This window comes from Carnobacterium sp. FSL E2-0243, assembly GCF_038003605.1.
In the GTDB taxonomy this organism is placed as follows: domain Bacteria; phylum Bacillota; class Bacilli; order Lactobacillales; family Carnobacteriaceae; genus Carnobacterium; species Carnobacterium maltaromaticum.
The window spans coordinates 3171932-3287274 of the sequence record NZ_JBBOPM010000001.1 but is presented as its reverse complement, the minus strand read 5'-3'; the positions used below and the strand labels follow the sequence as shown (position 1 = coordinate 3287274).

At 34.3% G+C, this 115343-nt stretch carries 94 protein-coding genes, 1 pseudogene and 1 other annotated feature (2 of these 96 running past the window's edge); of the genes and pseudogenes, 70 read left to right on the top strand and 25 right to left on the bottom strand.

The window, feature by feature from the left end:
• Nucleotides 1–188 carry the 5' portion of a peptidylprolyl isomerase gene (locus MHI00_RS15460; RefSeq protein ID WP_341114748.1) on the bottom strand. 766 nt of this gene lie to the left of the window's left edge, so the window shows 188 of its 954 coding nt (coding positions 1–188); the start codon lies at nt 186–188; the stop codon falls past the left edge of the window.
• A gap of 117 nt (nt 189–305) precedes the next feature.
• Complete coding sequence (locus tag MHI00_RS15455; protein ID WP_341114746.1) at nt 306–1844, bottom strand: helix-turn-helix domain-containing protein; 1539 nt, start codon at nt 1842–1844, stop codon at nt 306–308.
• 226 nt (nt 1845–2070) lie between these two features.
• Between MHI00_RS15455 and MHI00_RS15450 the strand changes: the two genes are divergently transcribed.
• The 6 genes and pseudogenes from MHI00_RS15450 (at nt 2071) to MHI00_RS15425 (ending at nt 8153) form a co-directional block, all read left to right on the top strand.
• The gene (locus MHI00_RS15450) at nt 2071–4599 is read left to right on the top strand and encodes an L-type lectin-domain containing protein (protein WP_341114744.1); all 2529 of its coding nucleotides are present in this window, start codon (nt 2071–2073) and stop codon (nt 4597–4599) included.
• 20 nt (nt 4600–4619) lie between these two features.
• A complete protein-coding gene (locus MHI00_RS15445; RefSeq protein ID WP_010053664.1) occupies nt 4620–5411 on the top strand; it encodes a WxL domain-containing protein in 792 nt (263 codons plus the stop codon).
• Between the two features lie 32 nt (nt 5412–5443).
• Nucleotides 5444–6463 (top strand): DUF916 and DUF3324 domain-containing protein, encoded by a 1020-nt coding sequence (locus tag MHI00_RS15440; RefSeq protein WP_341114741.1) that lies wholly within the window; start codon nt 5444–5446, stop codon nt 6461–6463.
• A 207-nt stretch (nt 6464–6670) separates the two neighbouring features.
• Nucleotides 6671–7216: pseudogene (locus MHI00_RS15435) on the top strand (sugar O-acetyltransferase); the annotation flags it as partial.
• Nucleotides 7217–7469: 253 nt separating this feature from the next.
• Nucleotides 7470–7850, top strand: coding sequence for a VOC family protein (locus MHI00_RS15430; protein ID WP_015075315.1), 381 nt, complete (start codon nt 7470–7472; stop codon nt 7848–7850).
• 27 nt (nt 7851–7877) lie between these two features.
• Nucleotides 7878–8153 (top strand): chorismate mutase, encoded by a 276-nt coding sequence (locus tag MHI00_RS15425; RefSeq protein ID WP_010054407.1) that lies wholly within the window; start codon nt 7878–7880, stop codon nt 8151–8153.
• On the opposite strand, the gene MHI00_RS15420 is transcribed toward MHI00_RS15425, so the two are convergent.
• Complete coding sequence (locus MHI00_RS15420) at nt 8148–8711, bottom strand: hypothetical protein (RefSeq protein WP_057001012.1); 564 nt, start codon at nt 8709–8711, stop codon at nt 8148–8150. The genes MHI00_RS15425 and MHI00_RS15420 overlap by 6 nt on opposite strands.
• A gap of 197 nt (nt 8712–8908) precedes the next feature.
• Here MHI00_RS15420 and MHI00_RS15415 point away from each other — a divergent pair, with 197 nt between their 5' ends.
• The 6 genes from MHI00_RS15415 (at nt 8909) to MHI00_RS15390 (ending at nt 15942) form a co-directional block, all read left to right on the top strand.
• Nucleotides 8909–9700: a hypothetical protein gene (locus tag MHI00_RS15415; protein WP_318589284.1), complete on the top strand. Its 792-nt coding sequence runs from the start codon at nt 8909–8911 to the stop codon at nt 9698–9700.
• A gap of 450 nt (nt 9701–10150) precedes the next feature.
• The gene (gene arcA, locus MHI00_RS15410) at nt 10151–11389 is read left to right on the top strand and encodes an arginine deiminase (protein WP_010054411.1); all 1239 of its coding nucleotides are present in this window, start codon (nt 10151–10153) and stop codon (nt 11387–11389) included.
• 26 nt (nt 11390–11415) lie between these two features.
• Entirely contained in the window at nt 11416–12432 is a 1017-nt protein-coding gene (gene argF, locus MHI00_RS15405; protein ID WP_187958834.1) for an ornithine carbamoyltransferase, read from the top strand.
• 166 nt (nt 12433–12598) lie between these two features.
• Nucleotides 12599–14032, top strand: coding sequence for an arginine-ornithine antiporter (arcD, locus tag MHI00_RS15400; RefSeq protein ID WP_015075321.1), 1434 nt, complete (start codon nt 12599–12601; stop codon nt 14030–14032).
• A 28-nt stretch (nt 14033–14060) separates the two neighbouring features.
• Nucleotides 14061–15005 (top strand): carbamate kinase, encoded by a 945-nt coding sequence (arcC, locus tag MHI00_RS15395; RefSeq protein ID WP_341114733.1) that lies wholly within the window; start codon nt 14061–14063, stop codon nt 15003–15005.
• 226 nt (nt 15006–15231) lie between these two features.
• On the top strand, nt 15232–15942 hold the full coding sequence (locus MHI00_RS15390; RefSeq protein ID WP_010054419.1) for a Crp/Fnr family transcriptional regulator: 711 nt from the start codon (nt 15232–15234) through the stop codon (nt 15940–15942).
• A gap of 155 nt (nt 15943–16097) precedes the next feature.
• Here the strand turns inward: MHI00_RS15390 and MHI00_RS15385 are convergent, their stop codons facing one another.
• The 4 genes from MHI00_RS15385 to MHI00_RS15370 form a co-directional block, all read right to left on the bottom strand.
• The gene (locus MHI00_RS15385) at nt 16098–18170 is read right to left on the bottom strand and encodes a hypothetical protein (protein ID WP_341114731.1); all 2073 of its coding nucleotides are present in this window, start codon (nt 18168–18170) and stop codon (nt 16098–16100) included.
• A gap of 122 nt (nt 18171–18292) precedes the next feature.
• The gene (locus tag MHI00_RS15380; RefSeq protein WP_015075324.1) at nt 18293–19435 is read right to left on the bottom strand and encodes a ParM/StbA family protein; all 1143 of its coding nucleotides are present in this window, start codon (nt 19433–19435) and stop codon (nt 18293–18295) included.
• A gap of 614 nt (nt 19436–20049) precedes the next feature.
• A complete protein-coding gene (locus tag MHI00_RS15375) occupies nt 20050–20634 on the bottom strand; it encodes a lytic polysaccharide monooxygenase (RefSeq protein WP_015075325.1) in 585 nt (194 codons plus the stop codon).
• Nucleotides 20635–21063: 429 nt separating this feature from the next.
• Nucleotides 21064–21669, bottom strand: a complete 606-nt coding sequence (locus tag MHI00_RS15370) for a histidine phosphatase family protein (RefSeq protein WP_318589288.1) — start codon at nt 21667–21669, stop codon at nt 21064–21066.
• Nucleotides 21670–21782: 113 nt separating this feature from the next.
• Between MHI00_RS15370 and MHI00_RS15365 the strand changes: the two genes are divergently transcribed.
• Nucleotides 21783–22679 (top strand): LysR family transcriptional regulator, encoded by an 897-nt coding sequence (locus MHI00_RS15365; RefSeq protein WP_015075327.1) that lies wholly within the window; start codon nt 21783–21785, stop codon nt 22677–22679.
• A gap of 136 nt (nt 22680–22815) precedes the next feature.
• Nucleotides 22816–25143, top strand: a complete 2328-nt coding sequence (locus MHI00_RS15360; protein ID WP_341114725.1) for a cation-translocating P-type ATPase — start codon at nt 22816–22818, stop codon at nt 25141–25143.
• Nucleotides 25144–25172: 29 nt separating this feature from the next.
• On the opposite strand, the gene MHI00_RS15355 is transcribed toward MHI00_RS15360, so the two are convergent.
• A complete protein-coding gene (locus MHI00_RS15355) occupies nt 25173–26708 on the bottom strand; it encodes a helix-turn-helix domain-containing protein (protein ID WP_341114723.1) in 1536 nt (511 codons plus the stop codon).
• A gap of 100 nt (nt 26709–26808) precedes the next feature.
• A complete protein-coding gene (gene thrC, locus MHI00_RS15350; RefSeq protein WP_341114720.1) occupies nt 26809–28302 on the bottom strand; it encodes a threonine synthase in 1494 nt (497 codons plus the stop codon).
• A 656-nt stretch (nt 28303–28958) separates the two neighbouring features.
• Here thrC and MHI00_RS15345 point away from each other — a divergent pair.
• The 8 genes from MHI00_RS15345 (at nt 28959) to MHI00_RS15310 (ending at nt 36521) form a co-directional block, all read left to right on the top strand.
• The gene (locus tag MHI00_RS15345) at nt 28959–29171 is read left to right on the top strand and encodes a hypothetical protein (RefSeq protein WP_341114718.1); all 213 of its coding nucleotides are present in this window, start codon (nt 28959–28961) and stop codon (nt 29169–29171) included.
• Between the two features lie 509 nt (nt 29172–29680).
• A complete protein-coding gene (locus MHI00_RS15340) occupies nt 29681–30373 on the top strand; it encodes a Crp/Fnr family transcriptional regulator (RefSeq protein WP_010054818.1) in 693 nt (230 codons plus the stop codon).
• A gap of 53 nt (nt 30374–30426) precedes the next feature.
• Nucleotides 30427–30657: a hypothetical protein gene (locus MHI00_RS15335; protein ID WP_010054819.1), complete on the top strand. Its 231-nt coding sequence runs from the start codon at nt 30427–30429 to the stop codon at nt 30655–30657.
• A gap of 320 nt (nt 30658–30977) precedes the next feature.
• A complete protein-coding gene (locus MHI00_RS15330) occupies nt 30978–32030 on the top strand; it encodes a hypothetical protein (protein ID WP_035064744.1) in 1053 nt (350 codons plus the stop codon).
• A gap of 243 nt (nt 32031–32273) precedes the next feature.
• Nucleotides 32274–34013: a hypothetical protein gene (locus MHI00_RS15325; protein WP_229252107.1), complete on the top strand. Its 1740-nt coding sequence runs from the start codon at nt 32274–32276 to the stop codon at nt 34011–34013.
• Between the two features lie 193 nt (nt 34014–34206).
• Nucleotides 34207–35640 (top strand): helix-turn-helix domain-containing protein, encoded by a 1434-nt coding sequence (locus tag MHI00_RS15320; protein ID WP_341114713.1) that lies wholly within the window; start codon nt 34207–34209, stop codon nt 35638–35640.
• Between the two features lie 41 nt (nt 35641–35681).
• A complete protein-coding gene (locus MHI00_RS15315; protein ID WP_010054826.1) occupies nt 35682–35912 on the top strand; it encodes a hypothetical protein in 231 nt (76 codons plus the stop codon).
• A 36-nt stretch (nt 35913–35948) separates the two neighbouring features.
• Nucleotides 35949–36521: a LysM peptidoglycan-binding domain-containing protein gene (locus MHI00_RS15310; protein ID WP_187958826.1), complete on the top strand. Its 573-nt coding sequence runs from the start codon at nt 35949–35951 to the stop codon at nt 36519–36521.
• Between the two features lie 213 nt (nt 36522–36734).
• Here the strand turns inward: MHI00_RS15310 and MHI00_RS15305 are convergent, their stop codons facing one another.
• From MHI00_RS15305 to MHI00_RS15295, 3 genes are all read right to left on the bottom strand, one after another.
• On the bottom strand, nt 36735–38135 hold the full coding sequence (locus MHI00_RS15305; protein ID WP_010054828.1) for an MDR family MFS transporter: 1401 nt from the start codon (nt 38133–38135) through the stop codon (nt 36735–36737).
• On the bottom strand, nt 38116–38631 hold the full coding sequence (locus MHI00_RS15300) for a MarR family winged helix-turn-helix transcriptional regulator (protein ID WP_010054829.1): 516 nt from the start codon (nt 38629–38631) through the stop codon (nt 38116–38118). Before MHI00_RS15300 ends, MHI00_RS15305 begins: the two co-directional genes overlap by 20 nt.
• Before the next feature lie 163 nt (nt 38632–38794).
• A complete protein-coding gene (locus MHI00_RS15295; protein ID WP_010054830.1) occupies nt 38795–39901 on the bottom strand; it encodes an ABC transporter ATP-binding protein in 1107 nt (368 codons plus the stop codon).
• A gap of 215 nt (nt 39902–40116) precedes the next feature.
• Here MHI00_RS15295 and MHI00_RS15290 point away from each other — a divergent pair, with 215 nt between their 5' ends.
• Both MHI00_RS15290 and MHI00_RS15285 read left to right on the top strand, forming a co-directional pair.
• Nucleotides 40117–40770, top strand: coding sequence for an HAD family hydrolase (locus MHI00_RS15290; protein ID WP_081039707.1), 654 nt, complete (start codon nt 40117–40119; stop codon nt 40768–40770).
• A gap of 183 nt (nt 40771–40953) precedes the next feature.
• On the top strand, nt 40954–41751 hold the full coding sequence (locus tag MHI00_RS15285; protein ID WP_010054833.1) for a DUF975 family protein: 798 nt from the start codon (nt 40954–40956) through the stop codon (nt 41749–41751).
• A 52-nt stretch (nt 41752–41803) separates the two neighbouring features.
• Here MHI00_RS15285 and MHI00_RS15280 read toward each other — a convergent pair whose 3' ends face one another.
• Nucleotides 41804–42682 (bottom strand): alpha/beta fold hydrolase, encoded by an 879-nt coding sequence (locus tag MHI00_RS15280; RefSeq protein WP_057001000.1) that lies wholly within the window; start codon nt 42680–42682, stop codon nt 41804–41806.
• 182 nt (nt 42683–42864) lie between these two features.
• On the opposite strand from MHI00_RS15280, the gene MHI00_RS15275 reads away from it, so the two are divergent.
• The 10 genes from MHI00_RS15275 (at nt 42865) to MHI00_RS15230 (ending at nt 60935) form a co-directional block, all read left to right on the top strand.
• Nucleotides 42865–43956, top strand: coding sequence for an iron-containing alcohol dehydrogenase family protein (locus tag MHI00_RS15275; RefSeq protein ID WP_341114708.1), 1092 nt, complete (start codon nt 42865–42867; stop codon nt 43954–43956).
• Nucleotides 43957–44201: 245 nt separating this feature from the next.
• The gene (locus MHI00_RS15270; RefSeq protein ID WP_010054838.1) at nt 44202–45674 is read left to right on the top strand and encodes an ABC transporter substrate-binding protein/permease; all 1473 of its coding nucleotides are present in this window, start codon (nt 44202–44204) and stop codon (nt 45672–45674) included.
• 101 nt (nt 45675–45775) lie between these two features.
• Nucleotides 45776–46927, top strand: coding sequence for a pyridoxal phosphate-dependent aminotransferase (locus tag MHI00_RS15265; protein ID WP_015075342.1), 1152 nt, complete (start codon nt 45776–45778; stop codon nt 46925–46927).
• Between the two features lie 35 nt (nt 46928–46962).
• Nucleotides 46963–47445, top strand: a complete 483-nt coding sequence (locus MHI00_RS15260) for a GNAT family N-acetyltransferase (protein WP_010054840.1) — start codon at nt 46963–46965, stop codon at nt 47443–47445.
• A gap of 341 nt (nt 47446–47786) precedes the next feature.
• On the top strand, nt 47787–48065 hold the full coding sequence (locus tag MHI00_RS15255) for a hypothetical protein (protein WP_010054841.1): 279 nt from the start codon (nt 47787–47789) through the stop codon (nt 48063–48065).
• 389 nt (nt 48066–48454) lie between these two features.
• On the top strand, nt 48455–50836 hold the full coding sequence (locus MHI00_RS15250) for a hypothetical protein (protein ID WP_341114702.1): 2382 nt from the start codon (nt 48455–48457) through the stop codon (nt 50834–50836).
• 106 nt (nt 50837–50942) lie between these two features.
• A complete protein-coding gene (locus MHI00_RS15245) occupies nt 50943–51707 on the top strand; it encodes a WxL domain-containing protein (protein ID WP_135027098.1) in 765 nt (254 codons plus the stop codon).
• Nucleotides 51708–51737: 30 nt separating this feature from the next.
• On the top strand, nt 51738–52760 hold the full coding sequence (locus tag MHI00_RS15240; protein WP_010054845.1) for a DUF916 and DUF3324 domain-containing protein: 1023 nt from the start codon (nt 51738–51740) through the stop codon (nt 52758–52760).
• A gap of 159 nt (nt 52761–52919) precedes the next feature.
• Nucleotides 52920–59786: an LPXTG cell wall anchor domain-containing protein gene (locus tag MHI00_RS15235; RefSeq protein ID WP_341114696.1), complete on the top strand. Its 6867-nt coding sequence runs from the start codon at nt 52920–52922 to the stop codon at nt 59784–59786.
• A 162-nt stretch (nt 59787–59948) separates the two neighbouring features.
• Nucleotides 59949–60935: a dimethylarginine dimethylaminohydrolase family protein gene (locus MHI00_RS15230; protein WP_056999041.1), complete on the top strand. Its 987-nt coding sequence runs from the start codon at nt 59949–59951 to the stop codon at nt 60933–60935.
• A gap of 44 nt (nt 60936–60979) precedes the next feature.
• On the opposite strand, the gene MHI00_RS15225 is transcribed toward MHI00_RS15230, so the two are convergent.
• The gene (locus MHI00_RS15225) at nt 60980–61432 is read right to left on the bottom strand and encodes a threonine/serine exporter family protein (RefSeq protein ID WP_015075351.1); all 453 of its coding nucleotides are present in this window, start codon (nt 61430–61432) and stop codon (nt 60980–60982) included.
• Nucleotides 61433–61585: 153 nt separating this feature from the next.
• Nucleotides 61586–62338, bottom strand: a complete 753-nt coding sequence (locus MHI00_RS15220; protein ID WP_010054852.1) for a threonine/serine exporter family protein — start codon at nt 62336–62338, stop codon at nt 61586–61588.
• Nucleotides 62339–62693: 355 nt separating this feature from the next.
• On the opposite strand from MHI00_RS15220, the gene MHI00_RS15215 reads away from it, so the two are divergent.
• The 19 genes from MHI00_RS15215 to MHI00_RS15125 all read left to right on the top strand — a co-directional run bounded on the left by MHI00_RS15215 (nt 62694) and on the right by MHI00_RS15125 (nt 83870).
• A complete protein-coding gene (locus tag MHI00_RS15215; protein WP_341114691.1) occupies nt 62694–63896 on the top strand; it encodes a multidrug effflux MFS transporter in 1203 nt (400 codons plus the stop codon).
• Between the two features lie 165 nt (nt 63897–64061).
• Nucleotides 64062–65084, top strand: coding sequence for an adenosine deaminase (gene add / locus MHI00_RS15210; RefSeq protein WP_010054854.1), 1023 nt, complete (start codon nt 64062–64064; stop codon nt 65082–65084).
• A gap of 207 nt (nt 65085–65291) precedes the next feature.
• On the top strand, nt 65292–65909 hold the full coding sequence (locus tag MHI00_RS15205) for a hypothetical protein (protein ID WP_341114688.1): 618 nt from the start codon (nt 65292–65294) through the stop codon (nt 65907–65909).
• A gap of 226 nt (nt 65910–66135) precedes the next feature.
• Nucleotides 66136–66675 (top strand): hypothetical protein, encoded by a 540-nt coding sequence (locus tag MHI00_RS15200; protein WP_010054857.1) that lies wholly within the window; start codon nt 66136–66138, stop codon nt 66673–66675.
• Between the two features lie 700 nt (nt 66676–67375).
• Complete coding sequence (locus tag MHI00_RS15195; protein WP_010054859.1) at nt 67376–67600, top strand: hypothetical protein; 225 nt, start codon at nt 67376–67378, stop codon at nt 67598–67600.
• Between the two features lie 139 nt (nt 67601–67739).
• Complete coding sequence (locus MHI00_RS15190) at nt 67740–69083, top strand: helix-turn-helix domain-containing protein (RefSeq protein WP_341114684.1); 1344 nt, start codon at nt 67740–67742, stop codon at nt 69081–69083.
• Between the two features lie 57 nt (nt 69084–69140).
• The gene (locus MHI00_RS15185; protein ID WP_341114681.1) at nt 69141–73043 is read left to right on the top strand and encodes an adhesive domain-containing protein; all 3903 of its coding nucleotides are present in this window, start codon (nt 69141–69143) and stop codon (nt 73041–73043) included.
• Nucleotides 73044–73082: 39 nt separating this feature from the next.
• Nucleotides 73083–73406 (top strand): LPXTG cell wall anchor domain-containing protein, encoded by a 324-nt coding sequence (locus MHI00_RS15180; RefSeq protein ID WP_010054865.1) that lies wholly within the window; start codon nt 73083–73085, stop codon nt 73404–73406.
• 1 nt (nt 73407) lies between these two features.
• Nucleotides 73408–74154 (top strand): WxL domain-containing protein, encoded by a 747-nt coding sequence (locus tag MHI00_RS15175; protein ID WP_035064725.1) that lies wholly within the window; start codon nt 73408–73410, stop codon nt 74152–74154.
• 23 nt (nt 74155–74177) lie between these two features.
• On the top strand, nt 74178–74942 hold the full coding sequence (locus tag MHI00_RS15170) for a WxL domain-containing protein (RefSeq protein WP_056999047.1): 765 nt from the start codon (nt 74178–74180) through the stop codon (nt 74940–74942).
• A gap of 13 nt (nt 74943–74955) precedes the next feature.
• Nucleotides 74956–75660, top strand: a complete 705-nt coding sequence (locus tag MHI00_RS15165) for a WxL domain-containing protein (protein ID WP_010054869.1) — start codon at nt 74956–74958, stop codon at nt 75658–75660.
• 24 nt (nt 75661–75684) lie between these two features.
• Entirely contained in the window at nt 75685–76428 is a 744-nt protein-coding gene (locus MHI00_RS15160; RefSeq protein ID WP_010054870.1) for a WxL domain-containing protein, read from the top strand.
• 27 nt (nt 76429–76455) lie between these two features.
• Nucleotides 76456–77160, top strand: a complete 705-nt coding sequence (locus MHI00_RS15155) for a WxL domain-containing protein (protein WP_287430673.1) — start codon at nt 76456–76458, stop codon at nt 77158–77160.
• A gap of 45 nt (nt 77161–77205) precedes the next feature.
• On the top strand, nt 77206–78015 hold the full coding sequence (locus MHI00_RS15150) for a WxL domain-containing protein (RefSeq protein ID WP_035064718.1): 810 nt from the start codon (nt 77206–77208) through the stop codon (nt 78013–78015).
• A gap of 75 nt (nt 78016–78090) precedes the next feature.
• A complete protein-coding gene (locus MHI00_RS15145; RefSeq protein ID WP_010054874.1) occupies nt 78091–78924 on the top strand; it encodes a WxL domain-containing protein in 834 nt (277 codons plus the stop codon).
• 86 nt (nt 78925–79010) lie between these two features.
• Nucleotides 79011–80231: a DUF916 and DUF3324 domain-containing protein gene (locus MHI00_RS15140; protein ID WP_341115229.1), complete on the top strand. Its 1221-nt coding sequence runs from the start codon at nt 79011–79013 to the stop codon at nt 80229–80231.
• Between the two features lie 26 nt (nt 80232–80257).
• Nucleotides 80258–81694, top strand: coding sequence for a helix-turn-helix domain-containing protein (locus MHI00_RS15135; protein ID WP_341114674.1), 1437 nt, complete (start codon nt 80258–80260; stop codon nt 81692–81694).
• A gap of 312 nt (nt 81695–82006) precedes the next feature.
• Nucleotides 82007–82516 (top strand): ClbS/DfsB family four-helix bundle protein, encoded by a 510-nt coding sequence (locus tag MHI00_RS15130; RefSeq protein ID WP_010054880.1) that lies wholly within the window; start codon nt 82007–82009, stop codon nt 82514–82516.
• A 619-nt stretch (nt 82517–83135) separates the two neighbouring features.
• A complete protein-coding gene (locus MHI00_RS15125) occupies nt 83136–83870 on the top strand; it encodes a 3D domain-containing protein (protein ID WP_015075364.1) in 735 nt (244 codons plus the stop codon).
• Between the two features lie 69 nt (nt 83871–83939).
• Here the strand turns inward: MHI00_RS15125 and MHI00_RS15120 are convergent, their stop codons facing one another.
• On the bottom strand, nt 83940–85088 hold the full coding sequence (locus MHI00_RS15120) for a GGDEF domain-containing protein (RefSeq protein ID WP_051926695.1): 1149 nt from the start codon (nt 85086–85088) through the stop codon (nt 83940–83942).
• A 218-nt stretch (nt 85089–85306) separates the two neighbouring features.
• Between MHI00_RS15120 and MHI00_RS15115 the strand changes: the two genes are divergently transcribed.
• Nucleotides 85307–86611 (top strand): hemolysin family protein, encoded by a 1305-nt coding sequence (locus MHI00_RS15115; RefSeq protein WP_057000984.1) that lies wholly within the window; start codon nt 85307–85309, stop codon nt 86609–86611.
• Between the two features lie 47 nt (nt 86612–86658).
• Here the strand turns inward: MHI00_RS15115 and MHI00_RS15110 are convergent, their stop codons facing one another.
• Nucleotides 86659–87585 carry a DNA-3-methyladenine glycosylase 2 gene (locus tag MHI00_RS15110; protein WP_341114670.1) on the bottom strand — a complete coding sequence of 309 codons (927 nt, stop codon included), beginning with the start codon at nt 87583–87585 and terminating at the stop codon, nt 86659–86661.
• 374 nt (nt 87586–87959) lie between these two features.
• Between MHI00_RS15110 and MHI00_RS15105 the strand changes: the two genes are divergently transcribed.
• From MHI00_RS15105 to gadC, 7 genes are all read left to right on the top strand, one after another.
• Nucleotides 87960–88523 carry a bifunctional transcriptional activator/DNA repair enzyme AdaA gene (locus MHI00_RS15105; RefSeq protein WP_010054885.1) on the top strand — a complete coding sequence of 188 codons (564 nt, stop codon included), beginning with the start codon at nt 87960–87962 and terminating at the stop codon, nt 88521–88523.
• Between the two features lies 1 nt (nt 88524).
• Entirely contained in the window at nt 88525–89037 is a 513-nt protein-coding gene (locus MHI00_RS15100) for a methylated-DNA--[protein]-cysteine S-methyltransferase (protein ID WP_029452160.1), read from the top strand.
• 462 nt (nt 89038–89499) lie between these two features.
• Nucleotides 89500–90420 carry a peptidase U32 family protein gene (locus tag MHI00_RS15095; protein WP_010054889.1) on the top strand — a complete coding sequence of 307 codons (921 nt, stop codon included), beginning with the start codon at nt 89500–89502 and terminating at the stop codon, nt 90418–90420.
• A 10-nt stretch (nt 90421–90430) separates the two neighbouring features.
• A complete protein-coding gene (locus MHI00_RS15090) occupies nt 90431–91663 on the top strand; it encodes a peptidase U32 family protein (protein ID WP_056999059.1) in 1233 nt (410 codons plus the stop codon).
• Between the two features lie 264 nt (nt 91664–91927).
• Entirely contained in the window at nt 91928–92917 is a 990-nt protein-coding gene (locus MHI00_RS15085) for a choloylglycine hydrolase family protein (RefSeq protein ID WP_015075371.1), read from the top strand.
• An 18-nt stretch (nt 92918–92935) separates the two neighbouring features.
• Entirely contained in the window at nt 92936–94339 is a 1404-nt protein-coding gene (locus MHI00_RS15080) for a glutamate decarboxylase (protein WP_010054893.1), read from the top strand.
• A gap of 335 nt (nt 94340–94674) precedes the next feature.
• Entirely contained in the window at nt 94675–96150 is a 1476-nt protein-coding gene (gene gadC, locus MHI00_RS15075; protein WP_341114667.1) for a glutamate:gamma-aminobutyrate antiporter, read from the top strand.
• Between the two features lie 56 nt (nt 96151–96206).
• On the opposite strand, the gene MHI00_RS15070 is transcribed toward gadC, so the two are convergent.
• A complete protein-coding gene (locus MHI00_RS15070) occupies nt 96207–97697 on the bottom strand; it encodes a helix-turn-helix domain-containing protein (protein ID WP_010054895.1) in 1491 nt (496 codons plus the stop codon).
• Between the two features lie 283 nt (nt 97698–97980).
• On the opposite strand from MHI00_RS15070, the gene MHI00_RS15065 reads away from it, so the two are divergent.
• From MHI00_RS15065 to MHI00_RS15050, 4 genes are all read left to right on the top strand, one after another.
• Nucleotides 97981–98976, top strand: a complete 996-nt coding sequence (locus tag MHI00_RS15065) for a choloylglycine hydrolase family protein (protein ID WP_015075374.1) — start codon at nt 97981–97983, stop codon at nt 98974–98976.
• 22 nt (nt 98977–98998) lie between these two features.
• Nucleotides 98999–101449 (top strand): YhgE/Pip domain-containing protein, encoded by a 2451-nt coding sequence (locus MHI00_RS15060; protein ID WP_341114664.1) that lies wholly within the window; start codon nt 98999–99001, stop codon nt 101447–101449.
• 69 nt (nt 101450–101518) lie between these two features.
• On the top strand, nt 101519–101779 hold the full coding sequence (locus tag MHI00_RS15055; protein ID WP_010054900.1) for a hypothetical protein: 261 nt from the start codon (nt 101519–101521) through the stop codon (nt 101777–101779).
• 94 nt (nt 101780–101873) lie between these two features.
• Nucleotides 101874–102908 (top strand): AI-2E family transporter, encoded by a 1035-nt coding sequence (locus MHI00_RS15050; protein WP_341115226.1) that lies wholly within the window; start codon nt 101874–101876, stop codon nt 102906–102908.
• A gap of 107 nt (nt 102909–103015) precedes the next feature.
• Here the strand turns inward: MHI00_RS15050 and MHI00_RS15045 are convergent, their stop codons facing one another.
• Complete coding sequence (locus tag MHI00_RS15045; protein ID WP_341114661.1) at nt 103016–104476, bottom strand: amidase; 1461 nt, start codon at nt 104474–104476, stop codon at nt 103016–103018.
• Between the two features lie 205 nt (nt 104477–104681).
• Here MHI00_RS15045 and MHI00_RS15040 point away from each other — a divergent pair, with 205 nt between their 5' ends.
• From MHI00_RS15040 to MHI00_RS15030, 3 genes are all read left to right on the top strand, one after another.
• On the top strand, nt 104682–105056 hold the full coding sequence (locus MHI00_RS15040; RefSeq protein WP_341114659.1) for a hypothetical protein: 375 nt from the start codon (nt 104682–104684) through the stop codon (nt 105054–105056).
• 194 nt (nt 105057–105250) lie between these two features.
• Complete coding sequence (locus MHI00_RS15035; protein ID WP_010054905.1) at nt 105251–106015, top strand: AzlC family ABC transporter permease; 765 nt, start codon at nt 105251–105253, stop codon at nt 106013–106015.
• Nucleotides 106008–106325 carry an AzlD domain-containing protein gene (locus MHI00_RS15030; protein WP_010054906.1) on the top strand — a complete coding sequence of 106 codons (318 nt, stop codon included), beginning with the start codon at nt 106008–106010 and terminating at the stop codon, nt 106323–106325. Before MHI00_RS15035 ends, MHI00_RS15030 begins: the two co-directional genes overlap by 8 nt.
• 361 nt (nt 106326–106686) lie before the next feature.
• Here MHI00_RS15030 and MHI00_RS15025 read toward each other — a convergent pair whose 3' ends face one another.
• From MHI00_RS15025 to MHI00_RS15000, 6 genes are all read right to left on the bottom strand, one after another.
• Nucleotides 106687–107193 (bottom strand): GNAT family N-acetyltransferase, encoded by a 507-nt coding sequence (locus tag MHI00_RS15025; RefSeq protein WP_010054907.1) that lies wholly within the window; start codon nt 107191–107193, stop codon nt 106687–106689.
• 73 nt (nt 107194–107266) lie between these two features.
• The gene (tyrS, locus tag MHI00_RS15020) at nt 107267–108526 is read right to left on the bottom strand and encodes a tyrosine--tRNA ligase (protein ID WP_010054908.1); all 1260 of its coding nucleotides are present in this window, start codon (nt 108524–108526) and stop codon (nt 107267–107269) included.
• Nucleotides 108527–108595: 69 nt separating this feature from the next.
• Nucleotides 108596–108807 (bottom strand) — a binding site (T-box leader).
• A 185-nt stretch (nt 108808–108992) separates the two neighbouring features.
• Complete coding sequence (locus MHI00_RS15015; RefSeq protein ID WP_010054910.1) at nt 108993–109370, bottom strand: RidA family protein; 378 nt, start codon at nt 109368–109370, stop codon at nt 108993–108995.
• The gene (locus MHI00_RS15010; protein ID WP_341114648.1) at nt 109364–110569 is read right to left on the bottom strand and encodes a MalY/PatB family protein; all 1206 of its coding nucleotides are present in this window, start codon (nt 110567–110569) and stop codon (nt 109364–109366) included. The genes MHI00_RS15015 and MHI00_RS15010 overlap by 7 nt, the downstream gene beginning before the upstream one ends.
• A gap of 17 nt (nt 110570–110586) precedes the next feature.
• Complete coding sequence (malX, locus tag MHI00_RS15005; RefSeq protein ID WP_390882077.1) at nt 110587–112146, bottom strand: maltose/glucose-specific PTS transporter subunit IIBC; 1560 nt, start codon at nt 112144–112146, stop codon at nt 110587–110589.
• A gap of 140 nt (nt 112147–112286) precedes the next feature.
• Nucleotides 112287–113072 (bottom strand): MurR/RpiR family transcriptional regulator, encoded by a 786-nt coding sequence (locus MHI00_RS15000; protein ID WP_341114644.1) that lies wholly within the window; start codon nt 113070–113072, stop codon nt 112287–112289.
• Between the two features lie 519 nt (nt 113073–113591).
• On the opposite strand from MHI00_RS15000, the gene MHI00_RS14995 reads away from it, so the two are divergent.
• Together MHI00_RS14995 and MHI00_RS14990 are read left to right on the top strand one after the other, a co-directional pair.
• Nucleotides 113592–114395, top strand: a complete 804-nt coding sequence (locus MHI00_RS14995) for an SDR family oxidoreductase (protein WP_341114641.1) — start codon at nt 113592–113594, stop codon at nt 114393–114395.
• Nucleotides 114396–114408: 13 nt separating this feature from the next.
• Nucleotides 114409–115343: the 5' portion of a BglG family transcription antiterminator gene (locus MHI00_RS14990; RefSeq protein ID WP_341114638.1), read on the top strand. It continues 931 nt past the right edge of the window; 935 of the gene's 1866 nt are visible here — the first part of the coding sequence; the start codon lies at nt 114409–114411; its stop codon lies beyond the right edge, outside the window.

Here is a 115343-nt window from a genome sequence, read left to right as displayed (position 1 = left end):
GCTAAAACTTGCTCAATCAGCATAGTTTGTAAGGTAGATTCACCATAGTTAGCTTTCATTTCTTGATAAAGTTCTTCTTGAGTGACTTTCCCTGCAGTTGTTGATGCGACTGTCGCACTTGAGTTCGTACACCCCGTTATCAATAACCCTAAAAATACGGCTCCACTTATGATTAATTTCTTTTTCACACGAACACATCCATTTCTATTCATTTAAGCTATGTTTTTAAGTTTAGTTGTTGAAACTTAAAAGAACCTTAAATTTAAATAGAAAAAGGAAACGTGTTACGAGTTAAAATAGCAAAGCTACTTAATCGGTATTCGTGGCGCTTCGTCAAGTATTGAAATATTTCCAAACTCACCAGAAAAGAGTTTTTCTTCTAGTTTTTTTTCAAAAAAGATTCCAAAACTACTGTATAAGTCATTTACATTTTGCTTACTTAAAGCATGATTGATACTAATTATTTTTGTGGTAGTAGATAATTCATGCAAAGGAAATGTTGTTAAAATAATGTCTAATTTTTTGTTATCTATCCGTTCAGTCGTTATATCTGGAATGAGCATAGCATCAAGATTGAAGGGGTAATAGTAGGCAAGTTTATTTTTCAAATAAAGCGCATGTTCAAGATCTGTTTCCACGACAATTCCAACATGGATGATGGGAGCTTTTTTTAACATATTTGGAATGAAGGTATCCCAGTGGGTAATAATGATATAAATAAAATAGTTCGCCATCCATTCATCCTCATTAGGGAAATATTTTTTAAAGGTGCGTTGAATGATTTCAGGAAGTCGATTAATGATAAATAGAGTTCGCTGCTTAAATTGTAAAGGAACATCATTTAAGAGTCCGCCCTTAAAAATTAGTTTTTGATAGAAAGTAAAGCCATTCATTAATTTTAACTGCATATTTGTTTTAGCTGACTCAGTCATAGATATAGTGAAAATCTCTTCAAGTTCTAATAAAATATAAGAGATTTTTTGATAATTGGCCTTTAAATCAGGGTGTTTTTCTATTAATTGATTGAGACCGTCATTAGAAAAAAGAAAGCCAGTTTCTATGAAAAAAGTTAAAGCTTCAGCAAAAGACCGACTTGTAAGGTTGTGCTCTAATTTTAATTTTTGGTTATGTTGTTCTTTTAAAAGAGCATCAAAAAAATGTGTGAATTGTGTTAAATATTCTGAATTGTTATTTATGGGCAAAGAATGATTTCTTTCTATTCGTTTCAAACCAACACCGACCCAAAAAATAAAACGATTTTTAGTGGGGAAATTTGTAGGAAAGTTTAAAAATTTAGTGAAATCAGAATAGATATAATCCAAGAATTGAACTAAACTATTTCCTAACTTAATATCTTGAAAAGTATATTTTTCCTGAAAATACGACACAAAAAACTGAATAATGTTTTTTTCGTCTCCGATAATGTTAAAATTTTTCGTATCTATTATGATATCAAATGGAGCGAGTCTTTGATTAATGAAAGAAATTGTTCTTCTTAGCGTACTTTCACTTAAGAAAAAATGTTCTTCTAACGTTTCTAGCGTATTATTTTCTTCTAAAAAAAGTAGTTCTAAAAGGGAGTAGTTCAAATTATTCACATAGATAGATTTATAGATATGTTGATAGTTTAGTGAATCAGGATAATGGATATTAACAGAATTTGTATCTATAAAATAGATACTTATAGGATGGATTAAGACATTTAAATCGTCAATGTATTTTTTTAAGTTGCGAACGGACATAAATAATTCATCTGCAAGTGTATAGATATCAATGGGTTCCCCTAACAAGGCGGAGGTAATGTCTAGATATACCTTTTCCTTAGTTGAAAGAAGCTCTTTCATATTGTATCCCTCCTTAATTTTGAAAATTCGGCTAATTATACCATCATAAAAAAAAGTATACTAGTAAAAAGTATTCTAGTATATTTTTTAACCAACGAGTAATTTATTTGTGAATTTAGTAACGATTAAATTGTCAAAAGTAAGTAATTCTCTCCCTCATTTTGACAGGAAATTCCATGAAAACTATTTTATACTAATCAGTGTCTTGAACGAAAGGAGTAAATTCGTGAATTTGAAAAAATTAGTTTTATCCAGCCTAATAGCTATAATTATGCCAATTTCAGCCTTCTCAGAAAGTAGAACGGCATTAGACGAGGCACCTCTTGGACTACAATTAGATGATATTTTCACTCCGACAGAGATGCAAAATAATAGTGCCAAAGTTTACCGTAATGGGAATGGAACAGATGTAGTTATAATAACAGACGACGGAGGGCAACAAGGTGGCTTATGGTCAACAGAAGCGATGAAATTAGACTTATCTCAAGATTTTCATGCATCTATGAAAATATATTTTGATGATGTAGGCTCAAATTCAGCTGACGGTGCCGCATTTGTTATGCATAGTGATCCTAAAGGACTTAGTGCATTTAGTTTTGATGGTGGACAAACATTAGGTGTATATGGTTATAAATCAGATAGTAATCCCGAAAGAGGGGCTGTTCAAAATAGTTTTGCCATTGAATTTGATACGTATCGCAATGATAGTGGTGAGAATCAGTTTGATAATGTCGATGGATTAGGGGACAATCATGTTGCAAGTTCTTACCCTGGACTTTCTTCAAGCTATGAGAGAGTAGGGTCGCCAAAGAGAAATAAGATTTATCATGATAAATACTCGGAAAGCATTAATTTAGAAAAAGGAGCTCTTTCTAATGGAAAGTGGCATGATTTTTCCTTTAATTATAGTGCTGAAACTCATGAATTTACGTACATTTTTGATGGTATTGAACGTCAACTTTATGATGGATTAGACACGAGTGTTTTTGGAACGAATTCTGTTTACTGGGGATTCACAGGTTCTACAGGTAAAAAAGAATCCAAGCAAGCCGTAATTTTTGAAAATATACCTGGCCTAGTAGATGCTAAGGTGACTGAACAAGTTTTAAATAAGAAAAATGAATCTCTTTTAGAAACTGAAGTGACAGAAGGCGAAACTGTTTCTTATCAGACTGATATTGCCTATATAAAAGGAAAGCAATCATGGCGAAATTTGAAAGTGACATCAAATGGCAATCAGCAGATAACCCCAATTGCAGAATCTATTAACATTTTATTACCAGATGGAAGTAAGTATACTCCAAAAGAAAACCCATTTACAGAAGAAGGCAATTTGAACCTTGATTTAACAGGTGTTGAACTATCAGATCCTAATCAACATATTCAGATATCGTATGATGCCGTTATAAAAAAAGGGAATGAAGCCAAAACAAGAGTGCTAGATTCTATTCAAGTAGCGGGAAGTAATAATACAATCAAAAGTCAGGAAATTGGTTACTGGTCAATCCCAACTAAATATGAATTTGTGTTTGATGAGGTTGCAGATATTAGTACGGAAATAACAGGTAAATTACTAAATACGGGTGATTTTGAACAAGTAGACTTACAACTTTCGAATGCCTATCTATCAGATGGAAACCAAATTAATTCGAAAGCAGAGTTTGATCCAGCTACTCAACTATTTAAGCTTGTTTTAGAAGAAGGAGTTCACTTACTAGCAGAGGAAGAACTTGTGGCTCAGCTAACGGTAGACAACGAAGTTATTCCGATAACGAAGACTCAAGTAGTTGATAAAATGCCTCCAACAGCAGAAGGTCGAGAAGTTTATATGAGTATAAATGAAGACTTTCCTTCAAGTTCTAAATTTGTAAGAAATTTAATGGACACAAATAAGCATTTGCAACCAGAGGATTTCAACTATGAATTTAATACGAACCTAAATGAAATTGATGTATCTAAAGCAGGTGAGCATCAAATTGAGCTTACCGTGGCAGATAAGGCAGGTAATAAAAGCGAAATGATTCATTCAACGTTGAAAATTTTAGAGACGAATAAGCAGCTTGAGTCAAAAAAGCAACTTGAATTAAAATCAAAGGACTTAATTCAAAAAACAACGATAGAAAAAAATGAGTTCTTATTAAAACAACTAGCAGCTACTGCTTGGGAAATCAATGCTGAAGCTGAAAAAATAGATTTGACAGAGCAGATTATTATTCAAAATAGTGATGAAATAACTGAAAATCCTGGGGAATACACAATTAAATTAGCTGTTCCGAATAAAAATTTGTACAGAGAAGTTCCTTTAATTGTAACGGATGGCGAGTTGAAACTAGAAGTAGATGAATTTCCAGAGATGGATGCTCAAATTGTAAGTCGTTCTAAAAAATATAGTTTTCCAACGACGACAAAATTTTCTATCATAGATGAACGGGTAACAGAGTCAGGTTGGAAAGTTAGTGTGTCGCAAAGTGGTTTTACTATTCCTAAGGGCTATACGGGAAGCCAGCAAGCATTGAGCTATCTATCATTGGAAATGAATAATCAAGAGTCTGCTAGCATTGCTAGTCAAGGTTCAAAAGAAATTGTATTAAACGATGTAGATAGTGATTTATATTTTTCTTTCATAGTTAAAAAAGGTGCAAATAACTATCTAAGTAAGAATGATAAATATTCTAATGAAATAACATGGACGATGATGAAAGATAATACCCTGCAGTTAAGTAAGTTAAATGTAACAACCCCTTTAAAAAAATAAAATCTATAGGAGAGAAAAAAATGAAAAATACAATTAAAATGTTAATGACATCAACAGTTATCTTAGGAGGGTTTGGGTCAACGGTAGCAATTGCTGATCAAGCAACAGAGTTGAATTCTACTAGTTCTATTAAGTTTGAAGCTCCGATTAATGAAGAAGGAACAAAGCCAGTAGATCCAACAGACCCTGAACAAGAATTACCTGAGGGTGGGGGAGAAAATGGAGAAAAGCCAGGCGAAGAAAATACAGCAAGTGGACCATTGAGAATTGATTATGCCTCGAATTTTAATTTTGGAAAACAAAAAATTTCTTCTAAGCAAGAAACCTATTTGTCTAACTTGAGTATCAAAAATCAAGAACAAAACTACCTACCAAACTTTGTTCAAGTAACAGATAATCGTGGTTTGCATGATGGTTGGAAGTTATCGGTAGTCGCAAGTGAGTTGAAAGACGAGAAAGGCCATAGCTTAAAAGGATCAATCATTGATTTATCTAATATTTCTGCAAATCATAGCGTATTTAAAAATGATTTAACGATAGATAAGTCCAATGAAGTTTCTTTAGATGGAAAAACACCAACTGTGATTGTAGAAGATGCGCATGGTAGTGGTACAAATAATCATGGTGAAGGAACTTGGGCGATTGCATTTGGTGAAAAAGCTACTGAAAGTCAAGATGACGACGTAACATTAACTGTTCCAAAAGAAGTTGGTGTGTTAGCAAATGCAAGCACAAATTATCAGTCTGTTTTGACATGGTCTGTTGAGCCGGCAACTGTTTCAAATACAAAGGCAATGTTACCAAGTATTTAAGTGTTAAAATATGGAAGGATGGGAAAACTAGGATGACGAGTTTAAAAAGATGGTTGATAGGTATGATGAGTACACTACTATTGATTTTTATAGCACCAGTGGCACAAGCAGGAGGTATGAATTTTACTGTTGAACCTCTATTTAACGAGCATCAAATAGCAGAAAATCAGTCGCATTTTGAGATGAAGGTCGAACCAAATAGCAGTGAAAAAGTGAGTGTTCAAATAACAAATGGATCTGATAAAGACAAAAAGTTTAGTTTGCAAATAAATAATGCAACGACTTCAAAGAATGGTGAAATATCTTATGAGAAAAAGCTGAATGTTCCGGATGATAGTGCTAAAGTTGACTTACAAACGATAGCAACTCTTCCTCACGAGTTAAGTTTAAAGGCTGGGGAGAGTCGTATTGTGGATATTTCATTTGAGGTACCAGAACAAGCTTTTGAAGGAGTCCTACTTGGCGGTTTGCAAGTTGTGGAACAAAATGAAGCTACAGAACAAGCAGACGAAAAAATTTCTTTTAAAAATAAGTATTCATTTATTGTTCCAATTGTAATGTACGAGACTGATGCTCAATTAAAAGCAGATGTAAAGCTCAAAAAAGTTTTTCCAACATTAACTAATGCGTATCCTTCCTTAGAAATACAATTGCAAAATCCTGTTGCTACAACATTACCAACCAAGGATGTTACGGTAAAAATTACCCAAAAAAATAAAAAAGAAGTTTTAAAAGAGCAACAACTAAAAGAAGTAACCTTTGCTCCAAATTCAACTTGGAACAATCAACTTGATTGGGAAAAAGAAGAATTTAAAGCTGGTGACTATACAGCACATATAAAGATAAAATCAGAATATGGCGACTGGAAGTGGGATCAAGATTTTACTATTGCCGGAACAAAGGCAAAAGAATTAAATAAAAAAGCTGTAGGGATAAAATCAGAAAATCCTTCTACCTTTTTAATTGTTGGTATATTACTCTTGTTTTTAGTAACGGTCGTACTAATTTATATGTTAACAAAAGAAAAACGAAAAAATCAATTGGAAAAATAGTTAAATAAGCTATCAAATAGCGTGAGACAAGTAGTATGAAATAATCAAAATCGTCTGAAATCCATTGCTTAAATGTTGATTTCAGGCTTTTTTTTGATAGTGATAGTTTATTTTTATAAAAAAATGTTTTTTCAGTAGCTAAAATAGGTTAAATACTGGATAATAGAAAGTAAGAATTTATACTTTACGATTATTGGGGGCGTTACCATGAAAAGTGAAAAAGAAAAAATGATTGCTGGAGAAATGTATCGAGCAGGAGATGCCGAGTTAAGAGCTGGTAGAGAAAATGCACGCAAATTAATTCGTCAATTTAATCAGTCAGAGGACAAAGTTGAACGCTTTAATTTAATTAAAAATCTTTTTGGAAACTTTGAAGAAGGTAGCTTTATTGAACCGAATTTAAGGATAGACTATGGATATAATATTCATGTTGGGGCTAATTTTTATGCGAATTTTGATTGCACATTCTTAGATGTTTGTCCGATTACGATTGGGGATAATGTGATGTTTGCTCCTGGTGTTCAATTATATACAGCGACTCATCCTATCGATCCTGTGGAACGAAATAGTGGGTTAGAGTACGCTAAGCCAATTACAATTGGGAATAATGTTTGGATTGGTGGCTCAGCAATTGTGGTTCCAGGTGTAACATTAGGTGATAATGTGGTAGTTGCAGCAGGTGCTGTCGTTACAAAATCATTTCCTGATAATGTTGTAATCGGTGGTAATCCGGCAAGAGTCATTAAAGAAATAGGCTAGTTCTTATGAGCCAACTCTTCGGAAAAAAGATGAAATTTCGAGGCGGCAAAAAGCGCCACATCAAATTTCCCTATTTTTCTGCCAGAGCTAACCGGCTCAACAAACTTTTTATCAAGGCTAGTTCTTATGAGCCAACTCTTCGGAAAAAAGATGAAATTTCGAGGTGGCAAAAAGCGCCACATCAAATTCCCCTATTTTTCTGCCAGAGCTAACCGGCTCAACAAACTTTTTAACAGGAGGGTAAATAATGAAAATAGAACATGTTGCTATCTGGGTGAAAGATCTTGAAACAACGCGGAAATTTTATCAAAAATACTTTAAAGCATCAGTCAATGATTTATACCATAATGCTACTAAGGGCTTTACTTCTTATTTTTTAACTTTTGAAAGCGGAGCACGGTTAGAAATTATGCAACGAACAGATATTGTGATAGGACACGAAGCTGATTCACTAGGTTGGGCTCATATTGCGTTTTCTGTTGGTTCAAAAGAACAGGTCGTTGCTCTAACTGAAAGACTTGTTGCGGATGGTTATGCTTGTTTGAACGGACCACGATTAACTGGAGATGGGTATTTTGAAAGTGTAGTCGAGGATCCAGAAAAAAACTTAATTGAGATTACAGAATAGTCTTTTAGAGAAATAGGGGAGTGGGATATGTTAGACAAACAAAGAGCAGAGATTGATCAAATTGATCGCGAATTAGTGGCTTTATTTGAACGTAGAATGGCAATTGTAACAGAAATAGGGGAAATAAAAAAAGCGAATAGTTTGCCAATATTTGATGAAGCACGGGAAATTAATGTGATTGAACGCGCAGAAGAGCGATTGGCTAATTCTGATTATGCACCTTATGTAGGGCAACTATTTAAAGACTTAATGAATGTAACAAAAGAGTACCAAAAAAATATAGTAAAAAAACGAGAACTATAAATTACGTTCTCGTTTTTTTTCGGTTGGTGTATTGGGTCTTTTTTTGACACGTTTTTTTCTGTGTTTAGTCAATTGATACAATTGTTTTTTTAGAAGTTCATTTTCTTCTTTAGTATCGATATAGGCTAGATAAATTAATGAAATTAAATAGATAACGCAAAGATAAAGGTAAGTGATCACGAACGTTTCATTACTAAAGGTAATCAAATATGAAAAAAAAGCAATTATAGTAATAACTAAGACCTGTTTTTTTGTTGGAATGCCATAATAAATCAGTTTAGCTCCTGTTTTTTTTATAGAAAATAGGATTCTTTCTAAAGGTGTTTTAGGCTTAGGAGGAAGTTTTTTAGGAACTTTTCTTTTCTTTTTTGAAGTTGTAGTCTGGCTCGTTTTACTAGAACTCTTTTTTTTAGGAGAATTTCGTTCTCTAGTAGTTGAAAATAACATAAAAGTAGTTAAATTCGGCAGAAAACTAGCTGGAAATAGTACACGAAATGAGACTATAGTGGTATAATAAAGTATAATAGCATAGAATACAATAAGGTAGTTAGTCTGCATGTGAATTAGTTCTCCTTTCATTTAAAGAATTTGAATCTTTGACATTGAAAATACTAGTTCTATTTTACCATATTGTGTCAACTATAGGGTAACTTTAAAGCAAATATAAGTTTTGAAAACGAATTTAATTTAGAAGGATCTAAACCTGATTATAAGTAAAATATCTTTTAATTTAAAATAGTATTGGAGGAGCCTAAATGTTAGCATTTGCATGGTTTAAAAAGAAAAAAGACAAATACGATGAGTTCGATGATGAAGAGTACGACGAAGATTATGATGAAGACTACGATGACGAGGATTATGACGACGAAGACTACGATGATGAAGAAGATGACGAAGACGAAGACGATGAAGATACAAGCAAGTATGATTATGAAGCAATTGCTGGTAATTTTGAACGTGAAAATACGCGTCTCTTCAAAGACAACGAGCGTCTAAAACGTAAGTTAGCAATGGCTGAAGAAGAGTTGAAAATGACTGCTCTTGAAAAAAATCAACTGTTGGATAAAGCTGAATTGGCTGAAAAAGACAATCAATTAGATAATCAAAGTACTAAAAAGCAGTTAAGTGATACAATTGCTCTTTACACAAAAATTAGTGAAGAGAATAAGTCGTTAAAGAACCAACTAGAAAAATTAAATACGTATGGTTTTGATGTCATTGAAACAGAGAAAAAATTAGCTAAATATCATGTGATTGAGCGTGAAAATTCTGAGCTTAAAGCACAGCTTATGAATGTGAAGGTTGATTTAGCAGATGCTGTTTTAAATGCAAAAGAAATGGCGAAGGATATTGTAAATGCAGCTAGTGAAGAAGCGAATAACTACCAAATCGGGATTGAAACGAAACGTGCAGCTGTGACGGAAGAAATTAATGATATTTATCATGAATTAGATCATTCGCGCTTGAAGTTAAATAATTTATTTAATGAAGTTCGTTCTCAAGTCGATTTATTAAAAGATATGGCTGAAGGTAAAGAACGAAGATAATAAAAAAGACGTTTAAAAGATGATAAAACTTCTAAAAAAAGTTTTATCATCTTTTTTTATCATTAATGAAAATAAAATAAGAAGAATCTAATTTTATAATCACTTTATTATAAAGATACATTTAAATGAAATAGTTAAGCGTGATATTGTATAAATATGATTTAGTGTGTATAAAAATACTGTATGATTTTCTCATTATTGAGTAAACTTAGTTTTCTGTTTTCGTTCTATCCTTAAAAAACTGAAAAAAATTCTGTATAAACAAGTCGTTTATACATTTTAGACCTGTTTATTTGATGGGAAAAACAGTTTGAAAATGAATATTTATAACTAGTTTTGATGGAATGATAAATCCTTTGCATTTGCTTCGTCGTATATTTGGAGAAAGCAATTTTTGTAAGCGTTATGATTTAAGTGTAATCAAAAATAATTTTTTGAGGAGGCAGTAAAATGGAGAACCCAATTCATATTATGTCCGAAATAGGTAAGTTAAAAACAGTCTTGCTAAAAAGACCTGGAGAAGAGGTTGAGAATTTAACGCCCGATATTATGGGGCGATTATTATTCGACGATATTCCCTATTTGCCAATTATTCAAGAAGAGCACGATTATTTTGCTAAAGCTTTAACTGACAATGGAACCGAGGTCCTATATTTAGAAAAATTAACCGCTGAGGCGATTGATGCGGGAGGGATTCGAGAAGTATTTATTGATCGAATGTTAAGCGAATCTGAAATCAGTTCACCTAAAATAGCAAGCGCTCTAAGAGAGTACTTACTCAGCATGGAAACATTTCCAATGGTAACTAAAATAATGGCCGGTGTTAGAACGCGGGATATAGATGTTACAACAAGTAATTTAGTCGATATTTCAAATAAGGAACATTATCCATTTTTTATGGACCCAATGCCAAATCTATATTTTACTAGAGATCCAGCAGCTTCTTTAGGTAATGGATTAACGATTAATTCTATGCACTATACAGCTAGACGACGAGAATCGATGTTTATGGAAATTATTATTCAATACCATCCTCGTTTTGCTAATAAAGGGGTTGAAGTGTGGCTTGATCGTGACCATCCAGAAAGTATTGAAGGTGGCGATGAACTCGTTTTAAATGAGCGTGTTGTAGCGATTGGAATTTCACAACGGACATCAGCAAAAGCTATAGAGGCTTTGGCAAAAGCTTTATTTAGTCGGAATAGTAATTTTGAAAAAGTTGTAGCTATTAAAATTCCGAATGTCCGCGCAATGATGCATTTGGATACAGTCTTTACTATGGTTGATTATGATAAATTCACGATTCACCCTGGAATTCAAGCAGATGGCGGAAAAGTTGATACCTATATTATTGAACCGAGCACAGTTCCTGGAGAAATTCGGATGACAGAACGAAATGATTTACAAGAGGTATTAAGGGAAGTCTTAAATGTACCAGAATTGATTTTGATTCCTTGTGGCAATGGCGATGAGATTGTTGCACCTCGTGAACAATGGAATGATGGTTCGAATACTTTAGCGATTGCACCAGGTGTGGTAGTCACTTATAACCGGAATTATGTCTCTAATGAATTATTGAGAAGTTATGGAGTTAAAGTGATTGAAGTCATTTCAAGTGAGTTGTCCCGTGGTCGTGGCGGCCCTCGTTGTATGAGCATGCCATTAATTCGTGAAGATTTAAAAAAATAAATTAAAATTAGAAAGGATGAAGAATGATGAATGAATCAGTATTTGAAGGACGTAGCTTATTAGCCGAAAAGGATTTTACAAAAGAGGAATTAACTTATTTAGTTGATTTTTCTGCTCATTTAAAAAAATTGAAAAAAGCTGGCGTTCCACATCATTATTTAGAAGGAAAAAATATTGCGCTATTATTTGAAAAGACTTCAACTCGGACACGTTCAGCCTTTACTACAGCCGCGATTGATTTAGGTGCACACCCAGAGTATTTAGGTAAAAATGATATTCAACTAGGGAAAAAAGAATCTGTAGAAGATACTGCAAAAGTTTTAGGTAGCATGTTTGATGGGATTGAATTCCGTGGCTTTAGCCAAAAAGTTGTGGAGCAATTAGCTGAATTTTCTGGTGTTCCGGTTTGGAATGGATTGACAGATGAATGGCATCCTACGCAAATGATTGCCGATTTTTTAACGGTTAAAGAAAATTTTGGTTATTTAGAAGGTATTAACTTAGTCTATGTTGGCGATGGTCGAAACAATATGGCGAATAGCTTATTAGTTACTGGCGCTATTTTAGGTGTAAATGTACGTATTTGCACACCTAAATCACTTTATACAGATGCGAAAATTGTTGAATTAGCAGAAGGATTTGCTAAGAAATCAGGAAGTCAGCTTGTGATTTCTGACAATGTAGCTGAAACCGTTTCTGGCGCAGATGTGTTATATACGGACGTCTGGGTATCAATGGGTGAAGAAGATAAATTCGCTGAACGAGTGGAACTTTTACAACCGTATCAAATTAATATGGAAATGATCAAGCAAACAGGGAATGAAAATATGATTATCCTTCATTGCTTACCTGCTTTTCATGATACTGAGACAGAGTATGGAAGAGATATTGCTGCACGATTTGGTATTTCTGAAATGGAAATTACAGACGAAGCATTCCGTAGTAAGTATGGTCGTCAATTTGAACAAGCTGAAAATCGTATGCACTCAATCAAAGCCATTATGGCAGCTACTTTAGGAAACCTATTTATTCCAAGAGTTTAATTTATCGAGAAATAAGCTGATTCTATTTTGAATTAGCTTATTTCGCAAACAAAAATCAACCGCATTCGTAAAAAGTAAAGAGCTTGACTCTATTCGTTAATCTAAGGATATAAAGTGAAGCTCTTAATTTTTTTAGTATCCATTTAACGAATTGGAGGAAATAATAATGAGTGAACAAACACAAGAAAAAAAATTAGGTATTATACCGTTAAGTGCTTTAGTAGTTGGTGCAATTGTTGGTGGCGGTGTTTTTAATTTAATGTCGGATATGGCTAGAGAGGCTTCGCTAGGCGCAATAATTATTGGTTGGTTGATTGCAGGACTGGGGATGGCGATGCTGGCCTTTAGTTTTCAAAATTTAATTGAAAAAAGACCAGATTTAGATGCTGGGATTTATAGTTATGCTAAAGAAGGGTTTGGAAATTACATGGGCTTTAATGCTGCATGGGGTTACTGGTTGTCAGCCTTATTAGGCAATGTAGCTTATGCAACGTTGGTATTTAGCTCCTTAGGTTACTTTTTTAAACTATTCGGTAATGGACAGAATCTAGCTTCAGTAGTTGCCGCATCGATTTTACTTTGGCTTGTGCACTATTTAATTTTACAAGGAGTAGAGTCTGCTACATTTATTAATACAATCATTACTGCTGCAAAGCTCATTCCGCTAGCAATTTTCTTTGTAGCGATGATTGTAGCTTTCAAATTGGGCATTTTTACCACTGATTTTTGGGGAACACTTTCAGGAAACTTTGAATTAGGTGAAGTGATGAGTCAGGTCAAAGGAACAATGTTAATCACTGTTTGGGTTTTTATCGGTATTGAAGGAGCCGTCGTCTTTTCTGGTCGTGCTGCTAAGAAATCAGATGTTGGAAAAGCAACTATTCTTGGCTTAGTTACAGTTATTGCTATCTATTTATTAACAACTATTTTGTCTTTAGGAGTCATGACTAGACCAGAACTAGCAGACTTAAAACAACCTGCTATGGCTTATTTATTAGAAAGTGTAGTTGGAAAATGGGGCGCTATCTTAATTAATATCGGTGTAGTTATATCTGTACTAGGAGCATGGCTGTCATGGACGATGTTCGCTGCAGAATTACCGTATCAAGCTGCAAAATCTGGTGCTTTTCCTAAGCGGTTCGCAAAAGAAAATCGGAATGGTGCACCCGTAAATTCTCTAATTTTTACGAATGTCTTGATTCAAGTATTTATTTTTTCATTCTTAATTAGTGATCGCGCGTATAATTTTGCATTTTCGTTAGCATCTTCTGCGATTTTAATTCCATATGCGTTTACAGCTTTTTATCAGTTAAAAATTTCTATTCAAGAAAAAGCAGATACGCCTCATCGGACACGTAACCTTATTATTGGTGTACTTGCTAGCCTTTATGGGGTCTGGTTAATATATGCGGGTGGAATTCAATTTTTCTTATTGACAATGCTTTTATATGGGCCAGGAATTATCATTTATGCCTGGGTTCAGAAGGAAAATAAAAAGAAACTCTTTAGTAAAGGTGAATGGATTTGTGCTGGAGTTGTTATTTTATTATTTATTGTGTGTGTCATTCAGTTAATTAACGGTTCAATTAAAATTGGTTAATAAAAAAGTGAAAAGTGAGGGAATAGATATGAGTAAACGCAAAATTATAGTAGCATTAGGTGGAAATGCTATTTTATCAACCGACGCTAGTGATAAAGCACAAAAAGAGGCATTAAAAGCAACGGCTGCTTATTTGGTTGAAATTATCAAGCAAGGCAACGAATTAATTATTTCTCATGGAAATGGTCCTCAAGTTGGAAACTTGGTTTTACAACAGCAAGCTGCAGCATCTAAAAGCAATCCAGCAATGCCATTAGATACATGTGTGGCAATGACACAAGGGAGTATCGGCTATTGGCTTCAAAATGCGTTAGAGAATGCATTTAAAAAAGAAGGAATTGAAAAATCAGTGATTTCAGTTGTTAGCCAAGTTGTTGTGGATCAAAATGATGTAGCTTTTATTCATCCAACAAAACCAATTGGTCCATTTTTAACCCAATCAGAGGCCCACGAACAAATGCTTTTAAGTGATGACACTTATCAAGAAGATGCGGGCCGTGGGTGGCGAAAAGTAGTACCTTCACCAAAACCAGTTAGTATTTTAGAATACCCAATTATTAATCAATTGGTTGAAAATGGAGTTGTGACTATTTCAGTTGGTGGTGGTGGTATCCCAGTTATTGAAGCCGAAAATGAATTTGTCGGAGTAGAAGCAGTAATCGACAAAGATTTTGCTTCTCAGAAATTAGCTGAGTTAGTTGAAGCAGATTTACTAGTTATTTTAACCGGTGTAGAACAAGTTTATATAAACTATAACCAACCTAATCAAAAAGCCTTAACGACAGTTACAACCAAAGAGCTCTATCAATACATTCAAGAAAATCAATTTGCGCCAGGTAGTATGTTGCCCAAAATTGAAGCCGCAATTTCCTTTGTAGAGCATAATCCAAAAGGGAAGGCAGTTATTACTTCATTGGAAAATTTAGGCAATTTTAATACAGAAAATGCGGGTACAACGATTGTGAGAGGATAACAATTTATCAGCACAGGAGGGAATTGAAATGGAAAGTCAGTGGTTCTGCATCTAAATTTAGCCAGAGTCATGTTATACTAAAGTATAGCAACACATCAAAGTGGACACAAACTGACTTCGTTTAAGTAAATTGTGTATTGGAAAATTGATTCTCACATTTTTTTCACTAGATCCGCTCTAGATATCATGATTATTTTTCCAAAATATCTATAGGAGTTGAAGTACAGTGCAAAAAAATGAAGTCCAGCTAGAAGAACTAGGCAGCATTCGTAATAACCAAGTTTTTAGTGGGTTTACAGATGACGAATTTGAAAAAATACAAGATCATATGTATTTGCGCCAATATAAAAAGGGTCAAGTTTTATTTGATAATGGTGATTATCGCAATCGAATTTATTTTTTAATTGAAGGTTTAGTTCGAGTAGAACGTTATGATTCCAGTGGAACATTTTGTTATTTAGACTATGTAAAAAAAGAACATTTATTTCCTTATGGTGGTATGTTTTTTGATGAGTTTTATCATTTTTCAGCATATGCAGTCACAGATATTGAAGTCTATTATATTCCCACCGATATTTTTGAAAAAATTAGCAAAGGGAATACAGCACAACTTTTATATTTTTATCAAGCATTATCGACTAATTTAGAAAGCCATGAACTAAAAATTCAATACTGTTTAGCATCCAGTGCTACTGTACGAGTTGTTGAAACCCTAGCTATTTTAATGAAACACCTAGGAGAAAACTATTTTTCAGGAACCATTAGAATTCCTTATCCAATCACATTGAAAGAAATTGCGATTAATAGTGGAACGACACGAGAGACAGCTAGTAATGTGATTAAAACATTAAAAAAAGAAAAGAAGTTAGACTACTGTCAAAAACATTTAATTTTTCAAGATGTCGGCTTTTTTTTAGAAAATGGAGAAATAACATGAATGGTCAGCTCAACCTTTAGTTCAAAATCTAGCTGCTATGATGGTGATTATTTTAAGACTAAAAGAGTAAATAGACTATTAAAGTAGCGTAAGTAAAAGGCTTACGCTACTTTTTGTCATCAAAAAAGGAAGGCACTTAAAGCCTTCCTAAAAAATTATCTTTTTTTATTTTTTTTTCTAAATATGCTTTTTTTAGCAGGTTTTTCATCAAACTCATCATCGTCGTCGAAGTCGTCATCATCAAACTCATCATCGTCGTCGTCGAAGTCGTCATCATCAAACTCATCATCGTCGTCGTCGAAGTCGTCATCATCAAACTCATCATCATCGTCGTCGAAGTCGTCATCATCAAATTCATCATCGTCGTCGTCGAAGTCGTCATCATCAAACTCATCATCGTCGTCGTCGAAGTCGTCATCATCAAACTCATCATCGTCGTCGTCGAAGTCGTCATCATCGAAGTCGTCATCATCAAACTCATCATCGTCGTCGTCGAAGTCGTCATCATCAAACTCATCATTATCGTCGTCGAAGTCGTCATCATCAAATTCATCATCGTCGTCAGAACCTAACTGTGCCATCTCCTCATCAACATTACGATGGTTTAATAGAGAAGCTAAGAACAGATAAAGACTCGCAACAACGGCAACAAAGGCTAAGCCTATGCTAACATAAGATGCTTGAGTTAAGATTGCCATCACGAAGAAAGCAATTGTTACAATACTTATCGTTAACGAAGCCCATTTAACTAAACTAAATTGTTTTTCGGCTAACGTTGAACGTAAGTCTAGTTTATTATCAAGTTCAATCGCTTTATTTTCCAAATAAGCAATATCTTCTTGTGTTTTAGTTGCTAAAATATGTTCTTTTCTAGCTAAGTTTTCTTCGATACCCGTTTTGAACTTTTGGAACTCTTCTTTATAAACTAAGAAAGCTTCACGTTCAGTTTTTAGTTGGTAACGTTCATCAGCCATTTCATTTTCATGCTTTGCTTTTTCAAGAATAATGTCCTTTTCGGCAGCATCTTTAGCTGAAAATACATTTGCTTTTGCAATTTTTAACATGTTTTCAGCTTCATTTTTAGTATTCTCAATCAGTAATTGGGAATCACTACGTGCACTTTCTAAGGCCGTTTTAGCCTGCAATTCAGCTTTTTCCAATTTCTTCTTAGCTTCGCCATTCGCACTATTAATAATATTGCTAGCCATTTTTTTAGCATCTTCAATAGCTTTACTATTTTTTTCTTCAGTTTCAATTGTTGAATGTTCCAAATTTTGCTGTTGCAAGGCCACTTTGGCTTTGATTTCAGATAAAAGTTGTTCAGCTTCACGAGCAGCGCGATCTAATTTTTCTTCAGCAAGAGTTTCAGCATTACGGATAATTTCTTTTTCTTTTTCAGCGATATCTTTTTCTAAAACAGTTTGGCGTTCTTTATAGAATAAATCTAATTTTTCGATTTTTTCTAAATATTTGCGCTCGTACTCTTCATCTTGTTTTCTTTTTTGAGCTTCAATTTCAGCAATTTTTGCTTGCTGTTGTTTATCAAACTGAGCTTGCTTATCTTGATAAGCTTTCTCTAAGTTTGCTTCTTTCTCAGCATATTTAGCCTCAGAAAGATCTTGTTGCTCAGCGTAGATGCCTTCTAGCATTTTTAATTTTTCTTGATATTTTGTTTCAATTTCAATTCTTTTTTCTAATGAAAGATGCTCAATTTCAGCAATTTGTTCATTAAATTGTTTTTGCAGTTGTTCACGATTTTGTTCTTTTTCTTCCTTAATCGTTGCAACTTGCTCGTCGTATTGTTGCTCTAGTTTTTCTTTTAAATTGCGCTCCAAATCTTGTCTATTTTGTTGCGCTTCTTTTTCTTTTTCAAGCATTTCTTGTTCAAAATGTAATTGTTTTTCTTTAAAGTTCGTTTCAAGCTCTTGCAATCGAGCTTTGTACTCAGACTCGGCAGCTTGAGATGGGTTAGGATTTGTTTTTTGAGTGACTTGGAATGGTGTAACAGCCCGTCTAGAAATAGGTTCACGTACAGTTTTTGGTGCACGTTTAATTTCTGAAATAGGCTCAATTACACGTTCTTCAGATTTTATTTGATTAAAAACTAAATCACTTTTAAACGAATCATCATTTTTAGAAGAAATGGTTGTAGGATTTTCAGCCGAATCTTCAGATTGCAAAGCATCCATCAACGCATTTTTTTTGTCTAAAAAATTATGAAGTTTCATTGGGTATTGTTCTCCTTTTCTAATGTATTTGATTGGTATGTTGGTAAGATAAATTACTCCAAATAGTGAACAAAGATACACCCAAAATTGGCTGTATCTTCACTCGGTTTGTGCATACTAGTTTACAGGATACGATTGAAGTCCATTGTATCGTCTTGTTCTTGAGAAGCTCCTTGATTCACACCTTTGTAAAAGTCTGCAAAGTTATTTCTCATTAACTCACTATAAATTGGTTTGATGAAACCTGTGAATTGTTCATTTGAGGTAAATTGATCTTGAAATGCTTTTATTGTATAAGATAAACAGTTGTCCCATTTAGCCGATTTTGAGAAAATTAGATTTGTTTTATTACCTTTTAACAAGTCTTCAATATATGGTTGTAACAGTAAGCTTCCGCCACCAGTGAAAATGATGTGTTGTCCACGAGCATTGATATTGTAGCCGCGTACTGAAAGTTCATCCATAATTTCTTTTTTAACAAAATTTTGTACAACATGAGTAATGAAGCTAGTTGAATCTGAAAATCCTTCAATTGCTCCAATATCCGTAATTTTTCCTTCTAAAATAGCTTGATTGTAGTCAATTCCACGGAAGTTGACGTTTGGATTTTCGATTGCTCTTCTTAATTCAGCTTCAAGAGCGCGCTCTAAGAAGTTAACACCAGCAACGTCAATAGAAAAAGCATTTTTAGCATTTCCTTTATTGTCAAATTCACGGAAGTTCACATTTTGTCCGCCGATGTCTAAAACATAAAGTGAGTAGTAGTCATCAACTTCAGTCATTCTTGGTAACATTGCTTGACCTTCAGGCAACACAATCACATTCGCAAGTTGGAATGAAACTGGCTCCCCGTTTTGTACAAATTCAATGAAACCATCTTTATCGCCATAAATTAGGCGTTGGTAATCTTCTCTACGAAAATTATTTTGGAAATCCGTTGATGGATAACCCAACACTAACAAAATTTCTTCGTCAGGCTCGGTCACAAAATCAGCGATAGTTGCGTAAATACATAATTTGTGGTGTAACGTATTTTTAGTCAATTCAGTGTTATAAGTAGTATCAACACCTTCACCGACCATGTAATAGTGGCCATTTAATTCAAGACGGTATTGACGTAGCGAACTATCTTCTTCTAAAAAGCGTTCTTCAATAATTTCTTCCGTTTTTGATGGGAAAGAATTGACCAATTCTAAGGTTCCGTTATTTGAAAAACAAAAACTCTTTACTTCATTTTTTCCCGGATCAACTACAACTATTTTCATATTAATCTCCCTCTTTTATTTAGATTTTATAATAAATATAATAGCATGGATTCTCTATTTTTACTATTGTAAGGAAAATTTGCCCTTATACTTAATGGTCGCATTTTAATTACTTGAAGTCAATGGGTTTATGTAGAAAAAAGCGAATTATAAGTGTTCATTTTTGCCATTATAAAGGAATAAAAAAAAACAAAGCCAAAATAACAGCTTAAAAGCCTTTGTTTTTAGCATTACATATCATCTTTTTCAAATATGTCTTTTTTTTGACTAAAAATGAAAATTTTTAATTATTGTACCCAAAAGGTTTATACCGTTAATTTTTAAACGAAAAAAATTAATAATGCAGAAAATTATATAAATTTACTTGTTTTTTTATTCGGGTTAAAAGAACTTTTTTGGAGAAAAATCAGCGATAAAAAATAGGAACCCAAAAAGGTACTGCAAAGCAATTTTTTAGAAGATAAAAGGATGTATTATAAAAATAAAAAAATCAAAAATTAATAGAATTTAAAATTGAAAAATTTCTAAAAAATCAGATAGTTAATTATGGTGGTGTTAAGAATCTAGCAAACGAAAAAAAGCTGAGAACGTATTGTCTCAGCCTGATAGTTTAGTTAGTTTACATTTACATCAATTGCTTGATAAAATGCATTTGTTGTATCATAAACATTCCAGACGGCATAAATGACATGGTAGCCAGTTCGGTCATTTGGAATTGAAACTGTGTGTTTAAGAGTTTTTGGCGGAACAGTTCCATTATCATTAACGGATCCAATTTTGTCGAAATTTTTAATATCTAGAGGTTGGCTTTGATTCCAGCCTTGTTTAGTCATATAGTAATCCCAAGTTGCAGTTTTATGATTAGCAGTAAGTGTCCAAGTTAAATCTAAATTTCCTTTAGAAATCGCTGTTTTATACCAACGAGTTGGACTTTGTTGATCTAATGGAGCAAAACCTGCCAAGCCAGCACTAGCTAGTTTACCTGGAATAAATGTGTTTTTTGGAGCTTCGATACTTTGAGGTTCCCATTGAGCTTGCCCTACATTGGTGTTTAAATTCCCACCAGCTGAACTACCTAAAAATGCTCTACTACCGGGAGAAGAAATATACCCATGAGCAAAACTTGGAGTAGCAAAAGCAGTTAACCCTCCGACTAACAAACCAACAACTAAAATAGCTTTAAAGAATCTTTTCTTCATAACGACATAACACTCCTCTTCTTTTTTTGTTTTTTATAGCGCTTACTTACGCTACTATGTAAGTGTAACATGATATAACGTTATAACGAAATGATAACTCTTGTGTTTTAAGAATATTATCAAAAAGATATTGTGAATGATTTGTTATAGCACTAAAGAAGAAGCTATTAGTACGTTTTAAAAGGTCTATGGCTAGGACTTGTTTCGATATTTTTAGTTTATAGATGACTATTTATATAGAAATGAAATAAATTAGCAACTGAATTAAATCGGATATAAATAATGTGAATCTCAAAATATTGTTAATTTTAGTCTAGTAAACAAGAAATATAAAAAGAAATGCAATAACGTATAGCTTGTTGTCGTTACCGTTTCTTTATATTTTGTGAATGGACCCATTAAAATGAGTTTCTTGCTCATAAACTCTACTTAAACTTTACCGGCTGACACTAATATAGCTTGATCAGCTGTTATCTCCACACAGTTAAGGCTAGTTGGAGCAATATCTCCAGTTTTCCATAATTCAGCAAGTGGCTGATTTAATAAATAGGCAAGCATAACTTTAATTGTAATTCGATGGGAAACAATTAAGATTGTTGCGCCTGGATGCTGGTGGATAATCTCGTTTAAAGCTTGTACAGATCGAGTTTGAAACTCAGCAAATGTCTCACCATTTCCATTAGGCTGATAAAGATGAGGGTGATGCCAAAAATTAGTCCAACTTTCAGGGTAACGAGATTGAATGGTCGTTTTATTTTCCCCTTCCCATAGTCCCATATTGATTTCTCTTAAACCTGTTTCTGCTTTGATGGGAAGATTCAATTCTGAAGTCAGAAGATCAGTTGTTTGTTGGGTTCGTGGGCTATCACTGGTGTAACAGTGAGTCAGTCCCATATCTGCTAGTCCTTTAGCTAAGTTTAACGTCTGTTGAATGCCGTGGGCAGTTAAATCTGAGTTTAAATGGCCTTGCATACGCTCATCAAGATTCCATTCAGTCTGTCCATGACGTACAAAATATAAAGTCGTAGTTGTCATTTTATAGCTCCTTTTTAAGTATTCCTTACTTATCTAATGTACAATGAATCGCAAGCTCTGTATAATACAAATTAAAGATTGATTGATAACTTTTATTTATGAGAGGTGAACGAATGAACTTACATGGGTTGCGTCTGTTTTATGAAGTGGCTAAACAAAAAAGTGTCACACAAGCTGCCAAGAAATTAGCTATTAGTCAGCCGGCTGTTACTGCACAGATTAAAAAATTTCAGGAAGAAGAAAATGTAATGTTACTTATTCCAGATGGTCGAGGGATCCAATTGACATCAATCGGTCAAGAAGTCTACCAAGAAGCCCAAAAATTATTTGCGATTGAAAAAACAATCGAAAATCGAATACAAGCATTTACTTTGGATGAGCAATCTTTAATCAAACTTTCAGGAAATTATGTCACGATAAATTATTTGGTACCGCAATGGTTAGCTGAATTTAAAAACCAATATAAGGCTGCTGTTATTCAAGTCGACATGTTAAATACTGCAGATGCAGTTGGAAAATTAGTAAGTAACCAAGTGGATTTTGCCTTTATTGGCGAAGAAGGCGAAAAGTATGCAGAGTTTGTCGAATTGAGAAAAATTGGAATAGACGAGTTTTACTTTGTTGTTGCGCCAGAACACAAATACGCAAATAAAACTATTTCATTAGTGGAATTGGCGAAGGAATCTTTTATTGGTCGAGAAGCAGGAAGTTATACGAGGACCGAGTTAGCGAGCCTCTTTGAAGAAGCTGGGGTAGACGAGCCAATACCTACGCTTCATTATAATGGTGTTCATGAAGCCGTAACTGCGGCAGCATTAGGGTATGGGATTCATTTTTGTTCAGGACTCGTTGTTGCTAAGCAAATTAAAAATGGTGAGCTAGCACGTATTTATACTGAAGAACCAACCAAAAAAAGGGCACTCTATTTATGTACGCGTAAAAAAGATAAATTAAACGGAATGGAGCAATTATTTTTAGATTTTTTAATTGAAAAGCTCCCAAATGACTAGCTTTTCAATTCAATTTGGCAGATTAGTAAAAAAACTTATCAAAACTAAAAGAATATTTAAGTTTTTTTTGGTATACTTTAGAAGTTATGTCTAAATCTATCGATCGTATCAAGAGATTAGGAGGAAATAAATCACAATGAAACAATCTGAAGAAATACTAGGTCTTTCAGCAAATGAAGTGAAAGAGCGTCAGAATAATGGACAACAAAATGACTATCAAGAAAATGTTGCTAAATCAACTAAAATGATTATTAAAGATAATGTTTGGACCCTTTTCAACTTTTTGAATCTGGCTATTGGTGTTTGTTTGGCCGCAGTCGGAGCATTTAGTAACATGGTTTTCCTAGTTATTATTTTAGTTAATATTTTAATTGGTATTTATCAAGAAATTCACGCACGAAATTTAGTTGCTAAGTTGTCGATTATTTCAGAAAGTCGAGTAACGGTTATTCGTTCAGGAAAAAAAGTAGAAATAGCTGCTACGGAGCTAGTTATGGATGATATCGTTTTATTGGCAGCTGGTGAACAAGTTCCTTCTGATATGAAAGTTGTTCAAGGACGTGCAGAAGTAAATGAAGCTTTGTTAACTGGTGAGTCAGAATTGATTGAAAAAACTGCGTCAGATGAACTTCTTTCTGGTAGTTTTCTGTCAAGCGGGCAATGTTACGCTCAAGTCATTCATGTTGGAAAAGATAACTATGCAACACGGATTGCAGAAGAGGCCAAAGTGCATAAGCCACTCCAATCAGAATTAATGAACTCTGTTGCAAAAGTTGCTAAGTTTACTAGTTTCGTGATTATTCCATTAGGACTCGTTCTTTTCTTTGAAGCCTTTTTTATGCGTAGTGATTCGACTCAAGTTGCTGTTGTTTCATCGGCAGCTGCTTTATTAGGAATGTTACCAAAAGGTTTAGTACTCTTAATCAGTATTTCGTTAGCTACAGCCGTAACTAAATTAGCGAATAAACGTATTTTAGTGCAAGATATGTATTCTGTTGAAGTGTTAGCTCATGTAGATACACTTTGTTTAGATAAAACTGGAACGATTACAGAAGGTAAAATGAAAGTCCAAAAAGTAGAAATGTTAAATGATGTGACCGTGACAGACTTTGAAACAATTATGGGAAGTTATTTAGCAGCAAGCCAAGACAATAACATTACGATGCAAGCCATTCGTGATTATTATCAAGAAAATAACCAATATACAGCTACTGATATTTTAGCTTTTTCATCAGAACGTAAATGGGGAGCCATGTATTTAGAAAATATCGGAACTGTTGTACTAGGTGCACCAGAGCGACTTGTGAATGCAGAAAACCTGCCTACTGAGGTCTTAGGAGCACAAGAACAAGGCTACCGAGTATTAATGTTGGCAGTGGCTAAAAATCAAAAAATGGTAGATGCTATTCTTCCAGAACTAGAGCCACTAGCTGTTTTTGAAATTGATGATCCTATTCGTCCTAAAGCCAATGAAACATTAGCTTATTTAAAAGCAGAAGGTGTTGACTTAAAGGTTATCTCTGGTGATAATCCCGTGACAGTTTCAAATATCGCAAGACGTGCAGGTTTAGAAGACTATGCAAATTATATTGATTTATCAAAAGGCTTTAATGATGATGAGGTACGTGAAAGTGCTAGCCGTTACTCAGTCTTTGGACGAGTATCTCCGCAACAAAAGAAAATCTTAGTTAAAGCTTTAAAAGATGATGGACATGTAGTAGCTATGACTGGTGACGGAGTCAATGATGTATTGGCTTTACGTGAAGCCGATTGTAGTATTGCAATGGCAGAGGGAGATAGCGCGACACGTCAAATTGCAAACTTAGTCTTATTAGATTCAGATTTCACAAGTTTACCAGATGTTTTATTTGAAGGACGTCGTGTAGTTAATAATCTTACTAAAGTTGCCAGTATTTTCTTCATTAAAACTATTTATTCTTTCTTATTAGCGTTGATTTGTATTGTAACAAATCTAGCTTTCCCATTTATTCCAATTCAAATTACGTTAATCGATTTAGCCATTGAAGGATATCCATCTTTCTTCCTTTCATTTGAGGGAGATAAAACAAAAGTTCATAAGGGCTTTTTGAAAACAGTTCTAACCAATGCGTTACCAAATGCTTTGTTAGTAATCCTAAATATTGTCGTTGTTTATTTATATAGTCAATCAGCTAATCTAAGTGCTATAGAAACGACAACAGTCATGTATTATCTATTAGTAGGAGTTAGTTTACTAGCAGTTATTCGCGCATGTATGCCGTTTAACCCATTGCGTATTTTCTTGGCGGTAACGACAACAGTAGGAGTTTATGTAGCAGCCTTTTTATTCCAATCGTTGTTGCACATTGACACATTGACAAGTAATACACTGCCTTTATTTTTAATCATGATTACAATTTCAGCAATTATTCGTATAATTGTTGAATTAGTTAAAAAACGTAAAGTAGTGCCACAATTAAATTAAAAATAAAGCACCTATTTAAGAGTTTTTTCTTAAATAGGTGCTTCTTTTAATATTAGACTCTCGTGGAAATGATTGGCGTGCTTCTTTTGGTCTATAGTTGTAATAATCGTAGCAATGTTTTCCCAATCCCTTTTCATTGGAGGATAGCTCCAAAAGTAATATTGTGAGCTAAAATCATCTACTGAAACAGAGCTGAGCAAATCAGTAATGATTAGATCATAGTGTAGAGCCGCTGTTTGATGGTTAAATTCAGCACTTGTTGTAATGGATATTTTTTCTGGAAAATGGCGTAACAATTCATTTCTTAGCAGCGACTCACTAATTCGATCATGGGAGCTAATCAAGCGAACATGGATCTCGTTACAATAACCAAGGACATCTACATAACTACTAAGTAAAATGATTGTACTATGAATATAAAAATTAGGCTGAAGTAGGATTCTTTTAAATGGCTCTTCTTGACAAATAGTTGCTAAAGCATGTTTGGTATTTAAATAAAAGCAAGTGTGTGTCTGTTTTAGCAGGGTTGATAATTTTAAAAATTCACTGGTTTTAGAAAAGGAAGCTTGGAAATAAGTAGCATAAATCGAAATACATAAGAGTTGGTAAAATAATTTTTTATTCGTTAATAAATTTTGAGTTGGATAAATAGTAGAAAGTGAAGATAATAATTTATCAGTTAGTTGGTAAGGAATGGTGTTATTGATTGAATGCCAACTAACAATACCACAGAAATTTAAATCCGATTTATCAAGGTAAGGATAAGTACAAAAAATAAGGGATAAGTAGTCTTTTTCATTTTTTTGATAGTTGCTGGGAACTGTTTTCATTAAATTAAGTGTGATAAATTCAAAATATTCTTCTTTAAATGGATCAATAAAACTATCTTCAATCGAATGAGTAATAAAATTTTTTTGTTGAACTCTAATAAAGCTGATTGCCATCCGATAAGTCAATTTTAATTTTTCAATAGTTGAAAAGTAACTATTTTGACTGCTAATTATATTTTCAACTCGATGAGTGAGCACATGTTTTGGAACGCTCTCAAATGGCCAAAAGCCGCTGTCGCTAGTTGACCAATAGACTAAATAAAAAAATTCGCGAATCCAAACTTCATTTCCGGTTAATTGCAATGTACTAATATTTAGGTGGATACCATTTTTTCTTAATAAAATCGCAATTTTTTTAAGTTTTCGATATAAGGTACTTTTGGAGATAAATAAATGATCAGCAAGTTTTTCAGTAGTTAAATAGGTTGAGTGAAAAAGTTCTGATAATAATTTGAAATCGATTGTTTCTTCTATGTAGATGCTTTCGTATTTTGATAGAGAAGCATGTTCAGTCTTTTTGAGTAAAACACCTTTTGTTTTTTTGCTAATTAATTCAAATTCATTGCCGTAATCATAAAAGATTTGCTTGATTCGATCTATATAACGATAACAAGTATCGATAGAACATTGTAGGTAGTTTGCTAGTTGTTCAACTGTCCATAATTTTTCCTCTTGGTAAAGCAAATGGATTATTTTAAGTTCTCGTTGTTCTGAGCTACTTAATAACTCTTCCATAAATTGGTATCTCCTTTCATAATAAACGTAAAAAAATAGACTTCTTTTAATCAACTTGACTAACAGTAAGCACTAGTAGTTGAAAAGAAGTCTATTTTACCTAGTCTTTTAAATGTAAGATCGCTTTCACAGTTTCTTCCATATCTGCTGATTCAATTACTGCATCATGTAAGATTGGAGCCGTGAATAACTCTGTAACAGAAGCTGGAATTGGAACTTTTGAAAGTGTATTAAGTTGTTGTACAGTACTAAAATCACTAGTTTCTGATGAAATTTCCTTAAATGCAGCCATAACATGTTGTGGAAATTTATATGGACTGGCAGTTGAAACAATTACAGTGGGTGTAGAATCTTTTTCTTGGGCTAAATATTTTTGATAAGCTACAGTAGCTACCCCAGTGTGAGTATCAATTAAATAATCGTGTTCTGAAAAAATAGCTGCAATAGTTTCTTTAACTTCATGTTCAGAAGCTTCTGCTCCATAAAATTCGCTAAGTTGATCGCGCATGGAATCAGTAATTGTATACTCGCCAGATGTTGCCAAATCAGACATACGATTCTTGGTTTCCAGTGTTTCGTTTCCAGCAATATGATAAATTAAGCGTTCAAGATTACTTGAAATTAAAATATCCATTGATGGAGAAGTAGTCACATGGAAAGGTCTATTACGATTGTAAATTCCCGTCGTAAAGAAATCAGTTAAAACGTTATTTTCGTTAGAAGCACAAATCAATTTGTTGATAGGAACTCCAATTTGTTTAGCGTAGTAACCAGCTAAAATATTGCCAAAATTTCCAGTTGGAACAACAAAATTAATTTTATCACCAAGTTTAATTTCTTGGCGCTTAATAAGTTGAGCATATGAATACACATAATAAACAATTTGAGGTACTAAGCGACCAATATTAATTGAGTTCGCTGAAGAAAATTGATAGCCATTTTCAGCTAATTGTGCTTTCAATTCGGAATTATTAAAAATATTTTTTACATTTGTTTGAGCATCATCAAAATTCCCTTTAATTCCAACAACAAACGTGTTGTCGCCTTTTTGAGTGACCATCTGTTTTTCTTGGATTGGACTAACTCCAGATTTTGGATAAAAAACAATTATTTTAGTTCCTGGAACATCAGAAAAACCTGCCATAGCAGCTTTTCCTGTGTCGCCAGATGTTGCTGTTAAAATGACTATATCTCGGTCAACATTATTTTTTTTGGCAGCAACTGTCATAAAATATGGCAAGATAGAGAGTGCAATATCTTTAAAGGCTAAAGTTGCTCCATGAGATAATTCTAAATAATGGGTATCCCCAACTTTTTTTAAAGGCGCAATTGCAGAATCATCAAATTTAGCATCATAGGCGCCGTTAATACAGCTCATTAACTCTTCATCTGTGAAATCGGTTAGAAAAGCTTTTAAGACAATAAAAGCGACCTCTTGGTAGCTTTTAGTAGCTAAGTCTTGGAAATCAAGATTTAGTGTTGGTAGTTCAGTCGGAACATATAATCCTCCGTCAACAGCCAAGCCTTGTAGAATTGCTTGTGAGGCTGTCACCACATTTTCTGCATCTCGTGTACTTCTATAGTTTAAACTCAATTTTTTTCCCCCTGACTTTTTATAAGAAAATAACGGCATCCAACAATTAACAATATATAGTTATCAACTAGGCAAAATTGTTTCCCCTTAACTACAAGTAATGTGCATGTAGCTTTATTCAACTACCTAATTTATTGTTAAAAGTGTGTGTTGTAGTTTAACTCAAAATAAATGATTTCCTTATATTCTAACAGACTTTGAAAGAATTTAGTATGAAAAATTAACAATGTCTTTTTAATTAGCCTGTATAACAAAATATTGTTCATATTAAATTAAAATAATTCGATTTGTATAATACCTATTGTTAACAATTTCTTTGAATTAAGATAAATAAATCTGAATAAAAATATTATTGTTATGTTATGGTGATCTTAACTTTTAAGTTTAAGCTAGGGAGGAAAGAGCATGAATAAAAGTAGTTTTCAGATGATAACAGATTTTTTAGTCATAATCGTAAAGAGTTTATTGAGTATTATTTGCTAACAGAGTGTCGTTTAAGAGAATCAGATCCCAATTTTATTGATAATATACGCAAAGAATCCTTATATTTTTATGAAGAACCATTTAAAAATAAAGACTATATTAATGTTAATGTTTGTGCTTAATACGCAGAACTTCGTTTTTCATTGGGAACTAGTTTTAATGAAATCAATAGGATGCATACAAGATACTATCAATCTCTATTAGGTTTCATTCGCGAGCTTAAACTTAAGGGGATGTTAGAAGTTAGTGATGCTCAAATAATAGATTATGCGATAGATTTATTCGAGTCTGCAGCGCATCATTTTTACTATAGTACAAAGTTTTATTTGAATTGTGTCCATGGTATATATTTTACTGGAGAAGAGGAAGCTTGGGAAAGTGATTAGCTCTTAATAAGTATATGTTGAAAAAGAAGAAGCGCATAATGCTTCTTTTTTTGCTTTAAATTAATGGAATCCTACAATTAATCGAGTCATTATCGTAAAAACTGCTAATTTTTATTTTTAGCATGTCAAATTTTTGAAAGTTATTTGTGTCAAAGTTCAATTTTTTTGAAAAAATAGTAAGTAGTGATGACTATTTTTCATAATTTTCAATACATAGCTAAAGAAAGCCTCTAAAAATTAAAAAAAAAATTAAATTAAATGTGTCGTTATTTATAATTTTAATAATAGATTACTTTGAAAGTCCAGGGTGCTAAATTTTAAGTATCTTTCGTTATTTTTCCGAAAAAAGTATCTTTAGAGAATTATTAATTTTTTTGATACAACTATAGTGGTTTAAGAGAGGATTTCAATTATACAAGTTATTAACTCTTAAAAAAAAATTCAGAGCATCCTCGTATTTCGATATCATTAATTTTATAAACTAATGAGTCGTGAAAGGTGGGGAATTAATGTCCAGTAATATTTTAGATTATTCTTTGTATGTCAGCGGGAATTTTAAAGAGCATTATGCAAAAAAACAAGTGAAAAAAAATGAAATTATCATTGATCAAAAAAATCCATTCAATACACCAGAAAATAACCTATATATTGTCATTAGTGGACAAGTATTAGTTGAAGTCAGTAATAGTTTTGGGAAAAACTGTTACTATGACTTAGTTTCCAATAATCAATTATTTGGTACAGAAAGCATCTTAGAGACGCACCCATACCCTCGAGGGATTAGTTATCAAGCTAGAGCTATGACAGACGTTGTTTACTTAGAAATCAATAGCCAGTTTTTTTTGGATCATATGTATATAAACCCTAAGCTGTATCACTATATTCTTGAGGACGTGACTAAGCGCTATTTTTCAGTGACACAAAGCTATCAACTTATGAATGAGACACCAGTCGTTAGAGTCTCTAATGCGCTACTTAACTTAGCTCGTGTTTTGGATTTGAAAGCAGATAGTTCCAAGCGAAAAAAACTTCCTCTTTATATCAATCAAACATTCATTACAAAATATATTCATTCATCTAAATCTCGTGTTTCAGAGGCTTTTTCCTACCTTGAAGAAGTTGGAACAATTGAACGCAAACCAATTACTATTATTAACGAAGAAAAATTAAATCAAGTTTTATTGGAAAAATTACACGCTTAGTGTTTAGAAAGAATATGAGAAGGCAAGCGTAATTTGGTGGATAATTTTAAAGAATGAAGCAACGAAAGGGTAATTTAATCATGCAAACAGACGGAAATTGGAATGATGTATGCGTTTATGCCGTTAATTTCAGTACATTAGATGGTAGACATATTGAGAAAATACTTATTTTTCCAGAAAAATTCACAAAAGAAATTATTGAAAAAGCAGTCTTAAAAAGATTTAGACAGATAGATAAGGTTGAAAGAATTGAGGCATGGTGTGGAGCACTGTCTTTAAAATAAAGTGTAGATACAAAAGAAGTGATTGGATAGACAAGATGAGAATTTTTACTATATAGATTTATTAGAATAAAACCCAAAAAATTAGTTAATAAATTAGCTTGGTTAATCCATTACCAACGAAATATGAAGCGCAACATATACTGTTTTTTGAGAACAGTGAGAATAACTATTGCTAAAAGTGTTTATCGAGATACTTGGTGGGGGTGGGAAAATACCTCTTACAGGAGTTTTAAAATAAATCGTAGATGTGTTAAATCCATTCTCTAAAATTGTTGATATATAAATTAGGACTAAAGATAGTCAAAAGGGGTAGTGATACAATGGAAAAAAGAAAAGAAAAATCAGCAGGATGGATTCCTAAAATTTTGAAAAAAGAGGATGAGTACGACGAATATGACGACTATGACGAAGAATACGACGATGAGTATGAAGACGATTATGAAGAATTGGAAGAAAAAATAGAATTATTAACTAAAGAAAATGCAACGGTGAAAGCAAAATTAATGGATTGTGTCAAAGCATTACGAGAAATATCTAGCCAAAAAGATCAACTAGAATCACAATTAGGTCAGGAAAAAGCACTGCCACAGCATTATCAAACTTTAGAAAAAAAAGTAATTGACTACCGTAGTAAAATATTGGAAAGCAATCAAATAATCGAACAATTAAAAGTTCAGCTAGAAGAAGAGCGTACAGCGAAAAAGGCAGAAGCTCCACTACTTGAAAAACATTTAGCACAGTCAAAAGAGCAGTTATCTCAATTGACTACTTTGAATACACAATTAGAAAAAAGAGTTCAAAATTTAACAGAAGAAGTCCTTGGAACTAGTCAGGAAGTAAGTAAAAATAAAGAACTAACAGCACTAGTTACACAGTTAAAGGAAGAAAAAATGGTCAAAGAAGAAGAATATGAGATTCAAATTAAACACTTAAGAAGCGAATTAGCTGAATGGAAAACAGAATTGAGCCAAAAACAACATGAGAATGAACAATTAACAAACCAACTGTTTGATGAGCAAACAACTCATTATCGCGGAAAAGAATTTGAAAATCAATTAATACAAGCTAAAGAACGAATTCAAAAGTTGGTGTTAGAGAATGAACAATTGCGTTCCTCTATGGAAGGTTCGAAAAGCGAAATTGCTGATGTTATGATTGAAGCAAAAATCCAATCAAAACAAATGTTGGATCAAGCCCATGTAGAGGCTGCAAGAATTCATAATAAAACCAAATTAGAATTGCAACAACATAATAGAGAAGCTAAAGTTTTAGTGAATCAAGTTGATAGAATCCAAATGGAATCAGAAATTTTATTTACTCAATTAAAAGAGCGTTTAACATCAGTAACAGCAGCAGATACGACTCAACTTTAAGAAATAATAGAGCCGAAAAAAGTGCTGATTAAAGTCTATTACTTAACGTAGTGGAATTACTATGTCAAAGCAAAAAAATAAATCAATTAAAGGGTAGTATTTTAAAGCATAGCGATTCGGAGTAATAGTATTTAAAGAATTAGAATATAAGTAGAGAAACCAAAGAACGAATTATTTTCTTTGGTTTTTTTAATAAACTGCGCAAGACAAAGTATTGAAAGTAATGGCAAAGTGAGGGATAAGATGAAAAGTCAAACTATATACTATCCAAAAGAAAGTATAAAGATGGAGCGTAAATCTGCTTTTTTCGCTGTCTATAAAAATGAATCGATTGAAGAAGTTTTTTTTCGCGCATTTACTCAACTGAGTTATTTAGAAAAAAGAAACTATGAAGAAAAACATATTGAAAATATATTGAATACTCTTCCTCGTTATTCTTTAACACGTCAACTTGTGATTGAATTATCAGATATTTCGGTTGAACGTGACTCTATTAGCTGGGAAGTTTTTGGTAAAGAATTTGAGCGAGCCAACAAACAAATGCTTTTGTACCAATTTTTTCACCAAACACAAGAGGGGATAGAACACCTCGTTTTCAATTTTCTTCCAGTGTATAAAAGTAACGAAGGCTTTCCTTTACAAATAGGTATGGATAAAGCTTTAATCGATCAAAACATTACAGGAACTATGAATGAAGAGGAACGAGTAAAAAAATGGGAAGAAATAGAACAAATTCGAATTGAGGAAAGTGGTCTTCCAATTATTTTAACGTTACAGATGGAAAAAGAAGTTGAAAAATTAAAAATGGTTGACGATGCAGAATATAGTGAAGAATTCCCAATCGATGTAAACGCAGAATTAATGGATCTAGAGATTACTGAAATTAAAACGAAGAAAAATAAATTGGATAAAGTATATCAAGCATTTGAGCCAAAGGCTGTCGAACTTCAGCAAAATTTATCTGAAGTTACGCAATTTATCCAACTATTACAAGAGCAGATTAAAATAGAAGAACAAGATATAACTATTCAAAAAAAGCGGATGGATGAAGCGGTTAAACAAGTGAACTATTTACGAGAACAAACACTAGCCGTGACAGAGGAGCAAGAATCAGTTAAAGAAAGACTTCAATTACTAACAAATCAAAGTGAGGAAATTGTTAAAGAAAGCCAGGAATATTATGCTGAATTAAAAAGTCATAGCCAAAGTCAATTAAATAAAGCTACAGAAGTTTTGGAAGAAATACAGGGATTAGTGCAGGCGAAAAAATCTGTCGATGGATATCGTAAAGAGTATGAACAAATTCTTAATGAAGTTCATGAAAGAGAGAAAAGTATTGAAGAACGAATTAAGCTAGTCGAAACAACAACTATTGAGAAATTTAAAGCTAAGTTATTGCTTACACGTGACGAGAAGGAGCAATTAGAAATAAGTCAACAGAAGAAAGAATTAATGATTCGCGATTTAGAAGAAAAATTAGCTCGTGCTGAAAGCTATTTATTAGAGGATATAAAAGTTGAAAAAGAAGCTAAACGTAATGGCGAGTACGTTAAAAATAGAAAAATAAAGATTGCACTAGAGGAATACGATGCATTGTATAGCAAAGTTAAGTATTTAGAACATACTTGGAGAGTGAACCAAGAGTTGGTTGTTCGAAAAGAAAAACTGACAATTACAGATAGCGAATTACGTTATGAAAAAGAAGAGATTATTCAGATTAAACAAACGGCTAAAGAGGTTGAACTATTTGTAATTATGGATGAGTGTCGTACGATTAACGAACGAGTAATTATTAGAAAATGGCCATTTATACGTCCAAAAGCAGTATTACTGACAAAAGATTATGATGCTTTAAAGGAAAAATCAACTTATTTTGATTTAATTGAACGAGAAAACCGCAGTTTAGAGCGTTGGTTTTCGGAGTCTGTTTTAAATAAAAAGCAAGTTTCACATAAAAATCTAACGAATAAAATAGAAGAATAATTTTAACTGTCTAGAAAGTTATTTACCTAGGAGTCAACCTACTGCATTTGTTTACAACTGACTAATTGTCTTTATGTGTCATTTTATTAATTTAATGGAATTTGAGTGAGATAAAAGACAAACGTTTGAACAACGACTTGATTTTTTCATAAATAGATATTAAGGGGATTTTTTATCTAAGAGGAGGAGTAAAATGCAAAAATTATTAAAAAAGCAGGATCAGTTAGCATTGGAGTTATTAGCTCTTCTGTACTTATATAATGGTGAGTCGTTGTCTATCGTTTGGTGCATGGATACTTTAGGGGAAACGAACCGCCGATTATTAGTTGCTATTATTGAAAATTTATCCAACAAAAAAAATATGAATTTCCACATTCAATATTCTAAAAAAAATGTCAAAGCTATTTTTTTTGATGAGTTTTCATTGGATGATATTTACCACGATTATTATAAGAATTCAGTTGAAATTATACTATTAGATCGGATATTTGAAGGGAAAGTAAAAAATTTAGTTGAATATTCTACGACTCATTTTTATAGTTATTCAACTTTATACCGTAAAATCCAAAAATTAAATCTTTATTTTTCTTCAGATTTTAAAATTACAGTTGGAAAGAATAAAAATATACCCGGTAAGGAACATAGTATACGTTGTTATTATGCTAGTCTTTACAACGTTCTTTACGGAAATCGAAAGATGAAATTTCAAAAAGAAATAAAAAAATCGGAAAAATATTTAAAAAGTATTCAAATAAACTCTGAGTATCTCTACTCAAAATTAACTTTTTCTGAACAAATCAGTGTCATTTATTATTTTACAATTAGTCGATTAAGAATGGAAGAGTATCCAATTAAATTAAGGCCTTCATCTTTAAAGAATAGTATGTTTGAAGAAATAGTAGACAATTTTGACTGTTTTACTGAAGGACTAGAAGTGACAAAAAAACAAAAGAAAATTGAGCGTAATTGGTTGTTGTTTTATTTCTTGACAACTATGCAATTAAATCAAAAGGACAACTTATCGGGTTATTTTAATCAAAAAATATTTGAAAGTTTATACAAAAATGAGTCGAAGCCAGCAGAGTGGTTAACCCATTTTAATCAATGCGTAGGCAGCAATTTTAGCGAATCCGAACAAACAGTAATGGAATTTCGATTGTATCAAAAAATATATCAACACGTATACTTTTCGAAAGTAGTTGAAAGTCTATATCAAAATCCAGAAAAAAGAGAAGTAAGTGGCAGGGTTAAAAGTGTGACTTATAAGGTTCAATCTTGGTATGAGAACACACCTTTTAAAAAACAATTGATTCACCATGGGATTACGATTGATATAATTGTCGATTTAGTATTAGAACATACAGATTTTTTGAAAAGAAGTAAAAAAATCTATATTGGTACAAAAAAAGGCCGACATTGGGATCAGTATTTGGCTAAACAATTACTTACAACTGAATTAGCTGAGCAAATTACAGTAGTTGAAAATTGGGGGAAAACAACAGATTTTGTAATAGTCGATCAGAAAATACCTGTATTACCAGCCTATAAAACGTTCATTATTTCAAAAAATCCTTCTCTTAAAGAACTGGAAAACATTCAAAAAGAGCTTCAAAAACTATTAGCGTAAATCTTAGAGGGAAGTGGAATTAGTAGAAGGGAGATAAGTTAGTGGAGTTAAAGTTACTATATTTTATTATGATTGTCATTATTATTATTGAGTTAGTCATTTTAGTAGACCTTTTAAGGCTAAGGTATCAATTTAATAACTTTAAAAAAATGACTTTGGAGAAAAAGAATGTTCGCAAAAAAGAAGTTCATTCGAAACCAAAGAGAGTCAAAGAAAAAAGTAAAGTAGAAGATTATTTTGATGAAAATGATGACTTCAGTTCGTATTTATAGAGAAAGACTGCAACTTTAAATATAGGAGGATAATCTATGAGTAAGAAAAAAGTAGTTTCAAGAAAAAAATTCCGCATTGAAAAATCAAAAACTAAAAAAAATATTTCGCCTGTTTTGATGTCTTTGTGTATTTTTTTATTGTTATTAATTATCTTACCAATTGCAACAATCATGTGGTATTCAGGAGGAACTGAAATTGATGTTGAATATGGCATAGAAAAAGATAGTGTTAGCATAGAAAAAGAAGAAAATTATGTTGATACAAGTTCAATGAATTCCAGGGATGCGATGAAAAGTCCAGCGATTTATAAAAGTCGACAGTCAAGCTCTTCAATAAATCAAGAAGATCTTGCTGCAAACGAAGCAGTCATTCCCGAGGAGGAGACTACAAAGGAAGATCAAGAAGTTCCGATAGAAACTACGCAAGATACTAATGAAATGAATCCAGTTCCCATAAAATCAGTACCGGAGTACCATACTGTGGAAGAAGGCGAGGGCTTATGGCGGATTGCTAAAAATAATAATTTGACGTTAGAAGAAATCAAAACGTTAAACAACTTAACTTCAGATGTTATACAGGTTGGTCAAATGTTACTAGTGAAAAATTAAATTATTGTACCTGATTTTCAAGTTAAGAAGGGATGAGTACATGAAAAAATCCTACTTTTTATCTGTATAGTAGGAATGCTAATTTTGTCAGTACTTTTATTTAGTTATGCTACGCAAAAAATTAGGGAGTCCATTACTTTTAGCAAAACATTGAATGTGTATCAAAAAACGAGCTGCCAGATAGTTAGTGGCAACTCGTTTTTAGTGTAAGACCTATTTTTTCTTAATGAAAAAAGAAAGAGTGAATCCAATCCCAGCTAAGATAAATAAAAGAATGAAACTATTATGAACGCCTGCAGTTGTCAACTCGGCTTTAGATAATGTGTTAGAAGGGTTATTTATTTTAATTTGGCTCGTAGTAACAATACCTGCAACTAATGAAGTACCAACAGCTCCAGCGACTTGTTGCAGTGTACTAATAGTGGCTGTACCATCAGAACTCATTTTTTCAGGAAGTTGATTTAAGCCATTTGTTTGAGATGGAATGAACGTTAAGGATGCTCCTAAAAGTAAAAGCATGTGTAACAATATGACAGTTAATGGGACTAGATTCGACGTGAAAAATAAAAATCCAGTAATGGCCATTAATGAAATAAACGTTCCGATAGTGATTAGCTTTTTTGGACCGTTAATATCTAATATTCTACCAGCAATAGGAGCCATAATAGCACTTAAAACGGAGGCTGGCAACATCATCATGCCTGCAGTTGTTGCATTTACTCCAAAAACACTTTCAGTGTAGATTGGAAGTAAGAAAGAGCAAGATAAGATGATCATCATTACTAAGAAAACATTTGATAATCCGACAACGAACATTGGAAATTTAAAAACTTTTAAATCAACCAAAGGTTTTTCAATAGTTAATTGGCGCCAACTGAAAATAACTAGAGAGACGAATCCAGTAGCCAAAGATCCAATGACGACAGGAGCTTGCCAACCGATTTCACCAGCTGTACTAAATCCGTAGATGATGCCTGAAAAGGCTAAGGCTGATAATCCAATAGAAATAAAATCAAAAGGTATTTTTTTCAATTCGTTAATAGTTGTAATGTTGAAACTACCCAAAGTAATAGCGACTATTGCGATTGGTAATAACAAAATAAAGATCCATTGCCAACCAAACGTAGTTACAATGATTCCGCCATATGTTGGGCCTAGAGCGGGAGCAAAACTTGTCACTAAACCGGCCATCCCCATTACGACACCACGTTTGTTCATTGGTACTAAGGCTAGAATAATATTGAACATTAGTGGTAATGAAATTCCTGTGCCGGTAGCTTGGATTAAACGTCCAACTAAAAGTAACGGGAAGCTTGTGGCAAGACCACAAAAAATAGTTCCAATTGTAAAAATACAAGCGGCTGTTTGAAAGAGCCTTTTTGTTGGGAAACGTTTGACTAGCATTGGGGAAATAGGAACTAAAATGGCAACAATCAGTAAATATCCAGTTGTTAGCCATTGAATGGTAGCTCCAACAACATTAAATTCTTTCATTAAGATTGGAAATGCGACATTTAAAGCTGTTTCTGAAACGATACCCATGAAAGTTAACATCGCAATTGAGACAATAGCTAATAAAACTTTTTTTTCTAACTTAGTTGTTTCTGTGTTCATTGTTTACCTCCAAATAATTTTTATACATATTGCTATACTCGTCTTTTTTTAATTCTGTTACAGGGAAGTCAGGCTCTAAATTATGAATCATACGATCCATTAGTTTATTAAGTAGCTTAATTTCAGTTGGATCAAAATCAGAAGTCATAGTCTGATCAATGTCTTCAATAGTTGTAATAATGGTTTTAGCCGTAGCCATTCCATCTGCTGTTAAGGTGATAGAATTGTAACGTAGGTCAGTAGAAGATTGCTTTTTTTGAATCAAGTTCTTTTCCTCTAAGCGTTTAATCGGATTGGTAATAGATGAGGTAGAAATTTGTAAATAAGCCGCAATTTCTTTTTGAGTACAGGCTTCTTTAGCTAAAAGGACCTCTAAAATAAGTGACTGTCCAATATGGATTCCTAAACTAGCTAATGCTTGGTCGGCATGTTTTTTATGCAAACGATTCAGGCGTTTTGTTTTCATATTGATTTGACTAATATCAGATAACTTCATTATTCTTTCTCACTTTCTGTTATTGGATTAATAATACATAGGTATATAATACGCTAGCTTATTATATGCTCAAAGTAGAAAAAAAGCAATGAAAAATGAGAATTCATAGTTATTTAAAATAAAAAATGTCCCCTAGATTAGTAGGGGACATTTTTTATTATTTTTAAGCTTTAATTACGAGCTGTGTTTCAGTATCAAAGAAGTGACCTTTATTCAAATCAAAAGCTAAGTCAACAAATTCTTCTGGACGATGGAAATCACGAGCATCAACTTTAGAGATAAACTCAGTATCATCAACACGAGTATAGAGCATTGTTTCGGCACCTAGTAGTTCAGAAACAACGACTTCAGCATGAACGACACTGTTCGGATTAGAGTCTAAAGCTATTTGCTCACTGTGAATGTCTTCTGGTCGAATACCAAAGATTAATTTTTTACCATCGTAGCCTTTTTCAGCTAACATTTTGCGTTTGCCTTCAGGAATAGTTAATTTTAAGCCTAAACCATTTGAAATAACATCCCCATTAAGAGTAACATTAAAGAAATTCATCGCTGGTGAACCGATAAAACCAGCAACAAAAACGTTAATTGGTGTATCGTACACTTCTTTTGGTGAACCGATTTGTTGAACGAAACCATCTTTCATGATGACGATGCGATCAGCCATTGTCATCGCTTCTGTTTGGTCATGTGTTACGTAAATAGTAGTTGTTTCAAGTCGTCTGTGTAATTTAGCAATTTCAGCACGCATAGCTACACGTAATTTTGCATCTAAGTTTGAAAGTGGTTCATCCATTAAGAAGACTTTGGCATCCCGAACAATGGCACGACCTAAGGCAACACGTTGACGTTGTCCACCTGATAATGCTGCTGGTTTACGTTTTAGATATTCTGTTAAACCTAGGATTTCGCCTGCTTCTTCAACACGTTTTTTGATTTCAGCTTTATCGTATTTACGTAATTTTAAACCAAAAGCCATATTATCGTAAACAGTCATATGTGGATATAGAGCGTAGTTTTGGAAAACCATCGCAATATCACGATCTTTAGGTGCGACATCATTCATTAACGTGTCTCCAATGAATAATTCACCTTCAGTAATATCTTCTAGACCTGCAATCATCCGTAATGTTGTTGATTTTCCGCAACCAGAAGGACCAACAAAAACAATGAATTCACGATCTTTAATTTGTAAATTAAAATCTGTAACTGAATAACTTTCAGCGTTGTCGTATTTTTTATGAATATGATTTAAAGCGATTTCTACCATGATGGATTCACCTAACCAATCTATTTATTTGATATACTTAGTATAAATGAAAGCGATTCCTCTTCGCCACGTTTAGGTGCACAATATTTAAGCGCCTCTTTTGTGCAAGTTGCCTAGTTTGCTAAATCGATCTTTTCAATTCAAGATTCAACAAGTGTATCTGTGCTACAATGAAAGAAAAAGACAAGTTTAAGTATTAAACGCTAGGGGGATTTATGTTGAGTAAAAGAATTTATTTATTTGATTTTGATGGAACATTGGGTGACTCTGAGGAATGTAGTATTGTCGCAACCCAAGGTGCTTTCAAAGAAGTTAACCTACCTATTCCAAATAAAAATCAGATTAAAAAAGCAATGGGAATTCCTATTGAAAAATCATTTAAATCAATGGGCGCGGATGGATTAACAGCGAATCAATTTGAATCGCTACTTGATATTTTTAGGGAGCGTTATAAAGAAAATGAAGTAGATCATCTAAGGCTGTTTCCATACGTAGAAGAAACGTTAAGCAAATTGAAAGAAAGGTCAGTTGTCATGTATGTACTATCAAGTAAGAAGTCCGATGTTTTACAAAGGAATTTAGAAGAATTAGGTATTGACGCTTACTTTAAAGATTATTATGGGTCAGACAAGGTTGAACATTATAAACCACATCCAGATGGTATATACAAAATTCTTGAAAAATATCAACATTTAAAATCAGAAACGTTAATGATTGGGGATGCAAGTTATGATTTACAGATGGCTCGAAGAGCAGGTGTCTCTAATTGCGGGGTTACGTGGGGTTCTTTTTCTGAAGCGGATTTATGTACAGAGAAGCCAGATTTTATTGTTCATGATTTTCGTGACTTGCTTGATTTGACAGAGTAGAGGGAAGTAATGAGGTTTTCAAGGATAGGTAAGAAAAAGCTAGTTGAATTAGACTATTATTATCGTGGAAAGATGGACTCATTGGCAGTTTTAAAAGGACCTCAATGGTAATTAGTTGTCACAGTTAGTCCCAATAAAGTATAATTAAATTGTTATTATATTAAATGAAGGAGGAATGTTCTTATGTCTCGAGTGAAAACACGCGCCGAGTTAAAAGCTGAAGCAAAAGATTTATTACGTGGCAGATGGGGCGATGGTATTTTATTGAATTTGGTACCGACACTTTTACAAATCGCTTTGTTTGTTTTTATTGCTTTTATTTCAGCTGCTGCAATTGCATTAGCAGTTATCTTTTTTAGAGATACTGATTTTATGTCTCAAACAAGCACTTATACAGATGGGTATCAAGGGAATTCAGGAGGTGGCTATGGTGGTGGCGGAATATTTGGTCTATTTATTTCGTTGATTACTATCGGAATTTCTTTTACTTTTTTAGACTGGTTACGTCAACCGACTAAAAAGATTCAACCTTTTAAGGATGCATTTCAAGTTTATACAAGCAAAAACTTTTTAACAGTTTTAGTTATTAGTATTTTAAGTTCTATTTTCACTTTCTTGTGGTCACTTTTATTTGTTATCCCAGGTATTATTAAGGCTTTAGCCTATTCACAATCGTATTTTATTTACAAAGATTTATCTTCACATGGTGGTAATGAGGGAATGCGTTACACGAATTATATTACAGAAAGTAGACAGTTAATGGACGGACATAAAGGTCGCTATTTCCTACTACAATTAAGTTTTATAGGGTGGCACATTTTAGCTTTGCTTACATTAGGTATCGGTTATTTATGGTTAAATCCTTATATGTCAGCTACGTATGCAGCTTTTTATAAAGATTTAGCACAGGATCGTTATTTAAGTGGCGCTAAAGTATATGAAGATGTAGAAGATACAACCAATGAATGGACGAACGATTAATCAACTAAATAGAAGAGCTGTAGCAATTTATCTTGATTGCTACAGCTCTTTTTTATTGACTAGCAAATATAATTTCCCGTTCTTTAGCAAGTTTATAATCAAATAGGAACCAATACGTCCAATCAATGACCTGCTGATTACTTAATAAGCTAAGATGGTCACTGGGCCCTTCTGTTGTTATTTTTTCAAAATATGTATGGACATATTCAGGGAAAATAAAACGTGATGAGAGCGCACTTCGTAAAGGTACAATTCCATCGGTATAGGTTTCAGTTTCATCGTCACCAGCAATGGATAAAACAGCTAAATCTTTTGAAAGATGTTGTTTAATAGCTAGATAGTTTCCCAATTCAGGTGATTGGCCTACGAGTTCTTCAAAATTAGCGTTACCAGCATTTTCTTCTTCATCCAAATCATTAAAAGGTGCTCCGATTAAAACTAAGCGGCGTAAAGTTGGCACGTCGCTATCGTGACCAATAGTTTCTGCATAATAGGTTGCTGCTAGCCCGCCATTTGAATAGCCGACAATATCTGCTTGTTGAAAGCCATAGTGTTTTTTTAAATCAATCATTAAAATTTTTAACCAAGCGCTCCAGTCTTCAATCGGTGCGTTATTTTCTGTGAAGCCTAGTGAAATTAAGGGACGATTTGTATCTGAATTTAATGAGCCTTGATAGTCTAAGAGCCCGTCTTCATTAATTGTCACCGGTAAGACCTCTGAAGAGCTATCTTCTTTTTGAATGAGTTCTTCTGAAAAAGGTGAGAAAGAGTATTCATCGCCGCCACTGCCATGTAATAAAATAATTGGAATTTGATTTTTTAAATCCTTTTTTGATTGCTCAATTGAGCTTTCTTTTTTTGATTGGGCTAGATAGAAAGAGCCGATAATGGCTAAAAAAACTAAACATAGTAATGGAACCCACTTTTTCATCACATTCACTCCGTTTCTACTGCCTATTATAACAAAAAGTTGATGATAGAGGTAATTTACTTATTCGATTGTCATTTGCAAAAAAAGGTTTCTATTTAGACGTTGATGACGTATAATTGCTTTAAATATTGGCTATTTATACAAATTAAGGCGACTACGAGTGAGAATAAGGGGGAGTTAGTATGCAAAACACCTTGATTGTGCGGGGAGCACCACAGGAATACATTTGCGAAGTTGGTTGTTGGGATCAATTGGAAGAAAGGTTGATTCAAAGGGGTTTAACTCATGTTTTGATTGTACATGGTGAATTATCTTGGCAAGTAGCTCAAGCCAAATTTCCTAAATTAACACATGTGAAAGCTAGTTTTGATGTGTATCATAAAGAATGTACATATGCAGAACGAGATCGTTTAATGGCATTAGTAACAGAAATTGGAGCAGATGGTATTATTGCGGTTGGCGGTGGAAAAGTTACGGATGTAGTGAAGGCAACTGCTGCGCAACTAGTATTACCCGCGATTATTTTGCCAACCTTGGCTTCAACTTGCGCTGCTTACACACCTCTAAGTGTGATGTACAATGAGCAAAGTGAAATGGTGGGGCTTGATATTTTTCCAACAAGCAATAGTTTAGTTCTTGTTGATCCCGCAATTATTATCGGTTCGCCAAAAAGATATATGGTAGCTGGAATTGGGGATACTTTGGCCAAATGGTATGAAGCAAAGGTAATTATTGAACAACTAGAAGACCCTCCTGTTGAGGTGGAAATTGCTTATTTTGCGGCTAATTTATGCCAGAAAAATTTAATGCGCTATAGTACAGATGCTCTGAAATCCATGGATGAGAAAAAAATAAATACGGCATTCGTTAAAGTTATTGAAACGACAATTTTAGTGGCAGGAATGGTTGGTGGCTTTGGTGACGAATATGGACGGACTTCAGGTGCTCACTCAATTCATGATGCGCTAACGCTTATTCCAGAAGCCCATAATCAGTTGCACGGAAACAAAGTGGCATATAGTATTTTTGTACAATTAGCAATAGAGAATAAGTGGACTGAAATAGATGAATTAGTCCCTTTTTATCAGGAATTAGGTTTGCCGATTTCTTTAGCTGATATGAAACTTTCTAAAATTTCAAAGGATATATTTTATAAAGTAGCAGAAGCAGCTACTCAGGAAAATGAAAATATTCATTTATTGCCAGGAGATATTACGGCTGAAAAAGTATTTAATGCTTTTTTTGAATTAGAAAAGTATAGCAAAACTAAATAAAGATAGAAAGCCCAGCTTGAGTTGTTGGGCTTTTTTTATTCAATTAAAATGAGAATAAAAAAACGTGAATATACATTTTTACACCTGTTTTAATGTATAAAACATCTTTTAATGAGTAAAATAGAACTTTAAGTTGAATAAATAATCATTTTGATGTATGATGGTTAAAATTAAAAGAAAAAACAATTAGAAAAGGTACGGATAAATAATGATAAGCATGAAAAGAAGAGAGGTTGGTTTAGTTAATGGTCAAAAAAAGTTGGGTAAAAAAGAAGTTAAACAGTCTATTGGCGTTAGTTATTTTCTGTTCGATAGTGATTCCGGTGACTCAAGTTTCAGCAGAAACAACAGATACAAAATTAAAAGCAGTTCAAGATAAAGGTTTTTTAGTAGTGGGTCTTTCGGCTGATTATCCACCTTATGAATTTCATCAAACAGTTGATGGGGAGGATACAATAGTCGGTTTTGATATTGATATAGCGAACAAAATTGCTGAAGATATGGGCGTTAAATTGGCCATTACAGAAATGAACTTTGATAGTTTATTAGGTGCTTTGCAAACGGGTAAAATAGATATGATTATCTCAGGAATTGCACCTACACCAGAGCGGTTAAAGCAAGTTGATTTTTCGGATCCATACATGGATGTTAATCAAAAGGTAGTTGTCCGTAAAGGTGACGCGGATAAATATAAAAAAGTAACGGATTTTAAAGGTGTAAAAGTCGGTGTTCAAAAACAAACAACACAAGAAGCTTTGGCTAAAAATGAGTTGTATGGATCAAAACCCGTGTCTCTGCAAAAGGTTCCTGATTTGATTTTAAATTTACAAGAAAAAAAGGTTGATGCATTGGTTTTAGAAGGTCCTGTTGCTGATGCTTACTTAAGTCAAAATGAGGATATGGCCTATGCCGATGTTAAGTTTACTGATGGGGCAAAGCAAACGGCTGTTGCAATCGAGAAAAACAATCCAGCTTTTAAAGCTCAAATTAATGCATCAATTGATGAAATTAAAACAAAAGGTCTTTTAGCGGACTATCAAAAAAAAGCTACAGAATTGATGTTTCATGAAGCGAGTTTTTTTGAACAATATGGAAGCTATTTTGCAAAAGGAACAATGTATACTGTCTTGCTGGCACTAATTGGGGTGATATTTGGCTCTGTATTGGGTTCGTTATTGTCATTAATGAAATTAGCTAAGACTAAATTACTTCGTTGGCCTGCAGCTATTTATATCGAGTATGTTAGAGGGACACCTTTACTTGTACAAACGTTTATTGTCTTTTTTGGAGGGACAGCGTTATTTGGTTTAGAGCTATCGGCTTTTGTTTCTAGTTGTATTGCTTTGTCATTAAACAGTGCAGCATATGTAGCTGAGATTATCCGAGCGGGTATTATGGCTGTTAATAAAGGCCAGATGGAATCAGCTCGTTCTCTTGGAATGAGCCAAGGACAAAGTATGCGATTTATTATTTTACCTCAAGCAATTAAAAATATTTTGCCGGCTTTAGGAAATGAATTTGTAACAGTTATTAAAGAATCATCTGTTGTTTCAGTGATTGGTGTAACAGAGTTGATGTTTCAAACAGGAGTCGTTCAGGGCGCTAGCTTTAAGCCATTCTTACCATTAATTATAACGTCATTGATCTATTTTGCACTTACATTCACACTTTCAAGATTATTAGGCGTGGCGGAACGTCGTATGCAAGCTAGTGACTAAAATATGTATAGAAATAGCTCTGATTCAGGAATTTTTTATTTCTGTGGTCAGAGCTGTTAGTTGTTCATTAGTCAACACTTTACAGAAAGTAGGATGAGAAATTGGATAGTAAAAAATTAGCGAAGAAACATCAAGTAATACCTAATAATATTTTAGCAGATATTGGAACATTGGCGAAAACAACACCTAATTTAATTGATTTGTCGATCGGTGATCCGGACTTAATTACAGATGATCGTATTATTCAACAAGCTTTTTTAGATGTGAAAAAGGGACATACTAAATATACCGAATCAGGCGGAAGTTCTGATTTAATTGAGGCTATTCAAGATTTTTATCAACGGTTTTATCAACTGGACTTTGCTAAGAATCAAATTAGAGCAACGGTTGGGGCTTTACATGGTATGTATTTGACCCTGCAAACAATTCTTGATCCAGGGGATGAAGTGATTATTCATGAACCTTATTTTTCTCCATACAAAGATCAAGTCATTCATTCTGGCGGAGTTCCTGTTTTGGTTCCAACTTATGAAAAAGATGGTTTTATGCTGGATGTTACATTGCTAGAAGCTGCTATTACTAGCCGAACCAAGGCCTTAATTTTAAATTCGCCTAATAATCCTACAGGAGCTGTTTTTTCGCCAGAGACGTTCAAGAAAATTGCTGAGCTAGCTAAAAAATATGATTTCTTTATTTTATCAGATGAAGTCTATGACGGATTTAGCTTTTATGCGCCCTTTGTTCCTATGGCAACTTATGCGCCTGATCATACAGTGACTTTTGGTAGTTTATCGAAAAATTTTGCTATGACAGGCTGGCGAATTGGTTATATGGTCGCACCTAGTTACTTAAATAATGCTGCTAAGTTACTTAATGAGGGGATTACGTACTCAGCGCCGACTCCTTCACAACGGGCAGCTATTTATGCCTTAAATCATGCCGAAGAGTTAATTCCTAAGGTGAGCACAGTTTTTAAAGAGCGCCTAGAATATATTGAAAAAAGAGTTGCTGAAATTGAGTATTTATCTCTTCACCCCGTGAAAGGAAGTATGTACGCATTTATAAATATTCAAAAAAGTGGTTTGGATTCTCTGGAATTTAGTCAGTACGTTTTAAAAGAAACTAGTGTGCTAGTTATACCTGGTTTGGCTTTTGGAGAAAGTGGCAAAGACTATGTGCGACTAGCAGCTACTCAGAATTTAATGGTATTGAAGGAAGCTTTTGATCGCTTAGCAAAGCTACGTTTTAATTAGATGATAGAGAATTAGTAGAGAAAGAGAGTGGAATAGTGAAAATATATGAGTATCAAAACAACAACCAAGATGCAGTGATAAAACTAATTTTAGAGATTCAAAAAAAAGAATATGGTTTGCAAATTACGTTGGAAGATCAACCGGATTTATTAACTATACCTAGCACATATCAAGTTAAATCTGGTGGTTTTTGGGTTGCTTTTAGTGGGACAGAACTTATAGGAACAATTGCATTATTGCCTTTGGCTAATCAGAGAGTAGCATTGCGAAAAATGTTTGTAAAAAAAGTCTATCGAGGCAAAGAATTAAATGTTGCACAACAATTGTTAGGAACTGCTTTCGAGTGGTGTAGAGAACAAAAATGTGAAGCTGTGTTTCTTGGAACAACTGATAAATTTAAAGCCGCTCACCGTTTTTATGAAAAAAATAAATTTAAAAAAATAATGAAAACAGAATTGCCAACAGATTTTCCTATTTTAGAAGTGGATAGTGTTTTTTATAGGTATGAGTTGAACTAAATAGAAGAACTTTTAAGAAATAGATAGTTTGTTTTTATAGAAAGAAATGAAATAGATTTAATATAACTAAGTAAGTATTTTTATTCAATCAGTAAGTACCAAAAAGCGACTAAGATTGTTAAAGAGGGAGAATTAAATAACGACTAGAAAATCATTTTTTTAAAATTGCTAATAAGTTGATATTAAAAAAGAAAAAATCATAGAATTGTCTATTTCAGTCTGAGTAAAGGTGTGTTATATTTTAGGTGAATGAACCAAAATTAATACTTAGATAAATTTAGTGTTGGGTTATAAAAAGCTAGGTGAGAGTATTGACTGACTGAAATAAGGGGGATGAGTGTATGTCATCAATTGATAAGTATTGGAGTGATCGTCTAATCTATCATATTGGTTTTATTGCAAATGTGAGTAAAACGAATTCATTAGTTGAAAAAAAAGAGTTTCATCGGACATTTATTTTTCCATCAAGTTTAACTGAAATAGAAATAAAAAAAATGATATTTCACAAACTGGATAATGTGATAGAAATCACATATATTGAAGAATTTGTAGAAGCTTTAGAGCTGAGAACCGGAAATGAACCACATGGTATTGCTCCTGGTGATTATAATATAAATTAAAATTTCATACCAACGAAATGGCTATTACTATAAAAGTAATAGCTTTTTTTTTTTTTTTTGAAATTAAGTATAAAAGTGAAAAAGTCGATTTAAACGGAGTGGAAACGCTTGTTTAATTCTGTGTAATTTTTATGAAAAGTAATGATCAAAGATTTGTAATTATATAAATAGTAAGTGATTAAATAGTTAGAGAATGTTTATAGAATAATCAGTTTATAATATAGTAAACAAGAGCGTCTTTTTTTATATTACAATGCATGGTTTTAAATGTATTATCATTGTAATAAAAAACAAGGGTTAACATTAGCTTTTAAAATCATAATGGAGTACTATAGTGGTGTCAGAAACAAAAACAGGTTATTTTAATTTGAATGAAGGGAGAATACCTAATGAAAAATGGGGTAAGATTTATAGTCGCTTTGTTTTTAGTATTCTCTATGGTTGCTCATTTACCAATTAATTTAACTACTGCCATGAACGACGATGTTGTTCCTTTAGAAACTAAAGGAAAAGACGGATGTTCTTTAACCTCAGAATCTGCAGAAAATGAAGAAAGTCTACCACCTGCAATAGAAAACACTGAATCTCCAATACTAATTGCAACAGAAAACAAAGAAGAAGTAATTCGCACACATGAAACGAATGAGGAAGAGGGCGTGATCTCCACAGAAGACGTTGATGTTACATCAGAATTAGCAACAGAAAGCCAAGCAGGGGAAATAGCTCCTAGAACAGTGGTTTTAGGTAACAGTGTCTTGACGGCAGACTACCAAACAGGTGCTTGTGGACAAGGTGTTGGGCATATTGCTTTTACTTATACGGCAGTTTTGGGGTTAACAATTAATGATAACCCACTAATTATACTAGGCCTGCCAGCAGAATTAGCAAGTCAATTAAACCCAAGTCCAACTAAGCAAGCCGCTTTTCTTGCAAGTTTAACTGGAACTGTAACCTATCCCTCGTCTGTACTTTCAAATACTACAATTGACTTGCATGCTGCTACAACTGAATTTACGTTAAGTTACGATGTTACTAATAGTGCAGTAGTTCTTACGTTTAAAAAAAATACGCTTTCGTTAGGTATAGCCAGTAAATGGGCTACTGATGTGAAATTTGATACGGTAGCTCTTTATAAAAAGGGTATTTCTATTCCACCAGCTAGTAATGGGACAAGTTACGCGGTTAAAGGTAATTTTACTGATTTAGGTGGAGGGATTAATTTACTTCCTGGTAACCAACTTAAAAGTGGAGTGATCAGTTCAGCTACAATGCCCTTAGGAACTTGTCCAGTTTTGCCAATTCAGGCTCCAATTATCAGCTCGTTGGTAAATAATCAAAGCTCTGTGAGTGGCTCGGTAAATCAAACGCAAGATTCAAATTATGTCTATACAGTTAATTTGAATTTTGGTCGGGTTGATGGGACGGCGATTCCAGTAGCAATTAATGGAGTCGCTGTTGCAGCAAATGGAACTTTTACCACTGCGATTCCAGCCGCGCTAGAATACTTGGATACGGTATCAGCTGTTGTGATTGCTACTGCCAAAGTTGGGACAGATTTATACCAAAGCACCAGTTCAACCGCAACAGTCAGTTGGCCAATTAGTCCTCCAGTTTTATCGAATTTAGCGGCTGGAGCGAATCAAGTTGTGGGAACGGCGATTCAAGCAGTCGGTGGGAATTATAAAATGCAACTTCAAATAAATAATGATCCAACACGAACGCAAAGTAGTCCATTACCTGGAAATGGTAGTTTTAACTTTTCTTTAAGCCAAGTGCTTCAAGGAGGAGATAGCGTTACAGTCAAAACTCAAGGATACAGTAATCGAACGGGATTACTTTTAGTGGAAAGTTCAGCAATTTCGCAAACAGTTGCGTATACGAAACCAAGTTTAACAATTGTGCAAGTTATCGAAAAAATGAATAGCCAAGGTACGTGGGAAACTGCTACGGCAGCTGTTACTGGTCAAACTATTCGATACACGATTACGACAACTTTAACGAATACAAATGCAAAATGGAATCAATCTAGTGTTCGAAATTGGATTCCGGCAGGGCTTAGTAATTTAACAAGTGCCCAGATGTCTAAAAAAGATAGTGTTGGCACGATTACAAGTTTGGGAGCACCGCAATTGGTAACGGATGGCGCGAGTCCTTCAACCCAAGCTTGGAATTATCAAGGAGCACCGGCGAGTTACTTGCAGCAATCAGGTGAGTCACTGATTTTACAATATGTTGCTACAATCAGTGGGAGCGCTTTAAATACATCGTTACTAAATTCAACTTTTATTAATGGAACGGATGGTGGTGGAACCGCTATTCCACAACAAAGTTCGCAAAGTTCATTGCCAGTAGGGAATGGCACATTACGTTTTATTCAAGCACCGGCAACAATTGAGTTTCAAAATTTAAAAGTTCCGGCAAAGCAAACAATTTATAATGCTACAACAGTGCCAAATCCGCTCATCGTAGCAGATGGTCGCGTGATTAAAAGTCAATGGAGAGTTTATGTAAAAGAAGCTAAAGCTTTAACTTCAGCAAGTGGGAAAGTTTTAACTGGAGCTTTTATATATAGTAAAAATGGTGGAAATCAATCCGTCAACCAAGATAATTTAGAGATTTTTAGCTATACTTCCTTAAATGATAATAATGTCCCTGTGAATTGGCAAGCAAATGAGGGGATTCGGCTTAATTTAACTCCGAGTCCTAATTTGAATGTGAATGAAAGCTATCAGGGAAAGTTAGACTGGGTATTGAGCGATGGTCCAATTTGAGAGCAATAGCAGTTGGATCAATTGAAAAAAGTTAGGTAGTTGTTGGATAGTTTTCTAATTCCTTAAACAGGGGTGGAAATAAATAAAAAAGAGAGAAGGAGATTTTATGACTAGGGGAGATGTAATGAAAGTTGGAACGCTGTGCCTTTTAGCACCGTTGGTTTTAGTAAGCCTAGGAGGAGTAGTAGTAGACGCAGCAACAGCAGGTACCATGAATTCTATTTCAGATGTTACATTTACGACAAATACAGATCCAACTAATCCAGTGAACCCAACAGATCCGACTAAACCTGTGTTACCAGTGGATCCTTTAGACCCAGCAGATCCGCATGAACCAGGTACGGCAGGACCACTTAGTATTGATTATGTATCTAATTTTCATTTTGGAAACAAAGTGATTCAAGTAACAGATGCAACGTATTATGCTTCAATGGATTCGGTGAAAGATGTGACAACAGATCAAGTTGTAGCTGTACCGAATTATCTTCAAGTGACGGATAAACGTGGCTCAAACGTGGGTTGGAAAGTCACAGTTACGCAAAACGGTCAATTTAAAACAGCTAATACAACGCCAGATGTTTTGGCCAACGCGCAATTAAAATTAACGAATGCAACGTCTAATTCGACAATGAATCCTATTTTGGCACCAACAGCTTCAGCGCTTGTCACGATAGATCCTTTGGGAGCCTCTTCTTCTTTAGTAGTAAGCGCAGCTGAAGATAAAGGGATGGGAACGTGGACAACAGCTTTTGGAGATGCAGTATCAGGCGGGCAATCAATTAGCTTAAGTGTACCAGGTACAACAGATAAAGTTAAAAATGTGCAATATAAAGCTTCCCTAACTTGGAATTTAGAAGATGGGCCGCTTTAAAAAATAGTTTGAGTTAGTGAGGGGAAGCTGATGGGACGGCTATTAAAATGGATAGGTATAATTGGATTTATGATAGGTTTGTTGTTTTCCGGAGCAGGGTATGTATTTGCGAATGAAATGAATTTTTCAGTTCAAGCTATTTTACCTGAAAATCAACGTGATAAAAAACAAAGCTATTTTGATTTGAAAATGGAACCCAAGCAAGAACAGGTTATCCAAATAGAATTAAAAAATGATACCGAAGAAGATATTATTGTTGAAACAACAGCGAATACAGCCGTCACCAATGACAACGGATTAGCCGATTATACAAAATCAGCAGGGAAAAAAGATTCTAGCCTAAAGATTTCATTTGCTGAAATAGCCAATGTTCCAAAGGAAACCCTTGTGCCTAAACAATCTAGTACGTTATTAGATGTTCAATTAAAGATGCCAGATGAAGTCTATGATGGAGTTCTTTTAGGTGGACTTTATTTTAAAGAAAAAGAGGTAGAATCTGAAAAAACAGAAAAAGAAGAAGGCGCAGTAGCTATTGAAAATCGATTTGCTTATTCAGTGGGCGTTTTGTTAACAGAAACAGATGTCGTTGTTCAACCAAAATTAGCTTTAAATGAAGTTAAAGCAGACCAGAAAACAGGGCATAACATTATTTCATTGAATCTTCAGAATCAACATGCGGCCTTAGTCAAAAAGTTGAAAGTCGATGCTAAGATCTATGAACAGGGAAATAAAACCATTTTATATGAAAAAAAACAAGATGATTTGAGAATGGCACCTAATTCTAATTTTAATTACGCGATTGATGTAGTTGATACGGAACTTAAACCGGGCACTTATGAAGCAGAAGTTGTTGCTAACGACGGTTATCGAGATTGGAAAATGAAAAAGACTTTTGTGATTGAGTCTGCCGAAGCTGAAAAACTAAACAAATCCTCAATTGATGATCCACCAAAGACATTTGATTCGCGCTGGTATATTTTAATCGGTGGTATTGCGGTAATTTTTGTAGGAGGAATAGCTTATTGGTTAGGTAAGAATGGTAAGAAAACATAAAATGAGAGGAGTTGAGGAAAAGTTAAGGGATAAATAAAATAAAATGGTTAGTGTTTTTAAATGTTGTGCAGAGGTCAGCGTTTATTTTTTTATATCTTTTTTTACTAAAAAGCACTAAAGGAGTGCCTAAAACTTGTTTAACTAAGGAGGAATCGTACTATGAGCAGTCAAAGTCGAGATGGAGAGAAGAAGAGATTTATTTTTAACAGAGGTACGCTAAAAAAAGCATTTATCATTTCAGCCGCATCGGTTTTATTATTTTCACCAGCAGCACCTATTTTTCAAAATGGTCAATTCTTAGGCTTTCAAGATCAAACAGCTAGCGCAGCAGGTTTAGCTGAAGTTAGTATTTTAGGTTCTAGTACGTTAGTGTCTAACACTGGAACGCCAACTAGTAATGGAACTATTTTGAGTCCTAATCTTGACGGCAACTATGATGTTGATCTAACTTTTGAAGGACAAGCTTTAGCCAATGTCGGCCTAGCAGATCCCAAAGTTGTCGTGTTTAGCTTACCCCCTGAGTTGGAAGGGAAAGTAGTTGGTGGAGCAACGATTGATATTGATGCCAAATTACTTCCAATTACACCGGGGGATTTACCAGCGGTTAGTGTATTGATTGGAGCAGTAGATACAGCGCTTAATACGTTAAAGGCTGCTGCAACTCCACTAGGGGTAGATTTAACTTCTTTAACAACAGCGTTTGGAGCCATTCGAAATGCCCAAGATTTAGGCTCTTACCAAGCATCTTTACCAGGTGTTGTCTCTGCCGATGGGAAGTCAATTAGTGTAGATTTTACAGATGGTTTAGGTTTGTTTGTCAGACAAGCTTTTGTTGATACATTCCAACCTTTACGCGATGCTGTTAATCAATTAAGTTTCCCATTCCCTGCTAGTATCACTTTAAATCCTTTGTTGGCCGCTTTAAAACTAGCGCTCGATCCTGTTTTTAATTTAGTGGATACTCTTGTGGAAGATTCCAGTGGACTTCTAACTAATTTTTTAAGTGTTAATTTATTAGCAGGAACTAGTTATGATGTGAAATTTGCTGTTTCAAAACCAGATGCAGCGCAAGCTACGATTCATGCAGCAGCAGTTAAGAACCCAATTATTGATGCAAGTTTATTAGGCGCAATCAATAGTGAAGGTGCCAATGCAACGTTAATTTTTGCGAATCCAATTTGGGATAATTATGTGATTCCAGCCCCTTCAGTGAATCAAGTTTATGTTGGAGATGCAGCGATTACAGGTACTGTTGCTTTAACTAATCCAATTCCACCGGGCTCAACATTTGAAGCGATTGTAACGTTAGCAGATGGTTCAACGGTAACAGCACCTGTTAATGCTGTCGATGGTAGTTTTTCAATAGATGTTAGTGGCAAAACATTAACTGCCAATGATGTTCTTTCTACAATTATTCAAGGAACGAATAGCGGTGTTCCGAAAGATAGCCTATCAACAGAAACAACGGTTTTAGCGGTTCCGAACCCAGAATGGGATGCCTATGTGGTAAAAGAACCAACAATTAGTCCAGTTCATGTTGGCGATACAAATGTAACAGGAACTGTCACATTAAATACACCGATTCCAGCCGGTACAACTTTCACAGCAGTGGTTACTTTACCAGATGGAAGTAAAGTGAATGCCCCTGTCGGAGTTGATGGTGTAATCACAGTGCCATTAAATGGTTATGTATTACAAGCTGGTGATACTCTTTCTACAATTATTCAAGCAACAAACAATGGAGCGACTAAAGATAGTACTCCAACAGTAAGTACAGTTTTACCTGAAGTTAATACTGAATGGGAAAATTATGTGGTAACTCCACCAGTTATTTCTGATGTTACAGTTGGTGATACAAATGTGACAGGGACGGTTAGTTTAGCCACTCCAATCCCAGCGGGTACAACTTTTGAAGCAATCGTAACCTTGCCAAATGGCAGTCAAGTAACGGCGCCAGTCGGAATTGATGGCGTGATTACAGTGCCGTTAAATGGTTATGTTTTAGCAGCAGATGATGTGTTGAATACGATTATTCAAGCAACGAATGCTGGCGAAACAAAGGATAGTACTAATGTTGCAACAACAGTTAAAGCTGTAACTTGGGGCACTTATACAGTCGCAGCACCAAGCTTACAACCTATTTTTACAACAGCAACAGCAATTGATGGAACAGTAACATTAGCTACACCAATTCCATTAGGTGCAACATTTGAAGCTATTGCAACTTTACCGAATGGCAGTACGGTTAGTGTTCCAGTTAATGGGGATGGTAGTTTCTCATTGCCATTAGGTGGTGTTCAATTAGCAGCCGGTGAACAAGTTTCGGTTATTGTTCAAGGTACACTAAATGGTGAAACACGAGATAGTCAAGTCATTACAGCAACTGTTCAAGCAGTCAGCAATCCGGAGTGGGACAATTATGTGGTGGCAGCACCGGTTCTTGATCCATTGCGTGTAAATGATGCTTCTTTAACTGGAAATGTAACCCTAAATACACCAATTCCAGCCGGTACAACCTTTACAGCGCAAGTTACGTTGCCAGACGGCAGTACAATTAGTGGTATTGTTGCACCAAATGGAGCTATTTCGCTTAACTTAAATGGTTACCCATTAGTTGTAGGGGATACCTTATCTGTAATTGTTCAAGCTAAAAATGGCAGCCAAGGTAAAAATAGTCCAGCGGTATCCGTAACAGTTTTACCAGTTCTTGTTGATCCAGAATGGACGAATTATGTCGTCGCAACGCCAACGATTAATCCAGTTCGTGTTGGAGATACAGCAGCGACAGGAGCAGTTACGTTAAATACACCGATTCCAGCAGGTACAACCTTTACAGCAGAGATTACATTACCTGGTGGAACTGTTGTGACAGCACCAGTGAATCCAGATGGTGTGATTTCAGTCGATTTAGGTGGTGCTAATTTAGTAGTAGGTGACACATTAACAACGGTCATTAAAGCTAAAAATGGTACAGATGGGAAAGTTAGTCAGAGTGTAACGACAACGGTTATCGCAGCAGCAGTTGATCCAGAATGGACCAATTATGTGGTGGCAACTCCAGTGATTACACCGGTTTATGATGATGCAACAAGTGTGACTGGAATGGTTACGTTAAATACACCAATTCCAGTGGGTACAACCTTTACAGCAGCAGTTACCTTACCAAATGGTTCGGTTGTGACAGCACCAGTCAACCCAGATGGGGCCATTACAGTTGATTTAGGTGGCTATACTTTAGTAGCCGGGGATACTTTGACAACCGTGTTGCAAGCTAAAAATGGCGTCGATGGAAAAAATAGTCCAACCGTAACAACGACTGTTTTAGCTAGAGATACTAATCCAGAATGGACCAATTATGCAATTGTGGCTCCAGTGATTGATCCAACCTATGATGGTGCGACAGTGATTAACGGAAAAGTTACGTTAACAACGCCAATTCCAGTAGGAAGCACATTTGTAGCGATTGTAACCTTGCCAAATGGCACGACAGCAACAGCAGATGTTCAACCAGATGGAACCATTTCAGTAACAAATTTAGGTGGATATGTCTTGCAAGAAGGGGACTCATTTACAACGTTAGTTCAAGGTACGAATAATGGTGTAATTAAAAATAGTCCAACTGTAACAACAGTGGTTCAGGCTGAACCTGGAAATACGGAGTGGGAAAATTATGTTGTAGCAGCTCCAGTGATTGATCCAGTTCATGTAGGCGATGCTACAGTTACAGGTACAGTAACATTAGCAACACCGATTCCAGTAGGTACAACCTTTGAAGCGCTTGTTACGTTACCAGATGGTAGTGTTGTCAGCGCACCAGTTAATGGGGATGGCAGCATCAGTGTTCCATTGAATGGTTATGTATTACAAGTAGGAGATACACTATCCACTCTTGTTCAAGCAACAAATAACGGGGAAACAAAAAATAGTAATGCGATTACAACAACGGTATTAGGACCAATTGTTGATCCTGAGTGGACGAATTATGTTGTGGCGAATCCAGTGATTGCACCTGTTTACGATGATGCAACTACTGTAACAGGAACAGTGACTTTAGCAACACCGATTCCAGTTGGAACAACATTCTCAGCAATTGTAACCTTACCAAATGGCACAAAAGTTAGTGCTGCAGTTCAACCAGATGGTGTGATTACAGTTGATTTAAATGGCTATGTATTAGTAGCTGGGGATCAATTATCTACAGTTGTAGAAGCTAAAAATGGTACAGATGTTAAAACAAGTTCTAGTGTTGGTACAACTGTCTTAGCTAGAGATACGAATCCAGAATGGACCAACTATGTAGTAACAGCTCCAACAGTGAATCCAATTCATGTAGGAGATGTAGCTTTAACGGGAACAGTAGCATTAGCACAACCAATTCCAGCAGGAACAACTTTTACAGCTTATACCATTTTACCAGATGGTTCTAAAGTCAGTGCGCCAGTGAATCCAGACGGTAGCATTTCAATTAATCTTACTGGTAAGACATTAGTAGCCGGGGATGATTTGAAAACGTATATCGAAGCAACAAATGGCGGACAAACAAAAGACAGTGCGCAAATTACAACGACTGTTTTGGCTAAAGAAGGCAACCCAGAATGGGATAATTATGTAGTAGCAGCTCCAGTAGTTGATCCAATTCGCGCAGGTGCGACAGAAATTACTGGCGCAGTTACACTTAATACACCAATTCCAGCCGGTACAACCTTTACAGCAATTGTGACTTTACCAGATGGTAGTACACTAACAGCTCCAGTGAATCCAGATGGCAGTATCACAGTTGATTTAGGTGGTAAAACGCTAGTTGCAGGTGATACAGTTGTAACGTATGTCGAAGCAGCAAATGCAGGACAAACAAAAGACAGTGCTCAAATTACGTCAACTGTCTTACCAGCAGATGGAGACACAGAGTGGACCAACTATATCGTTGCAACTCCAACGGTTAACCCAGTTTACGAAGGGGATACAACTGTAACTGGAACGGTTGTATTAAATACACCAATCCCAGCAGGAACAACATTTGTAGCGATTGTGACATTACCAGATGGTAGCACAGTCAGCGCTCCAGTGAATCCAGATGGCACCATTTCAGTTGATTTAGGTGGAAAAACATTAGTTGCTGGCGATACAATCAGTACGTTAGTCGAAGCAACTCATGGTGGAGAAACGAAAGATAGCTCAACAGTGACATCAACAGTGTTACCAAAAGTTGTTGATCCTTGGGAAAGTTACGTTGTAGCAGATCCAACAATTAATCCTGTTCACGCAGATGATGTTGCAGTTACTGGAACAGTTACTTTAACTCAACCAATTCCTGATGGCACTACCTTTGTCGCTATTGTGACATTACCAGATGGAACTAAGTTGACAGGAACAGTAGCAGCTGATGGAACAATTACAGTTCCTTTAAATGGTGCAACTTTGGAACCAGGCGATGTCATTTCAACAATTGTACAAGCACAAAATGATGGCAAAACAAAAGATAGTAATCCAGTTGATTCAACAATTTTAGATCCAACAGGCGAGTCTGATTGGGATAAATATATTGTTGCAACGCCAGTACTTGATCCGATTTATGTTGGAGCAACTCAAATTACTGGTAAAGTAACATTAATTCAACCAATTCCAGCTGGAACAACATTTAAAGCAACATTAGTGTTGCCGAGTGGAACTAAATTAACTGGAACTATTGAAGCTGACGGTACGATCACAGTTGATTTAGATGGAAATATCTTAACAGCAGGTGATACGATTACTGAATATATTGAAGCAACAAATGAAAACAGAGTCAAAGAAGGTCCTTCTGCTTCAGGTCAAGTTCAACCTAGAGAAGTCGATCCTTGGGAAAATTATGTTGTCAAAGAACCAACTATTAATCCTGTTCATGCAGGGGATAAAACAGTTACAGGATCAGTAACATTGAATCAACCAATTCCAGCAGGAGTAACCTTTACTGCTGTTGTAACCTTACCAGATGGTAGTCAAGTTTCTGGAACAGTTGCAGAAGATGGTACAATTACAGTTGATTTAGGTGATGTAGTTCTTAAAGAAGGGGATACAATTTCGACAGTAGTAGTGGCTCATCGTGGTGATGAAACGAAAGAAAGCACACCAGTTGAATCAACTATTTTACCAGGAGAAATAGATCCAGCTTGGGCTAATTATGCAATTACTTTACCGTCTATTGATGATGTTTATGTAAGTGACACTAAAGTAACAGGTAAAGTTCAATTAAATACTCCAATTCCAAATGGAACGACCTTTAAAGCATTAATTACTTTTGCAGATGGTCGAACTGAAACAGTTGATTTAGCAGATGATGGAACCTTCAAAATTGATTGGACCCTTTTAAGAGCGGCTCATGCATTAACTGAAGGTGATAGTATTACTGCAACGATTCAAGGTACAAATGCAGAAAATCTTAAAACAGGACCTACTGCAACTACAATTGTTTTAGCAGATAAAGTCCCAACTAGCGAATGGGATAGTTATGTTGTAGCACCACCAACAATTGATCCTGTTCATGCAGGAGATCAAACAATTACTGGTAAAGTTACGTTTAATACTCCAATTCCAGCAGGCACAACATTTGTAGCCAATGTAACCTTACCAAATGGAACGGTTATTGAATCACCGATTGCCGTTGATGGAAGTTATAAAGTTACAGTTACAGGACCACAGTTGAAAGTTGGCGAAAAAGTTTCAGCAACCGTTCAAGCTAAAAATGGAACTGAAACAAAAGATAGTTCAGCTGTATCAACAACTGTTCTAGCTAAAACTGGTGGTTCAAATGGCGGTAATAACGGAAACTCTGGAAATGGTGGAAACACAGGCAACACAGGAAATACAGGAAACAGTGGAACCGGAGCAACAACTACGAATTATGGTAACAAAACGTATAGTAAATCAGACACATTCCCACAAGCAGGGGAAACACAAAATTCAGTGTTTGGCATACTAGGTGTACTAGCAATTGGTCTTGCTGGACTATTCTTATTCAGTAAAAAGAATAGAAAAATGACTAAATAAAAGAAATAGAAAACTCTCCTGACCTTTTGTTAGGGGAGTTTTTTTTTGTGCTGAAGGTGTGTTAAAATTAGGAGTATCCTTAAGATAGTTTGATAGGTTGAGAATCAAAGAGATATCGCCTAATAATCGGTGATTTATTTGCCAAAGAAGGGAAGTTTTTCTATGATTAAAAATTATGTTGAAAGTGAATTTGCACCTTTAAAACGTGTTGTATTAGCTCAGTCGCAGTTTTATATCCCTAAGGAAAAAGAAAATGCAGAAACAAATTTTCTATCAGAAGATTTACCCAAACTTGAAGAAAATGGAAAAGAAGTTTTTGGTGATGTAGCAGAGTTGTATCCAGATTTACAAAAGCAGTGGGAGCAAGAAAAGAATGAAATGAATCGGTTATTGGTTTCCTATGGTATAGAAGTAGTGCGTCCGAGATTGCTGACAGACTATGAAAAAGAGTTAGGCATTCAAACAGGCGATGGTTATGCTAATTTCTTTTCACGTGATCCTTTTTTTACAGTAGGAAATTTGATTATAGAGGGATGTTTAAGATTTCCTCATCGTCGTTTAGAAATACTAGCGATGAGAAATTTATTAATTGCGGAATCACAATCAAAAGAGAGTCTTTATTTTGCTACCCCACAACCAGATATTTCAGATGGAGAAACAAGTGAAGCAGGACCGTTTTTAGAGGGTGGCGATATACTTGTCTATGGAAAAACAATTTTTGTTGGTTATTCTGGTTTGGCTAGTAATATAGTGGGTATCAAGTGGTTAGAATCTGTTTTAGTTCATTGGGATTATAAAGTCGTTCCTGTCAGGCTTCATAAAGATATCTTACATTTGGACTGTGCATTAAGCTTGGTTAAAGAGGGCTTAATGATTTGTTGTGAAGAAGCATTTTTAGATGGAATTCCTAAAGAATTAAAAAGCTGGTCGAGTATTAAGATTTCATTGAAAGAAGCTTCTTTATTGATGGCGAACGGTTTGCCAATTAATGAGTCGGTCTATATTACAGATAGTTCCTTCACACGAATCATTAAGGAGTTAGAAAGTTATGGGATTAAAGTAGAAACGCTGGATTATCAAGTTTCAAGAAGATTTGGTGGTTCGTTCCGTTGCACAACGCAGGCGTTACTAAGAAATAATAATGAATAATAGGGTTAAAAAAACTCGTCCGGTTGTTTGAATGGACGAGTTTTTTAAAATTTTTCTTTTTTCTCACGGAAGTTTCGAATGTTATGATTGAAGACTTCTGACAAAACAAGCCCTGCAGCAATAGCACCAGCAATCATCAATGCTCGAACAGCAAATGAAACGGCCTCGACATAATCACCTAACACCAGATTTCGAACGGATTGATAAGCCAAGCTACCAGGAACTAACGGCACAATCCCAGGAATGTTAAAAATAGTAACGGGTAACCTTTTATGTTTCGAAAAATAGTAACTAGCGAGTGCCACGGTAAAAGCACCTAAAAAAGTTGCAAAAACATCCCCACTACCGAAACTATCAGCACTCCAATAAACCATCCACCCCAGCATTCCAGTTAGACCACAGGCAATTAATGAACGTTTTGGAACATTGGTAATAATGGCAAAAGCGGCTGTCGTTAAAAAACTAAATGAAAATTGAACAATTAAAGTAAAAATCAAGCGATGACCTCCTTAGTAAAAAGTTTGTTGAGCCGCTTAGGTCTGGCAGAAAAATAGGAAATTCCAATAAAAGTGTCTTTTACTTTTTTGGGAATTTATCTTTTTTCCGAAGAACTGGCCATAATAAAAAGTTTGTTGAGTCGAAAGCCGTTATCAGTAAAACAATTGAAAAACAACTGCAATCCCAACACCGATCATGCAAGCTGTAATTAAAGCTTCTGTTCCCCGAGCCATGCCTGAAAGTAAATGACCGGCTAGTAGATCTCGTACAGCATTAGTAATTGGAACTCCAGGAACTAAGGGCATTACGCACCCAATGATAATCGTATCAAGGTTGATTCCTAAGCCAAACCTAACTGTGAATATGGCTAAAATCCCAATAATAAAGGATGCAAAAAATTCAGCTAAAAATTTAATTTTTAAGAAATCCGCACTGTAAAAAAACACTAGAAAACCGATAGCACCAATTAAACAAGTGGCTGCTAAATCAGGCCAAGAACCGCCAAAAAGAATCATCAAAGTTCCGCTAACGACAGCTGCAGAAATTGTTTGAAGCCAAATTGGAAAAAAATTGGTATCTTTTTCTAAATGTTTTAATTTTATGGATAATTCAGTTAAATCTATTTTTTTAGCAGCAAAATCACGGGATAAGTCGTTGACCTTAGAAACTTTTTCCAAGTTAATGGTTCGACTGGGTATTTGTTGCATTTTTAAACCAGTTTCGCCTTCTAATCCCATAAAAATACCTGTGGGAGTTACAAAACTGATACCTGTATGCCCATTCAAATTAGCCGCAATACGGTTCATCGTATCTTCAACACGGTACATTTCTGCACCACTTTCCATCATGATTTTTCCAGCTAGTAGACAGGTATCTAACAGTAAATCAATTGTTTTGTTTGTCATGGGCTTTGTCGTCCTCCTAACGTGATCTCTTTATTTCTAATAATAGCGCAAAAAAAAGTTTTGTGCTAGTTTAAAAACAACATAGGTTAAACAATAAAAAATGAAGTCAATTTTATTTTGTGGTGGCTACTAGAAAATTTTATTGAAAGCACAATAGTGAATAAAGTCAAACAATGATATACTAATAGAAAGTTTATTTATACATACTAAATGGAAGAGGTGAGTGAGATGATGAATACGTATAAATTAATTTTAATTATGCTCCCGCCGCTTCCCGGCGTAAGATGTTTTTTTTCAACCTTTTAATTTAGTTTTATAAAAGCTCTTAAGAGCTTTTAATATAGGAGGAAGTATTTTGAAAAAAAGCATCGAAACGAAAGTGAAAGCACCCGCTTTATTATTATTAATCGTGTTGGTTGGATTTCCGCAAATTAGTGAGACAATCTTTACTCCTTCACTACCAGATATTGCACTGGCTTTTCAGACAACAATGGGAAGCGTTCAGTTAACTTTAAGTATTTATTTTTTTGCCTTTGCTCTAGGAGTCTTTTTTTGGGGGCTTATTTCGGATTATATTGGGCGTCGTCCAGCGATTCTTTATGGTGTAGTGCTCTATGGAGTTGGAAGTTGTCTTTGTTTGTGGGCAGATACAATTGAATTTCTATTGTTTGCTCGTTTTGTCCAAGCTTTTGGGGCTAGTACAGGTTCAGTCGTGACTCAAACCATTCTGCGTGAGAGTACTACTGGAAACCAGCGTCATGCTCTATTTGCTCAAATTTCAGCCGCGTTAGCATTTACACCAGCAATTGGTCCATTAATTGGCGGATTTGTCGACCAGTATTGGGGATTCTCAGCCGTTTTTCTGGTTTTAGTCGTTATGAGTATTGGCGTATTTGGTTATGCTTACTTTGGATTGGATGAGACTTTGGACGCTAGCAGTCGTTCGTCGGTTGCCTTAAGGCCTATTTTTAAACGTTTCCTGAAAAATAAGAAAGTCTTGACCTATGGTTTTTTAATTGGAGCTATTAATGGCGTATTGTTTAGTTATTACGCTGAGGCACCTTTTATCTTTATGGAATACTTCCACTTGTCGGCAGCTATCTATGGTCTTTTAGGAATTGTGATCGCATTAGCCTTAATTATTGGTTCGATGCTATCGAAACGTTGGTTGGCTATTTGGCAACCAGAAAAAATTATTTTCAAAGGCATTCAAATTATGCTTGTGGGAGCAGTCATTCTATTAACCCTTAGTTTTTTTAATTTCATACCAGGGGTAATCCAATTTTCGTGTTATCTTATTGGAATATTTATAACACTGATTGGAACTGGAACAGCGTTACCAAATTGTTTAAGTTTAGCCTTAGTTGATTTTCAAGATGTAATTGGGTCGGCAGGAGGGATTTTCAGCTTATACTATTATTTATTGGTTAGTTTGATAACTTTAGGTATGAGTGTCTTGCATAATGGCACATTATGGGCAATGCCGCTTTATTTTATTGGGATAGGCATATTCATGCTCATTTTAACTAAGAGATTTATCTATTTATTGAAGGAATAAATTAAGTTTTGGCAAGTTTTATCTGATGAAAGTTAGATAAAACTTGCTATTTTTACGTTGAAGTAGTCTATTTTTGTTTACTTTGGCAAATCGCTTTCTTTTTAGCTGTAAATCCTGTATCATCAGATAAATATAAAAATATAATTTGCAAGGAAAGGGTTGAATGTGTTGGAACAAAAAGTCGTTGAAAAATTACCAAAAGTTGAACTACATTGTCATTTAGATGGATCAGTTAGTCGCAAAACTATTCGGAAAATTGCTGAGGCGCAAGATTATTCATTGCCTGAAAGTGAAGCTGAATTAAGAAAACTTGTTCAAGCAGGGGATGAATGCCAAAGCTTGTTAGAGTATATTGGGAAATTTGATACGGTTTTAGATTGTTTACAAGTTGAAGAAGCCATCACAGAAGCTGCTTATGATTTAATTGGTGATGTTAAAAAGGAAAATGTCACTTATATAGAAGTTCGTTTTGCACCGATGCTTTCTACGCATAAAGGATTATCTGCAGATCAAGTCGTTCAAGCAACTTTGAATGGATTGAAAAAAGGCGAAGCAGATTTTGGTGTCACAAGCCGTGCAATTTTATGTATGATGCGTCATCATGATGATCAAAAAAATCATGAAATAATTGAGTTAACCAAAGAGTATCTAGGTCAAGGTGTTGTGGGTATTGATTTGGCAGGAGATGAAGCTAAGTATCCTGCAGGGGACTACAAATCGTTACTAAAAGTAGCTTTAGAGTACAATTTACCAATTACTTTACATGCAGGTGAGTGTGGTTGTGCTGGAAATGTCCGTGAGTCTATTGATATGGGAGCAACACGTATCGGTCATGGGATTGCTTTAAAGGATGATCCAGAGATTCTAGCCTATTGTATTGAAAATGGAATTACTGTTGAAATGTGCCCTAATAGTAACTTGCAAACTAAAACAGTCACTGAATGGAGTGACTATCCTTATTTGAAATTCAAAGATGCTGGTTTGAAAATTTCATTAAATACTGATAATCGGACGATTACAGACACGAATTTAACCAAAGAGTTTATGACGTTAGATAATCTTTATCAGATTGGATATGCTGGTATGCAAGAGCTGACAGAAAATGGTATTAAGGCTAGTTTTGTTGATGAACAAACGAAAAAAGCTTTATTACAAACAGTTAAAACAGCTTATCAAGAAGTGCGTTAACAAAGTAAAAAGACTAAGTAATTAGTCTTTTTATTTTTTTGTTAAATCAAGGTTTTTCTTAAATGGGGCAAATTTGTGACGAAAGTTGTTGGAAATCAATAAGATTATAAAATAAATATCTCTTTATCTAGTTTAAATGAACACTAAATGTTACGCTAAAATTGGAGTATATTTTAGTAACATAGAATAAAATTAGGAGGAGTTTTAATGGAAAGTAACTACACGAGTTTGGGAAAAGTAAAAACAGGATTGACAACAGTTCAAGGTATTTTTATTGTAGGAAGCATCTATTCTTTGCTAAATATTATTGTACAGTTTATGATGTCTACTCAGTCGATGGTGATGTCTGAAGGTGGAGAGTACACCCCTAGCATGTGGGATCAATTTAGTGGGATTTTTAACCAAATTACAAGTTATATTGGTGTGCCAGGTAGTTTATTATTTTCTATTTTAGCAGTTATGATTGCGACCTTTGGAAAAGAAATTATTACGCGATTAGATCAGCAAGAGCCTTTATATTCAACTGAAAATGCAGCTACAATCAAAAAAATGTCACTTGTAACTATCAGTATTGGCACGGTAGCAAGTATCTTAGTGTTAGTTGGTATAGTAGCAACTTTTTTACAACAACAAGCAGTTATGAATATGGATATGGAAGCTGCCTCTTCAGGTATGTATGAAATGAAATGGTATGATAGTTACCAATGGGTATTTGGAAGTGAAATAGCTGGTGGATTTGTATTAATTATTGGCTATATAGGCTTGTATTTAGCATTGGTTGGTTTGGCAAACTTTTTCACAGATAAAATTACTAAAGAAGCATAGTCACTAAGTCTTTTCTTTGTTATACTAAATAGGAAGAACGGGAATAAATGTTGTTCTTCCTTACATAGAGTTTAGTCAAAAACTCATGATAAAAAGTTCTAGTGAGGCATCTGCCCTACTAGAACTTTTATCATGAGGAGAATGTTCTTTATATAGAAGCTATGTAAAAAAATAATGAGCATAGGCTTGGAGTCTAGCTCAAATTAAAGGAATGGGGAACAAACAAATGTCAAAAAAACGTGGATTTGAAGTAATCGAAAAATACAATCAAGCAGGAATTAATTTGCCAACACGAGCAACAAAGCAAGCTGCAGGCTATGATTTCGAAGCGGCAGAGGATATTGTGATTCCAACTTTTTGGAAAACGTTGTTTAAGACAGTTATCTGGGAAGTAACTGGAGCGTTTAAGGAAGTTCAAGTAGCAGAGGTAGATCAACGCTTTTTAAAACCTATTTTAGTTCCAACTGGAATTAAATCATATATGGGCGCGGATGAATATTTACAATTAGCAAATCGCTCAGGAAACCCTTTGAAAAGTTTTTTAATTTTAGCTAATGGTGTTGGCGTTATTGATGCGGATTATTATAACAATGAGGCTAATGAAGGGCATATCATGTTTCAATTTTTAAATTTTGGTTTAACAGATAAGGTAATTAAAAAGGGCGAACGTATTGGTCAAGGAATTTTCTTACCTTTTTTAAAGGCAGATAATGAGACTGATATTGTTGGAGAGCGAACTGGCGGATTTGGTTCCTCTGGGAAATAGTCTTTATATAGAAGAATTTGAAAAGAAGATTAGAATAGTTATTCTAATCTTCTTTTTGTTTTAGTAAATTTGGATTCCGTTGCTTAGCAATGAGAGTCCATTTTATTGAAGCTGAGTTTGACAAAAACACCAAAAATGTACTTTTCAAACGACAAAACTGAGTAGTTTAGCTAAGTTATAAAAGTATAAAATTGTAGTTAAATGCAAGTGTTGAAAGAAATTAGTTAAAATAAATTTTTAAAATTGTATATAAATAAATTCGTTTGATTATTTCTATCAAGAAAAGTAAAATTCAGCATGGTTAGAAGGTTTAAACGAATTAATTCAATTTAAATTAGGATAATTAAATAGAAGGAAGACCAAGTATCATGATGTAAAAGATAGATTTAAATAAATAAAACATTGTTAAAAAAAGTGTTTTTTGTATATGTTTATAAAATTTAACTGTATAGTAGAAGCATAGAATAGTGGAAATTACTACGTGACGTGGTGAAAGTAAAAAAGCATTTCTTTTTATTAGGTGTTATTATAATTAGTATAAAGTATAAAATATGAAGAGGGCTAACTTTTGCCTTGTAGGCCTTAAAAATAATAGGATGACTGAACTAAATAGATTATATAGTCCCTAATTCAACTAACAACATACCACAAACTCGCAGAGATTCTTACTATTCTAAAAAATTGAAGGGAGGAAAATAAAATGGTAAGTAATGGAATAGAAGCTTATTGGCAAGATGCAGTTATTTATGTGGTTTGTTTCCAAGTAAGGAACTCCAACGGAAATTATCGAGATATAAAAAAGAATTTGATTTTTAAAGAAGAACTCTCTGAACAAGAAGTAGCAGACATTATTACACGAAAATTTAGCAATGTTCAAAAAGTCAAATACGTGGACTGCTGGTCGGAAGCTTTACAGCTAAAGTAGATATGACTACAAAGAATTTTGCTGGAGGAGAGGGCCTATTAATGATGTCTTTTTATCAAAAATATCTAAAAGAAAAATAGAAATAATCAAGATATTAAATTCTGAAAAACGTTTTTGGACCTTAGAAGAAATATCAAAAATGATCGGCACATCGAAAAAAACCACACATATTCAACTGAACCAAATCAAACAATTAGTTCAAACAAAGTATCAAGGCAATCTTGAAATAAAAAGTGATCGACAAGGTTTTAGCTTAGAACGGAATATTGGATTTAATATTCAAGAATTCACGATTCAGATTTTAAAAGAAGAAATTTTGTTTGTTTTAATTAATACTGCATTAAAAAATGAAACGCAAGATGTGCAATTATTTTTGGAAAAAAATTATATTAGCTTAAGCTTGTATTATTCTTACCAAAAGCGATTAAATCAATTTTTAAAAAAGTACAGTATTCAATTAATTGCAAATCCATACATTCATTTTGAAGGTGAAGAACATAAAATTAGGTTATTTTTATATCAATTTTATTGGGAATTTTTTCAAGGAAACGAGTGGCCTTTTGAAAAAGTTTCGAAACTAGATATCCATAAATTAACAGATAAAATTCAAAATGATATGCAAGATGGGATGGGAGTTACTCAAAAAATACAACTCTCCTATGCTGTAGCAATATGTGCTTCAAGGATAAAAAGTGGATGTTATATTGAAAAAGAGCACAGCCTACCCTTTAAAAGAACTAATGTTCTTTTAAATATTTTTAATTTTTATGGAAATGTCATTAAGACTTGGTCGCATAAAGTTCCAAATATAGAAAATGAAATTGTATGTCTCTGGTATTTAAGTGGTATGTTTGCCACTGTTTCTTTGAAGGATTGGGAAACTGCAGACGAATCTGATGCTAACCAACAAGCAGTTCAATTAATCAATAATTTAGTTCAGAATTTGGATTTTATATTTAAGGAAAAAAATAAAGAGCAAGAACTTGTTTGTCAGTTATTATTTTCAATTTACCAAGAACAAAATTATTTTGAATTAGTTTTTGAGACTAATAGTAAGGAACTTCAAAAGCAAGTTCCTTCGTCTATTTTTAAGAGAATAAATAATTGCGTGGAGCACTTAGCTTGTTTAATGAAAAAAGACAAAGACAACGCACAATCTGACAGATTGCTCAAAAGATTTTTTGATCTATTATTACCAATGATTCAAGAATCACTAAACAAAGTTAAAGTGAAGCTGTATACAGTTGGAACACCCTATGATTATTTTTTGCAAAAAAAAGAGTTGGAAATGCGCGATAAAAGTTTGCTAGTTGTTGAAAATAGTGCAAATGAAGAATTGGATTTAATTATTAGTGATTTCTATTTAGAGGAAGAGTATCAAGTTCCGGTTTTTATAAGATCTTTTCCGAGTACAGATAATGATTGGGAATTATTAAGCAATTTAGTCAGTAAAATAAAACTAAATTTGAAAGGGGTGATTTGAGAATGAAGGGCTATAGTTTGGCTAAAATTTAAGTAAAGGAGGGAAAAATGGATTATTATGAAAAATACTAGAAATAAAATAATCATTTTAGCAGGTATGTTGGTTCTATTAATAGGGAGTGGAGTTTTTGCAATCAATCAATTTTTTACTGCAGGTATTAATGCTAGTGAAGCATTGTCAATAAGAGCAAATAAAGAAACTGTTTTGGTTGATGAGAAATTTGACATCACTTTAAATGAGCAAGGGACACTACAAACAGATAGTGAACAATTGGATTCAAGTGAACCAGCAGCAGATACAGATAGTCAAGCAGATAAAAAAGTATTGGAAAAGGAAATAGCCAGTACAAAAATCCAATTGCCGATAGGTCTTGAATTTGATGCTGAAAAAACAAAACAATTGAATGAGCAATCAGATAAATTCACAGCGACTTGGGATTCAGATACACGTACAATTGAAATCAAGTGGTTAGAGTATCAAACAAAAAATGAACTTATTTTGGCACTTGAAGCTAAAACTCCTGGAACTTATGAATTAGAAGCTATTCGTCAATTTAACGATGAAAAAGAAACCTCTGAGAAGCTAATGATTCAGGTTAAGGAGCTTTTACAAGATTCTACAGCTCCAGTAGTAGAAGAATCAATAGTAAATAAATCTACTGATTCTCTAGTACAACCAGTGATTACGAGACAGACACGAGCTGTTGGAGTAGATGAGCCACCAGTTGCTAGTGAAGGAACTGTAGCAAATGTAACTGATCAAGCAACTTTTATAGCAGCTATGAAAGATACTAATGTTACTCAAATTAATCTTATGAATGACATATTGATTACAAGTGGTCTTACAAATCAACTTCCAGGCTATGCGTTAGGTCCAGCTATGCGAAATGGGAAAACATTGGTTGTTGAAGGTGATTATGATGGAAGTGGCGTAAAGAGACTTGATTTCCAAGGTCTATCTATGCAATTTTATTTTGCTTCAGCAAATCAAAGCATGAATTTAGTGATGCGTAATTTGAAACTAAATGGAACTAATTATTACGGTCCTTTCAGTAATTACACGAATAATGTCAATCAAAACAATTTTAATATGTATTATCATAATGTCGATTACACAGGTTCTCAATTAACAGCTTCTTATGCATCAAAAGCTTATTTCTCAGGCGATGTAAAAGTGGATACTGCTCCTAGTTATGTTTCGTTAAGTGGAGCAACGATGACAACTCAGGATAGAGGGAACTTATACAAACCAGATGGAACGACTGCTGCAGTGACCAATCAGCAAAATATGGAAGCTGGAAATGTAACATTTATGGAAAATGCTCATTTTTGGGGAAGAACAACAGGTTCAGCGAACTTCCATGTTTATGGTGGTGGAAATTTTGATGTTGGGAAAAATGCAGTCATTGATTTAGAGGTAGGTGGACCAAATCAATGGGGGGAATCAGGTAGTACCAATGGTTGGCCAGCTGTTTACCTATTAGCTGGAGCTGAGTTCCGGGTAAGAGATGGTGCAAAAGTAAATATTACAACCAATAAAACCACCGGAATTCAATCAACCGGACGTGGTGGAATTGGAATGGAAAACAACGCTAAACTAATTGTTGAAAGTGGCGCTGAATTGAATATCGATTTAGATAAGACACTTCATAGAAACTACAATGGAGCTTATGGGGATGCCATTCGAATGGGAACTGGTGGTTCAGTATTAGTTCAATCAGGTGGTAAATTAAATCTAGCAATGTCAAATATTTCAAATGGATATGCAAATGCAAGTTATCTAAGTATGATTAATATGACAGGTAGCGGAAGTTTCAATGTTGAGGATGGCGGTTCATTAACGATGAAAAGAACTGGAACAACTTCAACAATTCCGTACAACGGTATTAATGTACAGGGTGCTGGCGGTTCAGTATTAATTGGTCGAAGAGCAACTCTTGATGCAGAATTAGATGGAGCAGGGATATCCAATGTTATCAACATGGCATCAGGTTCTACTTTTAACTTCTCAGATGCTGAATCGGTTGATTTGAGACTTACGAATACGAATACAGCTAGTCGACTAATATCTATGAATGGTACGTTAAATGTAGATATTCAAAATATTATGGCTTGGAATCGTGGGCAAGATATTTTAAATGAGACTGCAGCGAGACAATGGAATCCAATGTATGGCATAAAAACGGTCTATAGTGGTGGAAATGTAACGAGTACAACAGGGAATTCAATTACAAGCTCAGTTACAACAGATTTTCAAGCTAATTTCAGAACACAAAACTTTACGCGCTTGAAATTTGCCTTTATTCCAGATGTTGATTTAGTAATTAATCGTCCTTTAACAGATAACAAAACAAATACAAGTAGCCATGTTATTACAGGTATTGCTTACCCAGGAGCTTTTATTCGGTTAAGTTTGGTTGATGCTAGTGGCAATCCAGTAGCGAATCAGTCACTATTACCAACAGCCACAATCCCTTCACAAATAGAATCAGAACAAGGCAACGTAGCTAATAATTTCCATACGAATGCAGATTCTGAAGGCAATTGGTCTGTTTCACTACCAGCAGGAAGTTATTTAGAAGCTGGTATGAGAATTAAAGGGTATGGCTTTTTAAATGGAAAAGATGCATCTGATACAGCGCTTGTTTTAGATCGTACGGCGCCAGACGCTCCTGTTTTAAATCCAATTAAAGATCAAGATACAACCATTACCGGAACAGCTGAAGTTGGCTCAACAGTTAGAGCCTACAGCGTAGTAGGGGATATCCAACTGGGTAGTGACGTGATTGCAGATAGTACTGGGAAATATACAATTACGATACCAGCAGATAAACGTCCTTTAGTTCCATATTTGGAATACTATACGACGTCTAGTGATCATGCAACGGATGAAGAGGGAAATGCAACCCCAAATACAAGTGCTAAGTCAAATTTACAAGCAGTTGTCGATACCACTCCACCAACCGCTGATCCAAATCCTAAGGAATTTAATTTAGCAGATGGACCAGTCATTTTAGATCAAAATCCACAAAATTACGTTAAAAATATTTTAGATAATCAGGATCCAATTCCTGGCAAAACATTCTCTTTTGAGTTTGTAGCAGGTAAAGGACCAGACCAAATTGACACAACTAAAATTGGTGGACATTCCGTTGTAGTTCGCGTATTTGATCAGGCTAAAAATTATATTGATGTAACGGTAGGGATTAGTATTATTGATGATTCTGTTGTATCTGGTGTAAATATTTTCTTAAAAGCAACAGATTTTAGCATGATTGTTCCAGAATTTAATGATTTAACTACAACTGAGCTATTACATGCTGAATTAATAAAACGAAGTCAAGCTGTTGCATGGAATAAAGTAACAGGAGTACCTGTTCAGACTGAAATCGGGACAGATGGAGGTATTTCAGGTGTAGTAGGAAGTTACAACCTCTCAGTTCGTGCATTAGATGTTACTCCGGCAACCTATTTAAGTAAATCGGTCGTTGGAACAGTAACTGGTGGGACAATTGAATTTTTCCAAGCACCGAAAGATGTTGATTTTGGATCGAAAGAAATTTCTTCTCGTAAAAAAGTTTACACTCCGACAGAGGATGTTTCAATGATTATTGAAGATTCTCGTGGGAAAACGGCTAATTGGGAATTGTATTTAAAGGTTGGGAAAGATTTAACCTTAGACAACAATGAGGCCATTTCTCTACCCGGTGCGTTACGTTTTGTAAATTCTTCTAATGAGGAAGTAGAGATTAATGACCAATCTGGTTTAGTTCATAGCCAAACGGGTTCATTATCACCTATGAAGACAACCGTTAGTTGGAATCGTTCTTTAAATCAAGGTTTGTTGCTTCGCGTTAATCCAGGTCAAGCGACCAAAGGTTCATACACTGGAGAATTAGTGTGGACTTTAATGGATACTGCAGAAAATGAAAAAAGTTCTAGCGCAACAACACCAGATTAAATGGATGAAACAAAATGTAGGGGAGAGGAGCAGTAAAAAATGAAAATAAAAATAGGATTTCTTCTACTACTTTTAGGACTTTCCTTTAATTTTCTAGCTGTCTCAACGAATGTGTATGCAGATGGCGCAGAATCAGATGTAGGGATTTTCTTTAGTGATATAGAAGAAGTGCCAAGTAAACCTGATTTACCCAATTTAAAACCGAATCCGACGCCAGAAAAGCCGAATACAGGTGGGACAACATTTCCACAAACGGGTGAAAAGGCTGGATTCAGTAGCTATATTAGTGGTCTTGGAGTAGTAGCAGTTGCCATTTTCTTAGTAAATAAAAATAAAAAAAGAAGTCAGAATGGAGAATCATAACATGAAAGTAACAAAATTAGTTTTAGGGAGTTCATTAATTTTAGGAAGTTTAGTAATTGGACAAATAGGAGCTTTTGCAGGAGAAACAGGGGATTCTGCTCGCTCAACGGCAGATGTTGAATATACAGTCAATACAAATCCGATTAATCCAACCGATCCAACCGATCCAGGCAATGAAATTAAACCAGATCCAGAAAATCCTGGTACTGGAAATGCTGGTCCGTTAAGTATTGACTATATTTCAAACATTACTTTTGGACAAAAAGTGGCTTCTGGGAACGCAGCAACTTATAATGCGGCTTTAAGTCGTGTCATCAATAAAGATGATTCTGCTAAGCCTGTTCCAAATTATGTTCAGGTAACAGATAACCGTGGAACAATTTCTGGTTGGAATCTTGCGGTTAAACAAGAAGGGCAATTTAAGAACACAAAAGGTTCATTATTAGGTGCAGCAGAATTAAGTCTGTTAAATGGAACAGCAAACTCAGCGAATGCTGTAGTTGGAGCAATCCCATCAACGAACAAAAATATTGCTTTGAAATTAAATGCATCAGGTAACGGTGTAAATTCAACGGTTATGACTGCAACTTCTGGACAAGGTTCTGGAACGTGGACAACAATGTTTGGAAAAGATACTACTGAAGGAGCAGAATCAGTTCAATTACATGTGCCTGCTAATACAAAAATTGAAAAAGGTGCCTATTCAACGACTTTAGTTTGGACACTTTCAACAGACGCAGCTCAATAAAAGAGAATCGAGGAGAGTAGCCCATGAAAAATTGGAAACTATCTTTAGTGGGACTAGCAAGTATTTCTGGTTTTCTTTTAAGTGGAGTTGAGGTAGAGGCAGCAACGACAGCCACTCTTAATGGAAGTGGAGAGATTAGTTATCTAGAAAATACTACGCATCCACCATTAGTTGACCCAGAAAATCCAGGTGAACCTGGTGGTGAGATTGTTACAGTCCCTCCTAAAGAAGGTACAGCAGGTCCGTTAAGTATTGACTATGTTTCAGATTTTCAATTTGATACGCAACTGATTTCAGGGAATGATGAGCGTTACTATAGTAAGTTAACAACAATTGCAGATAAAGATGGAAGTAATCAACGTGAAGTGCCTAATTTTATTCAAATTACAGATAACCGTGGAAATAACATGGGCTGGTCGTTGTCTGTGAGACAGAATGGACAACTAACTTCCCAAACAACGAATGCGGAATTAACAGGAGCTGCGATTACGATTCACAATTTGACATCAGATGCTAAAAATAATGATGGGAGCAATGGTCCAGTTTTAGCCAGCTCAGCAATGAATAATCAGTTTACGCTAAATCCAAACGGTGCAGTTACACCTTTATTAGTCGCATCAGAAAATCAAGGTTTTGGTACATGGGTCACATTGTTTGGAGAACGTGATAACCCGTTAATTCCAGCTGATACAGCGATAGAGTTAACTGTACCAGGATCAGCAAAAAAAGAAAAAGCACATTATACAACAGAATTATCTTGGATTCTTTCGGACGAACCAAGCAATTAAAAGGAGAATGAAAATGAAATTAACTAAATTAGCAGTAGGAACAATCTTATTAAGTTCAAGTATTTTTGTATCAACGACACCAGCTTTTGCAGCGTTAGAAGATGGACAAGCAGCAAAGGTTGAATCCAACGGTTCTATTACGCTAAGAGAAAAGCCTGTTGACCCAGAAAATCCTGATAACAGTGGTCCTTTGAGAATTAAAAGTATTACAAATATTGAATTTGGAGAGCAGTTTATTTCTGGTGATGACCAAGTTTATAGCGCAAAATATAAAACGGATCTTAATGAAGAAGGCAATGCTTTACCAGATAGCTTAACGGTAATTGATGACCGTGGAACAAATAATGGTTGGGAATTGCAAGTCAAAAATGATGGTTTTCATTCAGCTGACAAATCAATAACACTTGCGAATGCTGAATTGGTTATTGCAACAAAATCAGCACTAAACCTTTCTGCAAATACATTACCAAGCCAATTGAAAACCGTAACGTTAGCAAATGATGGTTTCCATTCAGTTGTTAATGCTAGTCAAAATGAAGGAGTTGGAACAACTACTCATTTATTTGGAACAGCTAAAGCAGATGCTGCTGGAAAAACGGAAAACACAGACGTTCAATTAAAAATTCCAGGGCGTTCAACAAAAGTAAAAGATACGACTTATGAAACAACTTTAACATGGGTATTATTAGATGACCCATCAGCTAACACAAATCCGTAAAAACAAAAAATAGGGGGATATAAAATGAAAACAACAAAATTAGTCGCATTGACAATCTTAGCAAGCACAGGGGTAGCGTTATTTTCTCAAACAGCTTTCGCAGCAGAAACGAATCAAGCTTCTGAGCTGAAATCAAATGGTGTCATTCAATTTAAACAAGACCGTGATCCAGATCCAGAGGGGAACAAAGGTCCATTAAGAATTGAGTCAATTGCTCCAATTAACTTTGGTATTCAAGATATTAGTGGAGATACGAAAACATACAACTCGATTTATACAGAAGATGTAAAAGAAGCTGGCGGACAATATTTGCCATTAAATGTTGTGACAGTAGATGATCGTGGAACAAATGAAGGATGGCAGTTACAAGTAAAAGAAACGCGTCCGTTTTCAGAACTTGATACAGATGGTACGACAGTTAAGCCTGATGGTTCTGTTTTAACAGGTTCAGTTATTACGTTGAAATCGGCAACTGTAGAACGTCCATTGGATAAAATTACAGAACCTATTACTTCTCGCCCGGGAAATGCTACAGCAACAACTGCTGTTAACAGTACTGGTTTCCAAACATTAGTGAGCGCAGATGCAAACCAAGGAATGGGAACTTGGCAAACACTTTTTGGAGAGAAAGTCGATGCAGCAACGGATGCAGGTAAAGCTGTTGAAAATTCTGCTGTAACATTAACAATACCAGGGGATACTGCTAAAGTGAAAGATGCCTTATACCAAGCTGAATTAACTTGGATTTTGTTAAGCACACCAGAATAAAAAACAGTATAGGGGAGTTTTGAAAAAATGAATCAAACAAAAAAAGTACTAGTAGCTCTAACTTTAACTACTGGATTTTTCGTAGCACCAGCGGCATTAGCTGCTGATGTTCCTTCGAAAGGTTATGTAGATTTTAAAAATGAGGACGAACAATTAGGTGGTTCTCTAAGAATTGACCGTGTTTCAGCTATTAATTTTGGAACAGTTGGATTAAAAGGAGATACAGCTGTTTATTCTGCAATCTATACAGCAGATGAAACAGGAACGCCAGGTACATTTTTGCCATTGAATGTTCAAACAACAGATAATCGTGGTACGAATGCTGGTTGGCAATTACAAGTAAAACACTCTCGTCAGTTTAGTGAAATTGATGCAGAAGGTAATCTTGTTCCCGATGGCTCTATTTTAACAAATTCTACATTAGAGTTTACCTCAACATCTGCAGTGGACAACGCTGCGATTAGTGAAGTGGGTAAACTTGGACCTAGTGGATTCAAAAGTGAAACAGTTCTAAATGATAGTTTTAAAACAGTTGTAAATGCAGGTGAAGGTGAAGGTGTAGGAAGTTGGAAATTACTTTTTGGTGCAGTATCAGATACAGCCTCAACAGAAAGTACGCCCGTTCATTCCGATACTGTTAAGCTAACAGTACCAGGTTCTACTCAAAAGAAAGAAAATGTGAATTATGAAGCAGAATTAACATGGACGCTACTTGCAACACCAGAAATTTAATAAGATAGACTTAAAATAACTGAAAATAAAAGGAGAAAAAATAAAATGAAATTAACTAAATTAACTTTAATTAGTGTTGTAACAGCAGGGGCAATTTTAGGAGCAGCATCTCCAGCATTAGCAGATGTAACATACCCTCAAACAGTAGATACAAATGGGGTTGTTCAATTTAAAGATAGTGATGGAAAACCTGCGCCAGTCGATCCTACAGATCCAGATCCAAACCCAGTTGAACCAGAAATTCCAGCTGGAACATCAGGTTTAGTTCGTTTAGATCAAGTTCCAACATTAGATTTTGGAACTGCAACGATTCGTGGAACCAAAGAAACACAAGGAGCGAAATATGTCCGTTTAAATAATGTTGGTGGAGAATTACGTTATTTTGTGCCGGCTTATGTTCAAGTTACAGATGAGCGTGGAACGAATGCTGGTTGGAACGTAAAAGTCAAAGCTTCTGAATTCAAAGCTTACGACGGAGATACTTTGTCAGAAGATCAAGCTGGTTTAGTTGGGGCAACAATCAGTTTTAAAAATGCACATGTAAATAATCACTCTGGAATGACTGCACCAGAAATTACTCAATATAGCCCAGTAGCGAATGAAGTTATTGTGGATGCAAGTGCTACATCAACAGATAAAGTCTTATTAGATGCGGCAGCAACTAAAGGAATGGGAATTTGGAGCACATCATTCTTCGATGCTCCAGCAGGAACAGCTATTCCAACATCTACTGATATTGCCAATGTTCCACAAGATGCGTCAATTGAATTGGCAATTCCAGGTACAGCTCAAAAATCAAAAGATTTCCGTTATGAGTCAACATTAACATGGACAATTAGTGATACACCAGCTTAAATTCATATAGGGGCAGACTTTTCTGAGTTTGAGTGAGTTTAATAAATTTCTTATTAAAATTATGGAGGAATAAAAATGAAATTAACTAAAAAAAGTATCATTGGATTTGTTACCGTAGCAACATTATTAGCAGGGAGTGCTCCAGCAGTTTTTGCTGACGAAGTGGGAACAGCTGGACCAAAAGGGAAGGTTAACTTTGTTGAAGGTGAAATTGATACAAATCCACCAACTGTTATCTCACCAGAAACAGAACCACCAGAAGAAATTAAGCCAGAAGAACCAAACTTTACTACGGGACTATTAAGAATTGTTGATGCTCCAGTATTTGATTTTGGTGATGTTGCAATTTCAAGCTCAAATGCTTTATATTCTGTAAAAACAAATAAATACTCAAAAGTTGTTGATGGAGTTGTTACAGCTACTCCAGTCTACAAAGCACCAATGGTTCAAATCGAAGATAAACGCGGAGAAACTACTACTCAAACGTGGTCATTAGCTGTTTCAGCAACAGAATTTAAAACAGCAGATGATGAAACTTTAACAGGTGCTGAAATTCGTGTTAAAGATAAAGGCATTGTGTTTAATAATACTCGTACGCCAGATAGAGTCGCTCCTGGAAGTGGAATTAACACAACAGCAGCTGGATTTACAATTGGTTCAACAGCAAAAGTTGTATTATCATCTGAAGCTGGAAAAGGAAATGCTCTCACTTCTCTTGCTTTAGATCCGCAATATAAAGAAGGTGGATTTGATAGTGGTTCAGGCACTGTGCAAGCCTATACTGCAGATACCAAAGTGGATAATGTGCAACTTTTCGTACCAGTAACAGCTACAAAAATCACCAATGCTTTATATACTTCAACAATTAGTTGGACATTATCAGATACTCCAGACGCAATAACTAATTAGAAAAAATGATTTAGTGTAAAGGATGAGTTCAATTGAATTCATTCTTTACTTCTATTAAAAATGAAGGAGAACTTAATTTGAAAAAAATGAAAAAAAATATAGTCTTAACTTTATTAGCTACAATCACGCTTTTTATCCCAATAATGAAACCAGTAATGGCTGAAGAAGGCGATAATGGAGCAAATAATGTCTCTGTATCAACCAATATACCAGATAATCAAATTGATAAAAATCAAACCTATTTTGATTTGTTAATGGAGCCAGGAAAAGAACAAGAATTAGAAGTCGTTTTGCGAAATAATACCGACAAAGAAGTGACTATGTTGGCAGATGTGAATACCGCCATTACAAATGATAATGGGGTTGTTGATTATAGTTGGAATGTTGCTTCTGGATTGGAACAGGCAAAAATAAATAATAAAGATGAAGCTAATACAAAAATTGATTTAAAATCAATTGGCTATGATTCAACTTTGAAGCAGCCCCTGTCTGAAATGGCAAGTATTGATAAAGAGATTAAGATTCCTGCAAAATCACAAGTTATAGCAAAAGTGAAAGTAAAGATGCCTGATGAACAAATTGACGGAGTCATTGCTGGTGGTATTTATTTGACTCAAAAAGAAGATACATCTAGTGATGAAGGAAAATCTCAAGGAGTGCAAATTAAAAATAAGTTTGTTTATGTTGTAGGAATTCAAATCAGACAAAATGTTGATATTTCATCTCTTGTACCAGATATGAAATTAGACCCTAAAAAAATTGTACCGACTCAAATTAATCATAGAAACTATTTAGGAATTAATTTACAAAATATCGAACCAGTATTCATCCGTAAATTAACTGTAGATGCAAAAGTTTACAAAAAAGGGAGCGCTGAAGTTCTTCACGAAGCCACTCAAGAGGGCATGAAGATGGCTCCAAACTCAAACTTTAATTTTGGAGTGAACTGGGAGAATCAAGAATTTAAAGCTGGAGATTACCGTGTGAAAGTAACGGCTAAAGCTGAAGACTACAATAAAGAATGGTCTTGGGATGAAGAATTTACTATTACAAAAGATAAAGCTGATGAAATGAACGCAAAAGCTATTGAATTAGAAAAATCAGAAATAGCTTGGTGGGTTTATGCGTTGATTGGAATTGGTTTGCTTCTTTTAGTACTTCTAATTGCCTATTTGATTAAACGCCACATAGACAAAAAGAAAAAAGAAGAAGAATTAAAAAGAAAAAGAGCACTTGCGCGGAAAAGAAAGAAAAAAAATGCAGCAGCAAGTCATAAAAAAAATGAACAAACAAGAAAAAAAGATTAGACTAGGTGGGGAGGAGTAAAGGTAAGATGGATAAAATAATAAATAGGAAAATTAAACTTATTCAGCTCCTTTATTCTTACACTACCTATACTGGATTACAAGAAATAGCTGATTCGATGGGACTAACCATTAAAACCATTCAGTTAGAATTATCAGAAATAGTAGAACAGCTGAACCTAAATAATTATGGTATTAAATTAGTTAATGAAGGTACTACTTATTATTTAGAAAGAGAAGCTATCAATCATATAGATTTACTCTATTTTAGTATAGAAAAAGAATCACTCTTTTTTTTCTTTACTAATAAGTTGTTTTACAATCAATTAAATCCTAAAAAATTATATGAAAGTTATCATTATAGCTACAGCCATTTTCATAAACGAAAAATTGAGTATGGCAACCATTTACTTAAGTATGAGTTGTCTTTTTCTTCAAAACCATTAAGCATAGTTGGAAGTGAAACGATGATTCGTTTTTATTTCTTCTCATTTTATTGGGAGAAGTATGGAAAAATCGAATGGCCCTTTTCTCATGTGGAAAAAGAATGGGTACTGTCTTTAGTCAGAAAAATTGAAAAAGATATCAAACTTATTTTAAGTGAGATTGAACAGTTAAAGTTAGCCTATTGGGTTGCAGTTATTCTTAATCGAACATTGAACGGCCATTTTATAGCAGATAGTCAATTTGTAGAAAAGGAAAGTAATTTTATTGCTCATCAAAAAAATGTAGCTTGGAGAGAGCTCTTTTTTGATGATATAAATAAAGTAGATTCTAATACAATCAATCAAGAGCTGACCTATCTTATGTCTATCGTGCTACTGGTATTAGATGGAAAAAAAATAAGGGGGTTAATTGCTCAAAACCAAGTCGATTACAAGGTTGGTGATGTGATGGATTTATCGCTAAAGTTTTGCCAGAGTGTTCAAAAAGCCTTTAAATTGAAAATTGAATGGGAATTGATGTTAAATTCAGTCTATCTTGTATTTTACAGTGAGATGAAATTGTCAGGAAAAGTACGCAGCCAGAAAGAAAAATACAATGTAAATAAAAATGCAAGTACTTATAAATTATTCATTGAAAAGTATCAAAAATTTAGTTTAGATTTAATAGAAACAACTGAACCATTCAGGTCTTTTATAAACGTTTCTGAACTTTGGGAAGAATTAATGCTAATTGTGTTTCACGTAGCAGATATGGATAGCTATCGACCACGTTTGACAGCACAAATAAAGTTAGCGGCTGGTAATCTAGAGGAAAGATTGTTAATGAACTGTTTGAATCAATTAGACTACAAGATTAAGTATGAAACTGAGGGGAAAAGTCCAGTTGACTTAGTGATAACAGATATTTATTTTGAACAGAGCGATGATGTTACAACCTATTTCCCTTGGAATAGGACAAGTACCCAAGATAATTTTAAACGCTTAAGTCATTTTCTGAAAGAGTTTAAATTCACGAGATAAATAATAGTTTAAGAGTTAATTTAACAAGCCACGACAATGGTACTAATTTTCTAGTGTTATCTAGAAAGTATGGTAGCTTGTTTTTTTAGTTTAATCGGGTGCGTATTTTTCTTTACCTTACAAACGTTCTTACTTGACTATTACACTGTGTCAGACCTTATACTATAAATAAAGACTAAAGTTCCGATTCTATGAGTTAGGCTTTCAAAAGGAAGAAAAATTTCTAGGAGATAAAAAATGTCACATCAAATTTCCTTATTCTTTGTTCGAATCTAAGGGAACTCAAAAAAATTTTATTAGAGGGGGATTCACATGGCACGTCCACAAAGTAAAAGCGAGTTAATTCAGTTAAGTACAGAAAATTATCAAAAGCTAAAAAAATTGATTTCTTCATTTTCAGATGCAGAAAGAATTGGGAAGTTTCCATTTGAAGATCGTGATAAAACGATTCGTGATGTACTAGCTCATTTATATGAGTGGCAACTCATGATGGAAGAGTGGTATAAAGTTGGTATGGAAGGTGGAACTCCTGATGTTCCAGCTAAAGGATACACGTGGAGGACGACCCCAGAATTGAATCAACTGATTTGGAAGAAGTATCAAAAAATGAATTTAGTTGAAGTGGAGGAAAGGTTAGAGACTAGCCATAAACGGATGCTAGTTCTAATCAACGCTCATACGAATGATGAATTGTTTATGCGTAACTGCTATTCATGGACAAAAACAACGACGCTAGGTGCTTATTTTATTTCGGCGACTTCAAGCCATTATGAATGGGCAATGAAAAAAATTAGAAAGTATCAACGCATGATCAAAAAGTAAAAGTGAAAAAAGGGGAGAAAAAGCCATCTAGAGCTAAATCGGGTGGCTTTTTTTGTAATATTCCCTAATAATAAGAACTAATGTAAAAAAATTAGTTTTTTTAAGATAACATACAACTGATTCTTTTATTGAGTGTAGAATATAGAATAATAGGCTAAGAAAGTTATTAAAATCAAGAATAGAACCGATGGAATGCGCTTTCATTTCGTGTCATTTTTGTTATATTTTTGTAATAAATAAACATACCATCTTAAAAATAAGAAATAAAAAGAATTTTCTAATCTAAATATGGCTTTTTTTAATGTCAAATATTACAGTGAAAAAAATAGATAGAAAACGAACGTACGTTTCTAAGGAATTATCGGGATAAAATCATATTCATTGATTTGATTGGTTTGTAATCGTTTTTTTGGTGTTAGATAACTTGTTTTTTAATTGTCAGAAAATTCAGTATTATGATAATTATGTATATAAACAATCGTTATTAAAAGTGGATGTGTTCAAGTTGTAATGTTTTGTTAACCTTTCTTCGATTTGAATACTGTAATCTTATTGGAGTTGAGAAACGTACAAGTGTTCTTGGCATTTGGAAAATAAACATCATGGAGGAATTTACGAAATGAATTTCAATAAATCAGCCCTTTCAACATTAATGATTTTTTCAATGGTTTTCTTAAGTTTGTTTGGGTTACGTGCAAGCAGCGTAAAAGCAGACAAGTTGCCTAATGGTAACTGGGAAATCAAAGATGGAGATACGTTATCTGAAATAGGCTTACAAACAGGATTATCTGTTGATATAATTCGTCTACTTAACCCGACGACAGATCCATTCTTTTTACAAATTGGTTATGAACTTAAATTACAAGAAAGTGCGGATGAATTAGCACAAAAACAAGCAGAACAAGTTAAACTTGCTGAGGGAGCTTCAGAAGAAGCTGTAGTAGCTGTTGAAGCTGCGACAGAAGTTGTTATACCTGCTCCTGAACCAGAAGTAGTACCTGAACCAGAAGTGGTCGCTGAGGTAGCACCAACAAATGAAACAGCTCTTGGAACTTTTGAAGCAACATACTATACTGCTTTTGATGGAACGCAAATTGGAATTACAGCAAATGGAACAGATGTCCGTAATGGTCAAACAACGACAGCAGAAGGCTATCGTATTATTGCTGCAGATCCATCTGTATTACCTTTAAACACCGTTGTCCGTGTGACAACAGGTAATGGAGAGAGTTTCTTAGCTCAAGTCTGTGATACAGGCGGAGCAATTATTGGCGGACGAATCGATATTTTAGTTGGTTCGGTTTCAGAAGCTACAGCATTAGGTCGAACAGTTGCAGATTTAACAATCATTTAATCAAATAACAAATAAAAAAGAGAAACCCAACGCTATTGTTGAGTTTCTCTTTCTACATAGTCTTTGTGTTTAAAAAAAAATCAATTTATTTTTGCCAGTTTGTTTTGCTTCATACAATGCTTGGTCTGCTCTTGTATAAACTGCATTGCTGCCTTCGTAATTATCAACATCGACTTCACTATTAAATTCAGTCATACCAATTGATGCTGAAATGAAAAGTTTATTCGTGTTGTGATTGTACGGGGTTTGAATGAGGCGTTCACGGAACTCTTGAAGAGTAGCATAGGCTTCCTCTCTAGGTAAGTAGGTTAGGAATGCAAATTCTTCTCCACCAATACGATAGAGTTCACCTTTGGTTTGTGGGAGATTCTCTTTTAAAATGGTTGAAAAATGTTTTAATACTTGATCGCCAATATGATGGCCATAGGTATCGTTAATTTGTTTAAAGTCATCAATATCAATAATGGCTAAACAAAAAGTGCTACTACTATTTTGGCTACCGTGAAAAGAATCATTTAAATCCAATGTAAACATCCTACGATTGTAAAGGTTTGTAAGATGGTCCGTAATAGAGCCAGTTCGGTATAGGTTCATTGTTGAAGCAACTGAAACAGCCATATTCACAATAATGATGGTAATTAAAAAAATGGAAGTAAAAATACTGAAATAAATCGCCATAGAAATCAATTTTGGTAGCTCTAGGATTGGTTTAAAGTAAATTGAGAAGATAATTATGCGCGTTGAAATAAAAACAAGTATAAAGTAACTAACAGATTTTTTTAACGATAGTTTGTATTTTTTGATGATAATGCTCACAATTAGGAGAAATACAGTTAAAACAAGGTTATTAAAATAATTTAAGGCGTTGTTTTCTGGTGCAAGAATATATTCAATTGTTTTTCCAAATATTAAAATTCCTGTAGCGATTTCTCCAAGCCGCCGATTTCCATATATAACAGAGAAAAAAACAAAAACATAACGCATATCTATTTTCATTATTTGAGAAACAACAATTTGGTTACTTGATAAAACTAGACTAGAGCATCCAATAAAAATACCAAATAAAATAATCAATAAAGGTGGAGTTGTTGAAAAGTCAGAAGAATATTCTTTGAATCGCTGATTAGATGATATCTTCAACCCTAGAAAATAACAAGTTAAGACTGTGCTTACAATCAGAGCTAAATTAATAATAATTTGATTAAGTATCAACACCATTCTTTCTTCCTCCTATATCGCCTATTTCATTTTATTTTAGTAGTTAATCCAAAAATAGTATAACATACTAGAAGGGTTAATTTCTTTTTAAATAACAACTATGAATGTTTTTTTTAGTTTATTTCATAAAAGATTACTTTAAATTAACTAAATAGGTTAATTCTATAGTACAATAAGAGCAAGAAAAATTATTTTGGAGGTGTGGGTTTTTACCCAGTATGATATTATTTATACGGTTTTTAGTCATTGTTTTATTAATCGGAGCAACGGCTCTTTTTGTAGCGGCTGAGTTTGCTTTAGTAAAAGTTAGAACAAGTCGTTTAGAACAGATGGTTGTTGAAGGTGTAAAGAATGCACCTTTAGCTAAGCTTGTTCATGAACATTTAGATGCGTATTTATCAGCTTGTCAATTAGGAATTACGTTGACTTCGTTGGCTTTAGGTTGGATTGGTGAGTCGACAGTTGAAGCAGCGATTCATCCTATCTTTGTCTGGTTAAATATTCCAGAGGCAGTTACTAAAATTGTAGCCTTTGCAATTGCATTTTCAATTATAACCTTTTTTCATGTTGTTGTAGGTGAATTAGTACCGAAGTCATTTGCTATTTCAAAGACAGAGAACGTGGTTTTAGCAGTTGTGAAGCCTTTGCATGTTTTCTATAAAACGATGTATCCATTTATTTGGGTCTTAAATAGTTCTGCGGCAGGTATTTCAAGAATGCTAGGTTTTGAATTTGCTGGTGAAGGCGATGAAGCTCATAGTGAAGAAGAATTGCGTTTGATTGCTTCAGAAAGTTTTAAACATGGCGATATTAATCAATCTGAGTTGCTTTATTTAAACCGCATTTTTGATTTTGATAATCGTTTAGCGAATGAGGTTATGATTCCAAGACAAGAAATGGCGGTTATGACAACGGATATGACGGTTGAAGAAGCGGCTAAATTATCGTTAGATGAACAGTTCACTAGATACCCTGTAATGAAAGATTCTAAAGATGATATTGTTGGTGTAATTAATTCTCGTGATTTATTTAATGTTTTTGTCAAAAAAACATTGGCTCCAACGGATTCGATTGAATCCTTAATTCAGCCTATTTTACAAGTAATGGAAACTACACCAATTAGTGATTTATTAGAAAAAATGAAAAAAGAGCAGCGTCATATTGCTATTTTACTTGATGAATATGGTGGTACAGAAGGTTTAGTTACTGCGGAAGATATATTGGAAGAAATTGTTGGTGAGATGCGAGATGAATTCGATGCAGATGAAGTGCCTGATATTCGTAAAATCGATGTAGGAAAATATTTGATTTCGGGTAAGGTATTACTAGAGACAGTTGAAAAATTACTTCATATTAAATTTGAAGAAGATAGTGCTGTTAGTACTATTGGTGGTTGGATATTGAATCGAAAATATGATGTTGAACAAGGCGATACGTTTAGTTACAAAAATCTAGAATTTACAGTAGTAGAATTAGAAAATCACACTGTTCAAATGGTGGAAGTTGCAGTTATAGAAAGCTAATAAAAAGAGAATTCAATTTAATTGGATTCTCTTTTTTCACTTTCTGTTTAGTAAAGTAAGCGCCATAAATAAAAAGTAGCATAGGATTCCCAGTTTTTCCAGGCTTTAGCATAATTTAGTACAACTTCCTTAGTTGGTTTTTGTTCTAAGCTTTGACTAAATTGAATCGCACGAAGTAACCCGACATCCGTAACCGGAAATGCTTCAGGATAGCGTAGACAGCGCATTAAAACATAGTTGGCAGTCCAAGGTCCAATTCCGTATAGATCAGTTAAGGTTTTTTCAGAAGCTGCAAAATTATCCATAGCCAAAAGTTTTTCTTTTGATAATTTTTTTGACGCAATTAGTTGAGCAATACCAATAAGATAGTCACCTTTTTTTTGTGATAATTGCAAGCTTGTTAAATCAGAAGCTGCCAAACTTGCAATCAGATCTGGTTTTGGAAAACTCCAGTATTTTACACCTTCGTAATCAATAGATTCTCCGTAAGCTTCAATCAATCTTCTTTTTAATGTATAGGCAAAACTCAAATTAATTAGTTGACCGATAATTCCCCATGCCAATGCTTCGAATAAATCAGGTATTCCGATTAACCGAAGGCCATAAAATTTAGAAACACTTTGTTTTAATACACTATCTTTTTGGGCAAGTGAATAAAATTGAGTGAGATCTCGGTGTAAATCAAACCAATCATAAATGTAGTTGATAATTTTAAGGCGCTCCTCTAGTTGAGTTGGACGTGTATTTTGTAGAAATATGCAAATCAAAAAATGGTCTGGATGATAAGAAATTTCAATAAGCGTATCAACATGCTCTACTTGAATGATACGACGAATTTTTTTTTCATGAATCGTATACAAACTTTCATTTTTTTCTCTAGATAAATAATCTAGGTTAAGTTCATAATTGAAATCTGGGGGCAAAGGAATGTGTATTTGTTGTTCAATTGTTTCACTATAATTGAGTGGTTTCATTAATGTTCTCCTTTAATAAAAAGTTTGTTGGACCGGTTAGCTCTGTCAGAAAAATAGGGAAATTTGTTGTGACGTTTTTTGTCACCACGAAAGTTCATCTTTTTTCCGAAGAGTTGGTTCAAAAGAACTGGCCTTGATAAAAAGTTTGTTGGACCGGTTAGCTCTGTCAGAAAAATAGGGAAATTTGTTGTGACGTTTTTTGTCACCACGAAAGTTCATCTTTTTTTCGAAGAGTTGGTTTAAAAGAACTAACTTAATTATATCCTAGTTTGAAAAAAATAATTTTTAAATCTTGCTATTATAATAGAAGAATCGTATTTTTTGGGTGAATTAGAGTATACTGATGGTAGAAAAAACGAATGGAGGACTACAAGATGGGAAGGAAAATAACAGATGCTCAATGGCAAGCTATTGTAACAAATGATAGTCAATTTGATGATGTTTTTTTCTATGGAGTTAAAACAACAAAAATATTTTGTCGTCCATCTTGTAAGTCTAGAATTCCAAATCGTGAAAATGTGGAATTTTTTCTAGACAAGGAAGAGGCTTTGAAAGCAGGTTATCGCTCTTGTAAGCGATGTAAGTCTGGTGGGGAACGTGTCCCAGATGATGAATGGACGGATCAAATTAAAGATTTTATCGAAAAATTTTACCGAGAACATTTAACTTTAGATATCATTGCTTCGGAATGTCATGGTAGTCCCTATCATCTTCATCGTGTCTTTAAGAAACAAATGGGCATAACGCCACTGAGTTATTTGCATCAAATTAGAATTGAAAAAGCACAAGAACTTTTGGTACATCACCAACTGGATATTCAAAAAATTGGTGAAGCTGTTGGGATTCCAAATAGTGCTCAATTTTCGACTTTATTTAAAAAGATAACTAAAATGACGCCATCTGAATATCGCCGATTAAAAGTGGAAAGGAATGAGTAATATGAGCGAAATAAAACACATTTATTGGAGTCAATTGAATTTTTTAGAGTGGCAGATGATTGTCGCAAAGACTGAGAAAGGACTTTGTTTTATTGGAAGTAATCAAGGGACTGCGAAGGAATTAGAAAAGTGGATGAGAAAAAGATACTCTGACTTTAAATTGATTCAAGATGATGATAAATTAGCAGCTTCGATTGAAGCTTTGACAAACTATTTAAAAGGGAAGCAGAGAGATTTCAAGATAGAATTAGATATAATTGGAACGGATTTTCAAAAAGATGTCTGGGAATCCTTAAAAGCTATCCCTTATGGAGAAACAAGAAACTATTCAATGATTGCTGATTCTATTAAGCGACCAAAAGCAGTTAGAGCTGTTGGAACTGCGATTGGGGCAAATCCACTTTTAATTATCGTACCTTGTCATCGGGTTTTAGGGAAAAATAAACGATTAACAGGCTACCGAGGTGGTTTAGCAATGAAGGAACGATTAATTGCATTGGAAAGTGCTAAATAGGTAGAAGCTGGGAGCGAAGGATAAGCGCACTCAGCTTTTTTGTCATGGTTTTTGTTGCTTTGTCATGGTTCTTGTTGCTTTAGCAACTTAGAACCATGATACACATCCATCGAAGATGGACTGTGATCCTAAGCTATTGGTTTACAGAGGTTCTTGTTGATTTAGCAACTTAGAACCATGATACACATCCATCGAAGATGGACTGTGATCCTAAGCTATTGGTTTACAGAGGTTCTTGTTGATTTAGCAACTTAGAACCATGATACACATCCATCAAAGATGGACTGTGATCCTAAGCTATTGGTTTATTTAGATCTTATTAATTTGAACTTTTGTCACAAAAACAATAGAAATCTTCTTTTTATAAGAAAACAGTTGGCATAAAAGCAATAGTATGATAGGATTTTTAAGGTATATATCTTTGTGAAAAAAATAGTTTTTTTAAGAGGAAGGAAGGTTTGAATGATTGAACTGATTGCAACAGCTGAATCAATTGAACAGGCACAAGCATTAATTGAAGCAGGTGTTGATACGTTGTATATTGGTGAGGATTTCTATGGCTTGCGTTTGCCAACCTCATTTAATTTGGAAGAAATTGAAAAAATAACGAAACTAGCTCACGGAGGAAAGACGCAGATTTGTGTTGCAGTTAATGCTATTATGCATAATGATCGCATTGATTTTGTGGGACCATATTTAAAAAAATTAGCTGAAATTGGTGTGGATCGGGTTGCGATAGGTGATCCAGGAGTTATTCACATTTTAAAAACAGAAAAAATCCCGTTACCTTTTGTCTATGATGCTCAGATTATGGTAACAAGTAGTAAACAAATTAACTTTTGGGTAAAACGTGGTGCTACTGGAGCTGTTTTAGCTCGAGAATTGCCATATGATGAATTGAAAATTTTAGCACCGAAAATTGATGTTCCAGCGGAATTATTGGTATACGGAGCAACATGTATTCATCAATCCAAGCGTCCTTTAGTTGAAAATTATTTTAACTTTATCGAGAAACCAGAGGATACATCTAAAGATAGAGGTTTATTTATTTCAGAACCGAAAAAGCCAGAAACTCATTACTCGATTTATGAAGATATCAATGGTACACATATTTTTGCAACAAATGATTTAAACTTAGTTTCTGGATTAGAAAAATTAGTTGAAATAGGCTTAACTCAATGGAAGCTCGAGGGGATTTTTACACCAGGACAAGATTTTGTTGAAATTGTGAAGCTGTTTGTGGTGGCGAAGGAAGCTTTACTAGCAGGCATTTGGAATGCGTCATTGCTGGAGGAATTAAATCAAAAAATTGTAGCACTGCATCCAGAAAAACGTGAATTAGATGAAGGGTTTTTTATAAAAGATCCAGATGAAGTTAAATAAGGAGAAAAAAATGAGAAAAATACTAAAAAAACCAGAAGTTTTGGCTCCGGCTGGAACGTTAGAAAAATTAAAAACAGCGATATATTATGGTGCTGATGCCGTTTATATCGGTGGAGATGCCTATGGTTTAAGAAGTAGAGCAGGCAATTTCACTTATGACGAGATGCGCGAAGGTGTCGAATTTGCTAAAAAGTACAATGCAAAAGTTTACGTTGCTGCCAATATGGTTACTCATGAAGGCGATGAAATTGGTGCGGGAGAATTTTTTAGAACGTTACGTGATATAGGTATTAGCGCGGTGATTGTGTCTGATCCAGCATTAATTGAAACCTGTGCGATGGAAGCGCCGGGATTACCCATTCATTTATCTACTCAAGCGTCAGCAACAAATTATCAAACATTAGAGTTTTGGCGCAATGAAGGATTAGAACGTGTGGTACTAGCCAGAGAAGTTGGAATGGCGGAGATTAAAGAGATTCGTGAGCAAACGGAAGTTGAAATCGAAGCGTTCATTCATGGAGCTATGTGTATTTCCTATTCAGGACGTTGTGTGCTTTCTAATCACATGTCACAAAGAGATGCGAATCGTGGTGGTTGTTCTCAATCTTGTCGTTGGAAGTATGATTTATTCGACTTGCCTATTTCTGGTGAGCGCGAATCGTTAGTCGGTGGTCAACCTTTAGAGGAATTTTCAATGAGTGCAGTGGATATGTCTATGATTCATCATATACCTGAGCTTGTGGAAAACGGTGTAGATAGTTTGAAAATCGAAGGTCGGATGAAATCAATTCATTATGTTTCGACTGTTTCTAATGTTTATCGCCAAGCGGTAGATACTTATTGTGCTGATCCTGATAATTATGTCTTTAAGCAAGAGTGGGAAGACGAGCTTTGGAAAGTTGCACAAAGAGAACTGTCAACTGGATTTTATTACGGTGTGCCAACTGAAGATGAGCAACTTTTTGGCAAACGCCGTAAAATTCCAGCATATGGCTTTATTGGTCAAGTTTTAGATTACGATCCACTAACTCAGATTGCCACAATTCAACAACGGAATAATTTTGGTGTTGGGGATGATGTTGAGTTTTATGGACCAGGCTTTACTCATTCTCATCAAGTGATTGAGACTTTATGGAATGAAGAAGATGAAGCGATTGATCGTGCACCTAATGCAATGATGACAGTTAAAACAAAAGTAACAACACCTGTAAAACGGTATGATATGATTCGTAAATTACGTTAAAAATAGCCTATCTAAATAACCTATCGAGATTTTTCGATAGGTTATTTTTTTTCGATTATTTAGGTTTAGCAACTTGAAATGGCCAAATTCATTTTCAAAATCAATATGTAAATAAGAATAGTTGCAAAAATAGACACTTCAAACGACAAAATCAAGCCGTTCTTATGAGTCTATATTTTATATAATTGCATTTGTAAGAGAGAGATACCTACAAAAAATGAATTTATTTAGAATGAATAGGCTAAATAAGAGGAGGAAAAAAAGATGTGCACAAGTATTGTGTTAAGAACGATGGATCATAAAAATCTTCTATCGAGAACAATGGATTTTGCATTTGATTTAGATGCAAGACCAACAATTTGTCCTAGAAATTATCAATGGATATCAGGAGTCGATGAATTGTCTTATACTGGGAAATATGCTTTTGTCGGGGCAGGAAAGGACGTTGAGCATTTATTATTTGCAGACGGGGTCAATGAACATGGATTAAGTTGTGCTGCTCTTTATTTACCTGGAGAAGCAGTATATGGACCAGCTGCAAAACCTAATAAGGTAAATTTAGCTCCTCATGATTTTTTACTTTGGATTTTATCAAACTGTAAAAGTATAGCTGATCTACAAAAAAAATTAGGAACAATTAATTTAGTCGATGTAGAGGTTCCTTTGTTAGGAATTACAACACCTCTTCATTGGATTATGACAGATTCAACTGGGCAATGCATGGTGATAGAACCAAGAGATTCTTTATTAAAAATGCAAGAAAACCCAGTCAGCGTCTTAACCAATACGCCTAAATTAGAATGGCATATTTCCAACTTGAGAAATTATATTGGAATTAAGCCTGAACCATTCACATCGAAAATGTTTGGTGAGTTTGAGGCAAAACCATTCTCTCAAGCATCAGGGACCTCTATTTTACCAGGTGGTTATACTCCACCAGAAAGATTTGTTCGTGTTGCCTATTTAAAAGAATACATTAAAAAATCTAAAAACGAAGAAGAAGCGATTACAAATATTTGGCATATTTTGAATAGTGTCTGTATTCCGAATGGTGTGGTAATTCAGGAGAACGGAAGTCCAGATTATACACAATACGTAGCATCTATGTGTTCTGAAAGCCAGACTTATTATTTTTCAACATGTAAAAACAACCAAATTAATAGTGTCAAATTAACGAAGGAATTGATAAGTACATTAACAGAGCCAAAGACGTTTGATATTAAAGAGAATCAAAAATTTAATAGTTTAAATTAAAAATTAGGAGGAATAAATATGTTTAACAGAAAAATAGAAAAAGAAATTATGGAAGAAACGAATTGTCCAATTTTTGGATCATTAGAAGCAGGTCAAATTTTACCAAATTATAAAATAGGTAAAGAATCAGTAGATCCAAGAGTTGCCTATCAATTAGTGAAAGATCAGCTAGTAGATGAAGGAAATGCTAGGCAAAATTTGGCAACATTTTGTCAAACATATATGGAACCAGAAGCTGAGCAATTGATGGCTGAGACATTTGAAAAAAATGCGATTGATAAGTCTGAGTATCCACAAACAGCAAAATTAGAAAGCTCTTGTGTCAATATGATTGCTGATTTATGGAATGCATCTGAAGATGAAAAATTCATGGGAACTTCTACTGTTGGATCTAGTGAAGGCTGTATGTTAGGTGGAATGGCTATGAAATTCAGATGGCGTAATCTTGCTGAAAAACGTGGCTTAGATATACAAGCCCAAAAACCTAATCTTGTTATCTCATCAGGATTTCAAGTTTGTTGGGAAAAATTCTGTGTGTACTGGGATATTGAAATGCGTGAAGTTCCAATGGATGAAGAGCATTTAAGTATTAACTTAGATAAGGTTATGGATTATGTCGATGAATATACAATCGGAATTGTAGGTATTCTAGGTATTACTTACACTGGTAAATTTGATGACATTGCAGCTCTAGATACATTAGTAGAAAGCTATAACCAAATTAATGAACATCAGTTAGTTATCCATGTGGACGCGGCTAGTGGTGGAATGTTTGTTCCTTTTGTTAATCCTGAATTAGCTTGGGATTTTCGATTGAAAAATGTTGTATCTATTAATACATCTGGTCATAAGTATGGATTGGTTTATCCAGGAGTAGGTTGGATTTTATGGCGGGATGAAGAATATTTACCAAAAGAATTAGTCTTTGACGTTAGTTATTTAGGCGGTCATATGCCAACGATGGCTATTAATTTTTCCCGTAGTGCAAGTCAAATTATCGGACAGTATTATAATTTCTTGCGATTTGGTTTTGAAGGGTATCGAAAAATTCATACTCGAACGAAAGAAGCAGCACTTTATCTAGCAAAAGTTGTAGAAGAAACGGGACTTTTTGAAATTTATAACGACGGTGGGAATTTACCGATTGTGTGTTACAAATTAAAAGAAAAAGCATCAGTCGAATGGAATCTGTACGACTTAGCAGATCGTTTACAAATGAAAGGTTGGCAAGTTCCTGCATACCCGCTACCAGAAGAAATGAATAATGTGATTATTCAGCGTTATGTATGTCGTGCTGATTTTGGACAAAGTATGGCCGAAGAGTTTGCTAGTGATTTAAATGAAAGTATTCACGATTTAAATAATGCTCATATTCTTTTCCATAAAGAAGAAGCAAATAAAACACAAGGGTTTACACATTAAAAAAGGATAAATAAGTTTTATAGCTATGGTTTGTTATCCGATTTTTGCAGAACATTAAAATCGAGCAGCAAATCATGGCTATTTAAAAATAGCTAGTGATTGATTGGATTAGTTTATGGGTATTTGAAAAACAACTTACCTTAAAGGTGAATTAAACCAACTTTTGATAAAGCAAAGCGGTTCAAGAAACTTTTTATCAAGGCTAGTTCTTATGAGCCAACTCCTAGAGAAAAAGATAAAAATTCGAGATGGAGAAATCACCATATCAATTTTCCCTATTTTCTTGCCGGAGCTAAGAAACTCAACAAATTTTTTATCAAGGAGGAAAAAAGAAAATGGACAACGAGAAAAGCGGAAAAAGCGCTAAGTCACTAACATTATTTGGTTTTTTCGCAATTACAGCATCATTATTTATTACAGTATATGAATATCCAACGTTTGCAACATCGGGATTACAATTAGTATTCTTTTTATTATTGTGTGGATTTTGTTGGTTTTTACCAGTTGCGCTTTGCTCTGCAGAAATGGCAACAGTAGAAGGATGGCAAGAAGGTGGAATTTTTGCTTGGGTAGGTAAGACTCTAGGCAAAAGATTCGGCTTTGCTGCAATTTTCTTCCAGTGGTTTCAAGTTACAGTAGGATTTGTGACGATGATTTACTTTATTTTAGGCTCTTTATCTTATATTTTTAATTTTAAAGCGCTAGATAATAATCCAATGGTTAAGTTCATTGGTGTATTAGTTATTTTTTGGCTATTAACATTTAGCCAATTTAAAGGAACTAAATTCACTGCAAATGTTGCTAAAATAGGTTTTGTATTTGGTATTACAATACCTGTACTAACGTTATTCGGATTAAGTATAGCCTATATTGCCTCTGGAAATCCACTTCAACTGCATGTATCAGCAGGAAGTTTTATTCCTAAGTTAAAGGATATGTCTGCATTAGTTGTATTTATGCTAGCATATATGGGAGTTGAAGCATCGGCTCCTCATATTAATGAAATGAAAAATCCAAAAAAAGATTACCCACTAGCGATGATTATGTTGATTCTTGTGGGAATTGTTTTAAATACAATTGGTGGAGCATCAGTAGCTGCTGTTGTACCACTTAAAGATTTATCGCTTAGTTCAGGTGTTATTCAAACTTTTGAGGTTTTAATTTTAAAATATGGTAGCGGATTAGGTTGGTTAGTAAAACTTATTGCTGGTTTAATTGCTTTTGGAGTTATGGCACAGGTTTGTTCATGGATTGTTGGGCCAACGCGGGGGCTATTGACAGTTGCTGAAGAAGGTATTTTACCTGCAAAATTTAAAGAAGTAAATAAAAATAATGTTCCCGTACCACTTATTTTAGTTCAAGGATTGATTGTATCTATTTGGGCAGCAGTTCTAACTTTTGGTGGTGGTGGAAATAATGTATCTTTCTTAACGGCTATTTCATTGACCGTCGTAATCTATTTAATTGGTTATGTTTTGTTCTTTATTGCGTATTTTATTTTAGTATTGAAAAAAGATAATCTAGACAGAACCTATCATGTGCCTGGCGGAAAAGGAGTCAAACTTACGATTGCTGCAATTGGTTTAATTATGTCTATTCTAGCAATTATAACAGCTTTCATTCCACCTGCATCTTTAACAGGTCACAGTGCGCATTCATATGAATTGATTTTAGCAATTAGCTTTATCGTCACTCTACTGTTGCCTTTTATTATTTATATGTTCCGAAATAAGAGCGAAGTAGGGAAGAAAGAAGACATCAAAGGTTTAGTAGCTAAAATAGAATCTGATGAAGCCAGTAATGTAATTTAAACCTTTATAAAAAAGTAAGCCATTCAATCGCATAATCCGATTGAATGGCTTACTTTTTAATTTTTCTCTTTGATAGTATCAGCGACAATTGTTTCAATATTGATAAAATCTCTAGGCGATAATTGAGATCCAATATAAAGAACTTTACCATCTAAATATTGATTGATTAAAAGAGGTGTTGGTGTAGTTGTTAGAAAAAGATCAGCCTCTTCAGCATTGTTCTTATCTAAAAAAACAATTGTATAACGATATTTTAAAGTGTCGAGAATTTGATTTTTTAAATTAATTTCTGCTAGTTTTGGCAAATCTGTATCTAAAACAATTTGAATTTCTTTTTCAAAATAAGTTAGAGGTTTCAATAGTGAAAATAATAAAGCATATCGAGTCAATAAAAATTCTTTTTCCAAGAAAATCTTATTTTTTGTTTCAGCATATAGTTCATCAATTAAAGAATCTAATTTTGTATTTAAAATTGGATAAAATTTTTCATGGTTATCTAGATATTCGTAGCCATTAATATCCAATGAAAAGTTATCAAACAAATCACAAAATAGATGAGCACAAAAACTGTTCGTAATAAAAATACTTCTTTGGTCTTCCGGTATTTCTAAAAAGTTTTCAGAAAATCTAATCAAAAAAAGTTCAGTTGCAAGCCAAATAGAAGAATTTTGCTTTTTATGGTAATTCATAATTCGGTCACTAATTTCTTTGACTTCATAAATTTTGGGGCGTGTTTCCATAATTAAATAAAAAAATGAAATTTCCCCATCACTGCCCATGTTCATGTCTTCAAAGATAGCTTTGAATTTTTTATAGCCAGAATAATCCTCTTCTATATTAATATAATGATCCCAACGGTCTTCCTTCTCGATAAAATGCTTTTTTCTAACGCGAATGATATTAATTGCTAAGATATAAGCAATTTGCTGTTTGTGTATGGCTGTCAAATTTAGTTTCAATATAGTTGCAACTTTGTCAACATGGCTATTAATTAGCTTTCTATTGATTGTTTCAAAGGGCCAAGTAGCCCCACGATATACTTTCCAAAAAATAATATAAATGAATAAACGTATTTGACTTTCTTTACCTTCAATAATAAATGTTTCTCTTGTCAAGTGGATTTGATAAGGTTCTACTATCTCTTGAAACATTTTTAATAAACGTCGAATAGTTGTCTCACTCATGAAATTATCATAGGCAAATTTTTTAACGGAATGAAAATTTTCAAAAAACAGACTTTTTAAAAGGTCGATGGTTATATTATCTTCTAATAGGAAAAGAGAGAATCCACTTAAATCTGCACCGGGGTGTAGTTCTAAAAATACGCCTTTGTTTTTTGTCACTAACAATTGAATATTATCATCATTAAAGTTTCTAATTCTTGCATCTAATTCATGGATATATCTTTGAACAGTTCTTGTAATCATATCTGAGCGTTCACTGATTTCTAAAATAGTGTACCATCTTTTTTCTTCTGAAATGATTGCTAGAATTTGTTTAATATTTCGTGTTGCTTGACCGACAATATCATATTTTTCATCAATCATAAAATGAACATCACCTTTCTATTCATAAGTATATGTTACCTCAGAAAAGTAAAAGATGCATCTAATTTGATTATCTTATTTTCTTATATATAGCTGAAACTAACAAAAAAGTACGGTTGGAACGACAAAAGTAAAAGGTTAGTAGAAGTTAATTCTTTTATAATAAGTTGAGTAAGGAACAGTAACATTCTTGTTACAAATCAAATGAATAGTGAAGACGAGAATACGCAACAAAGATGAAGTTGTGGCTCAAACTTTACTTAAAATTTAGGAGGAATAAAGTATGTGTACAAGTATTGTAATGGAATCACTAGATGGAAAACATTTTTTATCAAGAACAATGGATTTTGGTTTTGATTTAGAAGCAACACCTAGTCTATGTCCAAGAAAATATCATTGGAAATCAGCAACAGATGGTTCTGAATTTATCGGTGATTATTCTTTAGTAGGTGCGGGAAGAAATTTAGGTCAAATGTTATTTACTGATGGTGTAAATGAGCATGGTCTTAGTTGTGCAGCGCTGTATTTACCCGGTGAATCGACGTATGAACCAACTACCAAAGCAGGGAAAATTAATCTAGCACCCCACGAATTTTTATTATGGATTTTAACTTCTTGTAAAAGTATTGAGGACTTGTCAGATAAATTGGATTCGATTAATTTAGTAGATACGAAAGTACCTTTATTAGGAATTGTAACACCATTGCATTGGATCATGACAGATAATACTGGGAAATGTGTTGTAATAGAACCTCATGGATCTCCGCTAGAAATAATCACAAATCCAGTCAAAGTCCTAACCAATACACCTAAATTAGAATGGCATATTTCTAATTTAAGAAATTTTATCGGGATCAAGCCAGAACAATTTGCATCAAGAAAATTTGGCGATTTTGAAGCAACACCTTTTTCGCAAGCATCTGGAACTTCACTTCTTCAAGGCGGTTTTACCCCTCCAGAGCGTTTTGTTCGTGCAGCTTATTTGAAAGAATATATCGACGAAGCGAAAAATGAAGAAGAAGCAATTACAAATATTTGGCATGTTTTAAATAGTGTTCGAATTCCTAGAGGGGTTGTGATGAAAAATGATGGCAATCCTGATATTACACAATATGTAGCATCTATGTGCTCAGAATCTAAAACGTACTATTTTACTCCTTACCAAAATAGTCAAATTAACTGTGTCACTTTAACCCAAGATTATATTGAAAATGGAACAGCTCCAATATCATGTGGGATTTCTAAAAATCAGGAGTTTAAATGGTTAAACAAGAGTTAATCAAAAAAAGGAGTTTTAAATTATGAATATGGTAAAAAAAGAATGGAAAAATATTTTTACAAACAAAGTATTGCTTATTTCTGTTATCGCGATTACGTTCATACCAATTTTATATGCTGGTTTTTTTAGTAAATCAGTATGGGATCCATATGGTCGAGCGAAAAATTTGCCAGTTGCAGTAGTCAATGAAGATCGCAATGTTATGATGGCAGGTCAAAAAGTTAATGTGGGGGAACAATTAGTAGATAATCTAAAAAGTAATCACGATTTAGATTGGAAATTTGTGTCTGCAAAAGAAGCCGAAAAAGGGATGGAAAACTTAGATTATTATATGATTGTCACTATTCCAGAAGATTTTTCTAAAAATGCGACAACGCTTTTAGACGAAAAGCCTCAAAAAATGGATATCATTTATAAAACAAATGGATCTTTAAATTACATCGGTGAAGAAATAAGTACAATTGGTGCAACGACTCTTGAGTCGCAAGTTCGAGAAAATGTTACTGAGTCCTATGTTGAGGTTGCAGAGAAAGTTGGAAAACAACTAGTTTCAGGTATAACACAAGCATCTGATGGTGCCAAAGAACTAGCTGACGGAGGACTTCAACTGCAAAATGGCTTAGGGCAATACACATCAGGAGTAACGCAAGCAGATTCTGGAGCTAATCAATTAGCAGATGGAACTAACCAATTAAGTAGTAGTGTAACACCTTTGTCTTCTGGAGTAACTGAACTATACACAGGATCACAACAATTAGATACAGGGATTAACGAATTGAATAGTAAGATTCCTGAACTTCAATCTGGCGTGAGTCAACTAGATTCTGGTTTACAACAACTTTCGACTGGTAGTGGACAGTTAACAGATGGATTAGCACAAATGAGTGCTCAGTTAAATGACCCAACAACTGCTGCTCAATTGGATCAGTTAACATCGGGTTTAGCAGAATTCAGAGGAATAATGGATGAAATTGATTTTTCTGCCCATTCTAAAATCGCCTTAGATGCTGCAAAACGTGCAGATGAAATTTCAATCAAAGCAGCAGAGTTACAAACAAAACTAGATACAATTGCAGCAGAGTTAAATCCAGAGCAATTGAAATTAGAAATCACAGAAAAAATCAATCAATCAAGCTTACCAAGTGAGGAGAAAAATAGTCTAATTAATAACATTAATCCTCTCATTGAAGAGCATACAAAACGTCAACAAGAAACCATTAATACGTTATTAAAAGAAGTTTCAGGTGGTCTTGTTGAAATCGGCAATGATTTACATGAACTTTCAATAGCCGCTAAAAGTGTTAGTGAGCTACCAAATGATGCCTCTCAGTTAGATCAAGGATTCATCCAAATTCAAGATGGCACAATTCAATTAATGAATTCTATGAATCAAATCAAGCAGGGAGTGGGTACAGCAAATAATCCAGCATCATTGTATGGTGGAGCAGTAGCTTTAAATTCAGGTGTTGATGCTGCATATGCAGGTGGTCAAGAAATGAATAGTCAAATCCCGACTTTAGCTTCAGGTGTCAGTCAATTAAGTGTCGGCGGAGATCAATTAACTACGGGATTAGGCCAAATGTATGGTCAAATGCCTGCACTTGCTTCAGGTGTGAATCAATTAGATGATGGTGCGATTCAGTTATCCTCAGGCTTAGATTTACTATCAAGTAATTCACCACAACTATTAGATGGAATCAATCAATTAGACGCAGGCTCCAACGAATTAGCTGATAAATTAGGTAGTGGAGCTGCAGAAGGAAATAACATTAAATTAAATAAAGCCACTGTTTCAATGTTTGCTGCTCCAAGTAAGTTAAAACATGAAGAATACAGTAACGTATCTAATTATGGAGAAGCTTTATCTCCTTATATTATGTCGCTGGCTTTATTTGTAGGATGTTTAGTATTCAACTTTGTTTTCCCTATCCGAAAAGTTTCGATGGCGGGACAATCTAGTAAAAATTGGTGGTTAAGTAAGCTTTCAATTGGAGTTGGTGTTGCACTTGCAATGGCAATCATTGAAGCAACCGTCATGTTAATGTTAGGATTAACAGTCGAATTTATTCCACAATTTTATTTAATCGCGATTGTGAGTTCATTGTCCTACATGTTTATTGTCATGTTTTTCGCAATGACATTCGATAATCCAGGTCGGTTTATTGCGATGGTGTTACTAGTTCTACAACTTGGTGGAGCAGGCGGAACATTCCCAATGCCGCTAACAAATGGATTCTTTAATGCAATTCATCCATATCTACCAATGTCGTATTCAATTTATGGATTCAGACAAGCAATTTCAGGTGGAATTGGAACAGATTTATATACGAAGAGTGTTGTAATATTAGCGATTGCTTTTGTTGTATTTGTTGCATTACTACGTTTGTCAATGGACCACCTACAAAAGAAACATCTAAATGGAATTTCTCAATTAGATAACAATCAAGAATTACAAGCTGTAGAAGCACAATAATTTCATAGAGAAGCCTGATAAATTAAGGCTTCTCTATGTTAAATCAAAAAGAATAAAGGAGTTTTTTACATGACGAATTATGATATGAAGAAAGACCATACGCTAGAAAAAATTGCGGAAACATTAGAAAAATTAGATACTCAGTTAGCGAAAATTTCAGAAGAGACAGAATTGGAAAGCAAGTTTAAAAACATTAAACTTTGGACGGAAGAAAAAAAAGCTGTTCATGAAATCAAAAAAATCCTTCACGAAGTTGGAAAATATGAAAAATATAACGAAAAAGAATGTGATCAAGAAAGAAAAGCATTAGCTAAATCTGAAGGGGTATAAAATTTTATTAAAAAGAACGACAGTCGAAGAAATTTATCGTTTTTCGGCTGTTTTTCTTTTTTTAGTAGAGAAGGAGTAGATTAATGTGTTGGAAATGTGGGGAAATATGTTACAAAGGAAAAGATTTAGACAGGTACTTATTTTTTGTGGAATAGCGTTAATTTTATACTTATCAAAAGGGATTTTTACTTTAATTGTACTAACTTATATATTTTCATTTTTGCTATCACGAGGTGTAAAGAAAATTAAAAAAATTGTGCCAATCAGTCATACTATTATTACATTGACTATATATGCTGGAATAGCTGGTTTAATTTGCCTTTTTTTCATGAAATCAGTTCCTATTTTAGCGAATCAAATTAGTAATTTATATGATTTGGCTACTTCATTTTATCAGACGAAAGATTTTAGCAATGTCCCTTTAGCAAAGGAATTAGAGGGCTATGTCCAAAATTTTGATGTGATAAGTAAGGTGGAAAGTAATATTTCAACATGTAGTCATTTTGTTAAAAGTATTAGTGAATTAAGTGTGAATATGGCTTGGGCCTTCGTATTAAGCCTTTTTTATGTATTAGAAATAAAACAAATAAAGCATTTTTTTGCTTTATTTAAAAAAGAGCCCTTTACAATTCTTTATAATGATTTAAGCGAGATGTTTAGCCGCTTTAATCGTATTTTTAGCTCAGTAATGACTGTTCAATTTAAAATTGTTCTTTTCAATACGCTACTAACTATAACGAGTTTGATTTTTTTAGGTTTCCCACATATTATTAGTTTGTCTATTATGCTATTTATATTAAGTTGGATTCCTGTTTTTGGAGTGATGCTTTCCTTTATTCCACTATCTATTATTGCTTATATGCAAAGTGGACTGAACCAAGTCATCTATATACTCGTAATTACAATATGTATTCATCTAGCCGAAACGTATATTTTGCGACCTAAATTAATGTCCAGTCAAACAGAACTTCCTACTTTTTTCATTTTTGTGATTTTATTGCTGAGTCCTGAGTTTATAGAGATGTGGGGATTACTATTAGGTATTCCTATCTTTCTATTTATTTTGGATATTCTTGGAATCAAGAAGATTGAAAAAGACAACTTGAAAGAACGTACTCAAGTTGTCTAAGTATTCAAATAAAAGTATGTGGTTCAAGTGACAAATATAATTTAGATTTTTACAAGCAATAGTTTCACGCTCTGTAGCAAAAATAGTTAGAGAGTAGAAAGTAATCACTATTCTCGCATTTTAAATAAACGTGCTTGTTCAAATTCTAATCCAATCTCTAAAAGCCATTCTTCCCGATTCTTTGGCGCTGTGAAATGGATTCCTAATGGTAGACCATTTTCAGCAATATGAGTGGGTAAACTAATTGCGGGTTGACCGGTTAAATTTGCTTGTTGCGTAAAGGGAGACAAAGCTAAACTTTTCTCAAACATATCCCAAATTAATTGCATTTGTTCCTTACTAGATAACTTTTCTACTTGTTTCATTTGTTGGATTTGCTCTGGGGTTTGCAATTCTGCCGCTATTTTTGGTGCCGTTGTAGCGGTAGTCGGTGTTAAATATAAATCATATTCTTGATTGAATGCTGCCATTTTTTCGGCAGCCTGATCCCAAAGTGCTAGGCTATTGGAATAATCAGCAGCTGAAATATGCTTACCAGCATTGAATAAAGTCCAAGTCATCAGTTCCATATCTTCAATTGTCAGAGAGCGGGCAAGTTGTTTTTCTAAATTTTTAAACATTGCCGCTGTTTCACCAGCATTCATTACATAGTAACTTTCCATTAAGGCAATCCCATCAATATCAGGTTCTTTTTCAACAACGTGATGTCCTTGTGCTTTAAGAAAAGTCACAGCATCTAACACTGCGTTTTTGGCGGCAGTGCTCACTGGAGTGTGAACTGGGGAAGCTAAAGAATAGGCGATTCTGAATTTTTTTTTCGCCAGAGTTCCCAAACTTGTCAAATATCCAGGTTCATATAAGCTTGCTTGGAATGCAGCACTCGGTTCAATCACTTGTAGAGCATCTAACATCGCCGCCGTATCACGAATAGACGTCGTCAAAGCAAAGCTAATCGCCGCTCCTTGCCAATTACGACCAGTACCTGGTCCGACTGGTGTTTTCCCACGAGTTGGTTTTAAACCGACTAAACCGCTAAAAGATGCAGGAATACGAATCGATCCGCCACCATCACTAGCGGCGGCAATTGGCAAGGTACCACTAGCTACTGCTGCCGCTGCTCCACCGCTAGAGCCACCTGCAGAATAGGCTGGGTTCCAAGGATTACTTGTCGGACCATAGAGTTCAGGATCGGTAATATTCTTAAAGCCAAATTCAGGTGTGTTGGTTTGACCAATCACAATAAATCCAGCTTTTTCCAAAGCTGCAACAAAATGGCTTGTTGTGAGTGCACTGTTATTTCGAAGTAGCTTAGCCCCAGCAGTACTAGGTTCACCAGCTAAATCTTGTCCTAAGCCTTTAATTAATATCGGAACTCCACCAAAGGGTAAAGTTGAAAAATCTCGAACTTGGGCTTCTTCTATCGCTTTTGAAAAACGTGTGGAAGTGACAAAATTAAGTGTCGGATTTTCTGACTTAATTTTTTTAAAGGCTTCTTCAATTAATTCTGTCGGTGTTACTTCGCTGTTTCTAATTTTTTCGGCTAAAGCTAATCCATCCAAATGACTCATTATTTGCACTCCCTTAGTTTTAAACTTTTTCTTTAGTCTAACATTTCAAGAGGTGGAAACCAATCAAACTTACAAAAGATATCTAAATAGAAGGTTTAAATGGAAATTTCTCTTCTAGTTAATACAATTTTGTATTTAAGGTTTCTTTAAGCTTAGAAGGATAAGATAGTAAAAGTTAAAATAAAAATTATAGGAGATGAATGATATGACAGAAGAAAAAAACTCAAGTCAAAAAGAAGAGCAAGCTAAAAATTCAGGTTGGAAAAAAATCAATAAAAAGTTTGTCTTGCTTAGCTTCTTTTTTTTATTTATTGGTTTTATTGGTGGATATCAAGTTTCTGGAATGAACAATCAAGCTGGTACAAGGCAGCCAAGAGCCAACCAATTAGAAAATTCTGATGATCAGAATAATACTATGGAAAATGGTAGACCTGACCAAAGGGAACTACCATCTGATAGGTCTAATGGTGAGGAGTCAGATACTATTAGCGGGGCGACTGAAAGTGAAGAAGATCAATTGGAAAGTGGCTCAACAACAAATCAAAGCAACAACACTTCGGCTACTGAAGATATAATTTGATAAGAGTTTGAATCTCCTCTAAAGGTATGTGTTGCAACCTTTAGAGGTTTTTTTGCAAGGAAATCTAATCGAATCTATTCGGTATAATAATTAAAATGAGTATTTCCTCATTTATCTAGAAAAAAGACTTTATTTAAAGCGGATTATGTTATAATTGTAGCGTTGTTTGCCTATGTAAAATGGAGGACTGTCACATGTTAAAGAAAAATCAAGCGATCTGGCGCGAAACGTTAAAAGTTGCGATGCCACTTTGTCTAAGCTATATTCCTGTTGGACTGGCTTGCGGTGTTTTGTTGCAGAAGGTCGGTTTTAATGGTTTTTACACTGCACTTATTTCCTTTTTAGTGTTTTCTGGTGGGGCACAGTTTTTAGCCGCCGCGATGTTAGTTGATGCTGCTCCGATAGCTTCAATTATTCTAATGACTTTATTTTTAGAATTACGTTATATTTTATTAAGTTCCAGCCTTTCCACCTTTATAAAACAAGAAAAGAAAGGTTTTATTGCACTATTTACTAGAACTATTAATGATGAAAATTACGCTGTGAATTACTTGAAATTTTCAACAGATAAAAATTGGACAAGTAAAAAAGCTTTAATGGTCAATCGCTATTCACTAGCTTCTTGGCTAATTAGTAATGTAATTGGGTCAATGCTTGGTTCAACGATTCCATTGGATACACATATTGTCGATTTTGCGTTAACAGCGATGTTTATCTATATGTTTACGATGCAATTACAAAATAAACTAATTATTTTTGTTGGGTTGTTGTCGGGTGTCCTTTCTGTGGTGACGATGTTAGTATTCCAGAGTACGATCGGATTAATTATAGCTACAGTAATCGCTTCTTTGACAGGTTACTTTATTGAGAAGAAACTGAAGGTTACTAAAGTCGTTGATAAACCTATGTTAATGGATCGGAAACCGATTGAAACGGAGGTCACAGCCAGTAATGAATAATCAGCTTATTTTATTAATATTAGGAATGGCTTTTGTATCGTACTTGCCTCGTGTGATTCCGATGATGTATTTCTCCAAACGAGAAATTCCCCAGTGGTTCCATGATTGGATGAAATATGTACCGGCAGCGTTATTCGCAGCATTATTTTTTAAAGATGTTTTTATTGTGGATCACAGTTTTAGCCTCATAACAAATATAAAAGTTTTAGCTGCAGTGCTTGTTATGATTGTTGCTTATAAAACCAAATCAATGGGTCTTTCAGTAGTTGCTGGCTTAGGGTCGCTTCTTTTACTAAATTATTTGATGTAAATAAAAAAGTTAATCCTAGTTCGAATTGGGATTAGCTTTATTTTTATGCGGTTAGATAGTCTAAAATTATATGGCTAGAAATATAAAAATACAAACAAAAACCACTATAGCTAACCAAAGCTAAAGTGGAAAATTTTTACTTTGTTTTCATGTTTATATCCATCAGTGTCAAGTTCAGTTTCACATGTGTAATGGTCCTAGTATTTAGTGAAAGTTGCTCATACCTTGTGTTCTTTAGGTATACATTTAGTATAGCCAAGAAATATGAAGAAAGTATGATGACAGGGATAAGAAAGCATGAAGACAAAGTTAAGTTTAAGTAAATGACTATATGAAAAATTAAGAAGACGATAGGTACGATTTATTTAGTGTTATCCTCAAGGCTGTATTCCATTACAAAATCATCCATAATATATCCGCCACCGATATCTACAACTTGTTCTTTTACAGTTACGAATCCCATTTTTTTATATGCAGCAATGGATTTGTCATTATATTTATTGACTGTTAATTGGATTTTAAGTAGGTCGTTTTCACGAGCGATATCCTGAATTTGTTGAAAGACCTTTTTCCCAATGCCATGTTGTCTAGCTGTGGATTTTACATAGAGTTTACTTAAAAATAAATAATCGTTTTCTAACTGGAAGCCAGTATATCCGACTGTTTTCCCATCGAAATTTATCAAAAAATAGTTCATGCCATTGACAATATCTTGATAAATTTTTTCAGTAGATTGCAAGTTCGTTAGCATATACTCTACTTGTTCAGCACCAATAATGGCTGTATAATACTCTTCCCAAATTTCTCTAGCTAGTTTGTTGAGTAAGATAGCATCTTCTTTATTCGTGGCTTTTTTTAATCCAATCATTTATGTTCCTCCATTCAATTGATAATGAAAGAAAATGTGCCAGATAGACTGCCACATTTTCTTCTAATTTCGATTAAACTAATTTAACTAACGAGTAATTTTTCTTCCCTTTACGGATTAAGATAAAGCGTTCGTCAAAAGAATTGCTTGGTGAAGCGATAGCTTCTAAACTTAAAACTTTTTCGCCATTCATTGAAATTGCACCATTTGTAATATCTTCACGTGCTTGGCGTTTAGATGGTTCAATTCCTAATTCAACTAGCCAATCAACGATGTTTTTTTCTTCTTTAGGTGCTTCAAATGTAGGCATGTTTTTAAAGCCTTCCTCAATTTCATCAGCAGTTAGATTTTTCACATCACCTGTAAATAAAGCAGACGTGATTTTTTCGGCTTCATCTAATGCTTTTTGACCATGAACAAAATGGGTCATCTCACGAGCTAATGTTTTTTGTGCTTCACGTTTATGTGGTTCAGTTGCTACTTTTTCTGCTAAAGCTGAAATCTCATCTTGTGTTAAGAAAGTAAAGAATTTCAAGTATTTGATCACATCACGGTCATCTTGATTTAACCAGAATTGGAAGAACTCAAAAGGTGTTGTTTTCTTTGGGTCCAACCAAATAGCGCCACCAGCAGTTTTACCAAATTTAGTACCATCAGCTTTTAACATTAATGGAATTGTTAAACCAAAGGCTTTGGCTTCAGAGCCTTCTTTTTTGCGAATTAAATCTAATCCGGCCGTAATATTTCCCCACTGATCTGCACCACCAATTTGTAATTGCACATCATGGTGTTTAAATAGATGTAGGTAATCCATTGATTGTAGAATTTGGTACGTAAATTCAGTAAAAGAAATACCCGTATCTAAACGACTTGAAACAATATCTTTTGCTAACATTGTATTAATATTGAAGTTTTTACCGTAATCTCTTAAAAAATCTAGTAAGGTTAAATCATGTGTCCAATCGTAATTGTTAACCATTGTGACATCATCATTGCCACCAAAATCAAAAAGATTTTGCATTTGAGCTGTTAAAGCATCCACATTTTGTTGAACTTGTTCCATTGTTTGCAGTTGACGTTCAGAAGTTCTACCACTTGGATCACCAATAGTACCTGTTGCTCCACCAATTAAAATATAAGGATGGTGACCAGCTAGTTGGAAACGTTTCATCATCATAAATGGAATTAAATGACCAATATGCATGCTATCTCCAGTTGGATCCACACCACAATAGAGAGAAATTTTCTTTTCCGTCACCAATTCTTTTAATCCTTCAGCATCTGTTTGTTGATTAATGGCATCGCGCCACTCTAATTCTTCAATAATATTCATCTGTTCCACACTCCTTATAGTTAATTAGAAAATCAAAAAAGTCCCTATAAAATCAACTATTGCTGATTTTACAGGGACGAATGAACCGTGTTACCACCCAAATTGTATTCCATCTTTAAGATTAGAATACCTCTCAAAACTAAATATCGCTAGTTAGACGCTTGAGGTTAGTCAAGAAACTCCAGAGTGTATTTCGCTAATGTTGTATATGCTAGATTTCACCACCCTCTAGCTCTCTTGAATAGGGACAACACGCTACTGCGCTCTTTCTTAGTCATGTATTTTATAGATTGACCACAGTATAATCCACTACTAAATAAAAGTCAACTAGTAAAAAGAATAATTGAGCAAGTAATGAAATAAAAAGAATTAAAAACAGTGGGGTTATGCAATAAATTTGTTAAAAACCCCTATATTGTAAAGGCCTGTAAAAAATAAGCTACAATATAGAGGTGGCTTTTATTTATTAAATTACAGCAATCGCTTCAACTTCAACGCGAACATTTAAAGGCAATTCTTTAACAGCTACACATGAACGTGCTGGTTTGTGATCGCCAAAATAAGAGCCATAGACTTCATTAAAAGCTGCGAAATCAGCCATATCTGTTAAGAAACAAGTTGTTTTAATAACAGAATTTAAGTTAGATCCACCTTCTTCTAAAACGGCTTGCAAATTTTTCATTACTTGCTGAGCTTGTTCGGTAATTTCGGTTGAAATGACTTTTCCATTTGTTGGATCAACGGGAATTTGGCCAGAAGTGTAAAGAGTGTTTTCTATTTTTATTGCTTGTGAGTACGGTCCAATTGCGGCAGGTGCTTGATCAGTATAAATTTTTTCTAACATGTAAATTCCTCCTGTGATTTAAGTTGATTAACAGCTAACTTTAAGCGTTGTAAACCATCTATTAATTTTTCTCTAGGACAGCCGACATTCATGCGAATAAAATTCTCACCAGCTGTGCCATAGGTATTTCCAGGCATAATTGCTACTTTGCCATAATGAATCAAGGCATCTTGAAGCTGTTTACTCGTATAAGGTAGCCGTGAAACATCCAACCAAGCCAAGTAAGTTGCTTCAGGTTTGACCAATTGAATTTCTGGTAGTTCTGTTGTTAGAAACTCTTGTAACAGAACCAAATTGTTTGTCACATATAGATTTAGTTCATCGACCCAAGGTGCGCACTCATGATAAGCAGAAATCGTACTAAGCATTCCAAAAATACTAGTAGAAGAAAGACCATCACGATTTTTTAGAGTAACAAGAAATTCTTCGCGTAATTTATCATCGGGGATCAATAAATACGAACAAATTAACCCTGGAGTATTAAAGGTCTTACTAGCAGAGCTACAAATGGCAATGTTTTTTAAATCTGTTGTGCAACTAGTCAGTGGGAGATAAGTGAAATCAGCTCTGACAATATCCATATGAATATCGTCAGAAATTATAAACACATCATACTTCTGGCACAACGCAATTATTTTTAGCAATTCGTTTTTTGTCCAAACACGCCCTGTAGGATTATGCGGGCTACATAATAAGAAAATTTTTGTTTTAGGATGAGAAAGTCGTTTCTCTAAATCTATAAAATCAATTGTATAATGTCCGTCATTAAAAAGCAAAGGATTCTCATGAATTATACGTTGATTGTCTGTGATTGTTTTAAAAAAAGCGTCATAAGCAGGGGTTTGCATCACAATATAATCGCCCCTTTCAGATTTTAATTCAATTAATTTAGCCACGGAGTAAATAACAGAAGGACTATATAGTACCCAATCTGTTTCGATAGTAGACTGAAATCGATTTTGATACCACTGCTGAATTGCGCCTTTAAAAGAAAGATGATTCCAGCGAGTATAGCCGAAAATTTCATGATCCATTCGTTTTTTTAGTGTGTCAATAATTGCCGTGGGTACCTTAAAATCTGTATCAGAGACAGAGAATGGCAATAAATTTTTTTCACCAAAGCGATCTTCGATATAATCCCATTGTGTGCAGTAAGTGCCTGTTCGATCAGTTACTTCATCAAAATTTGTTTGCTTCATTTATTATCAATCCTTACTTACAATATTTTTTCAATTTGATTTTTTACGGAAGCAACTTGTGTTCCGATAATCACTTGAAGATTGGTATCATTTAATTTCATTACACCTAAAGCTCCACAGGCTGTTAATTCAGCATCATCAATCAAGGTCATATCTTTCACTACTAAACGTAATCGTGTAATACAATTATCTAATGAATCAATGTTTTGACTACCACCTAAAGCTGCTAAAATTCTAGCGCCGTCATACTTTCCTTTTTTCTTATGAGTGAGTTCGGCTTCAGAGAAGTCTTCTTGTAGAACTTCACGACCAGGTGTTTTTAAATTGAATTTTAAAATGACATATTTAAAAACAGAATAATAAATAACGAACCAGATTATGCCAGCTACTACTACTAGATACCATTTTGTATAATTTCCTTGAAGCACTCCAAAAATAATGAAGTCTAAAATTCCACCATCTGTATTGCCAATTACAACACCAAGCAAAGCCATTAGCATAAAGCCTAAGCCAGTCATAATAACATGGAATCCATATAAAGCCGGAGCAATAAATAAGAAGAGAAACTCAATAGGCTCAGTAATTCCAGTTACAAATGTAGCAATAACCCCTGAAATTAAGAGTCCTTTAACTTTATGTCGATTTTCAGGCAAGGCAGTTTGATACATGGCCAAAGCTGCTGCGGGTAAACCAAACATAAAGGTTGGCATCTTACCTTGCGACAAAAAGGCTGTAGCAGCAGGACTGATTGGGGTGCCACTTTGTAGTTGTGCATAGAAAATATTTAAGGCTCCCGAAATGGATTGTCCATTTACAATTTCTGTCCCACCAGCTTCAGTAAAGCGGATCATTGAAACTAAAATGTGATGCAAACCAAATGGAAGTAAAAGTCGCTCACCAGCACCAAATAAAAATGGACCAAAGATGCCTGATTTTTGAATTAATGTTCCAATTCCAGTAATGGCCATCGCAAAAATTGGCCAAATCATGGGAATTAAAATCCCAACAATAGCTAAAACTAATGAAGTAATGATTGGAATAAAGCGTGCCCCACCAAAAAAGGCGAAAGCATCTGGCAATTGAATATCATAAAAATTGCTATGCAATAAATAAACAATAATTCCAACAATAATTCCACCTAAAACACCCATTTCAACTGTTTGGATGCCCATAACCATACCCTGACCAGCTTCTCTTAAATTGTCTAAGTCAGCTAATCTTCCAGTCTCAGTTAAATAAAAATTGATAGACAAATTCATGATCACATAGCCAACAAAACCAGATAAAGCTGCAACACCTTTTTCATAACGTGCTAAACCTAGTGGTATCGCCATAGCGAATAATAGCGGCAAATAAGTAAAAGCAAAGCCGCCAATCGTCGACATAAATTTAAAAATAATTTGCAACCAAGGTTGATTTAAAAATGGCAATGTCTCGAGAGTTGAGGGGCTAGAAAAAGAACTTCCAATCCCTAATAGCAATCCCATAAAAGCCAATAACGCAACAGGTAACATAAAGGTTTTACCTAACCCTTGAAAAAATTCCCAAAAATTAAACTTCTTCTTTTCCATATTCAGAATACTCCTTCTCAATTCATAATTGGTTTAAGCTAGCTACAAGTAGCATACTTTTTAAAACCGTTTTCAGCAATCGGTTTCATTGCTAATGGAATGGCATACATAAAATGTACAGGTATACAGAAAAAACCATCAACGAACTAATTTGCTGATGGTCCAGATAGATTCAAGTAATGAATAATAAGAAATTCAAGCACGAGATTAAGCGGAATTCGTGAACTCATATCAACATTCCCATAGTAACAGTTTGTGATTTTGGCTTGATAAGTTAAGCTAGCTAACTGTTCTAGCTGACTATTATCAGCGCCAACAATTCCAATAATAGGAACATTACGTTTTTTTAATAGTGAAGCAAATTCAATAATATGAATGGTTTCACCACTATAAGACACTAAAATAGCGACATCATCAGGAGTTAAGCTATTAGCAACAGCTCGCAACTCATCCCAATCTTCCCGAGCATTGGCAATTCGACCAGAAAAAGTCAGTTTTCGAGCTGCATCTAAACAGCTAGGTAAAGATGCACCGACACCAAAAAATTCTACTCGATTGCTCTTGATTAAGTACTTCGCACCAAGAGTTAGGCTTTCTTTTGTTAGTTGGGAGAGCGTTTGATTGATCTCAGTCCGAATGCGCTCCGCCATTTCTTCAATTCCAGTTAAAGAAGGTAAACTTAAAGGTACTTGTTTTTTTTCGGTCTGTACATATTGAGTTAAGGTATATTTTAATTCCTGAAAACCAGCATAGCCTAATTGCTTACAAGTTCGACTGATTGTTGCAGTCGATACAAAAGTTTTTTCAGAAACTTGTTTTAAGCTCATACTGATTACTTTTTCAGGATGACTCAAAATATATTCCAGCACTTGTTTTTCTAAAAGACTAAGGGTCTCACGTTTTTTTAGCAAACGTTTGTAAAAAATTTGCATACTCATGCTCCTTTTCATTATCTATAGTTAGAGTTATTTTAGCATATTACCAGTATTGTAAGAAGATATAAAATAATGGAAAATAAACTTGCAAGAACCAGAAGCCGTTTCATTTAGAAAATTAAATAACGAATAAATATGTTTTTTCTTGTAAGATATTTTTTATTTAGAATGAAGTAATAAAAAGAGATTCAGTGATAACGCTAGATAAACTAATGGGATGCTGAAATTTAACTGTTTGAAAAAATGGTTTCCTGTATACTAAATATAAGAGAGCATGTGTTTTAAATTTGTTTGTTTTATAACGAAAAATCCATTAAAAATGAAAGGCTTTCTATTTTTAGGATAGTATCTTGGGAAATTTATGGAGCTAGAGTTTAGTGTGAATAAATAGGATGTTTTTAGTGAACTTAGCGAATTAATACAGTGAAATAATCACTTACCTTAAAATGTGTGTATTAATTAAAACCTCTTTGGCAACTATACTTAGTGTATGTTAAAAAGAGAGGGTGGAAGAAAATGACAGAGAATTGGTTAAATATTCAAGAAAAGGTAATCATTGTCACAGGGGGTTCTTCAGGGATTGGTGAGACAGTTGTGGAGAGTTTACTTTCACAGGGCGTGAAAGTAATTAATGCAGACTTGAAGGATAATGGGGTGAATCGTAAGAATCTACTATTTGTAAAGACAGATATTTCTATGAAACAAGATATTGATAACGTTATCAATATTGCTTTAGAGACATTTGGAACAATTGATGGAGTTGTGAATAATGCTGGTATCAATATTCCTAGATTGTTAGTAGATGTGGATGTTAAAGATAGTGAATATGAATTAACTGTCGATATTTTTGATAAAATGGTGAGCATCAACCAAAAAGGTGTCTATCTAATGTCCCAAGCAGTTGGACGCATTTTAGCGAAAAAAAAATCTGGGGTGATTATTAATATGTCATCGGAAAGTGGATTAGAGGGTTCAGAAGGTCAAAGTGCATATGCTGCCACTAAAGCAGCAGTAAATAGCTATACTCGTTCATGGTCAAAAGAGTTAGGGAAATACAATGTTCGAGTAGTTGGAATTGCACCAGGAATTATGGAAGAAACAGGTTTAAGAACAATTGATTATGAAACAGCTCTTGCCTATACTCGTGGAATTACAATAGATAAATTACGTGAAGGCTATGCTAATACATCGATTACTCCTTTAGGTAGAAGTGGTCAGCTTGTGGAAGTGGCTGATTTAGTTTGCTATATGATTTCAGATCGTGCAAGTTATATTACGGGAATAACTTGTAATATTGCTGGAGGAAAAACTCGTGGCTAAGGGGGCGTAACCAGTGTCGTTAACAAATAAATGGTATGACATACTAAATATTCTATTGTTAAAACGACGTGTAACACTTAATGAACTAAGCAAATTAACTAAATCTTCAAGCCAAACATTGAAAAAAAATATAGAATTATTAAATGGACAACTGAGTAAGATAGCAGAAATTAAGCAAGATAAAAATAGTGTTGAATTGACCATTACTAATTTTTATGAATTTCAGCGGATCATGAGTGGCAGTTTGAAACTAAATACAGATTTTAATTCAGTTGGGAAAAGAACTGCGTATATGTTAGAAAAAATGATTCAGCAAGAGGGATTTATCCTAATTGATGATTTAGCAGAAAACTTACAAGTGAGCCGTAGTACAGTCAATAATGATATTAAAGGAATGAAGGAATCTTTGGTAAGTTTTGATGTAGAGCTAAAAGGTATTCCCAATAAAGGCATCCAATTAATAGGCGAAGAACAAACTTTACGCTTGATTCTTTCGAAATATGTCTATGATTATTATAGAAATCATTATCCTCTAAAGGAAGATACCTTAGAATGGGTTGCACAACTGTCGAAATATTATAAGTTAGATCAAGTGACTGTCGAGCTACTAAAAAAAAATATTGCCATTAGCATGAGTAGAATTATCGAAAAAAAGCCTATGCTTCGATCAATTGATTATTACAATAATTTTGAATATGAGACACCGCTACTACAAGAATTTATGTTTCATTTAGAAACAGAATATCGGTTAACGTTAGGGAAATATGATCAAGATTTTATTTCTTTTCCTATTAATACACGGACGACAGCGATGGTTGCAGATAAGAATATGTGTGGATACGAGCAAGAGGTGAGGATTCTTTTTGATGCGATGATGAAAGGGATTCAATCGAATTTTGTAACAGACTTTAATGAGAATGCATTATTTGACGTTTTGAAGCATCATTT

Bases quoted from the DNA above. Each gene is read 5' to 3' on its own strand.
- MHI00_RS15145 (WP_010054874.1), top strand. From the start codon at position 78,091: ATGAAATTAACTAAAAAAAGTATCATTGGATTTGTTACCGTAGCAACA.
- MHI00_RS15100 (WP_029452160.1), top strand. From the start codon at position 88,525: ATGAGCGAAATAAAACACATTTATTGGAGTCAATTGAATTTTTTAGAG.
- MHI00_RS15310 (WP_187958826.1), top strand. From the start codon at position 35,949: ATGAGTAAGAAAAAAGTAGTTTCAAGAAAAAAATTCCGCATTGAAAAA.
- arcC (WP_341114733.1), top strand. From the start codon at position 14,061: ATGAGTAAACGCAAAATTATAGTAGCATTAGGTGGAAATGCTATTTTA.
- MHI00_RS15165 (WP_010054869.1), top strand. From the start codon at position 74,956: ATGAAATTAACTAAATTAGCAGTAGGAACAATCTTATTAAGTTCAAGT.
- arcD (WP_015075321.1), top strand. From the start codon at position 12,599: ATGAGTGAACAAACACAAGAAAAAAAATTAGGTATTATACCGTTAAGT.
- MHI00_RS15155 (WP_287430673.1), top strand. From the start codon at position 76,456: ATGAATCAAACAAAAAAAGTACTAGTAGCTCTAACTTTAACTACTGGA.
- MHI00_RS15375 (WP_015075325.1), bottom strand. From the start codon at position 20,634: ATGAAGAAAAGATTCTTTAAAGCTATTTTAGTTGTTGGTTTGTTAGTC.
- MHI00_RS15185 (WP_341114681.1), top strand. From the start codon at position 69,141: ATGAAAAATACTAGAAATAAAATAATCATTTTAGCAGGTATGTTGGTT.
- MHI00_RS15330 (WP_035064744.1), top strand. From the start codon at position 30,978: ATGGAAAAAAGAAAAGAAAAATCAGCAGGATGGATTCCTAAAATTTTG.
- MHI00_RS15060 (WP_341114664.1), top strand. From the start codon at position 98,999: ATGAATATGGTAAAAAAAGAATGGAAAAATATTTTTACAAACAAAGTA.
- MHI00_RS15415 (WP_318589284.1), top strand. From the start codon at position 8,909: ATGTTAGCATTTGCATGGTTTAAAAAGAAAAAAGACAAATACGATGAG.
- MHI00_RS15290 (WP_081039707.1), top strand. From the start codon at position 40,117: ATGTTGAGTAAAAGAATTTATTTATTTGATTTTGATGGAACATTGGGT.
- MHI00_RS15295 (WP_010054830.1), bottom strand. From the start codon at position 39,901: ATGGTAGAAATCGCTTTAAATCATATTCATAAAAAATACGACAACGCT.
- MHI00_RS15190 (WP_341114684.1), top strand. From the start codon at position 67,740: ATGATCGGCACATCGAAAAAAACCACACATATTCAACTGAACCAAATC.
- MHI00_RS15030 (WP_010054906.1), top strand. From the start codon at position 106,008: ATGAATAATCAGCTTATTTTATTAATATTAGGAATGGCTTTTGTATCG.
- MHI00_RS15125 (WP_015075364.1), top strand. From the start codon at position 83,136: ATGAATTTCAATAAATCAGCCCTTTCAACATTAATGATTTTTTCAATG.
- MHI00_RS15140 (WP_341115229.1), top strand. From the start codon at position 79,011: ATGAAAAAAAATATAGTCTTAACTTTATTAGCTACAATCACGCTTTTT.
- MHI00_RS15320 (WP_341114713.1), top strand. From the start codon at position 34,207: ATGCAAAAATTATTAAAAAAGCAGGATCAGTTAGCATTGGAGTTATTA.
- MHI00_RS15240 (WP_010054845.1), top strand. From the start codon at position 51,738: ATGGGACGGCTATTAAAATGGATAGGTATAATTGGATTTATGATAGGT.
- MHI00_RS15230 (WP_056999041.1), top strand. From the start codon at position 59,949: ATGATTAAAAATTATGTTGAAAGTGAATTTGCACCTTTAAAACGTGTT.
- MHI00_RS15325 (WP_229252107.1), top strand. From the start codon at position 32,274: ATGAAAAGTCAAACTATATACTATCCAAAAGAAAGTATAAAGATGGAG.
- MHI00_RS15160 (WP_010054870.1), top strand. From the start codon at position 75,685: ATGAAAACAACAAAATTAGTCGCATTGACAATCTTAGCAAGCACAGGG.
- MHI00_RS15425 (WP_010054407.1), top strand. From the start codon at position 7,878: ATGTTAGACAAACAAAGAGCAGAGATTGATCAAATTGATCGCGAATTA.
- MHI00_RS15205 (WP_341114688.1), top strand. From the start codon at position 65,292: ATGGAAAGTAACTACACGAGTTTGGGAAAAGTAAAAACAGGATTGACA.
- MHI00_RS15380 (WP_015075324.1), bottom strand. From the start codon at position 19,435: ATGAAAATAGTTGTAGTTGATCCGGGAAAAAATGAAGTAAAGAGTTTT.
- MHI00_RS15340 (WP_010054818.1), top strand. From the start codon at position 29,681: ATGTCCAGTAATATTTTAGATTATTCTTTGTATGTCAGCGGGAATTTT.
- MHI00_RS15065 (WP_015075374.1), top strand. From the start codon at position 97,981: ATGTGTACAAGTATTGTAATGGAATCACTAGATGGAAAACATTTTTTA.
- MHI00_RS15090 (WP_056999059.1), top strand. From the start codon at position 90,431: ATGAGAAAAATACTAAAAAAACCAGAAGTTTTGGCTCCGGCTGGAACG.
- MHI00_RS15200 (WP_010054857.1), top strand. From the start codon at position 66,136: ATGTCAAAAAAACGTGGATTTGAAGTAATCGAAAAATACAATCAAGCA.
- MHI00_RS15085 (WP_015075371.1), top strand. From the start codon at position 91,928: ATGTGCACAAGTATTGTGTTAAGAACGATGGATCATAAAAATCTTCTA.
- MHI00_RS15115 (WP_057000984.1), top strand. From the start codon at position 85,307: ATGATATTATTTATACGGTTTTTAGTCATTGTTTTATTAATCGGAGCA.
- MHI00_RS15040 (WP_341114659.1), top strand. From the start codon at position 104,682: ATGACAGAAGAAAAAAACTCAAGTCAAAAAGAAGAGCAAGCTAAAAAT.
- gadC (WP_341114667.1), top strand. From the start codon at position 94,675: ATGGACAACGAGAAAAGCGGAAAAAGCGCTAAGTCACTAACATTATTT.
- MHI00_RS15300 (WP_010054829.1), bottom strand. From the start codon at position 38,631: ATGAAGTTATCTGATATTAGTCAAATCAATATGAAAACAAAACGCCTG.
- MHI00_RS15220 (WP_010054852.1), bottom strand. From the start codon at position 62,338: ATGACAAACAAAACAATTGATTTACTGTTAGATACCTGTCTACTAGCT.
- MHI00_RS15035 (WP_010054905.1), top strand. From the start codon at position 105,251: ATGTTAAAGAAAAATCAAGCGATCTGGCGCGAAACGTTAAAAGTTGCG.
- MHI00_RS15010 (WP_341114648.1), bottom strand. From the start codon at position 110,569: ATGAAGCAAACAAATTTTGATGAAGTAACTGATCGAACAGGCACTTAC.
- MHI00_RS15455 (WP_341114746.1), bottom strand. From the start codon at position 1,844: ATGAAAGAGCTTCTTTCAACTAAGGAAAAGGTATATCTAGACATTACC.
- MHI00_RS15180 (WP_010054865.1), top strand. From the start codon at position 73,083: ATGAAAATAAAAATAGGATTTCTTCTACTACTTTTAGGACTTTCCTTT.
- MHI00_RS15280 (WP_057001000.1), bottom strand. From the start codon at position 42,682: ATGAAAAAGTGGGTTCCATTACTATGTTTAGTTTTTTTAGCCATTATC.
- MHI00_RS15025 (WP_010054907.1), bottom strand. From the start codon at position 107,193: ATGATTGGATTAAAAAAAGCCACGAATAAAGAAGATGCTATCTTACTC.
- MHI00_RS15285 (WP_010054833.1), top strand. From the start codon at position 40,954: ATGTCTCGAGTGAAAACACGCGCCGAGTTAAAAGCTGAAGCAAAAGAT.
- MHI00_RS15345 (WP_341114718.1), top strand. From the start codon at position 28,959: ATGCATACAAGATACTATCAATCTCTATTAGGTTTCATTCGCGAGCTT.
- MHI00_RS15130 (WP_010054880.1), top strand. From the start codon at position 82,007: ATGGCACGTCCACAAAGTAAAAGCGAGTTAATTCAGTTAAGTACAGAA.
- MHI00_RS15250 (WP_341114702.1), top strand. From the start codon at position 48,455: ATGAAAAATGGGGTAAGATTTATAGTCGCTTTGTTTTTAGTATTCTCT.
- MHI00_RS15440 (WP_341114741.1), top strand. From the start codon at position 5,444: ATGACGAGTTTAAAAAGATGGTTGATAGGTATGATGAGTACACTACTA.
- MHI00_RS15055 (WP_010054900.1), top strand. From the start codon at position 101,519: ATGACGAATTATGATATGAAGAAAGACCATACGCTAGAAAAAATTGCG.
- MHI00_RS15135 (WP_341114674.1), top strand. From the start codon at position 80,258: ATGGATAAAATAATAAATAGGAAAATTAAACTTATTCAGCTCCTTTAT.
- tyrS (WP_010054908.1), bottom strand. From the start codon at position 108,526: ATGAATATTATTGAAGAATTAGAGTGGCGCGATGCCATTAATCAACAA.
- argF (WP_187958834.1), top strand. From the start codon at position 11,416: ATGAATGAATCAGTATTTGAAGGACGTAGCTTATTAGCCGAAAAGGAT.
- MHI00_RS15430 (WP_015075315.1), top strand. From the start codon at position 7,470: ATGAAAATAGAACATGTTGCTATCTGGGTGAAAGATCTTGAAACAACG.
- MHI00_RS15270 (WP_010054838.1), top strand. From the start codon at position 44,202: ATGGTCAAAAAAAGTTGGGTAAAAAAGAAGTTAAACAGTCTATTGGCG.
- MHI00_RS15235 (WP_341114696.1), top strand. From the start codon at position 52,920: ATGAGCAGTCAAAGTCGAGATGGAGAGAAGAAGAGATTTATTTTTAAC.
- MHI00_RS15080 (WP_010054893.1), top strand. From the start codon at position 92,936: ATGTTTAACAGAAAAATAGAAAAAGAAATTATGGAAGAAACGAATTGT.
- arcA (WP_010054411.1), top strand. From the start codon at position 10,151: ATGGAGAACCCAATTCATATTATGTCCGAAATAGGTAAGTTAAAAACA.
- MHI00_RS15445 (WP_010053664.1), top strand. From the start codon at position 4,620: ATGAAAAATACAATTAAAATGTTAATGACATCAACAGTTATCTTAGGA.
- MHI00_RS15045 (WP_341114661.1), bottom strand. From the start codon at position 104,476: ATGAGTCATTTGGATGGATTAGCTTTAGCCGAAAAAATTAGAAACAGC.
- MHI00_RS15360 (WP_341114725.1), top strand. From the start codon at position 22,816: ATGAAACAATCTGAAGAAATACTAGGTCTTTCAGCAAATGAAGTGAAA.
- MHI00_RS15095 (WP_010054889.1), top strand. From the start codon at position 89,500: ATGATTGAACTGATTGCAACAGCTGAATCAATTGAACAGGCACAAGCA.
- MHI00_RS15015 (WP_010054910.1), bottom strand. From the start codon at position 109,370: ATGTTAGAAAAAATTTATACTGATCAAGCACCTGCCGCAATTGGACCG.
- MHI00_RS15000 (WP_341114644.1), bottom strand. From the start codon at position 113,072: ATGCAAATTTTTTACAAACGTTTGCTAAAAAAACGTGAGACCCTTAGT.
- MHI00_RS15070 (WP_010054895.1), bottom strand. From the start codon at position 97,697: ATGATTGATGAAAAATATGATATTGTCGGTCAAGCAACACGAAATATT.
- MHI00_RS15110 (WP_341114670.1), bottom strand. From the start codon at position 87,585: ATGAAACCACTCAATTATAGTGAAACAATTGAACAACAAATACACATT.
- MHI00_RS15385 (WP_341114731.1), bottom strand. From the start codon at position 18,170: ATGAAACTTCATAATTTTTTAGACAAAAAAAATGCGTTGATGGATGCT.
- MHI00_RS15335 (WP_010054819.1), top strand. From the start codon at position 30,427: ATGAAGCAACGAAAGGGTAATTTAATCATGCAAACAGACGGAAATTGG.
- MHI00_RS15175 (WP_035064725.1), top strand. From the start codon at position 73,408: ATGAAAGTAACAAAATTAGTTTTAGGGAGTTCATTAATTTTAGGAAGT.
- MHI00_RS15365 (WP_015075327.1), top strand. From the start codon at position 21,783: ATGAACTTACATGGGTTGCGTCTGTTTTATGAAGTGGCTAAACAAAAA.
- MHI00_RS15305 (WP_010054828.1), bottom strand. From the start codon at position 38,135: ATGAACACAGAAACAACTAAGTTAGAAAAAAAAGTTTTATTAGCTATT.
- MHI00_RS15150 (WP_035064718.1), top strand. From the start codon at position 77,206: ATGAAATTAACTAAATTAACTTTAATTAGTGTTGTAACAGCAGGGGCA.
- MHI00_RS15105 (WP_010054885.1), top strand. From the start codon at position 87,960: ATGGGAAGGAAAATAACAGATGCTCAATGGCAAGCTATTGTAACAAAT.
- MHI00_RS15120 (WP_051926695.1), bottom strand. From the start codon at position 85,088: ATGGTGTTGATACTTAATCAAATTATTATTAATTTAGCTCTGATTGTA.
- MHI00_RS15170 (WP_056999047.1), top strand. From the start codon at position 74,178: ATGAAAAATTGGAAACTATCTTTAGTGGGACTAGCAAGTATTTCTGGT.
- MHI00_RS15420 (WP_057001012.1), bottom strand. From the start codon at position 8,711: ATGCAGACTAACTACCTTATTGTATTCTATGCTATTATACTTTATTAT.
- MHI00_RS15355 (WP_341114723.1), bottom strand. From the start codon at position 26,708: ATGGAAGAGTTATTAAGTAGCTCAGAACAACGAGAACTTAAAATAATC.
- MHI00_RS15275 (WP_341114708.1), top strand. From the start codon at position 42,865: ATGCAAAACACCTTGATTGTGCGGGGAGCACCACAGGAATACATTTGC.
- MHI00_RS15255 (WP_010054841.1), top strand. From the start codon at position 47,787: ATGTCATCAATTGATAAGTATTGGAGTGATCGTCTAATCTATCATATT.
- MHI00_RS15370 (WP_318589288.1), bottom strand. From the start codon at position 21,669: ATGACAACTACGACTTTATATTTTGTACGTCATGGACAGACTGAATGG.
- MHI00_RS14995 (WP_341114641.1), top strand. From the start codon at position 113,592: ATGACAGAGAATTGGTTAAATATTCAAGAAAAGGTAATCATTGTCACA.
- MHI00_RS15245 (WP_135027098.1), top strand. From the start codon at position 50,943: ATGACTAGGGGAGATGTAATGAAAGTTGGAACGCTGTGCCTTTTAGCA.
- MHI00_RS15050 (WP_341115226.1), top strand. From the start codon at position 101,874: ATGTGGGGAAATATGTTACAAAGGAAAAGATTTAGACAGGTACTTATT.
- MHI00_RS15195 (WP_010054859.1), top strand. From the start codon at position 67,376: ATGGTAAGTAATGGAATAGAAGCTTATTGGCAAGATGCAGTTATTTAT.